This is a genomic window from Bacillus sp. FJAT-25509 (assembly GCF_001420605.1).
Taxonomy (GTDB): domain Bacteria; phylum Bacillota; class Bacilli; order Bacillales; family Bacillaceae_G; genus Gottfriedia.
In genome coordinates, this window is record NZ_LJIZ01000033.1 from 57,672 (window position 1) to 140,320 (window position 82,649).

The 82,649-nt window shown below is 31.1% G+C and carries 68 protein-coding genes and 1 pseudogene (1 of these 69 only partly in view); 14 read left to right on the forward strand and 55 right to left on the reverse strand.

Annotated elements, in window-relative coordinates; all coding sequences use genetic code 11:
* The 5 genes from AN960_RS20815 to AN960_RS20830 all read right to left on the reverse strand — a co-directional run.
* Positions 1–1,749 carry the 5' portion of a PDDEXK-like endonuclease domain-containing protein gene (locus AN960_RS20815; RefSeq protein ID WP_056475824.1) on the reverse strand. The gene continues 2,001 nt to the left of window position 1, outside the view, so only the first 1,749 of its 3,750 coding nucleotides appear in the window; it begins with the start codon at positions 1,747–1,749; its stop codon lies beyond the left edge, outside the window.
* A gap of 223 nt (positions 1,750–1,972) precedes the next feature.
* The gene (locus tag AN960_RS25210) at positions 1,973–2,254 is read right to left on the reverse strand and encodes a hypothetical protein (protein ID WP_286131770.1); all 282 of its coding nucleotides are present in this window, start codon (positions 2,252–2,254) and stop codon (positions 1,973–1,975) included.
* Between the two features lie 78 nt (positions 2,255–2,332).
* Positions 2,333–2,728, reverse strand: a complete 396-nt coding sequence (locus AN960_RS25215) for a hypothetical protein (protein WP_286131771.1) — start codon at positions 2,726–2,728, stop codon at positions 2,333–2,335.
* Positions 2,718–3,566, reverse strand: coding sequence for a hypothetical protein (locus AN960_RS20825; protein ID WP_056475826.1), 849 nt, complete (start codon positions 3,564–3,566; stop codon positions 2,718–2,720). The genes AN960_RS25215 and AN960_RS20825 overlap by 11 nt, the downstream gene beginning before the upstream one ends.
* Position 3,567: 1 nt before the next feature.
* On the reverse strand, positions 3,568–3,768 hold the full coding sequence (locus AN960_RS20830; protein ID WP_056475828.1) for a hypothetical protein: 201 nt from the start codon (positions 3,766–3,768) through the stop codon (positions 3,568–3,570).
* A gap of 396 nt (positions 3,769–4,164) precedes the next feature.
* On the opposite strand from AN960_RS20830, the gene AN960_RS20835 reads away from it, so the two are divergent.
* Genes AN960_RS20835 through AN960_RS20845 form a run of 3 tightly spaced genes read left to right on the forward strand, consistent with a single transcriptional unit; the run spans position 4,165 to position 6,274 of the window.
* A complete protein-coding gene (locus tag AN960_RS20835) occupies positions 4,165–4,455 on the forward strand; it encodes a hypothetical protein (RefSeq protein ID WP_056475833.1) in 291 nt (96 codons plus the stop codon).
* On the forward strand, positions 4,452–5,750 hold the full coding sequence (locus tag AN960_RS20840) for a hypothetical protein (RefSeq protein WP_056475836.1): 1,299 nt from the start codon (positions 4,452–4,454) through the stop codon (positions 5,748–5,750). Before AN960_RS20835 ends, AN960_RS20840 begins: the two co-directional genes overlap by 4 nt.
* Positions 5,738–6,274, forward strand: a complete 537-nt coding sequence (locus AN960_RS20845; RefSeq protein ID WP_056475838.1) for a hypothetical protein — start codon at positions 5,738–5,740, stop codon at positions 6,272–6,274. The genes AN960_RS20840 and AN960_RS20845 overlap by 13 nt, the downstream gene beginning before the upstream one ends.
* A gap of 480 nt (positions 6,275–6,754) precedes the next feature.
* On the opposite strand, the gene AN960_RS20850 is transcribed toward AN960_RS20845, so the two are convergent.
* The 23 genes from AN960_RS20850 to AN960_RS20960 form a co-directional block, all read right to left on the reverse strand.
* Complete coding sequence (locus tag AN960_RS20850) at positions 6,755–7,945, reverse strand: hypothetical protein (RefSeq protein ID WP_056475841.1); 1,191 nt, start codon at positions 7,943–7,945, stop codon at positions 6,755–6,757.
* A gap of 779 nt (positions 7,946–8,724) precedes the next feature.
* Positions 8,725–9,585: a hypothetical protein gene (locus AN960_RS20855; RefSeq protein WP_056475845.1), complete on the reverse strand. Its 861-nt coding sequence runs from the start codon at positions 9,583–9,585 to the stop codon at positions 8,725–8,727.
* 889 nt (positions 9,586–10,474) lie between these two features.
* Entirely contained in the window at positions 10,475–10,990 is a 516-nt protein-coding gene (locus tag AN960_RS20860; protein WP_056475849.1) for a hypothetical protein, read from the reverse strand.
* Positions 10,991–11,497: 507 nt separating this feature from the next.
* Positions 11,498–12,490, reverse strand: coding sequence for a hypothetical protein (locus tag AN960_RS20865; protein ID WP_056475851.1), 993 nt, complete (start codon positions 12,488–12,490; stop codon positions 11,498–11,500).
* Positions 12,484–13,923 (reverse strand): AAA family ATPase, encoded by a 1,440-nt coding sequence (locus AN960_RS20870; RefSeq protein ID WP_056475854.1) that lies wholly within the window; start codon positions 13,921–13,923, stop codon positions 12,484–12,486. Before AN960_RS20870 ends, AN960_RS20865 begins: the two co-directional genes overlap by 7 nt.
* A gap of 444 nt (positions 13,924–14,367) precedes the next feature.
* Positions 14,368–15,012, reverse strand: a complete 645-nt coding sequence (locus tag AN960_RS20875) for a hypothetical protein (RefSeq protein WP_056475858.1) — start codon at positions 15,010–15,012, stop codon at positions 14,368–14,370.
* Positions 15,013–15,060: 48 nt separating this feature from the next.
* Positions 15,061–15,282, reverse strand: a complete 222-nt coding sequence (locus tag AN960_RS20880; RefSeq protein ID WP_056475861.1) for a hypothetical protein — start codon at positions 15,280–15,282, stop codon at positions 15,061–15,063.
* A 759-nt stretch (positions 15,283–16,041) separates the two neighbouring features.
* The gene (locus AN960_RS20885; RefSeq protein WP_056475863.1) at positions 16,042–16,398 is read right to left on the reverse strand and encodes a hypothetical protein; all 357 of its coding nucleotides are present in this window, start codon (positions 16,396–16,398) and stop codon (positions 16,042–16,044) included.
* Between the two features lie 470 nt (positions 16,399–16,868).
* The gene (gene mngB / locus AN960_RS20890; RefSeq protein WP_056475866.1) at positions 16,869–19,469 is read right to left on the reverse strand and encodes a mannosylglycerate hydrolase; all 2,601 of its coding nucleotides are present in this window, start codon (positions 19,467–19,469) and stop codon (positions 16,869–16,871) included.
* A 15-nt stretch (positions 19,470–19,484) separates the two neighbouring features.
* Positions 19,485–21,422 carry a PTS 2-O-a-mannosyl-D-glycerate transporter subunit IIABC gene (mngA, locus tag AN960_RS20895; protein ID WP_056475868.1) on the reverse strand — a complete coding sequence of 646 codons (1,938 nt, stop codon included), beginning with the start codon at positions 21,420–21,422 and terminating at the stop codon, positions 19,485–19,487.
* Between the two features lie 132 nt (positions 21,423–21,554).
* On the reverse strand, positions 21,555–22,298 hold the full coding sequence (locus tag AN960_RS20900; protein ID WP_082459624.1) for a MurR/RpiR family transcriptional regulator: 744 nt from the start codon (positions 22,296–22,298) through the stop codon (positions 21,555–21,557).
* 91 nt (positions 22,299–22,389) lie between these two features.
* The gene (gene mreC, locus AN960_RS20905) at positions 22,390–23,130 is read right to left on the reverse strand and encodes a rod shape-determining protein MreC (protein ID WP_056475872.1); all 741 of its coding nucleotides are present in this window, start codon (positions 23,128–23,130) and stop codon (positions 22,390–22,392) included.
* 275 nt (positions 23,131–23,405) lie between these two features.
* Positions 23,406–23,801: a VOC family protein gene (locus tag AN960_RS20910; RefSeq protein ID WP_056475875.1), complete on the reverse strand. Its 396-nt coding sequence runs from the start codon at positions 23,799–23,801 to the stop codon at positions 23,406–23,408.
* Positions 23,802–23,996: 195 nt separating this feature from the next.
* Complete coding sequence (mutT, locus tag AN960_RS20915) at positions 23,997–24,386, reverse strand: 8-oxo-dGTP diphosphatase MutT (protein ID WP_056475877.1); 390 nt, start codon at positions 24,384–24,386, stop codon at positions 23,997–23,999.
* Positions 24,387–24,633: 247 nt separating this feature from the next.
* Positions 24,634–25,416, reverse strand: coding sequence for an ABC transporter permease (locus tag AN960_RS20920; protein ID WP_056475880.1), 783 nt, complete (start codon positions 25,414–25,416; stop codon positions 24,634–24,636).
* A 4-nt stretch (positions 25,417–25,420) separates the two neighbouring features.
* Positions 25,421–26,224, reverse strand: a complete 804-nt coding sequence (locus AN960_RS20925) for an ABC transporter permease (RefSeq protein ID WP_056475881.1) — start codon at positions 26,222–26,224, stop codon at positions 25,421–25,423.
* On the reverse strand, positions 26,221–27,198 hold the full coding sequence (locus AN960_RS20930) for an ABC transporter ATP-binding protein (protein ID WP_056475884.1): 978 nt from the start codon (positions 27,196–27,198) through the stop codon (positions 26,221–26,223). The genes AN960_RS20925 and AN960_RS20930 overlap by 4 nt, the downstream gene beginning before the upstream one ends.
* A gap of 169 nt (positions 27,199–27,367) precedes the next feature.
* The gene (locus AN960_RS20935; RefSeq protein WP_502692561.1) at positions 27,368–28,579 is read right to left on the reverse strand and encodes an exo-beta-N-acetylmuramidase NamZ family protein; all 1,212 of its coding nucleotides are present in this window, start codon (positions 28,577–28,579) and stop codon (positions 27,368–27,370) included.
* A gap of 211 nt (positions 28,580–28,790) precedes the next feature.
* Complete coding sequence (locus AN960_RS20940; protein WP_056475889.1) at positions 28,791–30,161, reverse strand: PTS transporter subunit EIIC; 1,371 nt, start codon at positions 30,159–30,161, stop codon at positions 28,791–28,793.
* A gap of 436 nt (positions 30,162–30,597) precedes the next feature.
* On the reverse strand, positions 30,598–31,335 hold the full coding sequence (locus AN960_RS20945) for an IclR family transcriptional regulator (RefSeq protein ID WP_056475893.1): 738 nt from the start codon (positions 31,333–31,335) through the stop codon (positions 30,598–30,600).
* A gap of 244 nt (positions 31,336–31,579) precedes the next feature.
* Entirely contained in the window at positions 31,580–32,281 is a 702-nt protein-coding gene (locus tag AN960_RS20950; RefSeq protein ID WP_056475896.1) for an amino acid ABC transporter permease, read from the reverse strand.
* A gap of 60 nt (positions 32,282–32,341) precedes the next feature.
* Positions 32,342–33,073 carry an ABC transporter substrate-binding protein gene (locus AN960_RS20955; RefSeq protein ID WP_286131772.1) on the reverse strand — a complete coding sequence of 244 codons (732 nt, stop codon included), beginning with the start codon at positions 33,071–33,073 and terminating at the stop codon, positions 32,342–32,344.
* Positions 33,074–33,151: 78 nt separating this feature from the next.
* Entirely contained in the window at positions 33,152–33,874 is a 723-nt protein-coding gene (locus tag AN960_RS20960) for an amino acid ABC transporter ATP-binding protein (protein ID WP_056476016.1), read from the reverse strand.
* A gap of 229 nt (positions 33,875–34,103) precedes the next feature.
* Here AN960_RS20960 and AN960_RS20965 point away from each other — a divergent pair, with 229 nt between their 5' ends.
* On the forward strand, positions 34,104–35,486 hold the full coding sequence (locus tag AN960_RS20965; RefSeq protein ID WP_056475902.1) for a hypothetical protein: 1,383 nt from the start codon (positions 34,104–34,106) through the stop codon (positions 35,484–35,486).
* 141 nt (positions 35,487–35,627) lie between these two features.
* On the opposite strand, the gene AN960_RS20970 is transcribed toward AN960_RS20965, so the two are convergent.
* On the reverse strand, positions 35,628–39,233 hold the full coding sequence (locus tag AN960_RS20970) for an SIR2 family protein (protein ID WP_056475903.1): 3,606 nt from the start codon (positions 39,231–39,233) through the stop codon (positions 35,628–35,630).
* A 504-nt stretch (positions 39,234–39,737) separates the two neighbouring features.
* Here AN960_RS20970 and AN960_RS20975 point away from each other — a divergent pair.
* Positions 39,738–40,199 (forward strand): SLATT domain-containing protein, encoded by a 462-nt coding sequence (locus AN960_RS20975; protein ID WP_056475907.1) that lies wholly within the window; start codon positions 39,738–39,740, stop codon positions 40,197–40,199.
* Between the two features lie 929 nt (positions 40,200–41,128).
* Here AN960_RS20975 and AN960_RS20980 read toward each other — a convergent pair.
* The 12 genes from AN960_RS20980 to AN960_RS21040 form a co-directional block, all read right to left on the reverse strand.
* The gene (locus AN960_RS20980; RefSeq protein ID WP_056475910.1) at positions 41,129–41,797 is read right to left on the reverse strand and encodes a TIR domain-containing protein; all 669 of its coding nucleotides are present in this window, start codon (positions 41,795–41,797) and stop codon (positions 41,129–41,131) included.
* Positions 41,798–41,866: 69 nt separating this feature from the next.
* Positions 41,867–43,291 carry an SIR2 family protein gene (locus AN960_RS20985; protein WP_056475913.1) on the reverse strand — a complete coding sequence of 475 codons (1,425 nt, stop codon included), beginning with the start codon at positions 43,289–43,291 and terminating at the stop codon, positions 41,867–41,869.
* 399 nt (positions 43,292–43,690) lie between these two features.
* A complete protein-coding gene (locus AN960_RS20990) occupies positions 43,691–44,956 on the reverse strand; it encodes a toll/interleukin-1 receptor domain-containing protein (protein WP_353611589.1) in 1,266 nt (421 codons plus the stop codon).
* Positions 44,957–45,076: 120 nt separating this feature from the next.
* Positions 45,077–45,607, reverse strand: a complete 531-nt coding sequence (locus AN960_RS20995; RefSeq protein ID WP_056475919.1) for a hypothetical protein — start codon at positions 45,605–45,607, stop codon at positions 45,077–45,079.
* Positions 45,608–45,708: 101 nt separating this feature from the next.
* Complete coding sequence (locus tag AN960_RS21000) at positions 45,709–46,014, reverse strand: ATP-binding cassette domain-containing protein (protein WP_082459626.1); 306 nt, start codon at positions 46,012–46,014, stop codon at positions 45,709–45,711.
* Positions 46,015–46,287: 273 nt separating this feature from the next.
* Entirely contained in the window at positions 46,288–46,728 is a 441-nt protein-coding gene (locus AN960_RS21005; RefSeq protein WP_056475924.1) for a hypothetical protein, read from the reverse strand.
* A gap of 909 nt (positions 46,729–47,637) precedes the next feature.
* A complete protein-coding gene (locus AN960_RS21015) occupies positions 47,638–48,330 on the reverse strand; it encodes a phosphodiester glycosidase family protein (RefSeq protein WP_056475929.1) in 693 nt (230 codons plus the stop codon).
* Positions 48,331–49,413: 1,083 nt separating this feature from the next.
* Positions 49,414–49,818 carry a hypothetical protein gene (locus AN960_RS21020; protein WP_056475932.1) on the reverse strand — a complete coding sequence of 135 codons (405 nt, stop codon included), beginning with the start codon at positions 49,816–49,818 and terminating at the stop codon, positions 49,414–49,416.
* A 215-nt stretch (positions 49,819–50,033) separates the two neighbouring features.
* On the reverse strand, positions 50,034–50,789 hold the full coding sequence (locus tag AN960_RS21025) for a hypothetical protein (RefSeq protein ID WP_156339740.1): 756 nt from the start codon (positions 50,787–50,789) through the stop codon (positions 50,034–50,036).
* 657 nt (positions 50,790–51,446) lie between these two features.
* Positions 51,447–52,580, reverse strand: a complete 1,134-nt coding sequence (tnpB, locus tag AN960_RS21030; protein WP_056475939.1) for an IS200/IS605 family element RNA-guided endonuclease TnpB — start codon at positions 52,578–52,580, stop codon at positions 51,447–51,449.
* Positions 52,581–52,742: 162 nt separating this feature from the next.
* On the reverse strand, positions 52,743–53,225 hold the full coding sequence (locus tag AN960_RS21035) for a hypothetical protein (protein ID WP_056475942.1): 483 nt from the start codon (positions 53,223–53,225) through the stop codon (positions 52,743–52,745).
* A gap of 705 nt (positions 53,226–53,930) precedes the next feature.
* Positions 53,931–54,338: a hypothetical protein gene (locus AN960_RS21040; RefSeq protein WP_056475945.1), complete on the reverse strand. Its 408-nt coding sequence runs from the start codon at positions 54,336–54,338 to the stop codon at positions 53,931–53,933.
* Positions 54,339–54,855: 517 nt separating this feature from the next.
* Between AN960_RS21040 and AN960_RS21045 the strand changes: the two genes are divergently transcribed.
* Together AN960_RS21045 and AN960_RS21050 are read left to right on the forward strand one after the other, a co-directional pair.
* Positions 54,856–55,323: a peptidoglycan-binding domain-containing protein gene (locus AN960_RS21045; protein ID WP_056475948.1), complete on the forward strand. Its 468-nt coding sequence runs from the start codon at positions 54,856–54,858 to the stop codon at positions 55,321–55,323.
* A 155-nt stretch (positions 55,324–55,478) separates the two neighbouring features.
* A complete protein-coding gene (locus AN960_RS21050) occupies positions 55,479–56,399 on the forward strand; it encodes an LCP family protein (protein WP_056475951.1) in 921 nt (306 codons plus the stop codon).
* A 160-nt stretch (positions 56,400–56,559) separates the two neighbouring features.
* On the opposite strand, the gene AN960_RS21055 is transcribed toward AN960_RS21050, so the two are convergent.
* Together AN960_RS21055 and AN960_RS21060 are read right to left on the reverse strand one after the other, a co-directional pair.
* Positions 56,560–57,030: a hypothetical protein gene (locus AN960_RS21055; RefSeq protein ID WP_156339741.1), complete on the reverse strand. Its 471-nt coding sequence runs from the start codon at positions 57,028–57,030 to the stop codon at positions 56,560–56,562.
* Positions 57,031–57,465: 435 nt separating this feature from the next.
* A complete protein-coding gene (locus tag AN960_RS21060; protein WP_056475958.1) occupies positions 57,466–58,020 on the reverse strand; it encodes a hypothetical protein in 555 nt (184 codons plus the stop codon).
* Between the two features lie 560 nt (positions 58,021–58,580).
* Between AN960_RS21060 and AN960_RS21065 the strand changes: the two genes are divergently transcribed.
* On the forward strand, positions 58,581–59,474 hold the full coding sequence (locus AN960_RS21065; RefSeq protein ID WP_056475961.1) for a hypothetical protein: 894 nt from the start codon (positions 58,581–58,583) through the stop codon (positions 59,472–59,474).
* A 401-nt stretch (positions 59,475–59,875) separates the two neighbouring features.
* Here the strand turns inward: AN960_RS21065 and AN960_RS21070 are convergent, their stop codons facing one another.
* Positions 59,876–60,130 carry an alpha/beta hydrolase family protein gene (locus tag AN960_RS21070; RefSeq protein ID WP_156339742.1) on the reverse strand — a complete coding sequence of 85 codons (255 nt, stop codon included), beginning with the start codon at positions 60,128–60,130 and terminating at the stop codon, positions 59,876–59,878.
* 233 nt (positions 60,131–60,363) lie between these two features.
* Between AN960_RS21070 and AN960_RS21075 the strand changes: the two genes are divergently transcribed.
* Positions 60,364–60,603 carry a hypothetical protein gene (locus tag AN960_RS21075; protein ID WP_056475966.1) on the forward strand — a complete coding sequence of 80 codons (240 nt, stop codon included), beginning with the start codon at positions 60,364–60,366 and terminating at the stop codon, positions 60,601–60,603.
* A 204-nt stretch (positions 60,604–60,807) separates the two neighbouring features.
* Entirely contained in the window at positions 60,808–62,514 is a 1,707-nt protein-coding gene (locus AN960_RS21080) for a hypothetical protein (RefSeq protein WP_056475969.1), read from the forward strand.
* A 42-nt stretch (positions 62,515–62,556) separates the two neighbouring features.
* Here the strand turns inward: AN960_RS21080 and AN960_RS21085 are convergent, their stop codons facing one another.
* The 4 genes from AN960_RS21085 to AN960_RS21100 form a co-directional block, all read right to left on the reverse strand.
* Positions 62,557–63,033 (reverse strand): GNAT family N-acetyltransferase, encoded by a 477-nt coding sequence (locus tag AN960_RS21085; RefSeq protein ID WP_056475972.1) that lies wholly within the window; start codon positions 63,031–63,033, stop codon positions 62,557–62,559.
* A gap of 58 nt (positions 63,034–63,091) precedes the next feature.
* On the reverse strand, positions 63,092–63,439 hold the full coding sequence (locus tag AN960_RS21090; RefSeq protein ID WP_056475975.1) for a DUF6054 family protein: 348 nt from the start codon (positions 63,437–63,439) through the stop codon (positions 63,092–63,094).
* Between the two features lie 39 nt (positions 63,440–63,478).
* Positions 63,479–64,006: an orotate phosphoribosyltransferase gene (gene pyrE / locus AN960_RS21095; protein ID WP_056475976.1), complete on the reverse strand. Its 528-nt coding sequence runs from the start codon at positions 64,004–64,006 to the stop codon at positions 63,479–63,481.
* Positions 64,007–64,545: 539 nt separating this feature from the next.
* Positions 64,546–65,589 carry an aspartate-semialdehyde dehydrogenase gene (locus AN960_RS21100; RefSeq protein ID WP_056475978.1) on the reverse strand — a complete coding sequence of 348 codons (1,044 nt, stop codon included), beginning with the start codon at positions 65,587–65,589 and terminating at the stop codon, positions 64,546–64,548.
* 136 nt (positions 65,590–65,725) lie between these two features.
* On the opposite strand from AN960_RS21100, the gene AN960_RS21105 reads away from it, so the two are divergent.
* Both AN960_RS21105 and AN960_RS21110 read left to right on the forward strand, forming a co-directional pair.
* Positions 65,726–66,589 (forward strand): LysR family transcriptional regulator, encoded by an 864-nt coding sequence (locus AN960_RS21105; RefSeq protein ID WP_056475981.1) that lies wholly within the window; start codon positions 65,726–65,728, stop codon positions 66,587–66,589.
* Between the two features lie 37 nt (positions 66,590–66,626).
* Positions 66,627–66,908, forward strand: a pseudogene (locus tag AN960_RS21110) (MerR family transcriptional regulator); the annotation flags it as partial.
* A gap of 50 nt (positions 66,909–66,958) precedes the next feature.
* Here AN960_RS21110 and AN960_RS21115 read toward each other — a convergent pair.
* The 5 genes from AN960_RS21115 to AN960_RS21135 all read right to left on the reverse strand — a co-directional run bounded on the left by AN960_RS21115 (position 66,959) and on the right by AN960_RS21135 (position 70,296).
* Positions 66,959–67,918 carry an aldo/keto reductase gene (locus tag AN960_RS21115; protein WP_056475987.1) on the reverse strand — a complete coding sequence of 320 codons (960 nt, stop codon included), beginning with the start codon at positions 67,916–67,918 and terminating at the stop codon, positions 66,959–66,961.
* 45 nt (positions 67,919–67,963) lie between these two features.
* Complete coding sequence (locus tag AN960_RS21120; RefSeq protein WP_216600089.1) at positions 67,964–68,383, reverse strand: MarR family winged helix-turn-helix transcriptional regulator; 420 nt, start codon at positions 68,381–68,383, stop codon at positions 67,964–67,966.
* 168 nt (positions 68,384–68,551) lie between these two features.
* Positions 68,552–69,079: a DUF3916 domain-containing protein gene (locus tag AN960_RS21125; protein WP_056475990.1), complete on the reverse strand. Its 528-nt coding sequence runs from the start codon at positions 69,077–69,079 to the stop codon at positions 68,552–68,554.
* Between the two features lie 171 nt (positions 69,080–69,250).
* The gene (locus AN960_RS21130; protein WP_056475993.1) at positions 69,251–69,445 is read right to left on the reverse strand and encodes a hypothetical protein; all 195 of its coding nucleotides are present in this window, start codon (positions 69,443–69,445) and stop codon (positions 69,251–69,253) included.
* Positions 69,446–69,783: 338 nt separating this feature from the next.
* On the reverse strand, positions 69,784–70,296 hold the full coding sequence (locus AN960_RS21135; RefSeq protein ID WP_056475996.1) for a DoxX family protein: 513 nt from the start codon (positions 70,294–70,296) through the stop codon (positions 69,784–69,786).
* Between the two features lie 229 nt (positions 70,297–70,525).
* Between AN960_RS21135 and AN960_RS21140 the strand changes: the two genes are divergently transcribed.
* Both AN960_RS21140 and AN960_RS21145 read left to right on the forward strand, forming a co-directional pair.
* Positions 70,526–71,254 carry a YwaF family protein gene (locus tag AN960_RS21140; protein ID WP_056475999.1) on the forward strand — a complete coding sequence of 243 codons (729 nt, stop codon included), beginning with the start codon at positions 70,526–70,528 and terminating at the stop codon, positions 71,252–71,254.
* A 158-nt stretch (positions 71,255–71,412) separates the two neighbouring features.
* Complete coding sequence (locus AN960_RS21145) at positions 71,413–72,657, forward strand: NAD(P)/FAD-dependent oxidoreductase (protein WP_056476002.1); 1,245 nt, start codon at positions 71,413–71,415, stop codon at positions 72,655–72,657.
* A 455-nt stretch (positions 72,658–73,112) separates the two neighbouring features.
* On the opposite strand, the gene AN960_RS21150 is transcribed toward AN960_RS21145, so the two are convergent.
* Positions 73,113–77,243 carry a S8 family serine peptidase gene (locus tag AN960_RS21150; protein ID WP_056476006.1) on the reverse strand — a complete coding sequence of 1,377 codons (4,131 nt, stop codon included), beginning with the start codon at positions 77,241–77,243 and terminating at the stop codon, positions 73,113–73,115.
* Positions 77,244–77,802: 559 nt separating this feature from the next.
* Positions 77,803–81,930 (reverse strand): S8 family serine peptidase, encoded by a 4,128-nt coding sequence (locus tag AN960_RS21155; protein WP_056476009.1) that lies wholly within the window; start codon positions 81,928–81,930, stop codon positions 77,803–77,805.
* Positions 81,931–82,649 lie beyond the last annotated feature (719 nt).

An 82,649-nucleotide genomic window follows, 5' to 3' on the forward strand; every position in this document is an offset into this window, starting at 1 on the left:
TTTAAACTTATTACCCGCTAACAGCTCTTCGATAATATTTTTTCCAGTAAAAGAAGTCCAAATCCATAACCGAATATTCTTAAATGAGCGTTTCTTACTATCATCTAGATCCTCATAAATCTTCTCAATTTTTTCTTGAACTAATTTTGCATATTCAGGAGTAACGAAATTTTGTTCAAACTCGTCTAATTTTGAAACAGTAATTCTTGCACTTTCGATTAAATCATTTAAAGTATCCGTCATTTTCGATTGATCTTTTAACTCTAAATCCTTAAAACTCTTTCTTTGTTTCCATGGATAATTTTCATTTCCAAATCTTTCATAATATTCTCCGTAAGTATAAACCTCCGCAAGAATATCCTCTAAATTGTACTTACTTATTTTATTTAAATAAGGCTTAACATTAACAAGCCGCTTCATTTCATCCTTTGGTTTCGAGATACTATACAAATCATAAGCTCTATAACCAAAATCCTGTACTTCAAATAATGCATTTGAAATATCATTTAGTTGACCTTCACTCATTCTTAATTGTGAACTTACAAACTCAAACTCTTTTTGGTTTGAATCGTTTAATTGAATAGGAACATTTATCAACTGCTGAATCTTCGAATAAAGTTTTTGTCTGTCGTTCTTCTCATCATGTACTAAAGCAGCAAACTTTGATAAACCCAACCCATCAAGTCTTTGATTTACTACATCTAATGCAGCTCTTTTTTGACAAACAACTAATACCTTTTTCTTCTGATTAATTGCATCTGTAATTAAATTAACAATAACTTGAGATTTCCCCGTCCCAGGAGGACCATGAACTACTAAACCCTTTTGATTTCTAGCTAGTTGAAGAATTTCTTCTTGGGAACCATCTGTAGGTAATAAAAAAACTTTATCTCCTTCATCAATATTTTTTTCTACTTCTTCTACAATTGGTGATAATAATGAATCATTTATAATATTTTCTTCTTCAAATAATAATTCAGAAATAAACCCTAAATCACCATTCTCTTCTAAAATGGATTTCATTAAATCATAGTCTTTTATTACTGCTGAATTTCCTTGAGGGAAACAGCCTATTACTGCTAAACTCTCAAGTGCAATTTCTCCATCATTTAATTTTGGAATGTCATTTAAAGTATAGTTTTGAAATTTTTGAAGTATAGTGTTTTTAATTGGAAAATTATAATCGAATTCCTTAAACCATTCATGAAGTTCTTGAATTGAAGTAACATTAGAAAAATACTCTTCATCTAACATTTTCTCTTCAATATTAAATTCATTTAGTTTTTTTAAGGCCAAGAATAGTGTCCTATTAATTAATTTTTCTCCTTCACCTTTAACTAGATTCCAAGTTAAACCGTTTTTTTCTACCTTGATTGGGTATAAGAAAACAGGTGCTCTAAAAAAAGTACCATCCATCATTTTTCCAGTTAAGAATGGATAGCCTAAATATAAATCATACATTCCAGTTTCTTCTTCAATCCCTTTTAAATTACGGTGTAAGCTAGTTAATTTATGCGATAGAAGCATTTTCTTTTCATCGTTATCTCTTTTAAATAATAAAATCTCATTTTTCTTATTTTTTATAATATCATCAAGAAGAGAAGAATCTTGATTCTTATCTTGATAAACAAATTCTAATTCAGTTAAATCAACCGTCCATTTATCTGCTAACTTCATAAGGCGAATAGAACGGTTTCGTTTACTTAAATCACTCAAGCGATCTTTCAAATAGTCTAGTTTTTGTATCATTGGTGCCAACCTTTCAAAGCTTTTTCCTACATTTTATTTTTAACAAATTTCACTTATGATTTTACTATAAATTAAATTGTTATATCTTCTATATTAGCCTTCGATATAAATACAAATACAAACTTAAAAGCATGAGAACGATTCATTATCGAGCCCATGCTTTTAATTCTAACAAAAATTATAATAAAATATTACTCTTTAATATTAATTCTTGTTTATATTATCAAACTACAACCGGAGACTCGTCATAGTAATAACTTAAATACTTTAAAAACCACTCCTTCAAATCTTCCTTTTCTAACATAGGAGACATAATAACAGGATAGCTCTTATTGAATTCAAAAATAACACGACGACCTACACGCTCATCTTTCCCAAGATTTTCACGCCAAATAATTTTAGACTTCATCACTTTTGAAAGGTCCAACTCATCGATTATATCTAAAATATTCAATAAGAAGCTACTGTTTCGGAAAATTTCATATTTAATAATATAGTTGTACATATCCAAATTATCTACTAGAAGTTCATAATAACGATTACGTTCAACTATTTCTAACTCAACATCATTTATATATTGTGCTCAAAGTACACATTTATATATATAACTTTCCCAGTTAAAATCCTTTAGGACTATATTGTTAAAATGGCTAATACTTTCCTCAATTTGAGGATATTGCTTCAACAAGTAATCTCTATTTTCAGTAGTAAGTAAAGAGTGCCAAAATAACTCGTCCAAATGAATATCACAATCGGTATTTAAGTATGAATTTGACAATACTTTAAATGCTTCTAAGAACAATTCTTTTCGTTCTAATTCACTTCGTTGTGCCAGATAAATCGGGAAATCAGGTGCTTCGTCTATAATAACTACATCCTCCGAAAAATACTCGTCTTTATACTTAATTTTGTCATCTAAAAAATCCATATAAAATTGTTCATTGTTTTTATAACCTTTTTTGAGCAGTCTAATTTCCATTTGAACTTAGCTCCTTTACTGCCGCTGCGTATTTCTCTATAATTCTATCTGAAATTTTGTAAATAACTTCATCTATGTTATCTATCTTTAATTCATTAATCATCTTTTTTCTCATTAAAGTGTGTAACTTAATGTCCAATGGATCAATCAGATTATCGATTTCATCTAAATCTATTTGTTCTCCATCTCCGTTATTTACGATAAATCGTTGGAGAGCCTTTTGCAGCCCCATATAAATATATGGATTATTTAATGAGTTACTTTTTGGTAGATTATTAAACTGCAACTGTTCATGTTTGTAGTGAATAATTATCGTCTCATTGCCAAGTTCAATTTTTACATCACTTAATAAGTTCGGGTTTAATTTCTTTTCAAATAGTTCTAAAGGTTTTGTAATTCTACCATCAAAAATAACAACATTTGAGAAACCTAAAATTGAATTTTTAGGCACAATAATTTCATCTTTAAATTGTTGGTAAAATTCACTTATGTCATTATTATCTACATAACTGATATCTTCTTTTGACTGTAAATGTAGTTGGATAGTTGTTCGTTTGTTTACGGAAATACGTGACTTTGGAATTTCAATGTAAGATTCATATTGTTTAAGTTTATAAAACTTATTGTCTTTAGATTGAATAACTAAGATAAGTTTTGCTTTTCCTTGTTCAAGTAATCGCTTTATAAAATCAGAATCGATTTCATACGAAATATCAAAACGATAATTATATACATTTTCTTGTAGTTGGACATCTAAAGTAAAATGACTATTTTCATAACTTGTAGATGTGTTCGTTAATATTGGGTATGGGAAATTAGCGTCCTTTTTATATATCATTTTACACCTCTACGTAGTAAACAAATTTAAGAGCTTTGTTGAAATTTTTTGTCAACTCTAACTGTAATTGGGCTCTACCTTCGTCGATAGCAATATCTTTTATAATATTGTTTTCGATTTTACATACTTTTCCTGTTGTTCTATCAATCACTCGACTGTAGTTTTCTATAATATTAAATTCATCGGCATACTCTACGCCCATCCCATCAATAATAGATAGTGAAATAAATGACTAAAGCCTTTAAATAGAGGATATTCTTGTTAAATTACTCTATAAATATATTTGTTTTAACCTTCCCTTACATTCATACAAAAAAAAGAATTACCATAACCATCTGCTGTGTACATAGTTAAAATCAGTTGATACAGGATCTTAACATTTTTAATCAGGTGACTTTATAACATATTTAAACTAGATTCTTTCGACTGATAGGGTAAAAGACCTAAAGTTTTATAGTAGAGATACTGATATAATGGATATGTTTAATTACTAAACATTAAGAATAATTTGATAGATTTTGACGTTTATATAGATTGTTTTGTAATAATATAACATAATATAAGTAATAAATTTTTAAATATTTTAGGTGGTGTTTTTATGGAAAATGATGAAGTAACTAGATTGCTTGATTTAGAGAATTGGGATCTAGAAGATGAGACTATTGCACTTAATTTACCAGAAATAGATCGAGCTTACTTAGCTAAATACATTGAAAAGTACGATGGTATAATCATTGACTTGTCGCAAGACCTTAGTAATTCTGTTAGAGAAGCTGTTGCCTCAAATAAAAATACACCAATTAGCATTCTAAAAAGGTTAAGCATAAGTGACAAAAGTATAGATGTTAAAAACAGAGCTATTTCGACCTTAAAGGAGTTAAGAGAATGAATAACCAATTGAGCAATGAATTATCTAAAGAAGATATTTCATATATAAAAAGGTATTTAAACAAAAATGATTTAAAAGAATTTTTTGATATAGCAGCTGTCGCAGGAGCATATAAAACTATTACTAGAGGTATTCCAGGCGTATATGAAGGTACACATCAGTTTATTAGAGATATAGAAATCGCTAAATTGCTCCAACAAAAATTCCCTAATATGCCCTATAATTCGTCTGAGGGTTTTAAAAGTTGGCTTACCGAACGAATATCTGGCTCACCACAATCGGGAGCTAATGCATTAAGTCGATTACAAGGTGATGGTGCTGGAGAAGTTGACTTTGTTCGAGAAATGCAAGGTAATCTTAGAAGTCTTTTTACAAAAACAGATTTTGCGAGAGATGCTAGTGGAAATATTACTAGTAATATACCTGGCATAGATGCCGTGGAAGTCAATAGATTTACAGATAAAGTACTCAATGAGTTTCAAATAAAAACTTTGCGTTCTGAGGACAACTTAAACAAGGTTTTAAAAGAGTTTACTAACAATAATCATTATAATGAAAATATTACTTTGGTTGGACCAAAAGAGCTTATAGAGGAAGCTAAGAAACAAGGATTACCCAACCCAGTCAAAATAATTGGAAGTGTTGAGAAGAATGCTAAGTCAGCTGAAGCATTAAAAGATAAAGTACAAAGTGGCCAATTGACTACAGAACTTACAACAAAAGCAGTAGTAGGGAAAGTTGTTGGTGGTGCTATTATTGGTGCTGCTATATCAATAGGTATTAGTTCAATCTTTAATTATATTGCATATAAAAAAGGTGCAATAAGCAAAAAAGATATGCTTTCTACGATAGGGAAAGATGTAGCAAAAGGTGCAATTACTGGGGGTGCTCTTGCAGGGATTTCACTATTTGTTCCAGGAGGAATTATAGGTATGGGAATTGGAATAGTCGTTGGTTCCGTTTTACGACGAGCATTAGATGACGCTTTTGGAGATGGCATTTTTGCCGAGATTTTAGACTTAACAAAGTCTGTTCAGGCTAATGTGAAACTTCTTCATAACGGCTCTGTATATATTGCTGAATTAGTAGAAGCAGATGGTAAACAAATAGCTAGAGCAGTTGATACAGTTCAAGAACTAGTTAACGAAAGACTTAATACTGTAAATAGATTACAAAATTTTGAAAATCACTATCAAATTGGACATGTAGTTATAGAGAATAAATCATTTTCATCTAAACTAGAAAATCTAGATAAAATGAAAGAACGTTTGGAGAGAAATTTATGGGAAGTATAGTTGCAATTAAATCAAGATCAGAAGCTGTAAAGGTATTAAACGAAAATAACGATTTAGTTAATCAAAATAATGTACGTCAAACAGTACAAAATGCTCTTTGCAAGCTAAATGATGTGGAAGGAAGAATTGAAACCATTGAAAATAAGGGTTTCTTTAAAAGATTGATCGGTGGAGTAACTGGGAGTAACCAAAAGGAAATGGTTGCAGCAATGCGTGATATCACAGCAGCTCAAAACACGACCATTCAATTAGTCCTTTCATTATCAATCATGCATTCTCAAAATCAAAAAGCATTAGAAGATATTTTAGATGAATTGGACAAGTCTAAAGGAACGTATATTAGAATAACCGATCATATTGAATTTTTATATAGTCAGGTAGAAAATGTAAGGGAATCAAATAAAAAAACTTCATCCGTTCTAACTAATACTAAAAATTTCTTAAAAAAAACATTTGTAGGCATAGGGATTGTAGTAGGTATATTACTCATTATTGGGCTATTTATATACAATAAAAACTTTTGATGATAATTGTGATCAGAACGAGAATTTAGAAATTCCTAGTCTAAAGCAGTTTGGTCACGTTTATGAATTAGATGGTTTTGATAGTAATGACGTAGCAATCGGCTCAACCATCTGCTAATTGCTTGGAAAATTACAGCATACGTATGAGCTTATTAAGTATTCTCTTATGAAAGATTTATTGTATTGTGCGGGCCTTTCACGACCAAGACCCTATCATAATAATTGAAGAATACTGCAAAAAGAGCATTGATGTTGAAATCAAAGCTCTTTTTTTATGCGATTTATTGTGTTATTTTATTACTCATTTATTGGTATTTAACACCAATTTAATAATTTCCCTCTAAAAAGAGAACTCGTTAATCTGAATTAATTTTTTAAGAAATAAAATTAAACAAAGAAGATGCATTTGTAATTAATATAATAATTCTTAAAAGCAATTATTCCAGTCCCCATCAAAATTTCTTTCTCAAGCCCGCATGATTAGCTATTATTTCCAATTTTTGGTAGTACATCTTCAAAAAAATCTGCATCTCGTTCAGAGACATCATCATCATAACTTAAATAAGATGCTATTGAAAGTACAATAAGAATAGTACTTAACGTAACTTGCCATACATGCAATAAATTCCATAACCACAAATTATAATTTGTATATGAAATATTAAAAAAAGTAATTGAAATAGTATAAAAAATAAAATCCAAAATACTCTCACCTGATATGTAATCAGTAATTTTACTTTTAGTTAGAGGATCAATAATAATTTCATTAAATAGAAAATAAGTCAATATGTACAATAAAAAGAATGAAATTAATAATTCAAAAAGACTATGTACCGCTAGTGATATTCTTAAAGGTTTTCTAATAAAAGAGTCTTTCCACCCATGAAGATATATCTTCTTATTTCCAACTTTCCCAAAAATTCTCGCTTTAACTTGTACTACATCTTTATAAAAAGCAGTTCCAATTTCAATAGTTCTAGATAAAAGTCTATATAGTAGAGTAAAAAACAGAATATATATAAAAAATGTAACTACAGAATTTTTAAATAAAAGCATTCCTACAATTAATGTACCTAATACACAGGTTAAAGTTACATTTAACCAGTTTGAAAATTTTATGAAAAATTTATTCATAATTCTAATCGAATCATGACATTGTACACACAACTCTTCATATTGATACATTTGTATGCCGCATATGCATTCTTTTTTCTTCTTAAGAGTTTGCATAATTTTTTTTTTATAATACTTAGCCATCATTAAATCTGGGGTTAAAATCCATCCCACTAGAGTTTTTATCTTTTTCCAAATAGCTTTTTGTAATTTAATAAATTTTCCCTCGTTACTTTCTTTGAAATAAATATTAAATACTTTTTTATATGCGATTATATGTAGAAGAAAAGTTAATGAGAAATGCACTATTATTGAAATTAATATTAGAACCATGATGATACTTATATTAGTATTATTTATATTATTAATGGCAAATTCAGATTTATTTAAAAGAGAGAATACCAAAATTGTAATAATTAATACTGTGATACTTATTAACTTTGTTATTCTTATACCTACTTCAGGTCCTTTCTTTAGTAAAACAAAGTTTTCTTTATCTGTTTCTTTTATCTTATAACCCTTATAGACATTTTCATAGTTTAGTTTTACATTACTCATTAAATAATTATCCCCTCTTAAATAGTTTATCTGCGTATTAATTATTAAAATAAAAAAATCTTTTTCTACAAATAATACTTTATTAATTCAGTGAAACTTGCACCACTTGGTGCATCATACATTATTTCAAACTTATAGCTTCCTAGTGAAACCATCGTATTGCAAACAGCTGGCATTCGGTTTCATAGACCTAGAATTTTATGTATCTCCCCTGAGTTTAGTTCAATAAACTTTTTTCCTTCTTCTTTGAGTTTACTAATATTTAATTAATTGCTTGAAGATCAGTTCAGTTAATCCAGGGTTATATATTGCGTTTCCCTTTATTGTTATCTGTGATTTGCTACATACTTCATTCTTAATAGAATTAGCATAATTATATACTAATTCGTTATTTATCTTTAAAGTCTCATTTTACTTATCATAATTACAATACATAAAGCCAATTTGCAAAAAAAACATATCTATAAGCTTCATAGGTATGTAAATTGCATCATCAATTTTAACGTTACTTTGAAACCTATTAAACTCTTCCTTATTAAAAAATCAATTAATTCTTTAAGTGAACTTTCATTAAACTGTTCGGAAACACACATTTCTTATATTGTGAAATATGTTGTTGTGAGAATAGCTAAGATTTTTATGAATTTGATGAAGAATTATATTATCCTACCGATGATTACGAATGGAATAAAGTTTTGGACTAAACAGTAATGACTGGTAATCTAGTTTAATTTTAAAAGAGGTGACTTTAGTTAAAGAACCTCTTTTTTGTTATGTATTTACTTGTTTTTTTTTACAACTTTTGTCAATTCTATTAATCGATCCCAAACTACTAAATCATCGTTGATTGTTTTTTGTGTCTCTATAACTTCAGTAGTTTCTCCATTTAAAACTCTACTTGGACTTTCTTCGAACTTACAATTTTCAAGTATAGTTTTTAGAGTGCTTTCATTATTAAATTCCTTGACCAGTTCCATGACGGTTAAATTGTCTTGTCTTCTTCTTTTAATTCTTTCATAATACCTAAACTCCTCCATCATTATCTTGTATTGTTTTAAGAAGAAAAATGCTATTACTTCTATAAAAATCATTGCGCCAAAGCGAGGAACATAACTAAATACAACACTGAGAATACTTTTACTCGTATCAATTTTTATCAAATCACCAAATATAGGAGAATAGAATAAAAATATTCCTACAAATGCAATTATGCACCCTGACAAAAGGTAAGCACCTGCACGATTATAGATTTTATTAGCCAATTCTACTGCTTCACTAACATGTACATTCATTATATGTATATCTCTAACATGGACATCTTTTGTATGTTTTTTTATTATTTTCACTTCTTTGTCGCCATGTAACTCTAATGTTCTAAATCTTCTTCTCAATGAGTCAATCGGTAATCCTCCAAAAATTAATTTAAAAAGTATAGGAAAAATAATCGTTATAGAACTAAATAAAATCTTGTCGTAATAACGGTCAATATCCCTAGGGGTCGCACTCCACACAATGTATTGCCAAAAAGGAAAACCAACTAAATACGCGGTAATGAACCAGAATATTAATTCCATTATTTTAGAAAACTTAGATTTTATTAACCTCGTTATTAACCTGTTGTATTTAATAATACTTGACATTTTTAAAATCCCCTTCAAATAAAAATCTAGTTATTTTAATATTAAAAACACCCTTCTTTTAATAATTCCATATATAAAAGTATCACAAAATATCGGTGAATTAACAGATTATTTTAAATAAAAAAAAGATTTTCTGTTTAACAAAAAAAATACACCGTCAATAAAATGGCGGTATATCATTTTAATGTTTATTTAACTCTTGATCTTTCTTCATTCCGACATATACTCCTGAATTTTCTCTACCCGAACCTGCGAAGTAGTTGGCGATTTCGATTAATGCAATTCCGAAGAATTCTGCATCACCATCATCATGGAATATGATTGAACTTATTCATGTGACCGTCAGATGTGCAATTTCAATTCTTGTGTTTATAAAAGTATATTAAAATCTATTTGTTTTTTCATGTGATGTTATATCAAAATTTTGAACACCATATGGTATACAAATCTTCCTCTGGGTTGGTAGACCACATAACGCACAAAAATTGTTAGGTAGTTCCTTCTTAGACTCCGCATTTGGAAGTTCTATATGTTTTGAATTAATTAGTTTAATGCCTTTAAGGAGTGTATCTTGTTAATCGATACTCTTATTAACGACATTTTTATTAATTGTTTAATGATAACTTCAATTGTAATATAAAATTTTGCATAATGTGTACCATCTTCTTTTCCAATGATTGCACCGTTTACCAATATGTAACAAAATTTTCTAAACTTTTAGTAAGTGATACCTAAACTTCACTTATGGTTTCTTTTGTATTGTGATCTCCAATAAATTGAATACATCATAGCACGATATTAGACTCAGTGTTTACCCCCGTAAAGAAAAGGAATAGGTTAAATGACCTATTCCTTACTGTATACTTACATTAATTTCGCACTGTCTTAATCATTTCAATACTGCCTTACTCTCCAATTTATGAATAGCATCCTTATACCAATCATTAAATGGCTGTAAAAAGCTAGGTTTTTCAATCCATTCTTGATTTTCTAACTGGAAGGTATGTATAAAGTATCCTGTTACGCCAATATCAAACACACCACCTTCTAATCCCTTATCTCGGATAACCAACATGGGTAAATCCAATACGAAAGCCATTGAAGCCTCAATATGATTCCATGGAGTAGGTAACAATGTATCTTTAATAGTCTTTTCACTTTCTGTATTAGGTTTAGAAATTCCCCTTTGTATTTTTGTCTGAGGAAAACCCAAAATAATAGCACCAGAACATTGTCTCATTAATTGTTCGACAGCTTTCATCGGGGAAACATTAGGAAAATCCGTCTTGCCAATAGTTCTTACTCGCATACCTCTTGCCCCTAGTAATCCCTCTATTTTCTGCATAGTTCTTTCTTGATTTTCATCCAAATTATTGGGCCTACTAACAAAAATATCAATATTCATCTCCAATTCTCCTTTTTGTATGTTTCTTAAAGTTACTATTAGTATACTATGATATTCTTAATAGAATAGGAATTGTTACATAAAGTAAATGGAAAAAACTCTACTAATCTATAATATGTGAGGTCGAATTTTTAACTTGTCCATACTCTTTATATTTGAAAACAGAGAAATCTTGCACTCTTGCCTGCTATCCATCTCTAACACTTGTCTTTAACTTGTATATTTAAATGATACAAATTCAACAAAAATAGAAAGACATAGGATAAGATAACCCTTTGTCTTTCATAGGCTAGTATTTTTTGCTTTCAATAATAGTTACTCGAATTCTTGGTCTTTTGTATTATCAAATGAATACCTTCTAAATAATAGTTACTATAGTTATATTTTAATTGCTACTCGAAAATAGAATTATTCTAATTTAATAACCTATATTCATGCCACTAAGTTATGTAATTTTAAATAAACAAGACGTCCTATTGTTGTTCGCCCTCAATATTTTTAAATTTTTTATAAAAGGGATTCAATTGCGCAAACCATCTCATTTAGTTCTGATTCATAATCGCTAAAGCCATACTGAGTTGTTGCAATTTCATCAAATGCTTGCCAAACTGTTTTCCCAAAACCAGACGATAATTCTTCAGAAGTGTAACCAGCATATAAATCCATTATTTCTTGAATTTCAGCGTCCTGTTTTTTCAAACCCTTTTTCATATCAAAAAATGCTCTTTGCTCTAATGTAAATTTAAAGAAAGGGTGATCTTTTTCTTTTTGTCTATTTTCTTTACTTAACCAATTCTCAAGAGCTTCAACAGGGATATAATTTTCTATTTCTCGTTTCTCCAATACTACAAGTTTTAAATTCTTTTCTTCACAAATAGACAATAATCTTTTTACCTTACTACTTTCTTCTTGAGTTTGGTTTGGATGCTTTCGATCACTGTCCACAATGCAAATCATTCGTGTTGGATATAGTGAGTTCTCTATGACCACTTTATCAATAGTGTCTCCACCTCCATGCAAAAACTGCACTTCTCTTTCAGTACATAATTCCCTTCCACGAAGCGCTCTATATACAGCTTGTATAAACCTTTTATCAGATTCAGTATTTTCTACTGTTATATATAATAACCTTCCTAAGTATGTATCAATTTTACTAACATCTATATATTGATATTCTATTTTCTCAACATAATCTATCAATAAAAGTCCATCATAAAATGACTTTTGCCCTGTTAGATTTAAACTTTCGGTGTTTGTAATTCTTACGATCTTTTCATTTTTATTCCCAGAATAAAAATGCTCCATTACCAATGATTTTATAGTTTCAGAGTAATTTATATACTTTTCACTTTGAATAATTTGATCAGTATTTATACCGTTTTCAAATATTAACCTGTGTTTTCCACTTTCTACCCACGAAAGAATTTTTTTTATTGTTTTATATATAGAATCATCAGTAAAAGAAAGATTCCATAACTTACCTGAAATGCTTATTACCATTCATCGTCACCTTTGTCCATATTAGCCTTTAACTTATTTATCTGCATTATTTCTTTATAATCTTGATCAAAGAAGTCTGCTGGCCAATCTTTTATGTCACCATTGGATTCTATATTTAATTTTTTTACAATACTACCGTTTTTATCATCTAAATCCTTTTCCACATAGTATATTGCTACTTTCTCAGATGAAATAGAGCCTTCCAGAATTCTCCTACGTAGTCTTAATATTAAATGCTCACTATGAGTTTCAACTATGAAGCAGTTTTGAGGACTTATATTTGCACCCATAATAAACAAATCCGCTAAATTGGACTGTGCGTATGGATGTAAATGCAGTTCTGGTTGTTCAACTATAGTAAATTTCTTTACTAATTTATCCATTCTTCTATTGATAACACCTAAACCACTTCTACCTTGATTACCTTGTAATACTTGAACGATAATTGGTAGAACTTGAGATAAGCCAAATCCCACATCAATAATATTATTTTTGACACCTGTTTGTAGATCTTCTACAACAATCCTATACATTCCGCCTTTTAGGTCCTCTACTTCAATATTGATGTGCAAATGGTCTGCAAGCCAATCATTCAATCTTTTAAAGAAACGTGTATCGTTTCTTCTATAATAACTAGCTAATAGCTCAGAAGTATACGACCCATCGGAACTAATACTTAATTTATTTGCTTCTTGATACCTGTAATTTCTATCTGGTATTCTACGAAATGGACCAATATAAGATATATTAGCGACTGTACTAGATACGTACATTTCTACTATCCGTAACAAATTTCTTATATTAGTAGTTTCTTTATTTTCTTTCCATTCCTTTTCTTCATTTTTATTAAGATTTTGATATAGAATACGAGGTGTTAATCCGTCAAAAATCACTTTAAATTCTTTCTCAAGCTTATTTTTAGTATAAGTTTTGTAATTGTTGTAATCCACCTTTGTTACAAGAAATAATTCCTTTTCATCAAATTTAATTTCATATTTTTTTATTTCAAGTTCTCCAAAAAAGCGCCTATCAGTAACTTGTCTTCCCACTTCAATGCTTACATGAATTTTAGAATCATCATATCCTTCATCTCCAATAAAAATTAAAAAATCTTCAATTGAATCTTCAAAGAAAAAACGATTTTGTTTTGCAGTATTTTTTATATCCTCCAAACTTATTGTAAGAGTAAAAGAAACATTTTCTTTTTCATTATGATTAAAAACAATATCCTCATAATTACCATAATCAATGTATTTACCATAAAAAAGTAATGGAGAAATACTTTCTTCAATTGTTTGTTTTAAAACAATTGGAAATCTCACTAAACTACTTTTTCCACTACTATTTTTACCAATAAATATAGTAATAGGTTTAATTTCAACGCTCCCAGAATCAACAAAACTTTTTATATTATTTAATCTAAAAGAATACACTGAGAAACCACCTTCTTCCTTAGTTTTCCAACAAATAAACATAATTTCTAAAATTAATATATTCTATAAGAATTTATTAATGACCTTCTAACAGTTTAACCTTTACAGGAATAACTGCTAGTACTTTCTTTCTAATTATGTATACCTTTAACATTTCTTTTTTCTATAACTTTGTAGTATTCAAGTAATGAATACACACATTAAAACTTTTTAATTCTATATTTAATCCCAAAAACCTTAATATGATAATATTCTACAGATCATAAACAGTTTTAATATCAATATATTTATCTTCTGAAACTATTACAATTAAGCAAGGAATATTTTTATTTTTGCTGTAGTTTAAATAACGGAGAGCGGAATTATATCTTGCACCTCTAGAAATTGTACCTATGTTCTCATTAGCAATACCATCTAAAATGAATAGCGTAACAAACTCCAGTATCATCTAATAAAATAGCTCTGTCTATTGCTGCCCTTAACAATACTATCTGGAATTTCACTTGTCTTGTTAATTAAAAAGCTTTGATTACAAAGCCGTACCGCTTCATTCTCAGCATTTTGGGTTATTACCACCATCGTTCCGTGAGGCTGTTTTTTTGCTAAATCAATAAATTTCCAAACATTTTCATACTCCAAAGTGTTAAAAGTTTTTTCGAACTGTTTTGCAAACTCTGATTCTTTTACCGATGCTTTTGGTATACTGGGTACTCTATAGGCAACACTCATCACTTTCTGATTTCTAGATGTAATAACATCCCATTCTCCTTGGCCTTTAAAATCTATTAAAAAAGCTTTTCTAGGAAGATTTTGCTTCATATCTCTTTTGCCTATTCCAAAAATTACTTCCCCGTTACAGAAAAGGCTTACATCCCCACTACTAATTTCTAACAATTTCCTAATTACTGTTGCAGAGCTATATTCTGTAATAGGTATCGGCTTCGATAAAATTAATTTATCTTCTAAAGTAATGTCAAGCGAGCAGAAAAGTATATTTCCTCGATTCTCACTACTTTCATATTTTAATAGTGAAATATTATGTATTAAATCATAAAGATTAATACTCTCTTTCTTGTCTACATCATTCAAAAAACTTCTATAGATTTTATCATTTAATGCTGCAATACCTGCACTAATTCATAAATTATCTATTTGTTCAATTTTTGGTTTTTCAATAAACGATTTCTTTGTTATGAGCTTTAAGATTTCTACTAAGAATGTATAATTTTCTATCTCGTTTTTTATATCTTTTGATATACCAAAAATTGTAACTAAACCATCATCTACTCCATATACAGGATTTACTTCAACGTATTTATCATAGATATCATCATATACTTTAAAAGTATCCTTTGACATCTTTATAACAATAATCATTGTTAGAAAGTAAATTTAATTCATCAATATAATCTTTAGATAACTCTTTTATAAGCTTCTCTAGTTCTTTTGGTAATATATGACTTTCTAATGAAAAGACCTTTTCATCATTATGTTGAGAAATTTCACCCTCTTTCTTATATACTACTTTCCTTTGGAATATCTCTGTAATCCATTCTGATTCACTTAAATTAAAACTTCCTCTTTTTCTAAAATAAATAATTGAAGCTATCGGTTTCTAACTAATACCTATTTTTTTGAATAGTAAATCTAGGAATTCCTGAGATTTATTTAGTAAATTTTCGTTTAATTCTAAATCGTTACCATTCCAATCTTCATAATCATAATTCATAATATAGTTCTTCCTTATACCTTCATTCGAGTATTATTTAAACTTTTTTATTTGATCTAATCAATTCTTTAATATTTCCTAACTTATAGTTGTACATTTCTTAACTCTTCATTAATAAACAATCGTTTTTTCTTTTTAAGTAGTATTCTATTAGATTTTGTACAATAAAATCCCGTTCGTATCTCCAAACACAGTAAATTGAAGTTTAAATTCGCCGTTAGGACCAAACTATTTAAAATGCTTCACTGTTTTATACTTAGGAAAATAATACCATAATTTGAATAGTTTGGGAGTTATTAATTGGTTAATACAACAATAATTAATTAGAACATGTGGCTGAGCATACTATTTTTGCATAAATAAGAATCCAATCAGCTTCGAGTGGACTACTAAGACGCTCTTTTCGAAAATTCATTTGCCTTAATTGGTAGCATTTTTAACATATATCCTGTTGGATTATCAACTGTTCCAACGGAATTAGAAATTGCATACATAGAATCAAGAAGATTTCTAAATCCGTATTGCTTATGTACACCATTTATTATTTCAACTGAATTAGGGTTTAATTCTGGGCCTATCAACTTTAGTATATTATGTACACCCCTATCAACAAAATACCCCACCTCACCTGTCTCATTTACATCAACAATAATAACTTCAGTTGAAACTTCATCTTCGTTGACTTGTTTCAATCTTTTTATACGTCCGTCAAGTACACCGTTGTGAGTGGCTGCTCCAATGGCCATCTCAACATCTACCTTACGATCAAAGATTGAGTAAATGTTATGTGCTTTTATCTTATCTCTATCGTAAATAGGCAATGACTCAAAATATATAATATCAAGTTCTTTAAGTTCCTTAATTATCTCTAGTAAATAACCTCCATCAACCTAGCTCTCAATATCTGATCACTATGATAATATATGTACAGACTATGTATTCTTTTCATAAGAACATTATGAGCATTTAATATTATTTCCCACTAATAATCTCACTATCTTCAAACTCATCTTTCCCCTATAAGCTTCAGTAACCCTATAATTCTCAGTAAGTATTTTTATTTCATCAGTACGTTCATCTTATGCGATTGATGGGTATTAATTCCTTAAATCTATAGCCCAGCCCACCCAATTAAATTCTATTTGAAAAGGCTATACTCCGTTATTAATAAAACGAAAAATAGCCTTTTTTGATTTAAAAATATATATTTATTGTATTAAAACAGAATCGAATTAACTTGATTTGGTTTCACATTTATTCCTACTTGCTGATCGTTTACATATACTTCTTCTTTTACTTTTTCATTAAAATCAACAGTGTACACCTGCTCAATCTCATCATTAAATTGCAAAAAAGCATACTCTTCATTTTCCGATGAATTATAAAAACGAATAACAAATTTATCTACTTTTTCAGCCTTTTTCAATGTACTTAGAACAACATTTTTGGAACGCTCTTTAAAAAAGCTATACTCTAAAGGAGTCTTAGCACCAGACTCATTCAACTTCATAGCATCATAAGGAATCTTATTATAAGCAACAATCGGAGTTAAATACTCCTTAGCAATCCTCGCAACATTCTCTTCCATATTATATTTAACAAACGCAAATTCCAACGAGAACTTCCCAATCATCTGGGAATCCGGAGTAGGCAACTTAATCCCAGACGGTCGCCCAGGTCTTCGAACCAACTCTTCTTTCCCAACAAATCCAACACTCCTAAACAAAGTAATCGCTATTGTATCAAACTTTTCACCAACAATTTCATATTCTCTCGTACTATTTGTTAATACACTTACTCCATAATCATCGTTCGATAAACAAACATAACTCAACATAGGATAGATCGAATCTGGTCGTTCATCCCAATTTTCTTCCTCCCAGACATAAATAGCCGAATCTACAACATCTCGTTTTATTGAACCAAATTGGTTATCCGATTCTGAGAAAGCTGAAGCAATCCCCGTTGGAATTAATACTCTTAATCTATGATCCTTTGCCTGATTATCCACTTCTAATTTAATATCAAATCTCGGTTTATGTTTCGGAACGTTGACTACAATACGAACTTCGACAGAACCATCGATAATTTGTTCTTTACGTTTTTCTATGTTTGAAGGAACAGCCAAAGTATATCTAATATCAATGGTTGCCCCATATCGATTTAGCTGAATTTTCGTTTCGGCTTGGACTGAATCGCTATAAATTAACTCTTCATTTAGAAGTGGAGAGTAATCATACTCATCTCCATCATCGCCACCATTTTCTAAAAGCAGGACATTAGTAAAGCTATGTTCATGTTGCTTATCAAAAATATTTAAAGTTCCATTTGAATTAACGGTAATCTCATAATAATCTGTTTCTATTTTATTAGTAGAGTATGTTATTTTCTTTAAAACATCATCACTTTCCTCTAGAAAATATGTCTTATAACCCATCGATGGAATTTTATCTTTTAATTGGATTGTATATTCAATGAAAGGATCATAGTTTCCATAATGAACAATTTGACGATCAATTAGTCCTGGGTCAGTAATCTTGCTTGCGATAATCTCAAAATCTATGTCATTAGACTCATGATCAATAAGCTTAAATGATTTTAACTTTGTCATAACGCTCGTAGTCACAACTTCAGTACGCTCATAAGGAAGTAAGTTAAATAGTGTCACGCGATTATTTTCATTAGAAGTATCCATCGAATCAACTATTTTACGCTTATAAAAATTAATTAACTGATCAACTTTCTCTTCAGCTAAATAAAAACGATTTAAAATCTCTCTATGTACTTTATCAGAACAACAACACCCAATACTATCATGCGCATGGTTTTTCATAATCTCTTTCCAAATTAGTTCAATCAAACCGTGGTGATATTCAAATCCTAAGCGATAAGCAATCGATGCAAGTGGCTCTAAAATATTAGTAATCTTGTTCTCAATTCTAGTATTAGCCGCTTTAATATCCATTCTAGTCGAGTAAATACTACGGTGAACACGCATATACTTCCCATCTAAAAATTCACCTTTCAATGTATCAAGATCTTTTTGTGTTTCTAGATATTCAAAAACATTTTCATATTTACTTAAGAAAAATTCACGCTCTGGATATAGCTTTTGTAGCTTTTCGATAACGGAAAAAATATTCTTTTGAATTGGCATCTGATCATGACCGTTCGGTAAAATAATATGTTCAGTTGTTGCACCACGATCAAGTACCGTAAAATACTTATCAATTCTACTTTGAAGTGCTTCCTCATCTTCAGGTAAATACTTACCTATTGCATAGCCAAGCGGAAACAATTGAACTAACACCTTTGAACCATCATCCGTCTCCCAATAAAATTCAGTCTTATTTGTTCCATGACGTTCAGATGTTCCACGCCAAAAAATTGAATACTTAATATCAAACCCGTTTAAGATCATCGGCATTTGAGCTGATTGTCCAAATGAATCTGGAAGATAACCAATTTTCATCGGTACTCCAAACTCTTCGCAATCCTTCATTCCATACAATAAATTACGAACGATTGACTCGCCACCAACAATCATTTCATCAGTTTGCGTATACCATGGTCCAATAATTAATCGACCTTCTTGAACTAGCTTTTTTACTCGCACTTTATTTTCTGGTTTTACCGCGAAATAATCTTCTAAAATCGCAGTTTGCCCATCTAATATATAGTAGGGATAATCTGAATTTGTTTCTAACATCTCCATAATTTCTTCCATATTATTAACTAGTAGAATTCTAGATTCTTCTGTTGTAAAATACCATTCTCTGTCCCAATGCATATGTGGAACGATATGAACTTTTTTCATTTTATGCCTCCACCCTTACGCTACATTTTGTTGTGATGATTTTACTTGTATATCTTTAATGATTTTTTGTTTTCTTGTCATGATTAGTAAAATTGTTGAAATAACTGCTCCAATTAAGGCCGCTCCAAACCAAATACTTGCAGCTACTAAAGCTGGTTTACCTTGGAGTAAAGCTAATGAGAAAATCCCAGCACCTGGAACATTTAAACCAATATTAAAGTAAGCAACAATCGCTCCTGTTACTGCTGAACCAGCAATTAATGAAGGAATCACTCGAAGTGGATCATTAATCATAAATGGAATTGCCCCTTCTGTTATTCCAGCTAATCCAAGTAACCAAGTTTGTTTACCAATTTCTTTTTCTTGTTCAGAAAATAGATGTTTACCTATTATCGTTGCTCCTGTTACCGAAAACGCTGAAACCATTTTGACAGATGCAAATGCTGCGTAAGGTACAATATTTCCACTAGCCATTGCACCAATACAGAATGTGTAAGCAGCTTTGTTTACTGGACCACCAAGGTCAAATGAAACCATAGCTCCCAAAATTGCTCCAAGTATTATAGCGTTTGACCCACTCATTCCATTGAGCCAATCAATTAACCCTTCGTTTAAGAAAGCTAATGGCTTACCAATTACAAATAGCATAATTGAACCAACTACTAGTGTTCCTACTACAGGATAAAACCAGAAGCTAACAAAGCCTCCAAAAGTCCCTTTAGGTTTCACTTTTACCTTTAAATACTTTAAGAAATAACCTGCTAGTAATCCTCCAAGCATACCTCCTAAAAATCCACTGCCTATTAAATTAGCCGCAACCCCTGCTGCAAAACCTGGCCCTAATGCTGGTTTATCAGCAATCGAGTAGGCCATGTACGCTGATAAAATCGGAATCATGATCTGTCCTAATAAAGAACCACCTAATTGGCGTAATAGCCATAACCATGATTCTTCTGCGGCATATACATCTTGAAGACCAAATGCTTGAGCAATAAAGACTGCCGCTGCTAAGGTCATACCACCCGCTACAATGACAGGGATAATATGAGAGATTCCTGTTAAAAGAGAATCCTTAATTTCTGTTTTAATAGATTTGTTTTCTACTTCATGATGTTGCTCTTCACTTTTGACCATTTCTGATTTAGGCACATTTCCCACTTTTTGGAGAGCTTGTTCTAAAATTACTTTTGCGTTTCGAATTGGTGCAGCTACAGATGTTTTAACTTTTGGAAGATGCTTGAATCGCTCTTCATCTTTTACCGCAACATCCACAGCAAATACAATCGCATCAGCCTTTCTAATCAAATCAAACGTATGGCGATCTTCAATTCCATTTGCGCCTTGTTTTTCAACGAATACATTAATTCCTAATTCATTCCCCGCTTTCATAAGTGCTTCCGCTGCCATATATGTATGTGCAATGCCAGCTGGGCAAGCTGTAATAGCTAATACTGTTTTATCACCATTTGGAGAGACTTTCAGATTAGTAGGTTGTAAAGGTGCATCAAGACGATCGAATAGTTCTTTATTTGTTCTTGCTTGGAGTAAATTATTCTTATACTCTTCATCTGATAATCTTGTAACCAATTCAGCTAATAAAGTAAGATGCGTAGTGCCTTCCTCTTCTTTTGGAATGGCTAACAAAATCACTAATTCAACTTGATTACTTGGATCAATACTTTCCCAATTATTCATTGGTTTCTCAAGCGTTACTACCGCGAACGAAGATTCTTTAACTGATGAAGATTTACCATGTGGAATTGCTAGACCACCTTCAAATCCAGTAGGTGATAGTTCTTCTCTTTCCATCACCGCATTGTAAAACTCTTCTTCAGAATGGATTTTCCCTTCTGCTGCCAACTTTTTAACTAAGTATTTTATGATTTCTTCTTTTGATGAAAATGACATTTTTGTACTGATTAAATCTTCAGAAGTTAACTTTTTTAACTGCATATTTGTAACCCCTTTCATTAGTTAATGGACTACTTTGGTTTCATCATAGCAAAAAAAAAATAAGAAGCTTAAAACTTCTTATTTTTACACAGTGTTTAGTAAATTTTTATTTTTAGTGTGTATTTATACACATCATTTTAATGTTTTCCAGTAATACTCTGATAAGGATCTAATAACGAACAATAAAGGTGTTTTATCCGTTACATTGTATTCATTCATTTTTTTATTAGGAGAATAACAATACAAGTTAACGTCAGCAATTTGTTGTAAAGGATTTTTACTAAAATGAGTAAGCGATATTAACTTTATTCCCTTAAACTTTGCTAATTCCGCAACATCTAATACTTGAGCTGTTTCTCCAGATAATGAAATTAAAAAAAGTAGATTATTCTCTTTAGAATCAAATTTAGAAAGCTCATATAAGACATCGTGTCGGTGAATATAATACTCAGCTTGTTTACCGACGACTTTCAAATTTTTTATCATCATTTCACAAAAAGGTGCAGTATCCCCTACTGCAAAGAAAAGCACCCTGCGTGCTTCTTGAATCAATTTTGTCGTAAGTTCTAGTGTATTTTGATCGATTAGTCCAATTGTTTTATGAATGTTATAAGTTAAACTATCCTCTTCAGTAAAAATACTTTGACTATTCATTTCCTCTTTTAAACTATTCTTCATCTGAGAATATCCATCAAAACCTAACTTTTTAGATAATCTCGTAATCGTATTCGGAACCGTAAATAACCTTGCAGCTAAATACTGTATTGAAAAACCTACAACATCTTCTTTGTTTTTAAGGATGAACTCGACTATTTGATCATCCGTATCGTTTAGCTTATATTCATACTTTTGAATCCTTTCTTGGAATTGCAACATTAACAAACACCTACTTTTATGTACTGAAATTATTTATGAAAAAAAGAGAACAACTCTAACATTGTTCTCTTTTTCTATTGTTCGTTCCTTTTTATTTTTTACTTAACAATAAAATGACGTACTCTAAATCGTTTAAATCATATAAAGGCTCAATATACGCTGTTTGATTTAAACCTAAATTATCAATTTTAACTTCTTTGACTTTACCTATTTCAATGCCAGGTAAATAGATACCTCCTAGACCCGAGGTAACAATGATTTCACCAGCCTTTAATTTATCATTTACATTGAAAAGAGTCATTTTTAAATAGCCAGTTTTCTCATCTGCTCCTTTAATTAGACCTTGTAATTGATGATTATTTTTTGGTTGGACTGAAATATATGAGTTATATTTCACCGCACTTAATAATTCTACTATTGAACTATTCTCTGAGACTTCGATTACTTTACCTACTAGTCCTTGAGATGTGATTACATTTGTATTTATTTTCACACCATTTTTAGAACCCTTATTAATTTCAACAAAGCTGTTCCAAGTATCAAAATCTCTTTTGGTGACGATCGCTACATCAGTTTTGTATTTTTGATTTTCTTTATTTAGTCTTTCTTTTAGCATTTTTAATTCTTTATTTTCGATAGTAAATTCAGTTATATTGGCTTTTAAAGATGTTTCATTGCTCATTTTTTCTTTTAGATAATCATTTTCTTTTTTTAATTTGAGTAAATCACCTATATTGTTAGTGTAATTTTTGAATGTGTTGGTTTTTGAGAATAGATACCCACTTGAAATAATAATGATGATTAACACTGAAATAATAATTATTTTTTTCATCGGTTTATCCTTTTCTTACTTGTTTTTATTATGAAGCAATGCAATTTTCACTTTAAGAATACCATGATAAATATCCTAAATAAGTAGGGTATTATGGCAATTTTGTGTTTGAACAATTTTAATAGAATCTGCTATTTATTATTACCGATTATTACCAAAAATTAAGAGTTGAAAAATAAAAAGTCAACTGCAGACCAGTTGACTTTTGTTACTGTAAGTTATACAAATTATAGTTCAAATCAAACTCTGGAATTATTCATCGAACCCATTAATTATTACTTTGCATTAGCATCAGGTTGATGAATTCCAAAAATATTACCTTCAGTGTCAATGAAATATCCTTGCCAAGCCATTCCAGGCAGTGCATATTTAGGCATTGCTACTTTGCCGCCATTTTCAACAATTTTAGCTTCCGTAACGTCGTAATTTTCTACTCCCATGGTACATGCATATCCATTTAATGGTTGGCTTGCTTCAGGGGGAGCACTTTGGCGCTGCATTAAAGCACCATTAATTCCCATTTCGTCCTCATTACCTGTCACTGCACCAAAGTATGGCATTCCTGCATATTCACTCCAATCTTGAAACGTCCAATCAAATACCTCTCCATAAAACTTCTTTGCACGTTCCATGTTATCAACATGAATTTCGAAATGAACTAATCTTCCCATAGTTTCCTCCTATGTATTACAAGTTTTTTCCTAAACTCATCTAGTATGTACACTATGTTGCTTATTTATTATTATATTTGATATGGAAAGAAATTCAATTTCCATAGAAGTATTTCTTTTATCATTCGTTCGACATCTAAATTACTTAGTTTTATGGTTCAGCAATAACTTAAATATTAGTATTTGAGATTTATTTTATCGAATCAATTTTTCAACCGTAGGAAGGTCAGCTTTTGCCCATTCAAGTTCTTTTAACTCAGAAATTTCTTTCCATTCGATCTTCGCATGCTCATTAGCCACTGGCGTACCGCTTATTATCTTGGCTTCGTAAGTTACCAAATTTACAATTATATTTGGATACTCATGAATGACCTCCTCAACTAATTCAGATACAGATATTTCACAACCTAATTCTTCCTGTATTTCACGAACCAACGCCTCTTCAGGTTTCTCATTCTTTTCGATTTTACCACCAGGAAATTCCCAGCTATTTGGCATGCTCATTTCTGGTGAACGTAAGGCACATAGTATTTGGTTTTGATTGTTTCTGATGACAGCAGCTACTACTTTAATTTGTTTTTTCATTGTTTTTTTAATCCTTTTAATTCAATTATATATTTATTATTTGGGCCGTACCTTTTGACAGCCTATCCAAATAATCATAATACTATTTCTTTTCTAAAATTCGAATTGCTTTTTCAATTTTATCTAACTTCTTAAAATAAGAACTTTTAAACATCTCCTGTTTACTTTCAAAAGGTTATACTAGATTACTAAATTAATTTCCCATTAAAAAACGCAATCACCATAACTAGATTGCGTCTTTAAAGGTTTACGAACCTGTCGATCGATAATGCCTCACTCCAACTTGCCAAACTAGTAAACAAGGTATAATAAAAATTATCCCCACTATTGGCGATAACATATATAAATACGCTTTCCCTTCTGTTTTATCTAGAATGTACATTAAAGGTAAGTAATTCACACATCCAAAAGGAATAACAAATGTAAAAAATTTCGTTATCCATTTCTGATAGATATTCAATGGATACTGTGCCATCTCTCTTCCGCCATCTGTAAAAATATTGACTACCTCGAGACCTTGAATTGTCCAAAAGCACATCGTTGCAGCAAGGATAAAGATTCCGGTAAAAATAAAGACTCCGCTAATGATCATCAAAATAATCGTTACAACTTTCATACTGCTCCATTCGATGGTAAGATTATTTAATGCCCAAATCAAAACAATTAAACTCTGAAGCAATCTACCAATTCTAGTAAACTCGAATTTAGAACCCATCACCTGAACAATTGTACTTCTAGGACGAACAAGTACTCGATCAAAGCTACCGCTAGCTACTAGACTAGAAAAAGAGTCAAATCCACGAGCAAAACATTCACTTAAAGCAAAAGCCATATGGATAATCGCAAAACAAAGCGCAACCTCATAAAAAGTCCATCCTTTAATTTGACCAAACCGTTCAAATAAAAAATAAAGACCTGCAAACATTGAGAAAGGGATTAAAAACTGGCCAATTGTTAGTAGCCAAAAAGATGTGCGGTATTCCATTTGTGATTTAAAGAGAATAAGCAGATATTTAAAATATAGTCCCATAGTGTCAACCTCCTTGGACCACGACTCTTCGTAAGGCTTTATTAAAGGCGATTCTTCCTAGCCAAACAAGTAAACTTAACCAAATAATTTGTATTCCTATACCAATCAAAGCCTCAGTTTGAGGAATATTCCCAGAGTAAACCCTAAACGGGAAATCAGCTGTCCATCGAAACGGAAGGAAATAAGCAACGGTCTGAAGCCAAGCTGGCATTAGGGGAATCGGAATTGTTAATCCAGAGAAAAATTCTCCAATCACCCCAAATAGTAGTAAAGAGCCTATAGGTGACATTGTCACAAATACTGAAATATAAATGAACATAGAAATCGAAACAAGAAGAAGTAAGCCAAAAATAAGGGCAAACAAAAATAACACAAAGGTTAAGACACTTGGTGGTAACGTCATTTTATAAGGTTGAGGTAGTAAGAATGCAACAAGTAGGATCGGGAAACACCTTAGAATTGCACTGGACAAGCGTTGGGCTAAAAGTTTTGAATACCAAAATCCGTATATTTCGCATGGTCTACAAAGCTCATATGCTATATTCCCTGTTGTAATTAGATCAAAAAGCTCATTATCACGAAACCACAGCATGATGAAAGCTAAAAAGGATTGTTGTAACCATAAGTATGTAATGATTTCTTTTAAAGAAAGTGGTTGAGAATGTACTGTTTGACTATAAAAAGCTTCAAAGATCATGATGTACATAAATCCCCAGAAAAACTGTGTTGCTACCCCTGCCAATGCTGCTGAACGATATTGCATTCCATTCAATAGTCGTAGTTTTAGTACAGAAACATATGGCTTCATATTTGAAACTCCTTGTAGAGCCCCACGATAATTTCTTCAATTGGTTGTGCTTCAATGGTCACATCGAGTAGGTCAACCTTACTGGATAAACTGGAGATCACATCAGATATTTTAACTTGTTCTGTATCTAAACTTAAAATTGCTCGATCAGGAGACCATGAAATCATTGTGGTTCCAGGAATTTTAAATGGATTGTGGTCCTCCCGATAATCGACCGTAATCGTTTTATGAGTCCCAAAATGTTTTCGTAATTCATTTAAGTTGCCATCGAATAATAAACTTCCTTTACCAATTAAAATAACCCGATCAGCTAAAGCTTCAATATCATTCATATCATGCGTTGTAAGAATGACGGTAACGCCCTTTTCTTTATTTATCCTTTTAATGAACTCGCGTACGGCAATTTTCGAAACAGCATCTAGTCCAATTGTGGGTTCATCTAAAAATAAGATTTTAGGACTATGCAACAATGATGCTGCGATTTCACAACGCATCCTTTGTCCTAAGCTTAATTGTCGTACAGGTGAATGAATAAGACTTTGTAAATCGAGAGTTTCAATCAGTAGATCAAGATTATCTTGATATTCGTTTTGAGGAATTTTATAAATATCACGGAGAAGCTCAAACGAGTCTATGACTGGTACATCCCACCACAATTGAGAGCGTTGCCCAAAAACAACACCGATATGTTTAACATAGGAAGCTCTTTCCTTCCATGGAGTGTATCCCATTATGTTACACATCCCTCGATCTGGAACCAATATTCCGCTCATGATTTTTATCGTCGTAGATTTCCCGGCGCCATTCGGACCAATATATCCTACGATTTCCCCAGGTTCAATAGAGAATGAAATGTCATTCAACGCTTCAACAATCGTATGCTCACGATAAAAAAGCCCCTTCACTGCCTGCCTAAGTCCTGAAGAACGTTTCGCAACTTTGAAGGATTTACTTAAACCATTTACTTTAATCAATTTTTTCGCCTCCTAACATTTTTTGACTGGAAGAAAAATACTATCATCATAATATCGGTCCGTCAATATATTTTTCAGTTTATTCGGTAATTTTAGAAAAATAAATTTTTACAAGTGGATGGCAAAAAAAAAAGAATGAAATCAATTAATCTCATCCTTTTTTAGTAAATCACTTATACATCAAATACTTTTTTCGAACCTTCTTAAATTCATCCAGTTCCTTCTGGTATTTATTTATGATGTCTGTAACAGAAGCTCCATCGAGAATCATTGGTCTGACCCAGTCGTTTCCGATTAATTTATCAAAGAAGTTGTTTGATAGAAATTCAAAATCATTTGGGTACATGTCATGAAGTGTTTTAATGATATGAAGTCCTGTTGAGGCCGCTTCAAATTTATCACGATCAGTGACAAAAATTTCAACACCATGACTTAGTATTCCCGCATGTTTCGAGAATGTTGGTATAAAGGAAGCCGCTCTGAAATTAACACCAGGAAGTCTTAGTGCGTTCAATTTTGATGCAAGTTCTGTTCCATTAATATATGGTGCGCCTATAATTTCAAACGGCTTGGTTGTTCCGCGTCCCTCTGACACATTTGTACCTTCAATTAGACCAGTTGCTGGATAAATAAATGTTGTTGAAACTGTCGGCATATTAGGTGATGGTAAAACAAAAGGTAGTCCTGTTTCGTCGTAATCCAAGGAACGTTTCCAGCCTTTCATTTTGACGACTTTTAAATCTGCTCCAATTTTATATTCTTTATTGAAGAAAGTAGCGAGTTCGCCTACTGTCATTCCATGCTTCGTTGGAATTGGGTACATCCCAATAAAGGATGAGGAGTCAGGTTCGAGAACAGGACCATCAAATGAAAGTCCGCCTAGTGGATTCGGACGATCAAGTACTACAATTGGAATGTTGTTTTCTTTTGCCGCTTCCATTGCATATGCCATAGTGTAAATATATGTGTAGTGGCGTGTACCCACATCCTGTATATCAAAGAGAAGTAAGTTTACATTTTTAAGCATTTCAGCTGTTGGTTTATTTGTTTTTCCATAAAGACTGTAAACAGGTAGTCCTGTTTTAACGTCAATATACGATTCGACATAACTTCCAGCCTGCGCATCACCGCGAACACCATGCTCAGGCCCGAATAAAGCTGTTAGTTCAATATCTGGATCCTCGTACAACAAATCAACAATGCTGTTTAGTTTTGGGTCAATACCTGTTGGATTGGTAATTAAGCCGACTTTTTTTCCCTTTAAAAGTTCTTTCTGATGATCTAAAAGAACTTCAATTCCAGGAGTTACTTTATTCTTTTTCTTATTTGCTGAAACATCTTTTTCGTTCGGCCATGCACATAGGGCAAGAATTAGAATCATACTGTGCAACAATACTCGTTTCATCTCACCCCTCCTCTACTTATCAGGTTATGATATAGATTTTGATGCGCACTAATTTTTGCATTTAGCCATAGCTATCATTCTTCACGATTTTCCTGTCTTTTATGACAAATAGGACTGCTAAATTAGCAGCCCTTCTTTTCATATCTTCTAAAATAGTGTTAGTCTCCTGCTGACATGTTAACTTAGTTTATTTGAATTCTGCTGCCATCTCATCTTTAAATCCAAATAAGTAAGTAAAAATAAAGCCAGCTACATAAGAGATAATAACTCCAGTTAAGTATAGTAAAATTTGATTCGTATGAACTAAGAATGATAATGGAAGTCCTGAAACACCGACTGCAATTGTAGCGATATGGAAATGAGCCTGAAATGCTCCGCCAACTCCGGCACCTAAACATGCTGTTAAGAATGGACGTCCTAACGGAAGCGTTACACCAAAGATTAATGGTTCACCGATTCCAAGCATTCCTGATGGAAGTCCCCCACCAATTGCACGTTTTAAGCTTTTTTTCTTCGTTTTAAAGTATATTGCAAACGCTGCTCCGACTTGACCCGCTCCACCCATCGCAAGAATTGGAAGTAAAGGGTCATCTCCAATTTTGTTGATTAATTCAAGATGGACTGGGGTTAAACCTTGATGAAGCCCTGTTACTACAAGAGGCAGGAACGTTGCGCCAAGTACAAATCCAGCTACTACTCCACCAAAGTCAAGAACATGTAACAAGCCTTTTGTGATTGTATCCGATACAAAACCGCCAACAGGCATAAACACTAGGTATGTAAGTATACCTGTTATTAATAATGCTATGGTAGGTGTGAGAATAATATCTAAAGATTGCGGTACAAATTTTCTTACTTGCCTTTCAACTAAAGCGATAAAGATTGCAGCAAATAGAACGCCAATTAACCCTCCACGTCCAGGAAGCAGATTGTGCCCAAACAAAGAAATATCTGCAACTCCAGGGTTGATGACAAGAATACCTGCCAATGCCCCAAGGGCAGGGGATCCACCAAATTCCTTTGCTGCGTTTATACCAACTAAAATTCCAAGATAAGCAAACAGACCCGAACCGATAACAGTTAAAATAATAGCTAATTTTGAGTCTGCCGCAAGCCATTCCGCTTGAACAATTGCTTTTGTAATACCGGTTATTAATCCTGAAGCTACAAGGGCAGGAATTAACGGAATAAATATACTTGCGATTCTACGTAAAAACAATTTAAAAGGCTTTGCATTCTTTCTATCAATCTCTGATTTGTTTTTAGAAGCTACTTCATTCAAATCAAAATCATCAGCAGCTGCAAGCAGTTTATCAAACTCTGCTGCAACTTTATTTACAACACCAGGTCCAAGTATGATTTGAATCGTTTCTTCTTCTACAACTCCTAGAACTCCTTCTGTCTTTTTAATCGCCTCTATGTCTACCTTTGAATAATCTTTCGACGCTACGCGTAGTCTTGTCATACAATGAGTGGACGACGAAACATTCTCCGCTCCACCCAAATGCTCTAATAATAGTTCAGCAATTAATAAATATTTGCTAATCCCCTTTGCCATCTTTACATCTCCTTTTAAATTAATAAGTTAATTAGTTTAAAAGATATAATCTAACCCCTGAAATAGATATGAATTAATTATGACAATAGTCGATGTTGCTAGATTGATAGTCTTTCAAAAATCGTTTATCCCCTCTCTTTCTTATCAATTTTATTTGTTCCAATTAATACACCGTAAAATGTAACATTCATAGGTTATTTACCATAAACAAAATTTCGAATTTTATATTAAACATATTGAAATTTTATTTTAAATTTTACGCTATTGATATCGCTTTTATGACAAGTTATTAATAGGAAAAAATATTAAATGGGAGAATTGATCATTTGGAAGAGGGTGAATCTTATTTAGATGCTTAAGGTAGTTTCCGATGAAGTATTGTTTATAAAAAAATAAACGCAGCCCATGTTACTGGAATGCGTCTATAAGGTATCACCTATATTTTCCCTATTTTCTTTGAAATTTCTTCCGCTGCTTTTATTACTTCTTCGCTCAAGAACGGAATACGTTCCTTAGTAAAACGAAATCCTGGAACATTCACGCTTAAAGCAGCAAGTACTTTGTTGTTATATCCAGTAATTGGTGCTGCAATAGCTGCCGTATCCTCAGTTTTTTCACTTTGACTGATTGCATAGCCTTTTTGTCTAATTTCAACTAGTTGCTGTTTTAAAATTGATGTTGAATTAGGTGAAAGATTTAGCTGATCTAGTACTTGTTGAATTTCATACTCTTTCATATAAGCAAGAATGGTTTTATTGGGAGCACCAATATGTAGTGGAATTCGGATACCCAAATTTTCAGCAATTCTAATTTTTAAAGGACTGTCAATTTTATCAATTACAATTCCATCGATACCACTCTCAATGTTTAAATAGATACTTTCCTCTACATGGTTCGCCAAACGCTCCATTACTGGTCTTGCAACTGATCTGAAATCCAGTTTATCCAATTGACGGAGGCCAAGTTCCATCCATTTATACCCTAACTTGTAATGCTTGGTTTCAGGTATTTGGACAACAAGTCCATGTTGGATTAAAGAGTTTAGTAACCGGTGAAGCGTACCAAGAGATAGAGATGTTTTTTCTGCTAATTCGGTGATTTGCCAATTACTTTTGGATTCATCCGAATTTAGGATATCAATAATATGCATAGCTCGGTCAATTGATTGGACCATAATCATAACTCCTATGACTCTTCACTTCTTATCTTGGGGAGTCTGTTCAAAAATCTGGGAATCTTCCTCGTTAGGTGGATTCCCGTTCATAGCGTAATGGTAATATACGTATATTTCTTTAAAGATGCGTTGACTTTTAGTATCTCAGCACTTCTTGTTTTCATTTCGAACTTGCAAATGAATAATTGTGAGAGTAATTTTTTACATCTATCATACAAGTTTTTCGTCTGATTTTCCAAGTAATTTACAGCTTTATTGATTCTAATGATGTATTAGACTTATTTTTTCTAGTTTTTCGTTTTTTACCACGACTCACATCCAAAGAATCTTCAAGCTTTTTAACTCCAAACGTAATAATTAGTACAAGCGCAAGATAATATAAACCTACTACAATATATGTATTCATCTGTTCAAAGTTAGAGGCAGCCTCACTTAGTCCTGCTCCCCATAAATCTTGCATCCCTACATATGCTACAAGTGAAGAATCTTTTAATCCAATGATAAATTGATTACCAAGAGTAGGAATCGCAATTTTAAATGCTTGAGGTAGTACGATTCTTCTCATTGCTAAAGGTTGGGACATCCCAAGAGAACGAGCTGCTTCCAATTGTCCTTTGTCAATTGATTGAATTGAACCACGAAAGATTTCAGCAATATATGCTCCACTATGCACACCTAACGCGATTGCACCAGCCCAAAACTGCGAAAATGTAATAATACTAGAAAGTCCGAAATATAAAATGGCGATTTGAACAATAAGTGGTGTCCCACGAATGACAGTAATATAGAGATTAGCAATATAATTAAGCACTTTAATACGGGAGAGTCTGAAAAATGCAAAAATAAGTCCTATTCCACTTCCCAAAATAGTAGATACGATTGTCAATTTTAATGTTAATAAAGTTGCGACTAAAAATACATGAAACGTATTTAAAAGTATATGCATGATGAACCTCACCCCTCATCTTGTCCTAATAGGCTCTTATTTTACGCTAGTATTCTATTATTATTTATCTTCAAGAATATTGCGACCAAACCACTTTTGACTGATTTTTTCATAAGTTCCATCTTTAATAATTTCATCTAAAGCCTTATTAATTTTCTTCTCAAGTTCTTTATCATCTTTCCTTACAGCAATTGCTTGATTATCGTGAGTTAGTGGAGTGCCAACATCTTTAATCTTAGCCTTTCCTTCTTTAATGACTCTAAAGCCAACCATTTGATCCGTAATGACAGCATCTAGTCTACCAGTTGGAAGATCCATAATAGCCGTTAGATCACTATCGTAATCAACTACATTTTCTTTACCAGTATATTTAATCGCTAAATCTTTATATGGACTTGCTTTTACAACGCCAATTTTCTTCCCTTTTAAATCCTCAGCAGATTTGATTTTCTGGTTATTATCAGCAACAAAAATCTGAGAACCTGAAATATAATATGGATTACTGAAATCAACCACTTTTAATCGTTCATCAGTGATCGTCATACTCCCCAAAATTGCGTCATACTTATTTGATATTAATCCTTGTACAATTGTTTCCCATGGGTTTGTTACTGGTACAGCTTTCATTCCCATTTTATCTGAAAGTGCTTTACCAATTTCAACATCAAATCCAGTAAGCTTGCCATCTTCTTTAAAATTAAATGGTTTATATAAACCACTCATCGCATAATGAAATTCTTTTGAACTCGCTTGATTTCCGGTTTTATCTGCCCCACATCCACTTAGAAACATTGCCCCTGCTATCACTGAAGATAATAAAATACCATGCCAATTCTTTTTCATTACACATACCTCCATCATTTTTTTAAATTATAAAATACTATTAAGAAATTGTTTTGTTCTTTCATTTTGTGGATTTTCAAAAAACTGTTTAGGTGTACCCTCCTCTAAAATTAAACCTTCCTTCATGAATAAAACTCGATCTGCTACACCTCGAGCAAAGCCCATTTCGTGAGTAACTACAACCATTGTCATTCCTTCACTTGCTAACTGTTTCATAACCTGAAGAACCTCTCCAACCAGTTCGGGATCTAATGCTGAAGTAGGCTCATCAAACAGCATTACCCTCGGGTTCATCGCAAGTGCACGTGCAATAGCAACCCTTTGTTTTTGTCCTCCTGATAACATTTCTGGATATTCATCCGCCTTATCTGTCAGTCCAACCTTCTCCAGTAAAACATAAGCAATCTCTTTTGCTTCACTCTTTTTCATTCCTTTAACATGAATAGGAGCTTCAATTATATTTTCTAAAACAGTTTTATGCGGAAAGAGATTGAAATGTTGAAAAACCATACCAACCTCCGACCGAATTTTATTCAAATCTGTTTTGCCAGGTTGAACCAACACACCTTCAAAATAAATTTCTCCCTTATCATTAATCTCTAAGAAGTTTAAACATCTCAAAAGGGTACTCTTTCCCGATCCACTTGCTCCTAATAAAACAACCACTTCTTTTTCTTTAATCGTTAAATCAATTCCTTTTAATACTTGTAAAGGCCCAAATGATTTACTTACACTTTTGATCTTAATCATATTCATTCAACCCTCCCACTGAGTAAATAAATACTTTTTCCACAATGCGGAAACCATTTCTATTTTATTAACATTATACACAATTCTGATTATTCCGTCATTAAGTAATTTTATTTCGACAATTTAGTACAATTTTCATAAGTAAATGTTACAAATCTTTCCAATCACCCTAATCTAGGCGAATGCATATATTGTTAGCCAATATATGTATCGAAAGGAGGCTATTCTCATGCATGTCGATTTAACAGCCATCCATTGGCTTTATGTAGCATTTATAGGTTTAATTATTTTATTTTTAATTCTTAGACGTGACACAAGCCTAGTCTGCCTCGCAGGCATTTTCCTACTTGGTCTGGTCGCAACTGATTCACTTTCAAGTTCCGTCAGTATCTTGTTTTCAAGTTTTATATACGCCATAACTGAATTACTTTCTACAATTCTAGTAATCTCGATTATTGTTTCTATGAGTAAAGCTTTAACTGATAGTGGAGTGCATCAGGCACTCATCAGTCCATTTACAAAGGTGATGCGAAACGCCACACTTGCTTACTGGACGATTGGTATTGTGATGATGGTTGTATCTTGGTTTTTCTGGCCGTCACCTGCAGTAGCTTTAATAGGTGCGGTTTTACTTCCAGTTGCTTTAAGAGTTGGTTTACCAGCATTAGGTGTTGCAATGGCGATGAACTTATTCGGTCATGGGATTGCTCTTTCAAGTGATTACGTAATTCAAGGTGCCCCGAAACTAACAGCTGATGCGGCTGGTATTCCGGTTTCAGCTGTTATACATGCTAGTATCCCACTTGTGATCGTAATGGGTGTTGTGACAACTGTAGTTGCTTTTTACTTCTTAAAACGTGATATGAAAAGAGGACTTTTAACAGTAGAATTACCTGAAGAAGATACGAAAACTGAAAACTATTTACTTTCTTCTACGCAACAAAAATGGATGGCCGCTCTTGTTTTCATTTTATTTGCAGTGGATATTTGGGCGATGGTTCATTTCAATTTACAAGGTGGAGATGCAACCGCATTAATCGGGGGTACTTCACTTATTATCCTTTCGATCCTATCCATGTTGGGGCATAGAAACAAAGGATTTGAAGAAGTAACAAACTATTTAATTCATGGATTTAAATTCGGGTTTAAAGTATTTGGTCCGGTTATTCCAATTGCTGCTTTCTTCTATCTTGGGGATAGTGGATTTACGGCGATTATAGGGGATTACTTGCCAAAAGGGTCGAATGGAATTGTGAATGATTTAGGTTTTGCTTTGGCGCATGCAGTACCAGTAAACCCTGGAGTTGCGGGAGTGACATTGACTACGGTTGGGGCAATTACTGGGTTGGATGGATCTGGATTCTCTGGGATTTCTCTTGCAGGTTCCGTTGCATCGTTATTTGCTACGGCGATCGGTCATGGGATTGCAACTTTGACTGCTATGGGGCAAATTGCGGCGATTTGGGTTGGTGGAGGAACATTGATTCCTTGGGCGTTGATTCCTGCGGCGGCTATTTGTAATGTTAGTCCGTTTGAGTTGGCTAGACGGAATTTGGTTCCTGTTTTGATTGGGTTGGCTGTTACTACTGTTGTTGCGATTTTCTTGATATAAAAAGTTATATAGATTGGATAAAAAAATACCGAGTTATTAAATAAATGATAAAATCAATAAATTATGACAAAAAATTTAAAGGCGATTCTCAAAATTTTGAGATCGCCCTATTATAAAAAATTTGTTATTTATTTCTATATACTAATCAAAGAAAGAAGTCAGATATCTTTTTCTATGTTTGTTTCCAGCTTGTTTTAAGACTATTTTTAAGTTTAACTTAAGTATCTCATGCTCTGTTTCTAATAATGGAAATAAATACTTCTCAATAAATGATTCACTAGCAATTTTACCTATAGTAGAATCCCATAAACTAAGTCTTCTTTTTTTATACAACTGTCCAACTAAATAATCAAGTGCATCAGGTGAAAATTCGTCAGTAGTTAAGTTAGTAACACTATATATATAATGATTAGATAGAAAATCTCTAAATTCACATTTAGAACTATTAAATAATTCTATTATTTTATGTGTCGACTTATTAGTATGTTCACATAAAAATTCACCAAGAAGATATTTTAACCAATATCTATTTTCTTCATTTTCATCTGATGTAGAGACTAGTTTTTCCCAACTCAGTATATATAAAAATAACTCCCAAGTTATTTCGAATTTCACTTCATTATCACGAATTGAATTTAAAAATGATAAAATCAAATTGACATTTTCCGAATAAAATATTTTCTCAATTAGTTCTATATTATTTTCCCAATCTAAATTTTCAAAACCATTAAGAATTGAAGAGGAACATGTTTCATTTAATACTAAATTTCCAATACCCTCCCAAAATTTTTTATAATATTTTTCTTCTATATCCTTTAGTACATATAAAATAACTAATTGCTCTTTTTCGTCAGAACTAGATAATAGATACTTTAAATAATGCATAAATTCAGGTCGTAAATTACATATCCCTTTAAGTAGAGCCGGTATAAAGGAACTATTTTCTCCTAAATCTTCTATTCTATTTAATATATTTTTAATAATCTTTTCGCTTAGGCAACTTGAATCAAAATTCTTTGAAAAAGTGATTGAGAAATATAATGAAGTATAAGCACAACTTATATCACTTTCAACCATCTCAACAAGTAATTCATTTGCCTCTTTTATGTTACAATCTCTTAAATATTCAGATAATATAGTTAATTGTAATTTATTTAAATTTTGCCAAGGCAGAAAAAAATCTATTATTTCTTTGTACTGAAATTTTTTTAATATACTCCTAAATGTATTTTCTATTCCTAAATTCTTTTCATCACTGTTTAGTTTAATAAGTTCTTTTATCAATTCTCCACAACTTTCAATAGTCAAATATTTATTAATAGCGGTTCCCATATAATTTCCAAAATTAAAATCATTATTTTTAATAAACATTTCTTTTAATAAAACTGGAAATATTTCTTGATCTCCGTTCTCTGCAAGAAGTTTTGCTGCAACACCACCTAAAGAATTTCCAAATTTCATTATTTTTATTAATGAATCAAAATGTTTTTCGTTTATAGGTAGTTTTCTCAACAAATAATCTATATTAACAAATCTCATCTTATTGTTATTTTCGCCATAACTTTTAATAATAAAATTAAGTATTTTTGTTACAATTTCATCTCTATTAATTTCAATGTATTTTACAGCTTTTAATAATAATTCAAAATCTGTTTCAAAGATTTGATCTATAAATGAAGTTGCATTTTCTTCGTCTAAGAAACCTAATGCAAGTAATAGTGTTTGATCCCACCTTGTTTGCTTAAGGCATTTATCAAGTAGGTTAGGTGTTACACGATATATTCTTGCCATTTCCATCGCTGCTAGATATTCAGTAATGGATTGATGAAAAAATGAAACTCTACTCCCTGGTAATGGGACAAATAATTGTACTGACTCTATTAACCAATTAATTATACTTTGTTCAGTAATCCCCTTTATATTTTGTCTATTCAAAAAACTTTTAACTTTAGTAATAACATCAGTATAATGCAAAGCCTCAACACCATCATCCATTGCTTGATATGCTATATTTCTTAATGGCTCCGATAAATCAATCTGAATATTAAATTGATTATGGAAATCATTATTAAGAAGATCAAAATATGATTTGTACAAATCATTTGGTGTTGGTCTTTCAGGTAAAATTATTTTTTCTTGATGAAATAACTTGAAAAAAAATGGTTGTCTTAATAGTGAAATTACTTCTTCTTTCAAATATCCATTTATTACTATTCCTTTTTTTGTTATATATTTTTCTACAAATTTATAATCTATCTCTTGAATAATATATTCATCAAAATTATATTTTGCAAGACCTTCAGTAGATCTTGATCCTATTAAAACTCGACAATCGATAGAATCATTTAAAAATACAGAAAAATCTTCTTCAAAATTATTTTTATATAGTTCACTAGGTATTTCATTAAATGAATCTAGAATAATCACTACTTTAACAAGTTTCTTAATTCTTTTAAAATCCATACCATTTGGTAATTGATTTTCAATCATTCCCATAATATCGCCATCATACAATTTTAAATCTAAATATATAGGAAGGACTAAATTTTCGTTTATTTCTTCTGAAATAATTTTCGATTGCAAAATGTTAGCAAGTTGTGTGCAGTAGTTTTTAAAACTATGAGTCTTACCTGAACCTGGACTTCCAATTATTAAAGCGTTTGTATTATTTTCAAATAGAAACTGATCAATACTTTGCTTATAATACATATTACTATTTTCCTTACTAATGTTCAGTGGAAATTTTAAACCATCAAAATCCATAATTTTAAAATTTACCCCAGCGGAATATCTTACTAGTGATAACACTTCTGTATCAGAAACTTTATCGCTTTCATTTGGAATTATCATTTGATTTTCTTCATCATTCTCGTTTTGGGTTAATTGTTCAATAAATTCAAGAAGTTTAGAGTGATTTTTTTGTCCATTACTTAATGTTGTTGTTTCATAACTAATAATTCGAATACCAAATTCTCTAAAATAATAATCTTGTTTTTCTTTAGATACGTCAGGTAAAATTGCGTAGTGTGATGAAGGAAAACCTTTAAAATTATTATGTATTATTTCTATAATACGTATAAAATCCGGATCTTCTAAACTATAACCCATAAAAACTACTGGTCTAGTAGCTAATATTTTCTCCATCGTATAAAGAGTATACTTTTTTTCATCATATAAAGATTTGTAATGTTTAAGTGAAAGAATTATACTTTCAGTATCATCTAGGTCACCGTGTGGTTTAAAAATATAATCTTTAGCCCTATGTTGTACGATTGAGGCACAATCAACTTGTTGTCTATTCGTAATAGGCTGAAAATGAAGATTTTTCCTATGTTCCCTAAGTGTCTCTTCAAGCAATTGATCATAATTTGTAGTGATAAAACAACGAGGTCCTAAATTTACAATTTTTTTATGGATTTCATGATAAGAAGCTTCACCTGCACGACAAACATTTCTTATAAATTGTTTAAATAATTGTTTATCGTTTTCTATATAATTTAGTGCTATATCGGCTGCTTCTAAAAGCTTATTATTCTTTATTTCCTTAATTACAGGAGAAGGATCAAAACCTTCTTTTTTCACAAAATCAGCAAGTTCATATAATAGCGTTGACCAACTTGGTAATCCTGACCATAATGAAATGCCAGACCCTATAAATAATACAGTACCTTCTTCTCGTAGTATTTTTTTTATTTTTTCTATAATATATGTTCTTTCAGAATTAACATCAGTTACATTTAAATTCATAATAATTTCTTCTCCTTTCCATTCCAAGTAAAGCTATTTATTATTTAAAGATGAGAAAGTTAGTATGTTTAAATTCCTAACCATCAATTTTGGCTTTCCAACAAATCTCTTCGATACGCTTCCATTTCGAATTTCCGGACTAAATTATTTGAAAATGAAATTAGTCCTCATTAAAATCTTTAATAATTCCAAACAGGTCAACCCTTTTATTTAGTACGCTTAATATTCCAATTCTTCCCCTCTCCCTTTAAACATTATTATTATATCAAATGTATTAATTTGGAATAAATATAAAAATTTGGAATTATTCATTAATACGCAATTTTCTACTGTTTTAATAAATTATACTGATTTTAAATCGTTATACCTATTAACTTCATCCATATAAACATCCTTAATTATTTTTTTATTAAAATCATATTATTTAAATTATTAAATAAATAACTAAGTATAAAGGTCTCGTTGGTTTATAATTAATATAAAAAATTATAAGGAGATACTTTTATGAATGAGCAAAAGCAGTTAAGTTATTTAATTAAAGAAGTAAATGTTAACATGGAATTCTTTGAACAAAGGAGAGAACAAAATAAGAAAAAGGCATTCAGACTTAAATTCTCTTCAATTCTTGCGTCAGCTCTCATTACAGTTCTATTAGGATTAAAAACATTTCATAACGATGTATTAACGGATTTCACTTTGGTATTAGCTGCGCTTATTACTGTATTTAATGGCGTAGAAGGTTTCTATAATCATAAAGGACTGTGGACTAAAGATGTTAGAACACTAGGCGAATTAAGAGGTCTAAAGAGGGATCTGGAATTCCTATCTGTAGGTGGAATTAATGAAGGTTTATCTAATGAACTTCTTACTAATTATTTAGAAAGACTTCAAAATATTAGTAATGAAGACGTGAGTATGTGGTTCAGCCTAAGAGATGAACAAAACACATCAGAAATTAGTTCTTAAATTCTACATATAAACAGAAGTTTTTTTTACAAAATTTTAACCTCCATACTCAAATGTACTTTTTTTATAAATGAATTAGCTTTTTGGCTTCAACAGGAGAGCAAACATTAGTCAATGTATATGATTTAACTACATTTATAAAACACTTAATCAAGGAATATTCCTTAGACCTAAAAGAGAAAATTTTTTCTATTGTAGATTTAGAAAAATATTGTAAAGACTTGTTCAAGAGAAATTGATAATATAAGTATTGCATTAAATAGACAAAAACCAATTAAACTTGAAGAAATAACATTCACTATGACATTTGTTTAATCTATTAATAAATTATAATCTTGTAAGATTAGATTCCAACAACTTTAAGTCTAAGACAGTTTAAACAGACTTTAGAAGTTTTCTTTATAAAAGTTAAGAGATCACAATCTGAGGCTTTGGTTTTTCTCCTAATCGGTGTGTGTAGGGAATGAGGATTCTGTTACTGGGGTTGAGGCTATTAATTGTGCTGGTATGTTTTCGGTTGGGTTTATAAAACTTTCATCTACAATAGAACTAAATTTAGTTCAAATATAATAAATGAATTGCTAAAGACAAAAGTGGATCTTAATAGTTAGATCCACTTAACTTTATTCAATATTAGTTTAAAATCTTAAAACATATGAACTCATAACTATTTAAATAATTTTGATCCTTTATTATCAAAATCCTACTTTACAAGATAAGCCTTTTCTTTTTTTACAAATTTCCTCCAAGATGATTTTTTAATTTCACCTAGAATTTTATTAGTGATTTCACTATCTATGTGGGTTTTTCAACATCTACTTTAAGGGGTGCAGTCTAACCTACTTTGCTTTTTTTAGGAAATTTAAAAATACTAGTTTTTTTGAAAAGTAAATGTTATTCCGTACCGATTTTAAATCAACATTTAAACTTTAAACATTTTTAAATATGTTATATTCGTCAATTTTATTTTTAATTTCTAATGATTTATTAATATAAAAATCTATATCTTTTATAAAATTTTCCCATTTAACAGAGCGTATATAAGATGCTTCTCCGGTAAAAACTTTTTCCGCGCCATGATTATTACAGTCATTATAATTTGGAGATTTAATATTAAACATGTTATTACTTAAAATCTTAAATAATGTATGAGTTTTTAATGTTCTACATTTACAATATTCACATGAATTTTCTTTAATATAATACTCATAACTATTATTTTCATCTGGAATCACTACTGCTAAGATAGCATTAGAATAACTAGTTCTTCCATTTCTAGAAAGCTCTTTTAATGAATAAGAAATTTCCCAAGGGATCCATTGCTCTACCTCTTGAGAATTATCTTTCATATTTTTCGATATTAATACAATAGTAATACTACTATCATATATTTTATCTTTAAGTTTAGTCCAAATAGTTTCATCTTTAAAATCACTTAGATCTTCACCATCTGCTTCACCTTTATTCACATGATCTTCCTCATATAACTTTTGTTGAATTTCATCAACGTAATCTCTAGCTTTAGTTTCCAATATATTATTTAGTGGATAAACACTACTATCATTATATTTATATGATATAAAAATTTTTCTTCCCAATATAACATTCTCCTATATATAAACTACTTATAAATCACACTTTTATAATTAATATGATTAGTAGATATATTATTTTAATATTAAATTTAAAAATATTAATATTTTTTCAATAAGTTCATCTTTTGATAGTTTTTCGTCATTTAAGCTATCAAATGCTTTTCTAATATCAGTTGTCGTATTTGGGTAATACTTTTCAAAGTCATTATTTACCCTATTCCATAAATCTTTAGCAGCAAACCCTGTCGCTCCAACTGGAATTAAAAAATTCTGTTGTTGATGTGAAATTTCAAATTCAGAAATAACTCCTCCAGCTGAAACAATTCTATTTTCTTCATATTTATTTCCATATATAAAAATACTTACTCCTGCCCGTGATATCATGTCTTCTCTGTATTTTTTCCACTGAGTTTGTCCATGCTCACTCTGTGGAAATGGCCTTAATATTAGCCTATTATCATCTATTTTACCTTGATTTATGTATATTTCCTCTAGAGCCCCAGTAATAACAAAACTTCCTACACCTAAGCCAAAACCCGATACAATATTAAATTTATTCTTTATTATTTCCTTACTTAATTTGTGTATAAATGATTCAGACTCTTCTTTTTCCCATTGATTATAAATGGTTGCACTTCCAGACAGAAAAATAGTTTTCCTTTTAATTTTATTTTCTATTTTTTTTAAGATATATGTAATTTCATCATAACTATCGATAATCAATGTTTTAATATTAAATCTCTTCAAATCATTTATAAATAATTCTTGTTTTCTTTGTCTGTATTGAAAATCTTCAACTAATTCGTTATTTCTTATTTCAATTTTTTTCATAATACAATAGTGTCTTCTTTGGTTATTTGTATACGTACTACGAATTCTACTTAATACATAATCCAAATTAGGATCCGTGAAACTAAAACCTAAAAATAAGAACGTTTTCGAAACTAAATCACCACTTAGAGCCGTTATATAAGACGACATTTTTAAAAAGTACGATTCATAGTCATCTTTTATTATAACTGCATCATTTGGATGATTTATGTCACCGTGCATTTTATAAATTACTGCATCTCTATTAGGTCTTGTTATTGCCAATTGGTTAACTGTATATTTAACATCGGGGACTTTACCCTCATTTTCTAAAGCATTTTCTAGTAATCTATCATAATTTGTAGTCCAATAAGTCCTTATTGGTAGTCTTGATAATATTTTATGATTTTCTGTTAAAGTAGTTTTCTTTGAAAACTCATTCATAATTATTTGGTTAATTCTACTTCTATTTCCTAAATTTTCATTACAATAATATTGTGCTAAAGACACAAGGTCTGTTTCCTTATGAATATCTAAGCCGATTTCGTCAGCGATAGGTTCTAAAAGCTCACTCCAACTAACATAACCTACCGGTACTGATAAACCAGCTCCAGCAAATACAGCTGCATTGTCTTCCTCAATTTCTTTGGAATAGTCTTTTATAAACAATTCAATATCTCTAGACATCTACTCATCTCCATAATATATCGTTAATAAAATTTGAATTTTTTTCCAATTTATTTAAAATTATACATTATTTTCATAAATATTTATATTATTAATGGCTATTAAATAAAGTTAAAATATCCTCTCAAACTTAAGTTAAGACGCAAGTTGCAGGGGCAAATATATATATAATCTATTAAATATCTATAAATTTCATACTCATGGTACCATTCCACTACCAAAATTCATATAAATGAGTACTGAAGTTGTAAACATAAAAAAGCTGTAAGCCCACATTAACGGGGTCTACAGCATAATTATAATTCTTGAATAAATTAAAAATTCATAGCTTTTTAGCTCCCAAAAAGAATTAAATCATATTACGAATTTAAATCCGAGACAAATTTCAATTTTTTTATCTTAAGCGAGTCCATAGTGCCAAAAGAGTATATTTGTAAAAATTTCATCCTGAATTAAACTAGGGTTTCTTTTTAACTCAGAGTACAAAAGTTGAAGGTAAGGAGGTATAACTCTTTCAGCGATAACTTCTTGTGAAAAACTTACTACCGTTCTATAGGGTCTTGTAAAGAATATTTCTTTCGGTTCAATGTCCGAGTTGTGATACTGCTCGTTTGTTAATTTAAATTTGAATGACGGATGAATCCCTTGACCTTTTTCGTTTGACTCTAATGTATATGCTTCAAAAGACCTACCACTTTCAGACCAATTTGATGGAAATTGAGAGTATTTGGTGACTATTTCTTTAAAACAAAGCAACGCAGTATTTTTTTTAACAATAAAAGGTTGAATACTCTCGTTATTTAGAAAATATTCTAACATTTTAGTAGTTTTCAGCTCCCGTTCTTCTTGATCTTTTAAGGCATTCTTTAGTCCTTCAAACTGGGTACGAAGTCCACTTAAACTACTATTGTACTGATTTGACTCTAAAATGGTGTTCAACTTTGTATCAAGTTCTGATATTCTACCAATTAATGCTTCTTTTGTTTCAGATTTAAATTCAAATTTAGTTAACGCTCCTTTCATCAGTTTATATCTTGCTTGCTCAATAAAGAAGGAGATTTGATCATCAGATTCGATTATATTTCCATCCCAATTTAAATTAATTGTAATTAAATGATTTTCATGAATATTAACGACTGTTGGAAATTTTTCAATATCACCTAAGTCAGGCTTAACATTTTCAGGTTGATCAGTTATGTAACGATAAAATGCTTCCCATTGTTTTTCATCTGATAAATTATAGTTTGTATAAGACCTTAAGTTTTTAATAATATGTTCTTTATCTTCTTCACAAAGAATAACAGGAATAAATTTCTTATTTATAGATTCTAATTCATATAAATCTTGACGTATTATTGATCCTTCCCATTTAATTCCTTTTCCTTTCCCATGCTCTTCTAAGCCTTTATAGCGATTATAATATTTTTCAGTGTTTACAATTAGAACATAGTCAGCATCATCAATATTTTTTTCCATCCATAGAGGCCACCCCTCTTCTGGAGCCTCTATATATTGATCAATTTTACAATTTATACCTTTTTTTCTCATCTTATTAGAAAGTTCAAGTACTTTCTTTTTATGCTCTTCACTATCATGACTATAACTTATAAATATATTTTTTGTTTTTGTGTGTATCAAAGTGATTCCCATCCCTTTCAAAAGCATAGTATTATCAAACAATTCAATTATATTCCATTTAGTTAGTAAATTCTATATTTTCTAACTATTGTTAAAATGCAACTATAAATACTTATTAATGATAAACAAAATCAATTATTTTTTACTTCAACATTCTTTTCTTTCCAAATATGACAAATCTACCTTTTTGAACTTATTACTAGGAAATTGCACTGCCAAATAAGAAATCAATAAACTAACCAACAATTGGTAGACAAGTGATACCAAATTAATATTTGCACTTAAGTTTAAAGCTAAGTACCCAGGAACCCATTCCTGAATCCCAGAAATTGTTGATAGAATTGCACTTGTCGCTACAGAAATACTCATTACTACAAATACCGAAAGTATTAGATAAAACAAAAACGCTTGACTGGAAATAATTAATGATTTGTTATCGCTATCAAGAATGATCCATTCCTTTGATGCATAGTTTGTATTTCTTACAATTAATGTGTAGCTAACTATCGTTATGATTAAATTGGAGAGAAAATAAAATAAAATAACTCCCAACATTGAAGTAAATTTAGCAAAAATCAATTGTCCTCGATCAGCAACTCTTGTTACTTCTAAAAGTACTTGTCCTTCAATTCTTTCTGATCCAATTAGACTTGCTCCTACATACATGAATAATATCAACGTGATTCCAATTAAGAAAAGTATCTGCCAAATTGCACCAGTAAATTGGATTAAGTCACACTTCCCAACAATAGAAACCCAGCTCCAATGAAAATATATTCCTAGCTATCAATATAGTTTTCTAGCTTTTGTTCTGAAATAAACAAATTTCTTTCAAACATACTTTCAATTTCTGATAATTGGTGTGAAGATATTAAAATTGCTACACCCTTTTCTTTACTTATGCGATGTATAAATTCTCTAAATTTCTCAACTCCAATTAGATCAAGTCCAACAAATAGCTCATCCAATATTAGTAATTTTGTATCTCCTATTAAAGCTAATGCGAGACCTAACCTTTGTTTCATCCCAAAAGAATATTCTTTAACCTTTTTCCGATCATTCTTCAATTCAACAAATTTTAAAATCTCTTCAACTTTTGTTTAAGGTCCTGTTGTCTTAAAGTGCTATTATTATACATTTCGTGTTTTTGAAGATTGTCATATGCATTTAAATACTCATATTAATAGTTTACAATCTAATATGTAGCCAATTGAATCCTTTAATTCTTTATCTTTAAAATAGCTTTCTTTTCCATTGTCCTATCGATTAAGAAATTTAAATATAAAAAAATACCCCTTTACAAAAAGGGGTATTCGATGACCTTACGAATACGGGTTGTCTAAGGTTGCCTTGAAACTTTAATCATCACAGTCATCACGACCTACTGCTAAACCACTAAACGAGATTGGTCCTACAACAGCTGCTTCTGTGCCACTTGTAATATTCTCAGCTGTTACTTGATAACGATGTCTTCCCTCTCCTACATTCTTATCAATAGCTTGGAATGTCACAATATAATTAACCTCTGATGTAGGATCAGATTCAATTCCATTTTGAGCTCTAAAGATTTCTTTACCATCACGAAAGATTTTAAATAAAATTTGTGATGTTTCAATTAACCCTTGAACACCTACTGTCGCAATTAATTCCACATGATTTTTACATGCATTTCTGCAAGGTATTTTTATATCGATAGATGCTAGTACAATACGTTTCGGAGAATGAGGAATAGCAATTGGTTTATCATTGTTAACCATGCGAATTGGTTCTGTTGCTTGATAATCAATAATACGAAACATTATATCACCCCCTTAATTCGTATGATATAAAGTATGTGGTTAAGAGAGATTTAGATTGGACAAACACTTTAACTCCTATCATTTATTGATTTATTTCCTAAAGAGGTTTTTGGAATTGAGATAGTTTTTGGTATAACTAGATTTACACTTGCCTATTAATTTGTTTAAAAGTATAGCAAATCATTAAAAACATAATCTTTAATTTTGTTTACATTAAATAGAAAAATAAAAAAAGCTACACATAAACTATCAAATAGTTTAGTGTAGCTTTTTATTATTTCCATTTTCTTTCACAAAATATATAACTATAGTAGATAAATTCCCCTATCAAATCTAATATAATAAGATTATTCCCTGGTACCGATAGTACTGCATAATTAATATCCGCACTATCAAACAAATTATTATTATAAAAGTAAGGTGTGAATTGTATGGTATCCAACAAAATAAAGTATATATCCTTTATTTGCATTTATTCACTGATAACTTCAATATCAATGGCTATTCCTTTTTCAATTTTAATCCAACTTGAGCCATATCAGCCGGAAACAATAAGGCTAACCCCTTTCGAAAGCCTAATTGTTGTTCCCTTTTACTTTACTTGTGTATTATTACCATATACTTTTTTGGTTAATTTAACATCTTATCTCGTTAAATTAATAATTAATAGGTTTATTAAAAAGATGAGATTTTTGTTTGATATATTAATATTTAGTACTATTTCAATATTTTCTATATTTTTCTTTCCAATCGAATTTCAAAATCTATTTATTAAAACAGAATATAATTTTTTGATTAATCCATTTTTATTTATTCCTTTTATTGGTGCAATTACAATGACTTTTTTAGAGAAGAAAAAGTACAGAAATTGGAAAATAAGTAATTTATTCCTTTTTAGATCTAAATAATTTAACTTTTATTAATTAAGCGTATCATATTAAAAATATATCTTTCTTTACCTTTTTTGGTAAATTCTTTACACTGCATAGATGTAGAGCCTGACCCATCTAAAACAATTGAGTTAGTCGTATTTAAGCCTAATGCTTTAATATAATTTTTTAAGCTTGGAATGCTTTGTGGAATATCAGTAACAATTAAATATACATAGGTATTATCCCAGGCTAATACAGATCGATGATTAGGTACATTATATGCTATCTCACTCCATGAATCTGAAGAAAAATCAGTTCCTCCAATTATTTGAGTATATGTCGGATATTTTGAAATAATATCTTTTCTTTGTTTGGCATACATATAAGCCATTTTTTTCTTTCCGCTTGAAGTATAAATCACCGCTGTTTTCCTAGAAATTAATTTTGAAGAAGTGCCGTTGTAATTATAATTTTTAGCAAACTTTTTCCCTTTTACAGTTAAATTAACATTATTCTCAGCTATATCTACACAAATTGACCGAGAACCTGTAGGTATATTATTATAATTACTACTCTCAAAAAAACCTCCGTTTATTCCATAATAAGATGTGTCTGTAAGTGGTTTACAGATTGTCTCAGTGCAAATATTACTAATTTTAGTTTTGATTAGATGAAGTGTTGGTCTCCCCATTATCATTAGTTCTTTTGAATATTTGTAATTTGTTGCCATAAGGTCGATCCCTCCAAATTTTTTTATCTTACATTTAGTAAGTAAATAAATTAGGTAGAAATCTATTAAAATAATTATGAAAAATCTATGACACCTCTTCAAAGTTCAGTAAATCAAAAAAATAACTATATTATGTATCTCAAATAAATAGTTTTGTTTTATGTATTAATTATCTAGTTCATTATAGTTCTGATTAAAAAGACTTTGCTTAGTACTTACCAATGCATAAAAAATAAAGAACTAAAAATAGTCTTTTCCATTTGTTTTTCTGCTATTTTATTGCTTCAGTTATTTTTTAAACTATAAATTCAGACATTACCAATCTATTATTCATTAGAGATAGTACTAGGGTAGCAAATGGTTCAACTGGTATTGCAGTAATTGCAGGATATTTTAGCGTTGGGATTGGTGCAGCCTTATGTGGTTTAAATGTTGCATACTATAATAATTTAGCTAATGATGTAGGCTACAGAAATTCAGGACATAGTCGTGGCATAATTCTAATTTGGACATGGCCAGGACCATATTGGACAAAAAACAGTAGAAATGAAGTGATAATATTGTTAAAAATTATTCTTATATTATTAATGATTTATGTAATATACTGGGCTAATAGTGGTAAACCAAAGCTTTTCCATCTATGTTCTAAACTAACTTTTAGATATGTTTTATTATTGTTACTTCTGTTTATAATCTTTATAAATCTTTCAATGTTTATTCTATTGTAAACAAAATTGAAGAGTTCTGACTAAGTCAGCCCCCTATACGCCTGCCCTTCCACAAAAAGAGCCTAATCCCAAACGGGTAGGCTCTTTTTAAATATAGATTGTATTAATATTCACAACTGGACTTTAACCAACAATTTCTACCTCTCAAAGTAAATACCTATTTACCGCTCTACCTTGAAAAATAGACGGTGCTGTTAAACTAGATATGTATTTACTTGATTGATAGTTTTTTCGTTACTTGGTTTCGAAATCTCTTCAGCACATGGGAATAATGGAACCTAATATCGTTGCAGCTATTGTTAGTATAGTTACGTTTTTAATTTCCAACAAATAACTCATAGAAAATTTTCACCTTCTAACTTTTATTCGAATGCAGGGATCTATTAATAGATTTATCTTTAATTAATTTCATTATGTGATTGTTATCACTTAATCCTGTAACAAAATTCCAATTAACGTAAAAGTAAATAATCTCACCATTTATTAATGACATCTTTATCGGTTTCGCTGATTCTAAGAAGAAAAGTCTAGATTGAGTCATGAATGATTTTGAACTAACTATTCTATCATTTTCCAATTTCAAATCAATAATATTGTGCCATTTAATAACTTTCCAATCTTTAAACTCAATTCCATCATCATGAATAACTAATTTTCCATGATGTGGAAGTAAGTTTTTCACATGAACTCTAGTCATTAATGATAATTTCTTTTTTTCAATTTCAATGTTAGTTGCACCATGAAAGATTAATTTTTTCATTTTCTCAACTCCTAATACTTTTTTGATAAACCAATATATCAGATATCAGCGGTTTAACACTATTTCTGGAGCAACATCTCTTAGATTTAAAGTAAAGTGTTATTAATATCCTTTAATAATAATCTAAAAAACTCTTCCTTGAGTCCTTTTTTCATAATCATATACTTGGCAAAAATGTAACGATATTTAATCTATTTTACCCTGAACTATATTAGTTAATTATTATACTCAATAGTCTTTTCTATTTGTTCTTCTGTAATTCCCAATCCATACCATGTTGGTGGTGGAAGTAAAACTCTTTGTTTGTTTCCATCTGAATAATGTATTGATGGCCTTATCACCGTGACTGCATAAGGTGATTTTTGAAAATCAAATTTAATGGGGACTTCTTCTTCTTTTTGTTTATTTACATCAATAACAAATGGTTTAATATTTAATACTTGTTTACCATTTAGTTCCGAATCAAATTTGTTTATTACAATTTTATTGTTACTGTTATTTTGTAAACTATAGATGTAATTATTTTCTTCTCCTCTAATAATAGGATAATTGTTACCTACTTCCAGCGGCTTATCCGAAATATCTTTAATTACATTTATTCCTAATGCTCCAACATCATATTTTTTCAAACCACTCTTAGTTAATATGGTTATTTCCCTTATTGCTGTTTTCCCTTCAAACTTACCGACAATATTAAGCACCAAATTTTTCACATGATACTTTCCAATCTTAGCTCTTCCATTAACTTCGAAGCTTTCAATACTAATAGAATTTTCATTTTCATTACTTAACATGATTGAATCAATTTTAGTAAAAAACTCTTTCTTATCACTCGAATAAATATAGGTAAAATTCAGTGGTGTTTCTTCTCCTACTCCAAGACTATATGACCCGTTAATAGGAAGAAATGTATTTGATATTGGTATAACTACATTAGTTGGGTATGATTTACTTTTCTTTTTAAAATACATTATTTGACCTGTCAATAAAACTAGTAGAAAGATTGAGACAATAAATAATAAAATAATAAATAAAATTTTTCTGCTATTCATGTTTTTTACTTAGATAGATCTCCTATTTTTTTAGTAAACGTTTACAAAACTATCTTAACATTATAAAAGGTAAAATTTACTAATACTCATTGTCATTATTGTGAACATTTTCACATCTTGTTCTACATCAGCATTTATTTCTTTTGGAGCATCTGACTATGGAACAAGACTTTAATTGTATGTACAATGGTTCCAACAATATTCATTCTTATTTTTGTCATTTTACTTCACGCTTTATATCTTATATAAAATAAAAAAGTACTGATTAATCAGTACTTTAAGCTTTGATTCATCTAGAACTATTGAGTTATTCACTCAAATTAACATTATTGACCTCCGCTATTCTATTTATTAACAAATATTGTTACACATACAAATAACTTAAAATAATATATTGATAATTTCGTTTAGTTCAAGGCATTATTTTGAACTACTCACCACTTAACACCCTTATAGATTGTTTGAAGTGGGAGATTCTTGGGAATTGAGTATACTTGCTAGTGTTATTTCTTTGCCAGCAGAGGTTTCTCATATTTACCAAGCTATCCCCGTAGATTCCTACGGTTCTATGATTATTTAGGCCAAAGATAATATTCGTAAGCCCTCAGCTAAAATATTTTTACTGGCATTTAGATCTCGATCGTGATGTTGACGGCAAATTGGACAGGTCCATTCCCTGATTGCAAGCGATTTCTTGCAGTCTTGGTGCCCACAATCAGAACATATTTGGCTGGATGGAAACCATTTACTTACTTTCATGATTGTTTTACCATACCATGTGGCTTTGTATTCTAATTTAGATACAAATGCAGACCATGATACATCAGAGATCGATTTGGCTAATTTGTGATTACGTAGCATTCCTTTCGTATTCAAGGTTTCAATACAGATTAGATCGTGGTTTTTGATAATTTCTGTACTCAACTTGTTAAGGAAATCGTCACGTTGATTCATTACTCTTTCGTGTAATCTAGCGACTTTTCTTTTTTGTTTCTGATAGTTTTTTGCATCAAGAAGGTTAATCCCATTCTTTTTAGCATGTAACGCACGTCTGGAAAGTTTTCGCTGTTCACTTTTTAGTTTCTTTTCCATTTTGGCTGTAAATTTATGGTTGCCAATTTTGCTTCCGTTAGAAAAAATGGCAAAATCAGTAATGCCTAAGTCTATACCAATTGATAATTCAGTTTTCTCCATTGCTTGTATTTCTACCTCTGCAAGAATGGATACAAAGTATTTACCACTTGGAGTTCGTCTAACAGTCGCTTTTAAAACATGACCATGTACTTTGCGACTTTTAGCAAAGCGAACAAGACCAAGTTTAGGTAGTTTCATTTTGTTTCCGACAACGGCAATATTTCCATTTGTTTCTTTTGTTGTATAAGATTGAACTGGATTCTTTTTAGACTTAAAGCGTGGTGCGTTATTCTGCTTTTTGAAGAATCGTGAATACGAATCTGCGAGGTTTTTCACTGAGGATTGAAGTGCAATACTGTCAACTTCTTTGAGCCATACTAATTCTTTTTTCAACTTTGTTAATTCAGCAGAACAAGAATTGTACGTTAACCCTTTGCCAGTTTCTTTGTATGTGTCGTTCCATTGTCCTAAAAAGTGATTGAATACATAACGGCTACATCCAATCGTTTTGGCGATTAGAGTTTCCTGTTCTTTAGTTGGATAGATACGGAATTTATATGTTTTATTGGCTATCATTGTTTTCACCTCACTTCGTTCCTTGATTTTTAATCACAGTTTGTAAGCAAAATATTTTTAACCAAAACATTTCTTCCCATAGCTTTTTTCTAATTAGTGGAAAGGCACGTCAAAATTTCTTTATCCAGTTTTGATATATTATCAAACATATTACTGATTCAATTAAAAGGATTTGATTAGAAATAGGAAAAGTTTCTGGGAAATAAAAAGAAGAATAGTTGCCGAGATTATCCCGACATTGAAATATATTATGTCTTTAATTTTTAATCCCAATAGAACAGAAAATAATAATGAAAAAATAATAGGTGTAATATATTTATAATTTTGTAAGGTAAAGAATAATTGATTATTAAATTCTAATAAAAGATATGTTATTAAAAATAATATTTCATTAACTAAGAAAATAGTAATTAATACTTTTTCTTGATTTATTTTATATGATGTAAATTTGTCTAAAATAAAGTTAAACAAAATATTAATAAAAAGAATTAATATTAGCATAACAAAAAGTATACCAAATATAGCTATTATTATATTTGCTTGTGACCACTGAATAGTATAAAAATTATTAATTTCTATCAATAATAGAAAAATGATTCCAAATAATAGAGAAAAGCTGATAAAAAAAATTGGTTTTGTATTCATAATATTAACCTCTCAATGCCTTATTGAATATTAATTGACCTGTCTATAGAACTAGTAAAAGATTGATACAAAGATTAATAAAAAATAAATAAATTTTTTCTGATATTCATGTTTCTAACTTAAATATACTCTCCTTGTTCTTTAGTAAACGTTTACGAAATTATCTTATCATTAAAAAAGGAAAATTTTACTAAAAACATTGTCATCATTGTGAACATTTCACATCACCTTAAACATCCGCAATTATCTCTATTAGAACATACGAATATGAAACAAACTTTAATTCTATGAACAATGCTTCTAAAAATAATCTTTCTCATTGTTGTACTTTTCACCTCACGTTTTATATATTTTCTAAATTTAAAAAAGCACTGACTCGTCAGTACTTTATATGGACACATTATTTATTTGATTCGTTTTTTTGCTATTGTCTATCTAATTTAGCTTTTCTTTTTAATCGAAAATTTTAATCCGTTGTAAAGGTATATGTGACACCCTTAAATGACCAACTATCTCCGTAAATGTATCCTTTCTTAATCTGTGCAAAACGAAAATATTTGTCATCCGTTTGAGTCTTTAAGTATCTACCAGCTTCTTGTATACTTTCACATTCCTGTATTAGTTCACCATTTTTATATATATTAACAGGTTTTTCAATTTTATTTTTTTGTATTTGGATTTTTTTTCATATTGATACCCTTCCTATTATATTTTTGATATTTTTTTATGTAATATGTCTACTAATCTATTTACCTCGACTTCAGAATGTAGCCTTACATCCGGCTGAGGGTCTGTTGATTTGCCAACGTCAAAGTTATTATCTATTAATTCTTTTCTAGAAAGGATTCTTCTAAATAATACAATATGAATATGATTATGATCCCGACGTGGAGCAGCTGTTAAAAGTCTTTTTTTCGGTTTAGCCTTATAGTAGTAAATCAAAACCCCATACTCTCTACCTTTATCTGGAACCGGAAGCTCGCCAATCATTTCCACTAAATTACTCCTAGTTAAACATTCTTCTAAGTGAGTCATTAAAACTTCAGAAGTTTTTGTAGCTTGATAAATTTGTTTTGTTTGAGAAGTTAACCAAGTTACATTATAGATTAACAACACAATTCCCCCCCTAATAGTAAAATGATATATTAAAATGATTTAATAAAAATCTATACAAATTTTACCACTACCATGCAAAATTCGGCTAGAGCGTAATTGTAGCAGGAATTTAAAATAGAAATTTTAAAGATTATGATTCAATAACTAAAAAGAGAATAAGATGAATTCAATAGGTACTTATTTAGGAAATGACTTGCCGAAATAGTTAGCCTTTTCTTCATTTGCTCTTTTACTAACAAATTGAATTCATTCTCATGAGGTTTCCTGACCACTCCTCTAATATTTTGATATACTATCGGTTTTCTCTTTTATTTAGACATATAAAACAATGTCAAAATTGTTAAAAAGTATTGGCAATTTTATGAATTTAAATAAAAAATTATTTTATACATTCTGTGACATTTGTATAAACTCGGAAACAATCGTGATATTTTGGTAGTGTATTAATTTACTAAAATTTTAGTAATCAAATGTATTTTTTTACTAAAATCTAAAAATGAGAGGAGTTTTACAAATGAACTTTAGAAAAATCTGTGCGTTAGCAACTGCGGCGACAATTAGTTTAGGATTTGCTCCGACATCAGGGAAAGCACAAGTAATGAATGACAGAGATTGGTCTGACTGTAAAACGGTTGGACATGGTTACTCCGAAATGAGTAACTGGGTAAGGGCAGTACAATATCAGGTTTATGCTGCGGGTTTTAACGGGGTAGGAGCTGTTGATGGAATCTATGGTCCGAATACTGAAAAAGCAATTAAAGCATACCAAACAAAATATGGTCTTAAATCAGATGGAATTGTGGGCAAAGCAACATGGACACATATGGACAATTATCTAAAAACTGGTAGCGGCGGTTATACGTATGTCGTAGATTACGGAAAAGGCTATAAGTTTAATTATATAAAGTACTCATATGGAATGGAATTAAATGGACCAGGTGGAAATATTTTTATGGTTAATGATACATTACAAATGAAATAAACAGTTTAATCAAGATAGTAGAAACCTTCATTATCAGTTATCTATATTATGTATTAATAAACTGATTATCCTTTAATATTTAATATAAGTAAAAAAGGAGGGAACCGTATACCAATTTCGATTAAAATTTTAACTCTATTTTGGTAAAGGGGATTATGAGACAGCTTAAGAGGAACAAGAAAAAGAAAAGTCTTTTATTTAAATTAAGTATATTTCTAGTAATTCTAATATCAAGTACACTATGCTTTGGCTTCTATCAATATAAAAAAGGGATTCAGTTAAGTGAAAAGAACACAAATAGACAAACTATAAAATTCAATTCCACTAGGGTACCTAATAAAACTAACATCCTTTTGTTGGGAGAAGATGCTCGTAAAAAAGGGGGAAGCTCACGAACTGATTCAATTATGATCTTACAATACAATAATAAACACGAAACAAAGTTAGTTTCGATTATGAGAGATAGTTATGTTTCAATTCCGGGATATGAAAAACATAAGATTAACGCAGCATTTTCTTTCGGAGGGGTCGAACTTCTAAGACAAACTATTCAACAAAATTTTGGAATCGAAATTGAATATTATGCAATAATTGATTTCAAAGGTTTTGAAGAAATGATTGATGAGATTGCTCCAAACGGAATTACAATTAATGTAGAGAAACCGATGGAAAGTCATATTGGAGTCAGTCTTCAGCCGGGGGTTCAGCAATTAACTGGAAAAGAGCTTTTAGGTTATGCAAGATTTAGGCATGATGCTAAAGGAGATTTCGATCGAGTTATAAGACAACAAAAAGTACTGGATGCTATTAAATCCCAAGTACTTACTATTAAAGGAATTGCTAGTTTCCCTAAAACGTTAGGTGTGATGCAACCTTACATACAAACCAACATGTCTACAATGGAACTATTAAAAATAGGATCCGATTTCATAGTTAAAGGTAAGGATAAAGATGTAGAAACATTACGAATTCCTGTAGACGGTGCTTTCACTCCAAAAAAATATGAAAAAGCAGGTGAAGTGTTGGAACTAGATGCTGAAAAGAACAAAGAAGTATTGCAGATATTTTTAAAATAGATATCTGTTAAATTTGACTATATCTCACATTAATAGGAAGATATGAGTTTAGTTTTCTCTCACCTTCCCACACTTGTGAACACATTCACATTTTCCACTTAATATAAAACGTGATACAACACGAAAAGCCCCGGCGAAACCGGGGCCATTTTTAATCATACTATCCAGGCCGTTTAATCTGGATCTTTGTCTTTATATATTCAGTATGAGATTTTTCTTTCTTATCTACCCAGATTACTTTTATAGAAATCTCACTTAATTTCGCAATTGCGTCTTCAAATGTCTCTTCAGGGAATAAGTTAAAAATTCTACCAGCAGAAATACCTCCTGGAGATTTAATAGTTGGAGAGATTGTGTACTCTTTAGAAACTGCTTTATCTGAAAAAGATTTTTTCATTAAAATGTTCGTAATCAACAAATCGGGAGTGTACAATACTTCATAAGCATTAATTGGTAATAGACCTGAGACGATGACATTTTTCATGTATGTTTTTGCTTTTGAAACTCTAACATCGATCTCTATTCTACCCTCAGCAGACTGATAAGTTTCAGCTCCAACTTGAAAGTTTTTACTATTTGATAGGAAATCAGATGGATTTTTCTTCAAAATATCTGCGGATTCAACTTTCATCGTATTTTCACCATTTTTCTTTGTTAAAAAAGTTTGTTCTGTAGTAGTTGGTGTAGAAACAGGTTTCGATTCTAGAGGTTCTATTTTTTCACAAGCTGTGAAAATCGAGATAGTTAAAACTATAGCAATTAATATAATTAGTTTCTTCATATTATGAGAACGGAATAGGGTCCCCCCTATTCCTCTCCTTCTTTTTTAGTTTTTGTCCTTTATAAAAATCTCCATTATAAATTAAAATTTAAATTTAGCTAACAAATTCAGGTGTTTTATAATAGTTGTATCCTTTATACCAGTTTGTCCAAGCTCGATCAGAAATAGCTTTATTATTTTTGTAGTAAGTTGAATAAGCAATTTTAATCGCAGAGTATCCTTTAGATGGTACATAATCAACGTGTACAGTTCTAGTTTCATTGTATTTTTTTGAACGATAAGTATTTAAAGCATGTTTAAATGTTTCTTCTTGTTCTGCTGTATAGTAAGTTCCCCAGCAGTTTTATCAACTGAATCTAGCGCAAGTGATAATCCATCTTGAATAAAACAGTAAACAGTACCAACTAGTTTTCCTACGATATACATACTCACGTTCCATATTGAATTCGCAGTAACTCCACTCTTTTTCTCAACAAAATAAAGACTTCCGCTAACAGGATATTGGTAAGTAGTAACCCTTGTTGTTCCCGGTTCAACCGCTATCGCTTTTGGTGTAACAACTGCATTTGTTTTAATTGTTGGAGCTGTAGTTGCTGAAGATGCTTTTAATTTCGCCTTTGATTCTTGCACATGAGAAGTGTCATAATACACGACAGACTGTACTGGTTTTTCCAGTTTGTATCCCTCTTTTTTAATGTAATTCAATTGTGAATTTTCCTTTTTAGCCGAATCGATTTTATACTGAACTGGGCTTGCTGCAAATGTAGGTGTTCCTCCACATAAAATCCCTGCTGTCAGTATGGCTACTCCTAACTTCTTAAATCCTAAGTACTTTTTCATTTTACCTCCCCTTTCTCCGTGTCCTTACTAAATCATTAGAAATTTTCTTAAATGAAGTAATCTTTTTTATATCGTAACTACTAGTTTTTTAGTAAACGTTTACGGAATAAGCTTAACTTTTTAAGAGGGAAATTTTACTATAACTCATTGTCATAATTATGAACGTTTTACACTTCATTGATTTTACTACTTCAATCGCTTCTATGGGAAGCCTATAAATGCTACGAAACTATGATTCCATTAACGATATTATTAATACTAAAAACTATATGAATTTTCACTATGGTACTTTCTTTAGTAAAAACATGTAAAGATTTACTAAAACTTTCACAAAAATTCCACTGTATATATTCTCCAGATAACTACAATTAAAGACATAAATAAAATATTTTCATAAGAGGTGATTGTTTGGGTAGTTAATCTAGTAAATTAGTTTTCTAATAAACTTAAAAAAATAATATAGGAGGGAAATTTACTATTCGGTTTTTAAAATGTTCTCATTACTTAATTAAAAAATACAAATACAAATCTTGTAATTTTAAAAATAATCGGAGGTCAGTATGATTATCAAACGAAGAAATAAACACAGTTTTTTATTACTATTTAGTACACTTTTTTTTGTTGGAGGACTATCAAATGGCTTTGCCAATGCTGAGGAATCTCAAAATACATCCACCGAAGAACTACATATTTTGTCTGAAGAACTAGTGAATCCAGTTCAATTTAATACTTTAGAAAGCATAAAATTACAAAATTTAGGTTTTTCACCTGATGAAATTAATAGTATGTCAGTTGAAGAATATAATGATTTCAAAGATTTATACGGATCAAATTTAACTACTGATGAAAATTACTATAAGATAACACAAGATATTCCTTACTCTGAGCCTTCTGTTGAAGAAATCTCAAAAGCTCAAGCAATTAATGAGATTAATACAACAAAATTAGGTCGAGGTACTTCAACTAAAACAACTGGTTATTTAAAAATGACGACTTCTTCTTCAAAATTAAGTAATGGAAATACTCTATTAAAAAACTCGTTTACGTGGCTAAAATCCCCAAATATGAAATTAACTGATGTAGTTGCTATTACCCATTCTGCAAGTTCTGTAAAAATTCCAAATACCGATAAGTTTAGTTATAAATACACAGATGGTAAAGGAATACATTCAGTTGGAGCAACAAGTACCACAAAAAATAACAAAGGAATCGCAAAAAAATTCAAATTAAAAGATTTGGGGATTAATGTGGCACCATATAATCACAACGGTTATCTTTCAGTTGAGGTAACTAAAGGAAATAAAAATGATATAACTGCTAATGCTTATGGTCACTATACACATCTTACTTTGGGTGTAACATCATCAATAGACATTAAAACAGGAAGTATAGGAGTTGGGATATTTTGTACCAGTACTGATATGGATGAAACTATGATTAAATTCAATTATTAGTATTAAAGAGGTTACTTAAATGAAAAATATTTTTATTTTTGCAATTGCTTCACCTATTGTATTTTATCTTTTATCATTAATACTATTTTTACTTAATTTTGATGAAATAACCTCGTTCTTTATGACTCTATCTATATATTTAGGGGTAATAATTGGACTTTTATACAAAATTTATAAAAATATAAAATAGTTTCTAATTTAGTTTGGCGTGGTTACCCTTAATTAAGTAACTGGGTAAGTGCCTCAATAAGGGTAAAGCCGGTGAAGTATTAGAACTAGATTTTGAAAATAACAAAGAAGCATTACAACTGTTTTTAAATTAATAAAAGGACGCAAAATGCGTCCTTTAAAGTAAATAATCATTATAAACTTTTATCTTACAGTCTCCAATTTAGTATAACTCAAATTCTTCCAAAAAATCCCTTAAGCTCCCCAACTAACTCCTTGAACACAGGCTGCTCATTATATATAAAATCATTATGCTTACCATCAATTATATACAACTCTTTTGGCTCTGCTGCCACCTCAAAAAACTGAACCGACTCATCAACCGGATGTAAAAGATTATCCTTACCATGTGCTACAAACAATGGACACTCAATATCCTGTGCAATCTTATCTGCATTCATATTAATAATCGAATCAGTAAACTGCAACTGAGTCAACTTACCAAACGGTGATAAAATAGCAAGCTCCTTCTGAACATAGAAATAGTTTACTAGTCATTAGAGGTCTTTGAAACATAAAAAAAGATTGTCCAATAATTAGACAATCTTAATCCCACTATTTAAGACTTCATTATACTAAACTATTAATATTCGGTTCTTCAGAAATCAATAGAATCCTAAAGATGTACTCTAAGACTTCAATAATAAGAAAGGTGAATTGAATGTTGGATGAGGAAAATAGAAGAATAAATAATTGTAAAAGAAATAAGGTTAAAGCTTATGCAAACAATTCTACTGGTGCTGTTACAATAACCATTGGTGATCGAACTTTTGTTGCCAAAGATAATTCATTAGAAAATCTTATTGGCGAATTTCGAAAACAACGTCATACTCGAATAGCTCAAAGTAGAATTCAAACTGCAAGATTTATGGAAAAATTAAATAGTATCGGATGCAAATAGGAGCAATTTTAAAAATTCTACATCAATGATTTAATAAACAAAAAAGCCTGAATCCACGATTATCAAGTAATCGTGGATTCAGGCTTTTATTTTATAACTCAGTATATTTTTCTACTATTTAACAGTGGCTATCTTTAAGTATTTCCAATAAAATTAAAATATTGTTAGAAATATAAACTTACAATTAGATATCGGAGGATTATTGTGTCAAATTATAAATCACAACTGAAACGTATCGTCGAAGGATTAAAACATACAGATTCCACTATTCGCCATGATGCAATTTTTCAATTAATCGAACTATCAGAAGTCGATGACCTACAATTTAATTTATTAACTTTAGAATGGTTAGCAAAAGAAGCTGCTTATCCATATCCAACATCATTTAAGGGATGGGATGAACCTAGTTACCACTTGATCAAATTCATCTCTCATTTCGAAATACCTGAATTAACAGAAGCCTTAATAAAATATTACCCTGAATATAGTAAGGCTGCTAAAGAAGAAGTATTTCGATACATAACCTTATTTGATGGAGAAGAGCATGAACTAGCAATCTTGGAATTAATCGAACAAGATATCCAAAACAAACAAGTTGTTTTACCATTAGATGTGCTATACGACAATCCTGGCATCATTATTAAACTATTAGAAAAACATACTGAATTATTCGAAGTGGAAGAATATAAAACTACTTTTTATCGATTGTTATCATACTGTTTAGATAAAAATTATCTAGACCGCTTCAAAACAAAATACATCGCACCATTGTTATTAGTAGATTATCAAAAGCAAGTAGACGAATTTCTGCCTTATCAAAATGATTATGATATTAAGTTTGTGTATGGCTCATGGAAAGAAACCTATTTACAAATCCGTTCAATTATGGCGATCTATCTATCTTTAATGGAGTATTACTTTAATGATGAAATGACACCTTTTATAAAAGAAGCAATGTCATTTACTGATCCGTTTATTCGAACTAACGCAATTATTGCCGCTCTTCAACGAGACATTAACGTACCTGAAGAACAACTGTTAGACTGTGCAACAAATATAGAATCCACAGAATACTTTTATTCGGAAATACTTAGAATCCGTAAAGAACACTTATTCCCTATTAAAGAGAATAAACAAGCATATTTTGCTAAAAGTCATCTGTTTCTATATATCGTCCAAGAACATGATTTTGTACCTGAAACAATCGAGTTAATCAAACATATAGATATTGAAAACACATATAACCAACCAATCCGTTATTATTTAGCTTCCGTTTCCTATGATGATCAAGTCATCCCGGCCTGGGTAGGTGCTTATGCCCTTGAGGAAGAAGACGACTCGGTCCAAATGTGGGAAGGTACTTATCTAGAAGATGGACAGTTCAATGAAAAATCAATCGAAGAACATGTACAACTATTTATGGACAAAAGAGAGAATGAAAAAGAAGAAGATGCTTCAATTGTATACTACGAAGGCAAGCCAAAACTAAGTAAATGGTTCTACACTTGGTACGTCCTACTAGCCTTTAGAGGATATCAAGCATTCTCTACAAAGGATTCAGTATACATCACTTTAACAACTATATTTGCAGTTTTAATCGTTTCATATCACATCTATAAGACTAAACTATTAAAAAACAAAATCGAAATCGTCGGCAATGTTGTCCGATATTCCGAAAAGGACGCTCACTCCCAAATTTTACTAGAAGACATTAAAAAAATCACCATTCAAAAGTCTAACATGAAAACAAGATTGCTTGATCGACGTTCCAAAGTTGTTACCATTTACAACAAACAAAATAAAGTTGCCCTAGAATTCCCATTAGAATGTGTATCTTACGATGAATTCGCAATTGTTGTAGATGAACTGACCGATCATTTAAAGGAACAACCACATATTCAGCAGCAATGATTTAATTAAAAATAGAGATGCCGTTATTGGCATCTCTTTTACTTAACCTAATCGAAACTCCATTTTTCTATTTTTTGTCGTCATTCCAATTGACTCATAAAAATGGATTGCTTTTTGATTACTCTCCGAAACTCCCAATTCAACACTATCAATGTTCAATTCTTTCGCGAAATCAATAATATATTGCATGAGTTTTCTTCCAATACCCTTTTTCCTACTCGCATCATCAACACATAAACTATTAAGCAATAAGATTTTCCTTGCATTAACAAAAGAGTTTTCAGGTATTTCCTCTTCCTTCAAAACAGCTACACCAAGTATTTTAGAAGCTAAGGTAGCCACAATTATATGTTGTTTATCATCTTTTAGTTGGTTATTAAATTCCTCTTCACCTACTGGAGTAGAGTTCTCTTTGTATAGGTCAGGTCGTTCAAGAACGTGTAAATCGTGAACTTGTCTAAATAATGGTATTAATGACTCGTAGTCTTCTTGATTGGCATTTCGAATTGTAATCTCCATGCATTTTCACCTCTTTAGGTTGTTTTAACTGTGCTGTAATTTTCACTCATACACTAAATTAATTATCCTCAATTATTTCCAATATATTAGCTGCCAACTTTAGTCTGATTGGTTTAATAAAACTTTTTCCTGCACCCCAACCAATATCGAATATTCCATCTCCATTACCAGATGAAATACACTTAACATACGTATCACCACTAAAGTTATCAATTGTAACGGTCAATGTTGCTGTACTATTGTTTCTAAAAAAGTATTTTTGAAATACTAGGATTACAATTTCTTTTTCTTCAGCAGCTTTATAATCTTGAAAGATCAAATTTGATTGTAAATCTGTGTCCTCTAAAATTAGTTGAGTTGCTTGAGTTGGCTTTATGTTTACAGTGAATTCCGTGTAATGTTTCATATGTTCCTCCTTTGAATGTGATAAATAGGTAGAATTAATTTATTTCGTAACCGCAACTAATTCATCCATTGTAAGTAATGAGTGTAAAATTAACCCTGCTTCGTATAAATTTTCTTTACCATTTTGTTGACGATCAATTACACATAAGACATCTTTTACATTGGCACCAACTTGTTTTAAATCTTCAGCACTAAGTTTAATCTGTCCGCCAGTCGTCACTACGTCCTCAATAATACAAACCTTCTTATTTTGAATATCGATCCCTTCTGCAAGTTTGCAAGTTCCATAGGCTTTTGCTTCTTTTCTAACAAATACTACTGGTATTCCTGTTTTCAACGATAAAGCTGTGGCAATCGGAATACCGCCCATTTCTAAACCAGCTAATACTTCAGTTCCCTCTGGTATGTATTTTGATAGTTGATCAGCTATTTCTCTTAAAAGTGTTGGATTCGATTCAAACAAATACTTATCGAAATACTCATTTGATACTAATCCCGATCTTAATGTAAACTCACCTGTTAAGTGGGCAATATTATAAATTTCTTGTGCTAATTGATCTTTATTCATTATTAAGTCCCCCTAAAAGTTATCTAGTTCCCAACTAATTTTAACAATAATTTCCTTTAAGTTTCCAAAGCAAATTATCCTATTTAATTGTATTAAATTCCATTTAATCAAAGGGCTCTGTTAAAGTAGATTGTTGATTTACTTATACAACAAATTGGCAGATTAGTAGAATAAATAAATATAGAAAAATATTAATTTTTTAATTAGATCTCTCATTAAATATGGTAAAATACGGGAGCGAACAATGCTACAGGGGAACAAAATTAATGAAAAAGGAGTTCAAAAAAGTTAATACGATTGCTCTAATAGTAATTCTGTGCTTTTTAACTTTTTCATTAAGTATAAGTGATCAATTTAATATTTCTTGTACAACTTGATCGACGATACGTCGGTCTTTTTTTATTAAACAAACAAGGATTTTTGATTTATATATATATCACTTTAAAAATTCTTAGAGATTTCAACCGTTATAAAGCCCTTCGGAATAAGACCTAAAGGGGATTTGTTTGTAATTGACCTATCAACATATTTCAAATCTATTAAATGAATCCTTTTTCCACCATTGACTCTGCAATTTGGATTGAATTCCAAGCTGCTCCCTTAAGTAGATTATCCGATACTATCCAAAGGTGGAAACCAAAAGGATGGTCAGGATCTTTTCGGATTCTACCAACAAACGTATCTGTTTTTCCAGCTGCGTATAAAGGCATAGGATAAAGCTGTTCACTTGGTGAATCTTGTAAAGTAACACCTGGTGCCGAATTTAAGACATTTCTAATTTCATCAACAGTTGTTTTTCGTTCTAATTCAATATAAACCGATTCGGAGTGACCGGATACAACTGGCACTCTAACACAGGTGGCAGCCATTTTTAGTTTAGGATCTTCGAATATTTTTTTTGTTTCTTGTATCATTTTTACTTCTTCAAATGTGTAATCATTTTCAGTAAATACATCTACCTGTGGTAGTACATTAAAGGCAATTGGATAATGTTTTTTATCTTTTTTTACAGGCATTATTGAAGCCTCAACTTCTTCACCAGCGAGCAGGGTCATTGATTGGTTTTTTAATTCATTTATGGCATGTATCCCAGTACCTGATACAGCTTGATAGGTTGATACGATAATTCGCTCCAATCCGAATGTTTCGCGGATTGGTTGTAATGCTGTTACCATTTGCAATGCAGAACAATTAGGAACAGCAATAATTCCTTTATGTTTAGAAAGCGTATGAGCATTCACTTCAGGTACAACAAGAGGGACATCAGCTGACATACGATATTCGCTTGTATTATCAATTACAACTGCACCACTAGCAACTGCGTGGCCAGCTAATTGTTTGGATAAGTCTCCTCCTGCGCTAAAAAAAGCAATATCTACTCCCTCGAAGCTGGTTTGCTTTGCTTCTTGAACAGTAATTTCTTTACCTTTAAATGGTATTTTTTTCCCTGCAGATCGAATAGAGGAAAAAAATGAGACTTTTCTTATTTTAAAATTTGTATCTTGTTCAAGTAGACCAATAATTTTCTGTCCTACTGCGCCAGTAGCACCAACAACTGCAATATGATAACTCTTTTCACTCATATTTTTCTCCTCCAATATTGTTAAAAGAAGTTTTATTTTCTTTCATATTCAATTTTAAAGGAATATACTCTATATTAATAATTGAAAGATATGATATAATCGTTCACAAATCATGATACTAAAAGAGGTTTTTATTATGGAAATAAGGCACGTTCGAACTTTCTGCGCTATTGTTAAACATGGTAGTTTCTCAAAAGCAGCTTATGCATTAGATTACGCACAATCAACTGTGACAACACATATTAAGGCGCTGGAGAATGATTTGCAATCTCCTCTTTTTGATCGATTAGGAAAAAAAGTCCTTTTGACAAAGGCAGGACAACACTTTCATCCTTATGCGCTAGAGTTACTCACAATTTACGAAAAAGCACATGAAATACCAAAAGATAGTGACCATCCTGAAGGGACGCTAACAATTACTGCAAATGAATCATTAGCTGTCTATCGGCTACCGCAAATTTTACAAAAGTATAAACAGATAAATCCTAAAGTTAATATTATTCTTGAGACTGCTACAAACGAACAAGCCATTAAGAAGTTGCGAGATGGTGATACAGATATCGCGTTCATTATAGGAGAGTCTATAGAGTACGATGAGTTCATAACGAAAAATTTATTTTATGAGTTGTTTGGATGGATATTAACTCCAGATTTAACTATAAGCAAGGATCCAATTGAACTATTAAGGGATTATCAATTTATATATACAGAGAAAAGTTGTGGTTATAGAGCTATGGTGGATGGGTATTTACGTAAAAGTGGGCAGATTCCTGATAGAACTTTTGAAAGTTCGAGCATAGAGGTAATCAAACAGTCAGTAATATGTGGGTTAGGAATTAGCATTCTTCCTTTTATAGTAGTACAAGAAAGTTTCAACAAAAATCAATTAATTTTTAAGCCAATTGAAACTTCACAAAAAATACAAAGTAGTTTCATCTACCATAAATCAAGGTGGGTATCTCCAGTTCTACGTTCTTTCCTTACCTTATTAGAAAAGTAGAATAGCATTTGAACTAATTTAAAGTAAAAATCAGAAAGGATACCGTGTGTATTCCGAGACAGATATTGCGTGGTTTGAAATCATAAAGTACTACCGTTCCATGAATATGCCAATTCAAGAGTTAAAAAGATTTACCGAGATGCAAAACGAGGGAGTCTCAAAGGTTACAGCTTTACGAAAATTTATGGAAGCACATCGTGTGAAAGTGGTCGAACAATTGAACGATCTAAATAAGGTGCTTTCACAAGTTGATCATAAAATTAAAGTATTAAAAGAATTTGAAGCATCTGATAATACTAAAACACTTAAGAAGAAATAGAAAAAACGACTGTCTAATAAAAACAGTCGTTAATTTTAATTATCAATTTTCTAGTTAAATCTTACACCATTCTTAAATTCCATTTTTGGAAAACTACTACCAGCGATCTTATCTTCAGGTATAGCTTTTTCAATTCTTTCAATATCATCGGCACTTAATTGAACATCTACTGATTTTAGTGAATCTCTAAGAGTAGTTCGTCTTGATGCACCAACTAAAGTAATGATGTCATCCCCTTTTGATGAAAGCCATGCAAGAGCTAGTTGTGGAATTGTTATATTTTTCTCATCAGCTATTTTACTCAATTCTTCAACAAGTACAAGATTTTTATCTATATTCCCTTCAGCAAACATTGGAATATATGATTTTGTATTTTCTTTTGAAAAAGTACCACTGAGCAATCCGTGAGCTAGCGCTCCAAATGCAACTACTCCAACGCCAAGCTCTCGTGCTGTTGGTAAAATTTCATTTTCCATACTCCTATTGAATAAAGAATACTCTGTCTCGATAAAGCTTATTGGATGAACAGAATTAGCTTTTCTTAACGTATCAGCATCAACTTGTGTAATCCCAACATGTTTTACATATCCTTCTTTAACCAAGTCAGAAATTGCACCGATCGTTTCTTCAACCGGAATTCCTAAATCAATTCGGGCTGGTTGGTAAAGATCGATATAATCTAAATTTAATCTTTTAAGTGTATAAGTAAGATAATTTTTTATTGATAACGGTCTAACATCTAAGCCATAAAATGAGCCATTAGGTGCAACTAATACTCCAAACTTAACTGATATAAAAGCTTGCTCTCTTTTTTGACCTTTTAGTGCTTCACCAATCACCATTTCACTCTTTCCAAAGCCGTAAAAATCTGCAGTATTTAGATGATTAATTCCAGAGTCAAGTGCTTCATGAATTGTAGCGATGTTTTCAGACTTATTATCGTCTTTTATCATCCCACCACAACCTAATCCAAGTTTATAAAGTTCTGAGTTATTACTTTTATTGATCATCTTAAGTTTCCCCTTTTCTTCATTATTGTTTGAGTTTGCTACTTTTCAATCCCTAAATCTGTTCGTACTATCAAATATCTTTTTTAAAGATCTCATCGTAATAAACAATTCTTCTTCTGTTAATTCTTCTGTAAATAAATTCACCATTTCTTGAATTTTTTCATGAATCTCGGGCATAATGTCTTTAGCTTTTTCAGTTAAATATAACCGATAAGCCCTACTATTTTTTTCGTGTTGCTCTTTATTTACATAACCTAGATCGATTAGTTTTTTAATCGTTCTTGCTGACATAGCCTTATCATGACCGATTTCTTCGCTTAGTTTATTTTGGCTAATTCCTTCATTCTTTTCTAAAGTAATTAAATATAAAAACGAGCCACTACTAAGTTCATACTTTTTTATAACTTTGTCTAAATAAATTTGAGTATTTCTAAAAATCTTGCTGTTGAGCATAATGAAATGCATGGTTTCTTTTTCTATTCTAATCACCATCTTTATTATTGTTGACTAATCAACACTTATTGTATTCTTTAACTGTTGATTAGTCAACAGTTAGTGTAGAAACAGATTTTCATATACTAAAAACCCTCGAACTAGTAAAAGCTGCAGGGTTTTCTCATTACATCTCTATTCTTATGATAAATTTCCAATAAGCCACATCGTTTGATTTTCTCTAGCTTTAAAATTACAATGATAGCCTTTTACTTCTAAGTATGATGGTACATTTATTTGCCACTCACTTTGTAAGTAATTCGGGTCAACAATTGGAATCATTTCTTTTTTGAATCTTCCATTATGATAAAGTCCTCGATAGAAATCATCTAATCCTGCTTTAGTATAAAAAATGGATACTATAATATACTCCATATGCGGAAGAAAGAAGTAACACATTACTCGATATTCACTTTCTTTTGATGTTTTCAGATTATGTAAATTACTAACTAAGTTAATAATCTCTTGTAAAAAATCTCTTTTTTTACGTCTTGGAATTAATTCAAACTCACCAATCAATTCGAACATACGAAAATGAAAAGCATCGTATCCCTTATACGTACTACTTGTTGAACGAGGAGTTGGTAGTTCTTTAGAAAGTTCATTTATTTCCCTTTTAAGGTTACGAATTCGTCTTCGTTCTCCTCTTAATTTCTTTTGTCTTGTCATAAATAAATACCTCGTTATTTCATCATTTTAATTCTTCATTATAATCCTTACTTTTCCCCTTTCTTTTAAGTATCATCAAAGTTAATAAGTAACTCTTGCTTAAGTTGAAGTATAGAATGAAGTAATAAATAAAATAGAAAAAGCGATAGAATCATCTATCGCTCCTTTTAACTATTTTTGATCTTCACTTTCATTTAAACGGTTTAATTTCTTTTGATTTTCTTTGATCCAAAAACTAATAATAACAACCGTAACATACATAAATGCTGTCATGTACATCAAATGAACTTCTTCTAATTGTTTTAATAAAGTAGTTAATACACCTGCAGCAATTGTTATTTGTAGCAACACAAAATGAAATCTCATATTTCCCATTCCTTTTTACTTACTTTTCTTATTAAAAAATATGTTTTAAAGTTTCAACAAACGTCTTTTTTTCCTATTGTTCACAATATTGTAACATATTAAAGCAAAAATCATAACGATTTTAAAATACCGATATTTTCCAAAGATTATATTAACAATTTTTTATCAATGTGACTGTTGTATGTACGATTGTTTACACTAAAAAAAGGATAGAAATAGTAGAATTTACTTCTACATTTCTATCCTTTTTGATAAAAAATTAAAATAATAATATGATTGCTTAAATGTTGAATAATTTATGTTATTTTAATGAAATAACGATCTTTTCTCTTTTTAACTTATGCTACTTTTTTTTCTACTCTATGATTTTGCTTTATCTCACCTAATTTGGGAACAAATTTAGTAATAAAATAATCTAAACCAAATCGACCTGCATTTGAGCCTGCTACAATAATGAATATACTTAATAAAACTAATTGTGGGTTAATGCTTGTTGTTCCACTAAACATGAATGCAAAGTTCATCATAAGCGCAAAGAATGTTGCTGTTTTTGTAAAGCAACCAATGATTAAACCAAGACCAATAGCAAATTCTCCGACTGGTACTAAGAAATTAAACAAGTCAACATGCGGGATAGCGAAATTTGTTAAAAAATCTGCCCACCAACTTTGAACAGCTGGGTGCTCGCCCGTTGCACTTTTTACGGCGAAAGCAAGGAAACCTGACGCGTCGAATCCTCCACTTGATAACTTGCCCCAACCTGCAGTGATAAACTCGTATCCGACGTACAGACGAAGAATGGTTAATACACCTGCAGCTATTTTATTGTTACGTAGGAAATTAATAAACATATAAACTCCTCCTGTTGATTTAATTAAATTTATGTGTGCTATGTTTACAGATTGATTATACAATACACTTTGTGAATTTTTTCACATTATTAGTGAACAATTTGTGTCTTCACATAGCAAATAAATGGAAAACGCGTCAAAAACTCAGCGCCTGTATAGAACTAGCAAAATTTGCCCCAAACTATCAATACTTGCTCATAAAAATCAAATCAATTAATGGGGTATTGTGTTGGAAAGATTTTTTCAATTTCATTCAAAATTAGGTCCGTTTCACCTTTTTTCATTAAATCACCTATTAACAATCGGAATCATATTGATACTCAGTATTCTTCTATTTGTCTTTAGAAAACAGATTCAAGAATCAGAGAAAAAACGCTTTTTTCGTTTCTCTTTAGCAATTCTCTTATTGGCTTCTGAGATTTTTTATCATATATGGCTTGTGTATGAGAATGCTTGGTCGCTTAAAACGGGTTTACCACTTGAACTTAGTGATATTACTGTCATTCTGGGAATTATAATGCTTCTGACAAATAGCTATAAAGTATTTCAATTCATGTATTTTGCTGGTTTAGCCAGTTCCATTCAAGCCATCTTGACACCTGATCTTGGGCATTATTCGTTTCCACATTTTCGATATTTCGAGTTTTTTGTTTCGCACGGAGGAGTGGTGCTTGCCTGCTTGATTATGGTAGTGGCCAGCAAATATCGACCGACCATAAAATCCATGTGGGTGACCGTTCTCATAGTTAACCTTTATGCAGCTTGCGTATTTTTCATTAATAAGTTGTTAAAAGCTAATTTTATGTATCTCATGAAAAAGCCCGAAAATGCTTCTCTATTAAATTATCTAGGACCTTGGCCATGGTATCTTCTCTCGGCTGAATTAGTGATGATTGTGAGCTTTTACATATTGTATAGCCCGTTTTGGTTAAAAAGGAAAATAGAAAGAGATCAATAATTTATGTTAGTGACGACATAGATAACTACAGTTATGGCTATGTTATTTGATTAATATTTGGAGTTAGTCATATCTGCACGTCAATGGGTTTTTCTTGCATACATAAAATTGAGGTTGGAAATAGTAACATTATACTTTTTAATAACAGGAGGATATAGATGAATTTACAATCTGGATCCTATTATTGGCCAACTACTTTTCCTGATGCTCCAACATATCCAACATTGGAAGAAGACCTATCATGTGATGTATTAATCATTGGGGGTGGAAGCTCAGGGGCACAATGTGCATATTATCTTTCCGATACTAATTTAGATGTGGCTGTAATTGAAAAATCAACCATTGGCAGCGGCAGTACTAGTACGAATACGGCCCTCCTTCAATATTCCGGTGAAAAAATGTTTACAGATCTGATTAACACCTTTGGAAAAGGTTACATCGAAAGGCATTTACTACTACTGAAAGAAGCCATAAATGAAATTGAAGTAGCCTCAAAGAAAGTCAACATTAATTGTGAATTCAACAGAAGGGATACTCTCTATTCCGCAAGCTGTGTAGATGATGTTAAAAGTCTAAAAAAGGAATATGAATTCTTAAAACAGCAAAACTGTGAACTTACTTTTTTAACAAAGGAAGATATTGAAGCAAAATATCCTTTTAGCAGGGATGCCGCTATTTATTCATTCAATGATGCAGAAATTAATCCTTTCAGATACACTCATGCACTTTTGGATTATGCCGCAAGCAAAGGAATCCGTATATTTGAACATACTGAAATGAATGGTCACCATTATGATAAAGAACAAGATAAGATGATTGCTTCTACAAAGAATGGTCATTCTATCAAAGCACGATATATTATTTTTGCAGCAGGTTATGAAGGAATAGAGATTAAAAAGGAGAAAAAAGCTTCCTTTGTAAGTACATATACGGTAACAACCCATCCAGTCAAAGATCTTTCCGATTGGTATAACAGAACCCTCATTTGGGAAACCGCTCGTCCTTATTTATTTATGCGTACAACTAGCGATAACCGGATTATCATTGGCGGACTTGATGATAATACTTCTTATTCTGAGGATCGTGATAGTAAACTGATTCATAAAAAGAAGAAACTGATTGAAGAGTTTAATAAAATGTTTCCAACTATTCAAGTACAGCCAGAATATTACTTAGCTGCATTTTATGGAGGAACAAACGATGGCATTCCAATTATTGGAAAATACGAAGGGTTTCCAAATAGTTATTTCCTATTTGCCTTTGGAGATAACGGGACTGTTTACAGCCAGCTGCTGTCGAAGCTTATTGCAAAGGAAATTGTTGAAGGTAACTGTCCAGATTTAGCTCTTTACTTGCAAGAACGACCTTTGCTAAACAATGGATTTTTTAATTCTTCCAATTGATTCTATTTAACATATAGGCTCTGTTTAACTTTAATGTTGATAATTACATAATAATAGAGGAAACTTCATTTGAGGGTTTCCTTGATTATTGTAATTTTATTTCATGCTTTAATTTATGCAAGTTAAAACTAATAAAGCATTTCTAGAATTTTGAGTGCTTCTTATTAAGAAAAAATTTGGTCAAATATAAAGCACCTCAATTGTTAGTTGTATCTAACAATTGAGGTGCTTTTCAATGCCTTCATTTACTTGCTTTTTCTTTCAGCCAATTTAGCATTTTCTCATCATTTTTCAAGTCAAATTAAGTTTAGACCAATAGTTTTAAAACCACCCTTTTTTTGCAACTAACGCATGCCATTATTGAACCACTATGAGAAAACTCTAACCACCTAAAAGTTGATTAGAGTTTTTTGGGTTCTTATAGTATTTTAACTAATTTTCCACATTGCTTACTATTATTGTAATCCTAATTGACTCTTAATTGATTCTATCGTACTTCCTTTATAATTTTTAACTGGTTTTGGTGGTGCTGGAACCCAAGGATTTTGCATTAAGTAATTCATTTCAACGAATGCAAGGTCTTTCGAGTCAACCTTTCCATCGAAGTTGATATCTGCACTACGTTCATTTGTTCCCCAATCTGTCTGAATTGCTAATGCATCCTTTACATCGATTACATCGTCTTTATTTACATCTCCAGCGGTTGCCCTTTCTATACCTGCTGTATAGTATGCACCGTATACATTGTCATCTAAGCCATAGTAAACATTAATTCTTGAATTTCGGACTGTAAAATGACCTGGTATATCTTGGATTAATGTGTAATCATCTTTTGATGGATCAAGTCCTGTAATATCAAATGACCCATTTTTTGCGACTATATTAGTTTTTACTTCTTTTCCTTTACTATCAATTACGGTTAAATTTGGCGAAATATTTGAGTAATCTCTTATATAATCATACTGGCCGTTTGCATCTAATAATCCTTGAGCCTGAATATAACCTACTAATTCAGTTTGATTATTTAAGATCCTGATTGGCGAAACGCTTGAAAAAACAGTAGTTGATACATAATTACGATCTGTAAATTGTGATGTTACTGAGTTAAATGAATAAGCATTTTTCGGATCTAGTGGATTTGGAATTTCAATTGTTAAATCAACCATTGGTAAGTCCCCATCTATTCCTGAAGTTCCGTTAAAGTTAACAGTCACATCTGATGAAGTTGTATCTCCTGATTTCGTTTGTTTAACATCTAGTGTTCCACCTAGTTTTTGTGCAGCAGGATTTAATGAAATTTTCGTAATTTTTGACCCTGGAGTATCCGAGAACTTATAATTTGCCTTCGTTAGTTTACTTACATTATTTGCATTTAATGTCATCGTAAAGGTTTCACCTGGTTTTACCAACACATTATTCAATTTTGTCGGTTTATTTGCCTCAACAGATACATATGGTGTATGTTCATTTACAAAATAATATTGCTTTTGAAGATAACCATTTGTTGCTTCGTCAATCCCTTCAAATTTAACACTTAAAACATTTTGGTTAGGCAACATCGCAATTTCGTCGGACACCTTACCATCTTTATCTAGCGTCGCCTTACCATTTGGTAGCCAAGAGTCATATGAATAATAAATTTGATTTTGTGTTTGATCAGCAGTCATACCAGCTGCTCGTTTTACGTCAACATTATCATCAGTTATCTGAGCAGTTACACCTAATGTATCCTGACCATCTTTATATTCGACAATTTGTTTTCCTGGTACTTCCCCTTCTACATGCATATCCCATTTAGGTTTTGTACCGTCGACAAATAAATCTTGACTAATCGTATATTGTTTTCCATTATCATCTGTACCAATCATTTTTAAGACATATTGCCCCGCTTTTGGTAGGACAACATGTTCCCTTTTTGTATCAATTGGATTATTCGGATCATTTGTAAACGGGTAGTAATAGCCAAAATAAACGAAAGTTGCAATATCTATTCCTTCATTAATTGCTACTCCATCATACGAATTAACAATCCCAAGATCTTTACCAGTCTTTGCATCTGAAATAATTACGTCAATTGATCTCATATGTGATTTTAAGGCAAAATAGGCAAGATTTGTTCGATTCCAATTTTGGCTACTCTGAATAAGGGACTCAGGTACTGATTGTTTATACAATTTAAAGTAATCAAATCCTTGCTCAACATAATGTACGCCAAAAGGAATTCGATAGGTTTCAGAAGGATTTTCTTTGTTTGTATACACGACATATCCTTCGTAAATTCCTTTTTCAGCCGTTTTAGGAATATTTAATGTAATAGTTGTTTTCTTTTGGCTACTTCCTTTTAATGTTACTGTCGATTGAGTTTGAACAGTTACACCATTTGCGTCAGCATCCTTTGAACCACGTAAATTTGATTGGAAATTAACTTTTACATCAAATGTTTTTGACTTTTCTCCTTTATTCATCAACGTGATTGTACGGGTATCTGAAAAGTCTTTTCCATCAAATGAAACATTTCCGAAGCTAAGTGCCCCAGTTTCTTCATTAATCTGTTTTTCTCTTCCATTTAAAATCATTGGTGTTTTTTCTTGCACCTTAATTTCAATCGTTGAATGAACTGCAGTATAAGGATCAATTCTTCCTGCACCTTGTTCAAATACACTGTATGGCTTACTTAAAGAATCTGCAGTATTCATTAAAATTGCTTTGATATCTTCTGGTTGTAAATTATGATTCGCTTGTTTTAATAATGCTGCAACACCTGTAGTAAATGGGGTAGCCATTGATGTACCTGACAAACGCTGATATGCATTTTTATAATCAGTTGGATTTTCCGGATTATTAATAAAACCTGGTACTGTTGATAATACACTCACACCTGGAGCTGTTATTTCTGGTTTAATATCATAAGTTAATCTTGCAGGTCCTCTTGAACTGAAGTCTGCTAGCGTATCACCCTGTGTTTTTGCTTCACCTATATCAGTAAATGTAAAGTTAACAGATCCTGACTGTAGCTTTTGCTTCAAAGCAAGACCATCTGCGTTAGATAACGAGAACGTTGGAATGAAATTGACACCATCGCCTAAAAAGGTTGGAATTTGTCCTTCAGTTGGATTGTCATTATACATAAGAACTGCTGCAGCTCCTTGTGACTTAGCAGCCGCAATTTTAGAATCTAGCGTATACGTTCCACGACTCATTAGAACAATTTTATTTTTTACATCTTTACCAGAATATGCTTCTCCTAGATTTACATCGACAACCGAATTCGTTACACCTTTTAATTTTGAAACATCATCCCCAGCACCTTTTGCCATTAAAAGTAAAGATGCAGTTACATTATCGATGGCACCTTTTCCACCAAGTGTCGTGATTGGCACACTGCTTGCGCCTACTGTTAATGCTAGAGCTGCCGTTCCTGGTGAACCTAATGTATACATCTTATTTCCTGCGTTTCCAGCAGCAACTACTGCTGTTACACCATTTAACACTGCATTATTAATTGCAATACTTTCAGGAATTAGTGGGTCATTATAATCTGCACCTAATGAAAGATTCATAACATCTACACCATCAGCAACTGCTTGGTCAATACCAGCAATGATATTATCAGTTGAACCGCTACCACCTGGTCCTAATACACGATATACATAAAGATCAGCATCTGGTGCAATACCAGTTGTTGCATCTTCACTTTCATTTTTTCCTTGCCCTACAATCGTACCTGATACGTGAGTTCCATGTTCTGTTACGTAATTTGCTGCGCCTGTAACTCCATAAGGTTCACCTGCTTTAACATAATCAGCATAAGTAGTTTCCATCGGGTCATTATCATTATCTACGAAATCATATCCACCCTTAAATGCTCCCTTAATATCCGGATGATTATAATCAACACCTGTATCAATAACAGCTACTTTTACTCCTTTACCTGTATAGCCTTCTTGATGTAATTTATCAATTTGTAAGTAAGAACGTTCATCTGCCATTCCTTTACCTGTTGAATTTGTTGATGAATCTTTTTCTTCAACCGGAAGCTCGGATTTTACTTTTACATCGCTATAAATGGCCTGTACAGCTGTTGATTTCATTAAATCATTTAATTTATTTGCAGGGACTTCTAACGCTACCCCGTTAAAGGCATGTTTATATTCACGTTTTATTTTATATGAACCATCAGATTTTGTTTTAAATAAAGAACTTATGTCTGATTTAAATTTCGTATGATCTGCATTCGCATTACTTGCTGCTTCTGATTCTGATAAAGCTTGTCCTTTTAATGCGCTTTCTAATACAGCAATATTCTGTGGTTTTTGTTTAAATGAAACAATGACTGAAACAGTTTCAGGACTATTTAAATTTACATTTGAATCAAGAAAAAGACCTGATTGATCAGTCGTTGAAATCTTTTGTAAAGCTTGTCTTTGTTGTGGAGTTAGTTTAGCTAAAATTGTTTCTGCATTTGAGACAGCATCGGCTTTCGTTACATTTGAAACATGACTTAAAGAACTTAAAATAAAACTAGTAGATAAAGCAGCTACTGTTAGGCTTTTTGCAATTTTACTTTTACTCGTTCTCTTTAACATACTCTTCCCCCATTTATAGTAAGATTCGTAAAATGAAGTTATTAACTGTAGAGGAGTTTTGAATCTAAAATTCTAGCTTTTCTATTCTAAAATCCATCAACATAATAACTACTTTTCATTACTAATTATTGGAAATATTCTAAAAATAGTCAATCGGGTTATATTTGGTGGATTACATCAATGTTTATACTTTCCTAATACATATTTCGACAACATTTGATAAGAAATATGACCCGAACACTAGACACTAAAATATGGGTAAATTAATTGGGTATTTTTTATGTCCTCGTAATTCAAATACCGTTTTTAATTAAAATATAAATTGATGAGGTCAAAGAAATATGAGTAAAATTTTTTTAGATAGAACAACTTGAAATAAATAGTAACGCGAGTAAGCCAATAATGGCTTTTATGTAGGGTTAATTCACAATAGTATTCTATTAAGTGAAGAGTTAGTTAACGAAATGAAGGATTAATTTAGTTCGTTTTAAAGATAGTTGTAACTTAAAAATCAAAAAAAACGTCAGATCAAAAATAATCCGACGTTTTCTATTTTGCTTTATTGAATGTTTAACTCCTTCAAAATATTCTCAAAAGTTTTACCTTTAATTTTCTTTTTACCTTTTGGAACATCTTGGACATCAGGGTTTGGAGTTAAATAATTCTTTTGAACATAGCTCATATCTTTAGCGTCAACAATACCATCGAAATTGATATCTGCAGCTCGCTTGTTAGTGCCCCAGTATGTTTTAATATAATCGGCATCTAATACATCAATTACATCATCGTTATTTACGTCTCCGCCCATAACTGGAGCGTATAAAATATAAGATAAGCGACCAACAGTATCTCCATTCGTCATATCATATAAATCATTAACTGTCACATGACGGTCGAAATGTCCTGGAGTTTTAATTGTTAAATCGTAATTCTCATTTGAAGCTGGAAGATTTTTAACAAAGTAACGTGCACTACTGTTAAATTCTCCTGTATAAGTCTTACCATTTTTTGAAACTAATTTTAAACTCATACCGGCTTTCGAAAAGTCTTTCTTGTAATCTAGCCATATACCATTTTGATCTAAAAATCCATCGGCAAGAATACCACCTTCAAGTTGAGAGTATGTTGGAACAATGTTTATTCCTTGACCAAAAGCTTGAATTGTCGCAGGTGCTTGATTCAAAGAAAATGCGGTAGCTTTTGTAATATCAATCGTTTGAATCCATTTTATATAGGTGCTTGGCGTTTCCTTCACTTTAAAAGTTAGATCGATTAATGGCATAGCAGCTTGAATCGGTTGGATTGATTCACCTGTTAATTGCGTATTAAGGGTTATTTTACTTGCAGTTTGTTCAGCTATGTTAAGATCTGCCTTTAAACCATGTGACTTAGCATAAGCAATAAAATCCTTATTTAAGGATACATTTGCAATGTCGTATGTTGTAGAAGGGAATGTTAATGTAAATTCTCCACCTGTTAAATTAGTAATATTGTGTGCACTAAGTGATAGAGTGACATTTTCACCATATTTTACATCAGTTTTGTTAGCAACTAGTTTCGCATATGAAAGTCCTTTTTTAACAAGCGTGTATGAGAAATCAGGGTGATCTTGCATACCGTTTTGTGCATAGTCTTTGGCATCAAGGGTAAATTTTGTCACATCTTTACCGTCTAGAAGCCCTGTCTTAAATTCGAAGTCACCATTTTTCTCAATTTTTAAAGGAGTTGTAGAGAACTTTGTTTTATTCACTAAATTAATCATATTAGAAGACTGGTCCCAATTAAAACCGTTCTGATTCATTATAGCTACTTGTTGATCATAAATATTTCCTTTTACTGTCATACCATCTTCATTTACTTCGTATACTCCACCTGGTTGTTGCATTTTTACAATTGGATTAGAATTTTCAATATAAAATGTATCGGACTTTTTAAATGTTTTACCTTCTTTGTTTGTTGCGATTAGTTCTAATTCATACTTTCCTGGAGGTGCAAGCTTCTTGGCATAAGCAATTGGATGATCCTTATTTCCTGTAAAAGGAAAATATAATCCATTAAATGGGAATTCAGTTGCAAAAAGTATGTCTTCTGTAAACAGCCCTTCGTATGCATCAGCCAGGCCAAGCGCTTGTCCTGTTGTTGCATCTTTTAACACAAAATCGACCGTTTCCATTGAACTATTAAGTGCAAATTCAATACCTGTCCCGAATGGAAAACTATTATTTAAATCACGTCTCGTTGTGAATGCGTCTTCATAGGCGTTGATTTTATTAATGCCTTCTTGTAAATGCTTGAAGCCAAATGGCAATTGATAAACTTCATCAGGATTACTATTGTTTGTAATATAAATATATCCTTCGTAATTACCAAATTCAGCTGTAGTAGGAATGTGAATCGTTGGTTTAATTTTTATTGTTTTGTTTGCATTAAGTGTAAGAGTATCAGGTACATCTAACGTAATTTTGTTAGCAAAAGCATCTTTCGCTCCTTTTAGGTTTTGATTAAACTTAACTTGAATATTATATGTTTTCTTTTTGTTACTAGTATTTGAAATAGAAACTACTCGAGAGTCTATTTTTTCTTTGTCCTCAGTAACTTGTGGTCCGAAGCTTAATGCTCCTGTAACGTCTGGTATTGTTATATCGTTACCATCTTTTGTACTAATCGTTTTATCTATTACTTTAATATGTAAGTCAGAATGCACTGCTTCATATACATCAATTCTTCCTGCACCTACTTCAAATACACTGTAATCTTTTTGTAGCTTATCGGCTGTATTCATTAAAGCGGCTTTTACATCTTCAGGTTTGTATTCTGGATGTTTTTGTAAAAGAAGGGCAGCAGCTCCAGCAACGTGTGGAGTAGCCATAGATGTTCCTGATGCACTCATATATGCATTTGTATAATCATTTAGGTGATTCGGTCCATTTTGATAAGCAGGTACACTTGAGAATACAGCAACTCCTGGTGCGGTCACTTCTGGTTTAATATCATAAAATCTGTTTGAAGGACCACGTGAACTGAAATCAGCTAATGTATCTCCACTAGTTTTCATTTCACCTATAGAGTTTAATGTAAATGTCGCATTCCCTTGTTTTACATTATCGACAACTTTTAATCCTTGTTCATTTGTAAGCGTAAATGCTGGAATAAAGTCAAAGCTGTTTCCAAGATAATGAGGAATTTGGCCTTCTGTTGGGTTATTATTATACATTAATACTGCTTTTGCTCCATGTTTCTTAGCAAGTATTACTTTTTCATTTAAAGAAAGTATGCCACGTTCAATCAGTGCGATTTTTCCATTAACATCCTTGCCGTTATAATCACTTTCACTGTTTCCTAACCCTACAAATACGATTGGGAGAGACTGGTTTTTTAATGTATTTATGTCGTCATCATAGCTTTTTGCTAAAAGTTTTAAATTTGATAATGAAAGATTTTGATTTGAACTAACCGTACCAGTAGCTGTAGGGATTGTCATTGAAAAATCACTCGCGCCAACTGTAATAGCCAGTGGAGAAGTTCCAGGTGATCCAAGGCTATATAGGTCATTTCCTGCGTTTCCAGCTGCAACTACTGCAGTCGTACCAGCCAATGAAGCATTATTAATTGCAATCGCATTTGGATCAAGAGGGTCATTATAATCATTTCCAAGTGATAGATTAATAACATCCATTCTGTCGGCAACTGCTTTGTCAATCCCTGCGATAATATTACTTGTGAAGCCTGAACCATATGGACCTAGCACTTTATAAGCATATAGTTCAACTCCGGGTGCAACTCCAGTAACTGCATAATCCGTTTTATTTTTACCTTGACCAGCAATCGTTCCGGATACATGAGTTCCGTGGGAAGTATAGTAAGTAGTACCACCTAATGGACTAATTTCAGGTTGCCCTGATTTTTTCCAATCGTCGTAAGTTGTTTCCATTGGATCGGAATCGTTATTTACGAAATCATATCCGCCTTTATAAACATCTTTTAAATCAGGATGATTATAATCAATTCCAGTATCGATTACAGCAACCTTCACACCTTTTCCAGTAACCCCTTCTTCATGAAGTTTTGTTGCACCGATCGTTTCAGTACTATCTACTGCAGGTGAATGACTAACTGACTCAGTTGCTTGATTCTCTAAGGGAGATGGATCTATTTTAATTACTTTATCCTCAAATATTGCTTTTACTTCATTCATCGCAAGAATAGTATGTACCTCATTAGCTGGTACTGTCATTGCAACACCGTTAAATGCTTGGCGGTATTCTTTACGTATTTGAATAGTTGAAATGGCCTTTTTGCCTTGACCAATTTTATTTTTAAAATTTTGATGAGATTTTTCCACTTTATTTTTTGCATCGTCTAAAGAGACTTCAATTCCGTTTTCTTCGTTGTTCTTAACTACTGTTTTAGCAGGATCTTGTGCAAATTGAACAATGATGTTTACAGGATTATTACCAGTCGTATCAAGCTTTGGTGATAAATATTTTTCTGGATCTGCCGTTTCAATATTGTTATGTACGCGATTGCGATCCTCTTTTGATAAATTTTTTAAATATTGCTCAAGATTTGATTCGCCACTATGAGAAGTAGAATCTACCGAAGCAAAAGTGTGACTAGAAAATAGCAAACTAGCTGCTATAAAACTAGTAGAAACAACTTTGAGTGGCTTTACTATATTACTTTCCAATTATAAAACACCCCTTCAAATTTATTGTTAGGAATTAACCTATATTCTGATTATTTACAAACTTCAATAAACAATCAATTGTGTTATTTATACACTATAAAATCAACGTTTTTCCCGATTGAAAATATAATTTTTTAAAATTAATAAGAAAATTGTTCTATAAAATCATTAAACATATCAAAGAAATAATTTTTTTGAATTTAAACATTTCTTAAGTTTTAAACGGAATAGGTAATTTTTACGTTAATTATTGGCTTATATGAAAACGGTAATAAATAGATTAATTTATCTACTTATAACAAGTTTTAAAATAGTAATAAACAAATAAATAATAGGTGCTTGATATGCAATTGGGGTATCCAGAGAGAAGTAAGTAATCAAGTGAAGTCTAGAGAATTTGAGGTTAGCGAAACCCAAAAATGAAAATGGCTTTAATCGTATATTTTTCTCTTTATTTCACGCAAAAAAGACCACAAAATTGTGATCTTTACTTTTTCTTATTGACCTAACGCACTATCGTTAGTTGAATTACCTTTTCTCACTATCTTACCTTCATTACATCGGTAATAGCCGTTCCAACTTATGTATTTTTTCTAGTTTACATAAACACCGTTATCGGCAATAAAAAAGGACTTTCAACAGTGTTATTATCCCCTTATAGTAGACAGTCAAAAAAAAGGATCGTACTGTCTATTATGGAGGGGATTTTTTTATGGGGA

Bases quoted from the DNA above. Each gene is read 5' to 3' on its own strand.
- AN960_RS20935 (WP_502692561.1), bottom strand. From the start codon at position 28,579: ATGATTCTAATTCTTGCCCTATGTGCATGGCCGAACGAAAAAGATGTT.
- AN960_RS21015 (WP_056475929.1), bottom strand. From the start codon at position 48,330: ATGGCAACAAATTACAAATATTCAAAAGAACTAATGATAATGGGGAGA.
- AN960_RS21115 (WP_056475987.1), bottom strand. From the start codon at position 67,918: ATGATCAATAAAAGTAATAACTCAGAACTTTATAAACTTGGATTAGGT.
- AN960_RS21055 (WP_156339741.1), bottom strand. From the start codon at position 57,030: ATGAAAGTTGAATCCGCAGATATTTTGAAGAAAAATCCATCTGATTTC.
- AN960_RS20830 (WP_056475828.1), bottom strand. From the start codon at position 3,768: ATGGGCGTAGAGTATGCCGATGAATTTAATATTATAGAAAACTACAGT.
- AN960_RS21150 (WP_056476006.1), bottom strand. From the start codon at position 77,243: ATGTTAAAGAGAACGAGTAAAAGTAAAATTGCAAAAAGCCTAACAGTA.
- AN960_RS20850 (WP_056475841.1), bottom strand. From the start codon at position 7,945: ATGAGTAATGTAAAACTAAACTATGAAAATGTCTATAAGGGTTATAAG.
- pyrE (WP_056475976.1), bottom strand. From the start codon at position 64,006: ATGAATAAAGATCAATTAGCACAAGAAATTTATAATATTGCCCACTTA.
- AN960_RS20955 (WP_286131772.1), bottom strand. From the start codon at position 33,073: ATGTTTCTAAGTGGATGTGGGGCAGATAAAACCGGAAATCAAGCGAGT.
- AN960_RS21065 (WP_056475961.1), top strand. From the start codon at position 58,581: ATGATTATCAAACGAAGAAATAAACACAGTTTTTTATTACTATTTAGT.
- AN960_RS20900 (WP_082459624.1), bottom strand. From the start codon at position 22,298: ATGTTGCAATTCCAAGAAAGGATTCAAAAGTATGAATATAAGCTAAAC.
- AN960_RS20880 (WP_056475861.1), bottom strand. From the start codon at position 15,282: ATGTCAAAGGATACTTTTAAAGTATATGATGATATCTATGATAAATAC.
- AN960_RS20990 (WP_353611589.1), bottom strand. From the start codon at position 44,956: ATGCTTTTGAAAGGGATGGGAATCACTTTGATACACACAAAAACAAAA.
- AN960_RS21050 (WP_056475951.1), top strand. From the start codon at position 55,479: ATGAGACAGCTTAAGAGGAACAAGAAAAAGAAAAGTCTTTTATTTAAA.
- AN960_RS20950 (WP_056475896.1), bottom strand. From the start codon at position 32,281: ATGCATATACTTTTAAATACGTTTCATGTATTTTTAGTCGCAACTTTA.
- AN960_RS21090 (WP_056475975.1), bottom strand. From the start codon at position 63,439: ATGAAACATTACACGGAATTCACTGTAAACATAAAGCCAACTCAAGCA.
- mutT (WP_056475877.1), bottom strand. From the start codon at position 24,386: ATGAAAAAACAAATTAAAGTAGTAGCTGCTGTCATCAGAAACAATCAA.
- AN960_RS20860 (WP_056475849.1), bottom strand. From the start codon at position 10,990: ATGAATATTGATATTTTTGTTAGTAGGCCCAATAATTTGGATGAAAAT.
- AN960_RS21035 (WP_056475942.1), bottom strand. From the start codon at position 53,225: ATGAATACAAAACCAATTTTTTTTATCAGCTTTTCTCTATTATTTGGA.
- AN960_RS20965 (WP_056475902.1), top strand. From the start codon at position 34,104: ATGCATGTCGATTTAACAGCCATCCATTGGCTTTATGTAGCATTTATA.
- AN960_RS20925 (WP_056475881.1), bottom strand. From the start codon at position 26,224: ATGAAGCCATATGTTTCTGTACTAAAACTACGACTATTGAATGGAATG.
- AN960_RS21085 (WP_056475972.1), bottom strand. From the start codon at position 63,033: ATGGAGATTACAATTCGAAATGCCAATCAAGAAGACTACGAGTCATTA.
- AN960_RS21120 (WP_216600089.1), bottom strand. From the start codon at position 68,383: ATGCATTTCATTATGCTCAACAGCAAGATTTTTAGAAATACTCAAATT.
- AN960_RS20840 (WP_056475836.1), top strand. From the start codon at position 4,452: ATGAATAACCAATTGAGCAATGAATTATCTAAAGAAGATATTTCATAT.
- AN960_RS21145 (WP_056476002.1), top strand. From the start codon at position 71,413: ATGAATTTACAATCTGGATCCTATTATTGGCCAACTACTTTTCCTGAT.
- AN960_RS20835 (WP_056475833.1), top strand. From the start codon at position 4,165: ATGGAAAATGATGAAGTAACTAGATTGCTTGATTTAGAGAATTGGGAT.
- AN960_RS21125 (WP_056475990.1), bottom strand. From the start codon at position 69,079: ATGACAAGACAAAAGAAATTAAGAGGAGAACGAAGACGAATTCGTAAC.
- AN960_RS21025 (WP_156339740.1), bottom strand. From the start codon at position 50,789: ATGTATTTTAAAAAGAAAAGTAAATCATACCCAACTAATGTAGTTATA.
- AN960_RS20960 (WP_056476016.1), bottom strand. From the start codon at position 33,874: ATGATTAAGATCAAAAGTGTAAGTAAATCATTTGGGCCTTTACAAGTA.
- AN960_RS20945 (WP_056475893.1), bottom strand. From the start codon at position 31,335: ATGGTCCAATCAATTGACCGAGCTATGCATATTATTGATATCCTAAAT.
- AN960_RS20910 (WP_056475875.1), bottom strand. From the start codon at position 23,801: ATGGGAAGATTAGTTCATTTCGAAATTCATGTTGATAACATGGAACGT.
- AN960_RS20970 (WP_056475903.1), bottom strand. From the start codon at position 39,233: ATGAATTTAAATGTAACTGATGTTAATTCTGAAAGAACATATATTATA.
- AN960_RS20845 (WP_056475838.1), top strand. From the start codon at position 5,738: ATGGGAAGTATAGTTGCAATTAAATCAAGATCAGAAGCTGTAAAGGTA.
- AN960_RS25210 (WP_286131770.1), bottom strand. From the start codon at position 2,254: ATGTACAACTATATTATTAAATATGAAATTTTCCGAAACAGTAGCTTC.
- AN960_RS21130 (WP_056475993.1), bottom strand. From the start codon at position 69,445: ATGAGATTTCATTTTGTGTTGCTACAAATAACAATTGCTGCAGGTGTA.
- AN960_RS20865 (WP_056475851.1), bottom strand. From the start codon at position 12,490: ATGGTAATAAGCATTTCAGGTAAGTTATGGAATCTTTCTTTTACTGAT.
- AN960_RS21135 (WP_056475996.1), bottom strand. From the start codon at position 70,296: ATGTTTATTAATTTCCTACGTAACAATAAAATAGCTGCAGGTGTATTA.
- AN960_RS20885 (WP_056475863.1), bottom strand. From the start codon at position 16,398: ATGGCCATTGGAGCAGCCACTCACAACGGTGTACTTGACGGACGTATA.
- mngB (WP_056475866.1), bottom strand. From the start codon at position 19,469: ATGAAAAAAGTTCATATCGTTCCACATATGCATTGGGACAGAGAATGG.
- AN960_RS21100 (WP_056475978.1), bottom strand. From the start codon at position 65,589: ATGAGTGAAAAGAGTTATCATATTGCAGTTGTTGGTGCTACTGGCGCA.
- AN960_RS21005 (WP_056475924.1), bottom strand. From the start codon at position 46,728: ATGTTTCGTATTATTGATTATCAAGCAACAGAACCAATTCGCATGGTT.
- AN960_RS21105 (WP_056475981.1), top strand. From the start codon at position 65,726: ATGGAAATAAGGCACGTTCGAACTTTCTGCGCTATTGTTAAACATGGT.
- AN960_RS21060 (WP_056475958.1), bottom strand. From the start codon at position 58,020: ATGAAAAAGTACTTAGGATTTAAGAAGTTAGGAGTAGCCATACTGACA.
- AN960_RS20985 (WP_056475913.1), bottom strand. From the start codon at position 43,291: ATGTCTAGAGATATTGAATTGTTTATAAAAGACTATTCCAAAGAAATT.
- mngA (WP_056475868.1), bottom strand. From the start codon at position 21,422: ATGCAGTTAAAAAAGTTAACTTCTGAAGATTTAATCAGTACAAAAATG.
- mreC (WP_056475872.1), bottom strand. From the start codon at position 23,130: ATGAAAAAAATAATTATTATTTCAGTGTTAATCATCATTATTATTTCA.
- AN960_RS21075 (WP_056475966.1), top strand. From the start codon at position 60,364: ATGTTGGATGAGGAAAATAGAAGAATAAATAATTGTAAAAGAAATAAG.
- AN960_RS20825 (WP_056475826.1), bottom strand. From the start codon at position 3,566: ATGATATATAAAAAGGACGCTAATTTCCCATACCCAATATTAACGAAC.
- AN960_RS20855 (WP_056475845.1), bottom strand. From the start codon at position 9,585: ATGTCAAGTATTATTAAATACAACAGGTTAATAACGAGGTTAATAAAA.
- AN960_RS21045 (WP_056475948.1), top strand. From the start codon at position 54,856: ATGAACTTTAGAAAAATCTGTGCGTTAGCAACTGCGGCGACAATTAGT.
- tnpB (WP_056475939.1), bottom strand. From the start codon at position 52,580: ATGATAGCCAATAAAACATATAAATTCCGTATCTATCCAACTAAAGAA.
- AN960_RS25215 (WP_286131771.1), bottom strand. From the start codon at position 2,728: ATGGAAATTAGACTGCTCAAAAAAGGTTATAAAAACAATGAACAATTT.
- AN960_RS20975 (WP_056475907.1), top strand. From the start codon at position 39,738: ATGAATGAGCAAAAGCAGTTAAGTTATTTAATTAAAGAAGTAAATGTT.
- AN960_RS20940 (WP_056475889.1), bottom strand. From the start codon at position 30,161: ATGGCAAAGGGGATTAGCAAATATTTATTAATTGCTGAACTATTATTA.
- AN960_RS20920 (WP_056475880.1), bottom strand. From the start codon at position 25,416: ATGGGACTATATTTTAAATATCTGCTTATTCTCTTTAAATCACAAATG.
- AN960_RS21020 (WP_056475932.1), bottom strand. From the start codon at position 49,818: ATGAAAAAATTAATCTTTCATGGTGCAACTAACATTGAAATTGAAAAA.